This window comes from Agathobaculum massiliense (assembly GCF_900291975.1).
Taxonomy (GTDB): Bacteria; Bacillota; Clostridia; order Oscillospirales; family Butyricicoccaceae; genus Agathobaculum; species Agathobaculum ammoniilyticum.
Window position 1 is genome coordinate 1079039 of the sequence record NZ_OMPN01000001.1, and the last position, 111241, is coordinate 1190279.

Consider the following 111241-nt stretch of genomic DNA (forward strand, 5'->3'; position numbering starts at 1 on the left):
AAGTGCCAGACCACTACGCCGATGAAATGTCCCCCGCGGGTGAAATGCCCGGCGGACATGATCGCGATCACGAGCTTGCCTTCCTGCAATGCCTTTACCAGCTCGGTCCCGCTCCGGCCGATGCCGCGGCAGGGGACGTTGTAATGCGCCGCCCCATCTGGGATCAGGCTGTGGTAGCTCCCGCTGCCTTCGCAGCGGTGGCCCGTTTTTACGGACCAGTCACAGACCTCCGGCGGCGTGACGATGGTATCCGTTAGCGTGGATACGCAGATGGCAAGCGACGTTGGCCCGCAGCCCGCCCCCGCGATCGTATTGGTCTGGCCGTACATCAGCCCACCCCAGCGGGGATCGTACTGGCTGAAATACACGACGTCCCTGGAATTACCCCTGCCGGTGAACACCACATCGGAGAAATCCATATCCGCTGTGTTGTCCACAGACCCGCCCGGCGCACTGTATTCCGCGTCGCAGATGGTATTGTAAATGACCTCCGCCCACATGCGCTGCTGCCCGTCCATGCCCAGCTTGTCCATGAGTTCGGTTGGCGTCATGTCTGAGATCACCAGCACATAGCCGATGAAATCCCCCTCCGCGTCATACTCCGCTTCGAGGTCATATTGGAGCTTGGCCTGCATGGTCCGGACGATCTTCGCTTCGTCTATCGTCATCACGTCCTGCTCGCTGTACACCGAGGTAATGGCGATCATCCAGTAATCGTTCGTGTTGCCGAGCCGCTTCTCGATGCGGATAAAGCCCAGATCCTCCGGCAGGAGCGATACGAACAGGTCTACCGCCTGCTGCTCCAGCGTGCGCTGCCGCTTCCATGCGGCGGTGAGCTCCTCCGCATGGGCGGTCATCTCCTGGATATCCGGAGACGACACGCTGGGCGCGCCGAACAGGCTGCACGGCACGGTGGCAAGCAGCAGGGGCAGGCAAAGGCCGATGAGGAGCAGGGCCAGCACTGCTTTGCGCCGTGGACGCCTCCCGCCCATGCCGCCTGCGCGATCCGCGCTACAGCTGCTGCGGTGTGGCTGTGATTATTTCTTTCTCCTGCGTTTTCTATTGTGGATTCCTCCTCCCTTTGGTGTTTCCGGCGCCGCTTTACTTTTCAGCGGCTGTGCGCTGCGTCGTAGGGTACGGGGCTGGACGGCAGGCGGCGGCGTTACCATATCCGGCGTGTGGACGCCCGGGGTGACGTCCGGATGGGATGCCGTATCTAGGCGCTCCGGTTTTTGTTCCCGTTTTGCTGGGGTAACTGTAGGGCGACGGTCTGCGGGTGCAACATCCGGCTGCAGCTTTGCGGCTGGCTGCGCGTGTGCCTGCGACGGCGCGGCAGGTGTCACAGCTGCCGCCTGTGTGGGCGCGACCTGTGATCCCGTCTGTGCAGATGTCTTGTGTGGTGCAGACGGCATCACCCGGGCAGGAGACGGAACCCTCTGTTGTGCCGTCGAAGGCGTTTGTTGTTTTGCCGTAGAGACAACGCGCCCAGCCGCCGGATGTACTGATCGCGGCGGGGCTTCCCGCGCAGGGGAGATACGGACCACATCCGCACGGCCGGACGCCATGCTGCCAGCGGCGACCGTTGCAGCGGATGCTCTGGCGATCGGTGCAGTGTCCTGTTTTGCCTGCGCCGTCCCGCCAGCCGGTACGGGCGGGGTGGCCGGCGTCATGCTGGTGACCGGCTGTGCCGCCGGTCGCTCTGTATTGGATATGGATGTATGGTTTTCCATGCCCATCCGATCCTGATGTATCTGCTGCGGCGACGGCGGCATGACCTGACTGATCTTACCCGCCTGCGGCGTATGCCCTAGCTGTCTGTTTCCATGCTCCGCTGTGAATGTGCCGCGTTCCGGTATGACCCCGCTGCCGGACTGTACCTGTTCCGGCGGCCGCGGCGTGACCGGGGATACCATATGGCTGGCCTGTCCATCCGCTGTGCGCTGTGGCATGACCGGCGGCAGCTTGCCGTCTGTCTGCGGCGGGTCCATGCGGCCGAAGTTCTCCGGAAGCGGACGCTTTGGCGGCGCCGGCGGCATCACCCGGCTGCCAGTACCCGAAACGGTCTGGGCAGTGTTGTTCTGCACCACGCTGCCGGTATAGTTCTCGTCTCCCCAGTCATCCGCATCGATGCTGATCGCCTGCCGCACCTGCCGCATAGCCTCGGCGTTATCCGCGCCGTACCGGCTGCGGAAGGCTGCCAACGTGTCCGCCACACGCGCGCCGGAATATGCCCCCTGCGCGGCGGTCTTATCTGCTGCACGGCGGGACGGCGTCCCCGTCCCTTTGCCTGCGGCAGATGGCCGCGAAGTGCCGGATCGGCGGGGAGCGCCGGACGGCCTGCCGCCGGCTAGGATGCCGCTGTGCCGCAGCGAATCGCCCCCGTGCGGCGGGCCGGAGGTATTGCGGTGTCCGGCGGATGGTGTGTTCTGCGCCGCCGTGCGTGTCACGACGGACGCGATGCTGCGCAGGGCCATGGCCGTGAGCGCGCCGGGGAAGCGCGCACCCAGCGTGTCCCCGGTGAGAGCGGGGTTCAGGCCGATGCGCAGGATAACGCCGTCCATCTTCTTCGCCATACGGACAATGCCAACCACGAGCATCGCCCACGGGATGATCGCCGCGCCGTTCGGGTCTGTGGAGAGCGCGGACAGCACCAGCTTGACGAACATCAGATTGAACACCATGAGTACGCACATGCTGGCGAACATCCGCAGCCAGCCGCGGAAGATATCGCCTGTGCTTTTCGACCCGCCCATCGCAAAGGCCAGCGGCGCGCAGTACGTCAGGACACAGAGGATAACGTACCGCTCCGCGACCTCGAAGAACAGCCGGATAAGCTGCCACTGGATGACGATGTTTACCACGATGACGATGAGCCAGCCCGCGTTGGGGAGCGTATCAAAGGTTTCCTCCCCGAACGGGTCAAAGGTGACGGCGTCCGGCACCTGCAGCATCTCCATGACCGTGGCGGACAGGTCAAAGCCAATCGCACAGATCTGCCGGCTGACGAGCAGCAAAAAGGAAAACATCGCGCTGCGCAGGAACAGCCGCCCCGGCTCCTCCGCCTCGATGCCGACGCCTGAGGCCATGGAACGCATCGCCTGATACGCCAGGTTGCCGATAAGCAGCGCCCAGCCCACCGCAACAAAGATGTTTGCAATGTCGTCTATGACCGGCACGCGTTCTGCGAAGTAGGAAAGATCCACATTAAACAGCTCCATGAGCTGGTCCAGCAGATATTCCACTATCTCATACCACAGCGACGCCAGCCATTCAAACAGGGCTTTTACTAACTTTTCGAGAATTTCAGGTTCCCTCCCTTCCAGTAAAACAAAAAACCAGGCCGCATATGGGAAATATGATACGGCGCCGCTAATAGAAAAGACGCTTCAGTAACAGAAGCGTCTTTATACTATTCAGTTGTTGTGTCATGTCGCCAGACAAAGTACCGCATCACAGCAATGCGCGGTAGTCCCTTCGCGCATATAGTACGCGCCTGATCTGGACGGTATCGCCTGCGACCACGAAAAAAACCAGATAGTTTTTGACGAGCAGATACCGATATCCCTTTGCCCGCAACGCAAGGTCATTGAGCTGGGGACAGCGCTCCGGCATCTGGGCCAGTCCCGCTATCTTTTCTACCAGCAGATCGTAATTGGCCAGTGCGCTCTCCTGTGATAGGGTGTTCAGGTACTGGACAATCTCCCGCATATCCTGTTTCGCTGTAGGATAGATCCTGACTTTATACGTTTCCATGAATGCTCTCCCACAGGTCCGCCGCAAAAGCGGCAAAGTCCTCCCCTTCCGCTCCGGAAGAGATCTCCTGCTCCGCCGCCGACAGCTTGCCGTACAGGTCGATCAATCCCTGCTGGCGTTCATATTCCTCCATGCTGATCACAACCATATCGCCGGTTCCGTTGCGGGTGATGAAAACAGGCTCGCGGGTCTGGTGGCAGAAATCCGATATCTCATTGGCACTATTGCGAAGGTCAGAGATCGGGCGAATACTCGGCATCACTAACACCTCCATTTTGTTTTTACTTTTATAGTATAGCAATATTTCGAGTAGATATCAATGCAAATTTAACACTCTATATTGCTCATAGCTTTTAAGATAGGTAAGCTACAATTTATCATTGCATAGCTCTCCTTGTCCACGACCTTCCGCTACGCACTTACAGCAGGTGCTTTTATTCCACTCAACTTTGTGCTTGGACATAGCGTAACCGCCCCTCCTTGTCATCGCCAGTGTAGCATATTTCGTCACTTATCAGCGGTCATTCCAGCGTCGCCAGCCCGTCAAAAAGCGGGCGGACGTAGGCGATGAACGCGCCGATGCCGTTGATGATGACCCAGGCGAGCCAGACTCTTTTGAGCCACTCCCACGCGCTGTCAGCCTTTTGCTGTGTGCCGCTCATTTTGGCGCGCCGTTGATCGCCACCGCGCTCATCAGGCCGGCGAGTGCGGTTGAAATGGCGGCAATCTTGGAATACACGTCCTTGATGATGCGGTCCGCCGTCCACATGTCCTCCACGGCAAAGGCCAGCGGGATCAGGACCGCGGCGATGACAGGCAGCACCAGCGCGATACGGTAAAATAAGAAGGCGCGTTCCATCCATCCGAGGGCGGGACGCGCCTTTTGCAGTTTATTTTGATTCAATGGGAAATTCCTCCTTTGGTTGACTGGCCTGTACAGCCCTGCTATAATAGGCAAAGCAATACAAGGTAAGAGGTGTGATGAAAATGGCATGGACCGATGGTAATCTGGCAAGCGCGCTTACCGAGCTGGAGGCCGCTGAACGCCGGCTGGAAGCAGGGGAGCGCAGCCGCGACCTGAAGCAGGCCGCGCAGCACGCATACAATAGCGCCTATGTCAACGAAAATCCCGCGCAGGCGGAATGGCGGCGCGAGATCCTGGAGCGGGCGCAGCATGTGATAGATGCATGCTGCTAATGTAGCAGCGCGTTCACTCCGTCTGCTTGACAAAGCGGCGCGCACCGCTTATAATAGATACACAAAGGGAACGCTGTTACAGCAGTCAGCCCCTATTGGGTATCAACAAAAGTTGACCGTTCGGGTACCAGCCGAGCGGTCAACGCGCTTTTATAAGTAAAATATGCAGCAAAAGGATTGCCCATATTACAATTCTTACGAATCGTCTCATAAAGCATCACCCCCTTTGTGGGGAGTGGGCTGACCGCCATATGTAACAGCGTTCCTGTGTCCAGTATATCACACAAGCCACTTGTCGTCTATACGTTCCGCCTTTCCAGGCGGTTTTTTTGTTATATTACGCAATTTGCAGCACTGATGATATCCCAAAACGCCTAGTGCGAGGCAGGCACATCCGCAAATCTGGTCTGGATGGTATACACGCACAGCGACCGGCTGGTCACACGGTTAATGAGCTTGACCGCTTCCGCACGGGTCAGGGTGTCCTCCGGACAGAACCGGTAGTTTCCCATACCTTCAAAATACGGCGCGGTGACGCCATTACGCAGAAACAATGTGCCGTTGTTTTTGCGTACCGCACCGGCGCTGAGCCGCACGTCGTCCCTGATATTGCTTACGGCGACTTTTAAAACGCCTTTTGCAGAAAGGCTCATAGGATAAGACCTATCCCCTACTTTGATCGTGCCATCCTCCACATGGGCGGTCTCCTGCCGACTGCCCACGCGCAGCGTGACGGTATCCAGCGTATAACTCTTGTCCGGCGAAACCGTATACGTCGCCGAGCCGCCGTCGTTCACACCCGTGCGGGAGGCAGAAGCGGCCATCGATCTGGTCTATGCGGTACACCTTGCCGCCCAGCCAAACGCGCCCCTCGGACACATAGCCGGTTACGGACTGCACTCCATCGTCCAACCGTACCTCGGCGATCTCACAGCCGCGTTCAGCTTGCGCTCCGATATTCACATCATTCCCGCGCCTCACTTCAATACAGCTGCCACCTATGTCCACGCCCTTATCGCCGCTGACGCGGACGACCAGCGGCTGCTCCCCCGGCCTGCCGTTGCTGTAAAAATAGACGCTCAGATTTTCTTCTGCCGTCAACGCCATCGTGGCTTTGCCACCTGTACGCGGGTGACCCCTGCTTCGCCGGAAGGCTCAGCGGTGATGGTCACGGTCTTGCCTGCGCCATACGTCCCGCCGTCGCTGACCTCAATGCCGCTGTCCGCGGTCACGGCGAGCCGGTAAGATACGGCTTCCGCAGCAGCGGACAAGATAAGGTTTCCAGTGCAGTTGCCTGGGACAGTAACCGTGACGCTCCGCCCCTCATGCTACAAGGGGAGCGCCATGCCGCCCGCGGTAATCTGCACCGGCATTTCCTCCGTCTTGATCTCCACGCTGGCCGATGTATCGCCATTAGAGGCGTTCACCGGCGTGATGCAATAGCCCTCTATCGGCACAAAGGATATGTCTCGGGCGATGCCGGTCTCTCACACGTTGACGCCGACCGCGCTGGATGTATAACCGGTACCGTTTTTTACTTCGCCGCGGTGCGTACCGCCCGCGGCATAGGACTGCGGGATAACCGTCGCCGCTATCAGCCACAGCGCCAGCAGTAAGATGGGGATGCGCAGTTTCTTTGTGGTCATGTTTTTTCTCTCCCGTATAATGTGGGGAACCGCATGAAACCCACTTGTTGTTCCACAATCCATGTGGGATAATAAGGCCAGCAGACAGAGGGCGCAGGTTGTCTCCTTGAAGTACAGCTTCCAAAGAGAGAATTGCGCCTCTGTCTTTGCGGGTGGACACGAATGGCTGGATAGCGAGGATGCGCTGGATATCTAACGAGGTTGTGTTCCGCAAAGAAGCGTGAGGGAACTCTGTCTGGAATTTTGAAAGAGGAGGTTTCCCATGCTCTACTGCGGGATCGACATCGCCAAATACAAACATGAAGCCACGGTCATAGGTGAGGCCGGCGCGGCCTTGCTGGACAGCATTTCATTTTCCAACAGCAAAGAGGGCTGTGAGAAGCTGGCGGCAATGTTCAGAAGCTGAACAGCTCAAAAGATGACCTGCTCATTGGCATGGAGGCCACCAGCCATTACTGGCCGAGCGTGTACGGGTATCTGCTGGAGCATGGCTTTGAAGTAAAGGTCATCAATCCCATCCAGTCTGAGGCTTTTCGGAAGATGTATATTCGTCAGACAAAGAATGACCGAAAGGACAGCTTCATTATCGCCCAGATCGTGCGCTTCGGGCAGTTCTTCGTCACGAATCTGTCACTTGTTTTCAGACACCTTTGGCGCTGCCTCTTGGGCGCCATTATCCTGAGCGAGATCGGAGACATCCATCGCTTTGACGCATCCAATAAACTGGTCGCCTTTGCCGGGTTGGATGTACGAGTCACACAGTCCGGTGAGTTTATCGGAACAAGGCAGAAAATCTCTAAACGGGGCTCACCGTATCTCAGGCGGGCCATCTGGCTATCCGCCTCCAAGGCGGCTTTTTGTGCCCCCATTCTCTCAGAGTATTACCAGTCCCTCCGTGCTCGCGGCAAGCACCATCTTACCGCGATCGGCACCATCTCCCGCAAACTCTGCAACACCATTTATGCTATTTTCAAGGAAGACCGGCCCCTGGCAGCCGGTATCTCCTAGAAACAAAAAGTGTCGAATAATAGCGACAAAAATTGAATTTCCTGTTTTTGGTTGTATTATCTTCTCAAATCTTTGTATTTGGGAGGATATACCTATGACAACCGTTCAGGATACGTTACGTTTATTCGGCATTACCAGATGCTACAAAGGGTTTCAGCACACCGCCCATGCCATCTGTCTGGTAGTTCATGATGAATCTCGTTTAGAGGCTGTCACAAAGAAAATCTATATGGAAACCGCCTCTCACTTCCACTGCAAATGGACTGCTGTGGAACGCAATATCCGAACTGCCGCTGCAAGAGCATGGAAAGTCAATCGTCCTTTGCTGTTCGAGATGGCCGGCTATCCGCTGGCCTGTATTCCTACCGCCTCCGAATTTATTGAGATCCTGGCTTCTTACATACTGCGTTTATCCCAACCGCAGACCCAACTGCGGCCTCTTGCTATGCTTTGATCCCTCCTTATCTCCCTTTCGTTTTTTCACTCAGACCTCTTGAATTTTTACCGCTGGCTTCTCCATAAAATACAATGAGCCGGTATGAACGGAAAAGGTCATACCGGCTCATGCCAATATTATAAGGCTTGGTCTGAAATGAGATAAGCGGCGGTCCTGTCAAATGCGGGCGAGCTTTCCTCCGCCTGCATATCCGGTATGGAGCGCCACAGGCGGTCCACCCGGGCGACGCCGCCCAGATCAGTGTAGACCACCAGCTGCTCCATACCGACTTTGTCATTTTCCAACCGCAGATGGACTGCATATCGGGTCTCGTTGATCTGTAGCGGCTGGGTGTACTGGATCAGGTCGAATTCGCTCGCATCTGCCCAGTGGTACAGCTCGCTTTCGGCCAGTTCGCGCACCGTACCGTATGCGCCCAGCTGGACAGCAGCGCTGTTCAGCACCAGCTCCGCGCTGACCGATGTGAGTTCATCCGTTCCGGTAGACGGCTCCTCGCCCGTATCAAGTGCATACAGGGCGGCCGTACCTCCTGACGCGAGTTCCACATCACGCCGCACCAGCGGCACATCCTGTACCGTCTCATTCTCTGCGTCATCCCATCCCTCCAAACCTGTCTGTTCCATCTCTATGAATACTGCTGTGTCCGTATCGGGTACCTCCATTTTTGCTTTGTCGTCCGCGCAGCCTGTGGACAGAAGCAGAGCCCCCCGCCATGCAGGCGGCGATCATGCCACGGAATTTCATTGTATCATCCTTTCATCGCATTTCCTGTCCGATCACGTAGAACCGGTAAGCCGGTTCGTTCGCGATACAGGTGAGCATAGTGATCTGGTCGCCTGCCGTGGGGTTCAGCACGTCCGTATCTGTAGCAAGGATGCGTCCGGCAAAGGTAACGCGGTAGGTGCGGATGCCGAGCGAGGTCTTATAAGTGACGACATCCCCAACCTGCACATATTTCAGATTTCCGAAATACGGCCACGAGCCGCGGTTGTGGCCGCACAACGAAACATTTCCATTCCAGGCGCTTGTCCCGTCCACATGACCGGCGCCCTTTTTCATATTCTCATAGGTGGCTCCAGGGTAGACATAAGCGAAAATGCCGCGGCTGCCGATGGAGACCGCACCGAAATGCCCATTTGTGGTGGTGAGCTGGCTTTGGGCAGTGTAGCCACCTCCCATACCCTCCAGCCGGTTAAAGGACAGGCCCTCCAGCCATCTGGCGAGCCGCCGGCGCAGGATGACCGTATACTCGGTTTCCTCATGCCCCTGTAAAACCGAAAGCCGTACTTCGGCATCCGTACCCGCACATACTGGCGGCTTACGACGTCATGGATGCGGCGCTCCTCGTTATAGACATAGATGTGGACAATATGCCAACGCAGATACCAGAGCACTGCCGCCAACAGGAACAGGGCTGCCAGCCCTGTCACGATCGCGACCTGCGATACGGTAACGTCCGGATCCAGCCCGGGCAGGACCGGTATCTTGTTTCCCGTATAGGTCACGGTGTAGACCACGCTCCCGACACTGGTTTTCCCCACCTCGCCCTTGTAGACTGCTGTAGCGCGGTATCCGTCCGCCACTTCGCGGGGCGTATAGGTGGTTTTGCTGTAGATGGCTGTTGCTGTCCATACCGCAGGGACGTCCGAGTCCTCCACATTTTTCGTTTCGGACCATCTCAGATTCGTGAGCGGCAGCGTCAGCCCGTCCGCCTGCACCGTCTCCGGTACAAGGCCGCGGTCATTGTAGGCAAGCTCATACGTTTTGGTGACGGTATGCGGGTGGCTGTCCGTCACGGTGCTGTACCCAGTCGCCTCCACCTTGATGCTCTGCACGTCCAGCAGCAACTCGCCAGTATAGCCGTCCTTGCTGTAGCTTCGTGTGTAGGGGAACTTACCGATCACGTCCGCAAGCTCACCGGAGGGCGCGTCTACTGTAACGGTTTCCTCGGCCTGCTTTTTGTCTGTTATCTCCTGGTCGGCCTTTTCCATACGCTGATAGCGGTACCAGTAGCCGTCCTGAGAAAACGGCTCCTCACGGAGCAGAGCGGGATCGATGTCCGGCGCCAGCTCAAAAGTCTTGGTGAGTGTCGGAACACCGTTTATCTCAACCAGCTCGGTGCTGACCGGCTCAAAGCTTGCTTTGTCGCCGTCGAGCAGCACCTGTTCGCTTTCCTGTACTGCGCCCGCCGCGCCGATAAACAGCGCGGCGAGCAGCGGCATAATCAGCCTCTGCAGTTGTTTTCTGTTCTTCATATTGCAAAGCCCTTTCTTTCTTTTTAGAATCCAGTCTGCGGGAGCGTAGGCTTGGTATATGTGGGCGCGCGGTAGATTTTAGTCACCCATACGCTGGCAGCGTTGTCCCACTCGCCCTGATACGAGCCGCCGCACTCCGCGCGGTTGATGATGTTATAACCATTCGCCATGTAATCCGGCACATAGACCAGCAGCGTCGCTTTCTCGGTCATTTCGAAGCCAGCCGGCACTGTGCCGAACTCAAAGCGGATATCGGTCACATATTCGCCGGCCGCCAGTTTGAGCGAGCCACTGTCGATCTTGAACGAATACGCGTTGGTTGAAAGCAGATTGTCCGCCAGCGTGCGGTAATCATTCATGTTGGTCTTAAAGGTGATCTTATACCAGACGCGGGCATTGTAGGTACCGGTGGTCAGCGTGGCCGCGCGCACCGCGTCCGTGGGGATGCGGTCATGCCAGAAGAAGTTGTCCAGCGTAACATTCGAGTTATTTGCAATGTTCGTGAAGTCATACCGCATATTCAAGCCGGCGTCTACCGTGTAGTTGCCGGTCTTTTCAATGGTGGTCTGGATGTTTGCCGGGTCGTTGTACATCTCGATCTGCACCACGTCGCCTTCCACCTTGAGCTTGGCCTCTACCTTTTCGTTATTCAGCTGATAAAACCGCGGCACCTGCACCTCCTGCACATAGTAGCGGCCCAGTGGGATCGGGTTGGAGGCGGCAATGCCTCGGGAATCCGAGGTCATGGTGTCCACCACGCGGCCGGTGTCGGCGTTGGTGATCTCGAACACCGCGCCCTCGAGCAGGCTGCCTTTCGACTGATTCGTGACTGGGTTGTCCTGCGCAGACTTTTTGACCACCTGTATCTGGCCAAGGATCGGGGTGTTTTCCACGACAAGCTCGGTCGTCTCGCCGCGCCGGACGCGGAGCGTGCGCACGGTATCGTCCAGCACATAGCCTTCCGCGGCAGCGACCTCCTCCACCTTGAGCTTGATCTCGCTCTTGCCGTCTGTCAGCAGGTCGTCCAGTTCGATGTAGCCGTCCTGATCAGTACTGTACTCGCCGATCAGATTGTTGTGCTCGTCCTTGATGAGAAAGCGTACCCCATAGACGCCCTCGCCTGTCACGGCGTCGACCTTTTTAATGCGCACGCCGGCGAGCTTTTCATTTTCAAAGGTGACGGTCGCCAGCTCCCCGGACGTTACAATCACGTTCTGCGGGGTCGGGTCCAGCCGGTAACCCTCCGGACAGGATAGCTCGGTCACAATATAGACGCCGTCCTCCAGACCGGAAACCGTCACAAGGCCGGAGGAATCCGTGGTGTAAGTGCCGACCATCTCGCCATTCGCCTTTTCCACTGTAAACGCGCAGCCGTCCAGCGGCTGGTTTGTACCTTTGACGACTTTGCGGATCTGCAATCCGTATGCCTTTTTATTCGTGAACACCAGTTCCATGCTCCCGCTATCCTTGATCTCAAAGGTCTTGGGTGTATCCTGCAAAATATACCCGTCCGGCGCTTTGATCTCCGTCACAATATAGCTGCCTGCCGGCAGTCCGTCCAGTGTGATAGCGCCGTTTGCGTCGGTTTCGGCTTCCCTGACAAACTCGCCTCTGGATTTGGTGATCTTGAACACAGTCTTTTTGAGCGGCTGGCGGGTATCCTCGTCTATCTTCTTATATATGTGATACGACTACTGCATAGTCATATTACTCGACGTGTTGAACAGCTTCCCGCTCTCCACGTCGAGCAGACCTTTCAAGTAGTATAGCAGTATGGTTGTAGTGTAAGGGGAGGCAGCTTGTCCTATCTGTTTCGAATGATATGTTGTTCTTTTGCAGTTGCAGCAGAGCAGAAAGCCCGCACGACCTATGACAACCTGCTGCGCCTGATCGACAATCCAGATGTCCGCGAGCCGCTCAAATTCCTCCGTGAACGGGAGATCGTACACTTCCAGCGCTTCGGCGACGCCCTGCGCGTCGTGCAGGAGAACCTGGACGCGAAGAACTACTATGCCTTCAATCCCGCAATCGACATCCGCCCGCCTGAAAGGACCTGGGCGCCCAAGCTGCCCAACCTTTCCGCCGGCGCTGCGGCGCCTGCCGAACCGAAAAAGGCCTGAGCTTTCCTTTCCCAGCCTCCCCGCTGCAGCGGGGAGGCTTTTGTTATTGAACATATTATAAGGTGAAAATACTTTTATTTTTTCGCTTAATCTGGTATACTATACATGTATTTCTATCAACTGAATATAGAAATTGAGGAATGAGTATGACAGAAAAAACACTGGTAATCACCGGCATGGGCGCGGTAACGCCCATCGGCATCGGGGTCGCCGCCTACTGGGAGGCGCTCAAGGCCGGCCGCTGCGGTGTAGGCCCGATCACCCGTTTCGACGCATCCGGCCTGCCCGTGCAGATCGCGGCCGAGCTGAAGGGTTTCGCCCCCGTCGACCACATGCCCAAGGCGCTCGCGCGCACGATGGACCCCTTCATGCAGTTCGCTTTCGCTGCCGCGCAGGAGGCGCTCGGGAACAGCGGGCTTTCGGTTTCGGGCGAGCCCGACCGCATCGGCATCGTGATGGGTACGGCGATGGATGGCGTGACCACGGTCGCGCAGACACAGTCCGCGTTCGACGCGGGCCACCGCGTCGGCCCCCGCTTCGTGCCTATGACCATCGGCAACATCGCCGCCGCGCAGATCGCCATTGCGCATGGCATCTGCGGGCCGAGCCTGACGCTCAACACCGCCTGCTCCGCGGGCGGCGACGCGATCATGACCGCCGCCATGCTGCTGCGCACCGGCGAGGCGGACGCGGTGCTCGCGGTCGGTGGGGAAAGCATCCTGTGTCCGATTGTGGTGTCCGGCCTGTCGCAGGCCAAGGCGCTGTCCCGCCGTAACGACGACCCTGAACATGCCTGCCGCCCGTTCGACCTCGACCGCGACGGGTTCGTTATCGGCGAGGGCGGCGGCGCGCTCATCATCGAAACCGAGGAACACGCCCTGGCGCGCGACGCCGATATATACGCCGTGCTGGCCGGCTGGGCCAACACCTCGGACGCGCATCACGTCACCGCGCCCTGTCCGGACGGCGCGGGCGCCGCGGCCTGTATGAAGCGGGCGCTCGGACGCGCCGGCCTGCCGCCCGCCGCCATCGGCTACATTAATGCGCACGGCACCTCCACCCCGTTGGGGGACAGGGCGGAAACGCTGGCGGTCAAGGCCGTGTTCGGCGGACGCGAGACCGCGCCCCCCTTGTCCTCGACCAAATCCGCCACCGGACACCTGATGGGCGCGGGCGGCCTGACCGAGGCGATCGCCTGCATCCTAGCCATCCGTGACGGTATCCTGCCGCCCACCCTGCACCTTGAAAATCCAGATCCGGAATGCGACCTTGATTATGTTCCCAATCAGGCCCGCCGGGCGAATATCGACTCAGCCATGAGCAACTCCCTCGGCTTCGGCGGGCAGAACTCCAGCATCGTCCTTTCCCGATACCAGAAATGAGGCCCCTTTGAAATGATGAATGAATATACCTATGATGTGTCCATGTTTCGGGACACCTTTGAGACTCGGTTCACCTATTTGAACGGTTTTTTACGCAACGTATCCCGTTTCGGCGCGCGGCCGGCGCTGCACGACCCTCTCTCTGGCCGCCGCTGGACCTACCGCGAGCTGAATGCCGCAGCCAACCGCTTGGCGCACGCGCTGCGCGCGGACGGGGTGGGGAAAAATGACGTGGTGATGTTCGCCCTGCTCAATTCTCCTGAATTCGTGTTCTGCTATCTGGCGGCGCACAAGATCGGCGCCATCGCCTGTCCGGTCAACTACCGCCAGGGCGCGGGCGAAATCGCGCTCGTGATCGACGACAGCCGCCCCAAGGCGTTCCTGTACGACGCTGCCTTCGGCGAACTGTCCGGCGGCGCGCTTGCGCTGTGCGAGTACAAGCCGCAGGCCGTTGTGATGGTCGATTACCGGGGCGGCGCGCAGGCGCCCGACGGTCATGTCTGTTATCCGGATTATGTGTCCGGCCAGTCGGAGACCGACCCGCCGGTCGATTTCGCACCCCATATCTACGACGAAACCACCCGCCTGTATACCTCGGGTACGACCAACCGGCCCAAGGGCGTGCCGATCAACAATGTCAACGAGGTGCTTTCCGCGCATGATGTGATGATGCATTTCCCGCTGGGTCCGACCGACCGCACGATGAATATGACCCCTTGGTTCCACCGCGGCGGCATCCATTCGGGTGGCCCCTGCCCGACCCTGTACGCGGGAGGCGAGGTCGTCATCCTGCGCGACTTCGCGCCCAAGCGCTGTCTGGAATACACGGAAAAATACCGCATCTCTTTCCTGATCGGCGTACCGACCATCATCGCCATGCTCGCGCGCACCCAGGAACGCACGCCCGCCGACCTGTCCGCGCTGCGCGGCATCGTAACCATGGGCGCGCCGTTTGAAAAGGCCGCATGCGAAAAATACATGCAGCTTCTGACCCCCAATATCTTCAACGGCTACGGCACCACCGAAACGTTCTGGAACACTTTCCTGCGTCCGTTCGACCTGCCCGCCCGGGCTGGCTCAGCCGGCCGCTCCTGCACGGACGACGAGGTGCGCCTGGTCGCCCTCCGCGCGGACGGCGCGCACGCGGAGCCGGAGGATACCGTCCCGCGCGACGGGGAGACTCCGGGCGAGATCATCATTTCCTCCCCCGCGAAAAGCGCGTTTTGCTATTTCAATAATCCGGAAATGACCGCCCGAAAATTCTATAAGGGCTGGCTCTACACCGGCGACGTGGGTACCTGGGATGAAGATGAATTCGTTACCGTTGCCGGACGCAAGGACGACATGATTGTGTCCGCGGGCGAGAATATCTATCCGGCGCAGATTGAAGCCGTGCTCAACGGCCACCCCAAGGTCGCGGAAAGCGCGGTCATCGGCGTGCCGGACGCGCTGCGCGGCGAAGTCGTGGCGGCATACGTCGTCCCGTCGGACGACAGCCTGACCACAGAGGAGCTCAAAGCGTACTGCGCACAAAGCCCCATGCTGTCCTCCTATAAGTGGCCGCGCGTCTACCATATCGTTAACGAGCTGCCGCACACCGCAACCGGCAAGCTGATGCATTACAAGCTGCGCGAGGCACTGGGCTGACCGGCAGGGGGAACCGTGCAGTGGGCTGCGGGACGCCGGCCGTCCTGCAGCTCCTTTTTATCCGTCGACAAACCGAAAGGAGATGGTCACATGATGGTGATACGCAATGAAACGGCAGGCGACTATACCGCCGTGGAAACGCTCACACGCCGTGCTTTCTACAATATTTATATCCCGGGCTGTGTGGAGCATTACCTGGTCCACTGCATGCGCGGGCATGCGGACTTCCTGCCGGAGCTGGATTTCGTACTCGAGCTGGACGGGCAGGTCATCGGCAATATTATGTATACAAAAGCCAAGCTGGTCGGCGAGTCGGGTATGGAAAAGGATATCCTGACGTTCGGCCCGCTCAGCATCGCACCGGAGTACCAGCGGAAAGGCTATGGGACGCGGCTGATGGAGCATTCATTCGTGCGTGCGGCCGCCCTTGGGTATGATGGGATCGTTATTTTCGGCAGTCCCGCCAATTATGTGGGCCGCGGCTTTCAGAGCTGCAGGCGGTTCCATATCGCCACGGAGGACGGGCGCTTCCCCGCGGCGATGCTGGTCAAGGAGCTTGTCCCCCATGCACTCGGCGGGAAACGCTGGGTATATTATGGCAGCCCCGCTATGGAGGTCGATGAGAAGGCGGCGGCGCGGTATGATGACAGCCTGGAGCCCATGGAAAAACGCCGTCTGCCCAGCCAAGAGGAATTTTATATCATAAGCCGCTCCTTCCTGGCATAGGCAGGGCGGGGCTGCCCCGCCCTTTCCGAGAAAGCGCAGCGCGGCGGCCGGAATGGAAAAATGCGGCCGCCGCGCTTAAAAAAACATTGTTTCATCTGCGTTTTTGGTATACTATATATATGAGTATCCATCGGCACACCGCATTCCTATTCTTATGAACACCAAAGGATGTGAACCCATGAAACTTTCTCTTGAAAACCTTTCGCAAAACCTTTCCTGGAAAGGCTACCGCCTGCCGCAGTATGATATCCAGGCTGCCCGCGATTACACCAAGGCCCATCCGGTCTGGCTGCATTTCGGCGCTGGCAACCTGTTCCGCGCTTTCCCCGCTGTGCTTGCACAGCGCCTGCTGACCGCCCGCCTTTCCCGAGCCGGTGTGATCTGCTGCGAGGGCTATGACGAGGAGCTGATCGACCGCTGCTACCGGAGCTGCGACCATCTCTCGATCGTCGCGACCGTGTATCCCAACGGCACGGTCAACAAGGAGGTTGTCGCCTCGGTCACAGAAAGCCTGAAGATGAGCGAGGACGAGGACCGCCTGCGCCAGATTTTCACCAGCCCCGACCTGCAGATGGTGTCGTTCACCATCACGGAAAAAGGCTACGTCCTGCGCGACGACCAGCGCCATTTTTTACCCGCGGTCGGTCAGGATATCCTGCAAGGCCCGCAAGCTGCTTCCACGTTTGCCGGCCGCATCACGGCACTGTGCCTCGCGCGCGCCCGCGCCGGTCTTGCGCCAGTCGCGCTGGTTTCGCTCGACAACTGCCAGAACAACAGCCACCTGCTCCGCCGCATGACGACCGACCTCGCCGGTGGCTGGCTCGAACACGGACACATCACGCAGGAGGACTTTGACTATATCACCAAAAAGCTGACCTACCCGCTCTCCATGATCGACAAGATCACCCCGCATCCGGACGAGCGCGTCTGCGCTATGCTGCAGGAAGACGGGCTGAGCGGCATGGAGATCTTCACGACCTCCAAAAGCACGGTCGCCGCGGCCTATGTCAATTCCGAGCGTCCGCAGCACCTGCTGATCGAAAACGATTTCCCGAACGGCCATCCCGCGTTCGAGCAGCTCGGCGTTATCCTGACCAGCCGCTCGATCGTGGAAAAGTCGGCCCGCATGAAAGCCTGCACCTGCATGAACCCGATGGACACCGCGCTGGGCCTGTTCGGCTGCCTGCTCGGCTACACCCGCATCTGCGACGAAATGCAGGACCCCGACCTGGTGAACCTGATCACCCGCATGTCCGAACGCGAGGCCATGCCGCTCGTCACCGACCCCGGCGTGATCGACCCGTTCGCGTTCCTGCACGAGGTGCTCGGCGAGCGGTATCCCAATCCATTCCTACAGGATACGCCCCAGCGCATCGCGACCGACACCAGCCGCAAGCTCGCCATCCGCTTCGGGGAAACGCTCAAGGCCTATTATAACTCCCCCGTACCCATGCATCGGGCGACCCACCTGACCTATATCCCGCTCGTGCTGGCCTGCTGGCTGCGCTATCTCGTCGGCGTGGACGATGAGGGTCAGCCGTTCCAGCTCAGTCCGGACGCGCGGATCGGAAACGTCCACAAGCTGCTCGGCGAGGTCCGCTTGGGCGACCAGGTGACCGAGGAGCGCCTGTACCCGTTGCTTTCCAGCACCATGTACTTCGGCATCAACCTGTTCGAGGTCGGCGTGGGGGAAAGGGTCGTCGCACTGTTTAACGAGTTGAACCGCGGCCCACACGCGGTCCGCGAGACCCTGCACAAATACTGCGGCGAAAAAGAGCCGGAACCCGCTTGGTAAAAAACACAAAAGCATCGGATGAAAAATCATCCGATGCTTTTTTCTATGACGCGCTGCCAGCTATTCGGTCCGACTTTCCGCAAGGGGCAGGCAGGCCACCAGCTCAAACTTCCCATCCCGTGCCGCCGCCTCGAGCGTGCCGCCGTAACGCGCAGCGATCTCGCGCATGCCGCGCAGGCCGAAGCCGTGCGCGCGCTGGTCCGCCTTGGTGGTGCCGAACAGCCCGTCCGGCTTTTCCTCCCGCTTGCCCGCGTAGGCGTTGACCACGCGCAGCATCAGCAGCCCCTTCTCCGCGCGGGCGCGCACGGTGATGTGCCTGTCCACCGCGTCCTTCGCCGCCTCGACCGCGTTGTCCAGCGCGTTGCCAAACAGCGCGCACAGGTCAGGGTCGGCGACCGGCAATTTTTCCGGCAGGAAGACGCGGATATCCGCCTCCAGTCCCGCCTCGCCGATCTCGCGCGCCTTGGCGGATAATACGATATTGACCGTGTCGTTTTCCGTAAAGCGTCCGGCGCCGGAGGGGCCGGACGCAGCCTGCAGGCTGCGCACATACTCAGCCGCGCGGCCGGCCTCCCCCTGCTCGAGCAGGCCGGAAAGCGCGGTCAGGTGGTTGCGCATATCGTGCCGCAGGCGGCGCACCTGCTCCTGCTCACGCCGGATGCCCTGGTAGTACAGCTCGCGCATATCCGCGAGCTGATGTTCCTGCTCAAGCGCCTGGTGCCGTGAAAGCAGCACGACCGCGAGTAGCAGCGCGACCGAGGAGACGAACACGAACGGCAGCAGCGTGTAGAACGCGGCATCGAGCACCCCGTCCACAATCTCCTCCGTGTAGGCGCGGACGTTCCATAGGGAGAACGCCAGCTCGCTGAGCAGCGGCGAGAGCGCCAGCAGCCCCAGCAACGCCCACAGTCGGCCGGAGAGCGCGATCTGCCGGCCGTCCCGCAGCGCGCGGCGCACGAGCAACCACACCGCGGCCCAAGCCGCCAGCTTCCACACGACCGCGCCCCAGTAGTCCGCCGAGCCCGGCAGCACCGCGCGCGTGTCCACGATCATGCTCCACGCGATGATCCATTCAAAAAAAATCACGCCCACCACCAGCCGCGCGGCCAGACTGCCGCCGTAGCCGATCAAAAAAGCAGCGATCAAGAACGGGAAGTAGTAGAGCGGGTTGCCGTCCCCCATCCACGTCGGCATGCCGAGCGCCGCGCCCAGCACCAGATACGGCGCAATCCAGCGCACCCGCCCCTTGGGCGCAGCCAGAAAGCGCAGCGCCGTGCGGGCGGGCAGGACGCCGCCCAGCAGCACGGTCGCCAGCCATGCAAGAAAGTCCCATGCCGTCATCTGCGCGCCCCCTTATTCCAGCATGGCGCGCGCGATGGCCGCGAGCGCCGTGGGCTGGCAGGACCGGCTGATCGGCAGCTTCTCTTCCCCGATCACGACCGTGCCGCCCTCCACGCGGTCGACCGCGCCCGCGCGCACCAGATACCGTTGGTGGATGCGCACGAACGCCGCCCCCACCGCCTCGGCCACATCGTCCAGCCGCGCGTAGAAGGTCAGCCTACGCGTATCGGTCACGCAGGTGACCTGCCGCCGGTCGGAGTAGAAATAGCGGATGGACTTTTTCGGGATGCGGAACAGGCCGTCCGTATTGCGGCACAGGAACACCTTGTCTGCCTCGTTAAACTGCGCCGCGAGCGCACGGGTGAGCACATCGCCGATCTGCTCGGGCTGGGGCGGCTTCATCACATAGCCGAGCGCGCCGACCGCGTACCCGTCGAACACAAAATCCGTGTAGCCGGTGACGAATACGAGCTGCAGGGCGTCGCTCCGCTCCCGCAGGGCCTTGGCGGCTTCCATGCCGTTCAGGCCGCCCATCTCGATATCCAGGAATACGAGATCGATCTCACCCGTGTGCTTTTCCATCCAGCCGAGCAGCCCCTCGCCCGAGGAAAATTCATAGATCTGGCACTCGACCGCGCGCTTGTCCAGCAGGCGCTCGAGCATAGCGCGCAGGCCGAGCCGCGCCTCCGCTGAATCGTCGCAGATGCCGATGCGAAGCATGGGCTTCCCCCCCTTTGTTTACTCTTTACCAGAACAAATTATATCACAAGGCTTCCCTTTCGCCAAACCAAACTTTACAGCAGACGTGCGGATTATGACGTCCCACGCTGCCCGCCGGCCAAACGTTACATCAGCCCTGCCATTTTTGGCAGGGCCGTTTGTTTTCGCCCGCCGGCCGCGGTATGCTGGAGACAAGAAAAAGGAGGACATCGGCCATGACTGCAAAGCTGACTTTATCCCGCATCCGCACCGTACTGACCACGCCGCCCACGTTTGAAGCGGGCGCGCCCAGGCTCAGGACCAATCTGGATACGAATTTCCTCAAGCTCATCGCCATTTTCGCCATGCTGATCGACCACATCGGCGGCGCGTTCTTCCCCGAGGCGGCCTGGTTCCGCTGGGTGGGGCGCATCGCGTTTCCGATCTTCTGCTACTGCATGACGGTCGGCCTGCTCTACACGCGGGACATTAAAAAATATCTGTTCCGGCTCGGCCTGTTCGCGGTGATCTCCCAGCCGTTCTATGTGCTGGCCTTCCACCCGCATGACTTTGTCGCCCAGTTCACAAACTGGAACATCTTCTGCACGCTGTTCCTGTCCCTGCTCGCCATGTACGGGCTCAAGGAGCGCAAATGGTGGCTGTTTCTCGCGGCGTTCTTCGTGGTTTCCTGGTGGAACTTCGACTATTCCGGTATGGGCATCCAGTACATGCTGATCTTTTACCTGTGCCGCAACCATCCGGCCGTGGGCGCGGCGCTGTACTGCGCGCAGTTCATCACCTGCCTCGGCGTGATGCCGGGCGATCCGCTGAGCCTTGCGGTCGGCGGCCTCTGCATCGACTGGTCGTTCTTCGCCGTGTTTGCCGCGCCGCTCCTCTTCCTCCCCACGTGCCTTGACCTTAAGATTCCCAAATGGGTATTCTATGCGTTCTATCCCGCGCATCTGGCGGCCATCGCCGTAATACAATTCGTTATTTTTTTAAAGGAGTATCCGTTATGTTATCTGTTCAAGACCTCCACAAATCCTATCAGGTCGGAAAAACGACCTATGAGGTGCTCAAAGGCGTATCCCTTGCCGTAAATGAGGGAGAATTCGTCGCCGTGATGGGACCAAGCGGCTCGGGCAAGACCACGCTGCTCAACTGCATCTCCTGTTACATCCCCGCGGACAGCGGCAGCATCACCCTGCGAGGGGAGGAGCTGGCCCGTCTGGACGAGGACGCGCTCGCGCAGGTGCGCAACCGCAAGCTGGGCTTTGTGTTCCAGGACTTCCTGCTGCTCGACGGGCTAACCGTGCGCGAAAACATCCTGCTGCCCCGCATCATCGCCGGCCAGGCTGGACGCGACATGGAGAACGAAGCGGACAGCCTGTGCGACGTATTCGGCATCACCGCCATCAAAAACAAATACCCCGCCGAGATCTCGGGCGGCGAAAAGCAACGCACCGCGGTCGCCCGCGCACTCATCAACCACCCGCTGCTCATTTTGGCCGACGAGCCAACCGGCAACTTGGACTCCAAGTCCTCCCGCGCGGTCATCGACAGCTTTGCGCAGGCGCGGCAGGCACTCGGCGCGACCATCTTCATGGTCACGCACGACTCGTTCGCAGCCTCGTTCTGCGACCGCGTGGTCATCCTGCGCGACGGCGTGGTATGGCGCGTACTCGCCCGCGCGGACAAGGCGCGCGGTGCGTTTCAGGACGAACTGCTGGACGCCATCCGCGAAATGTCAGCGGAGTAGTATAGGGGGACGTGATCACGATGAAAACCTTTTCCGAAGTCTACGCGGCGCTGCGCCGCAAAAACCGCGGGCAGTACGGGCTGCTCGCGGGGTGCTGCTTCTTTTCCGTGCTGCTCATCACTGCCTATGCGTGCATGATGCGCTCGCCCACCATCCTCACCATTCTGCCCGAGGGCGGCGACAGCCGCAAGCAGGTTGTGATGGTGTTTGTACTGGCGGTGCTGGGCTGCGCGGTATTCACCACCTATGCCGCAGGGCTGTTTTTCCGCCAGAAATCGCGCGCGACCGGCGTATTCCTCGCGCTCGGCGCGTCGCGCGGCCAGCTCCGCCGCGAGCTGGTCAAGGAGCTTACTCTGATCGCGTTCGGCTCGTGCGCCGCAGGCGCGGCGCTGGGCGCGCCGCTCGCGTGGGCCGTCTGGCAGGGCTTCCGCACCTTCCTTGTGGACTCGCAGGAGATGCCGCTGTCGTTCGACCCGCAGGCCTACCTGCTCGCGCTGGCGTTTTCGGCCTATGTGGTCGTGATGCTGTTCACGCTCGCCGCGCGCTTCATCCGCCGCACCAACATCATCGACATCGTGCAGGAATCCCATAAATCCGAACCCATCCGCACGGTGCCGCGCTGGTACGGACCGGCCGGCATCCTGCTGATGCTGCTCGGCGCCGTGCTGGGCTATATGATGCCGACGTTTTTCGTCAAGGTGCTACACTGGTATGCCTCCGGCGCGGTGGACGCGCTCTTCTACCTGCCCGCCCTTGCCGGCCTGTACATGGTGCTGCTGCACACAGTGGTCAACGGCTGGAGGCGCGGCGCAAACCGCTATAAGCACATCATCTCCGTCTCCATGATGAAATTCCAGGGCCGCCAGACCGTGCGCAACATGCTGGTAATGACCCTGCTGATCGCGGGTGCGTACTTCGCCTCGTTCTACGCGCCCATGCTGTCCACCAGCTCGGAAAACGCCTACGCCGCGCGCCCGATCGACTACGAATACCACTGGCGCGCGGACCAGTCCCTGCCCCAACGGGACGAGGTGCAGGCGCTGGCGGAGGAAACAAACGTCGAGATCACCTCCTGGGCGCAACAGGGCGCGGCCGTACTGGGCAAGGACGGCACCTACTCCATCGAGACGGATACCGGCTTCGGCACCACCTACACGACCGCATATGCCAAGCTGCTGCACGGCGCAACCTTTTTCTCGGAAAGCGCGTACAACGCCCTGACCGGACAGGACGTGGATATCCCCGCGGGCGCGTGCGCCAACATTCTGGACGACGAGGGCGGCAGCGGCTATCTTTCGGGCGGCGACGCAACCCACCTGACCAACATGGCGACCGGCGCGGAGCTGGACGTGACCCCGATCGAGCCGCTGCGGTACACCATGCTGCTTGGCTGCTATGTGCTGGACGATATAGACTACGCCGTGCTCACCGAGGGGCTGACCGACGTATGGCGCGAGGAATATGTGTTCTTTAACGTGACGGATGTGGAGAATAGCTATCCCTTCGCCAAGGCGCTGTTTGATGAGATTGTGGACCGTTCGGGTCCGGAAGTCGAGGTCGGGGACTATTACGACGATGTAGCGGCCGCGCTGGCCGCACAGGCGGGCGAGGTCTACGACTATTCCCCCGAGGCGGCTGCCTCCCGCGGCCTGTTCACGCCGGAGTACAGCGACCGCGATTCCTCCGGCTTCCGCAACTACTGGAAATACATGCCCCAGTTCCGCATCCTCGACCAGAACGACTTCGTCACCACCATGGCGGTGTTCCTCATGCTGTTCATCTTTATCGCCATCGTGTGCTTTGCGGCGGTCATCGTCATCGCATTTACCCGCTGCATGACCATCGCGCTCGTCAATGCCCGCGTGTATGACGACCTGCGACACCTCGGCGCGTCCAACGGCTATCTGTTCCGCTCGGTGCGCGGACAGATCAGTCGGGTGTTCCTCGTCCCCGCGCTGGTCGGCACCGGATTGATCTGGATATTCTATATGATGATCATGTACTTCAACGGCGACCCCCTCGGCTTTACCCGTTCCGAGTTGGCGGGCATGGGCGCGTGCCTGATCGTGGTCGCGGCGGTATCCGCGCTGCTGTATCTCGTGTACCGCGTGACACGGAAAAGCGTGTGCCGCGCGCTGCACATCCATTCCTAAACCATTTTTCACAGGGCGCGCTTTTAAGCGCGCTCTGTTTGTGCTACAATGGGGAGCGTGAGGTGATTGCCATGGAACACATCCTGATCGTTGAGGACGACCCCGCGCTCGGCCGCGGGCTGACGCTTGCGCTGGGCGGCGCGCACGCCTGCACGCTGGCATCCGGCTGCGCGGACGCGCGGCGGGCGCTCGCCGCCGCAACCTTCGACCTTGCCATCTTTGATATCAACCTGCCGGACGGCTCGGGGCTGGCGCTGCTCGAAGAGACGCGCGACACGGGCGGCCCGCCGGTCATCCTGCTGACCGCGAACGACCTGGAAACCGATATCGTGACCGGCCTGACGCTGGGTGCGGACGACTATATCACCAAGCCCTTTTCACTGGCCGTGCTGCGCGCCCGCGTGGAGGCCGCGCTGCGCCGCAACGCCCCCGCCGCCGCGCCCGCTGTGTTCGAACAGGACAGGTTCCGCTTTGATTTCGACCGGCTGGACTTCGCCGTGGAGGGCAGGCCGCTCCAGCTTTCGCAGACCGAGCAACGGCTGCTGCGCCTGCTCGTCGAAAACCGCGGGCATACCCTGCCGCGCGACACGCTGCTCGACCGCATCTGGACGGACGGGGCGGACTATGTGGACGAGAACGCGCTGTCGGTCACGGTCGGTCGGCTGCGGCGCAAGCTGGGCAAAAACGCACCCATCAAAACCGTATACGGCGTGGGGTACAGTTGGGCGGTGGAGACATGAAGTATGTCGCCCTGGCCGCCGTGCTGCTGGCGCTGGCCGTGCTTGTTTACGACCGGCTGCGCCTGCGCCGCACCATGAACAGCCTGGACCGCATGCTGGACGACGCGGTGTGCGGCGCGTTTGTCCCCACGCATTTTGACGAAAGCCGCCTGTCCGCGGTCGAGGCCAGGCTCAAGCGGTATCTGGACGCAAGCGGCACGTCCGCCGCGCGACTTGCCGAGGATCGGGCGCGTGTGCAGGCGCTGATCGCGGATATCTCGCATCAGACCAAAACGCCGATCGCGAACCTGCTGCTGTACGCTGGGCTGCTGGCGGACAAGGGCCTGCCGCCGGATTGCCGCGACTGCGTCGCGCAGCTCACCGCGCAGGCCGAGAAGCTGCAGTTTCTCATCGCGTCACTGGTCAAGGCCGGCCGGCTGGAAACCGGCGCGATCGAGGTACACCCGAAGGAAGCCAGCGTGCAGGCGCTGGTTTCCGCCGCCCTGCGCGAAGCCACGCCTAAGGCTGCGGAAAAGGGCGTTGCGCTCCTTGCGCCGCCGGATACGGCAGCGGCGGCGCGCTTTGACCCCAAGTGGACGCAGGAGGCGCTGGGCAACCTGATCGACAACGCCGTGAAGTACACGCCGTCGGGCGGCTGCATCACGGTGTCGGTCACGCCCTATGAGCTGTTCTGCCGCATCGACGTGGCGGACACCGGCATCGGCCTTGCCGAGGAGGAATGCGGACGGGTGTTCCAGCGGTTCTACCGCTCCCCCGCCGTGCGGGGCGAGCAGGGCGTTGGGCTGGGACTGTATCTCGCCCGCGAAATCGCCGCGGCGAACGGCGGGTATATCAAGGTAGCCTCCCGCCTTGGGGAAGGCAGCACGTTTTCACTGTTTTTGCCCAAAGCGTAGCGGCTGTGGTTGCCGCTCCGCGGAAGCGCATGATGGCACATATGCAGCGCATGTTTGGCCCACTGGCACGGATGATTTGCCCGCGCTTCGCGGGCTGGAAAATTTCGCCGTCTGTGGACGGCGAGGAACTGTGCGCAGGCCGTGAAACTCCCCCGCTGGAGCGCTTCCTCCAGCAATCTAACAAAACTGTTAGATTTCCGACAGGCTCTCGACAGAATTGCATGGTATCGTCTGTATTGTACCCAAGGGTGCGATACAGACTTTTTTTGGGAGGTTCCTTTTATGAAGGTTTTACAGACACAGGCCCTGCGCAAGATTTACGGCGCGGGCGATACCGAGGTGCGCGCGCTCGACGGCGTGGACCTTGCGGTCGAAAACGGCGAATTCGTCGCGGTGGTCGGCACATCCGGCTCGGGCAAATCCACCCTGCTGCACATGCTCGGCGGGCTGGACCGCCCGACGGACGGCAAGGTCTATGTGGACGGGAACGACATCTTCGCGCTGAAGGACGACGAGCTGACCATTTTCCGCCGCCGGCGCATCGGGTTCGTGTTCCAGGCGTATAATCTTGTTCCCGTACTGAGCGTGTACGAAAATATCGTACTCCCCATCGAGCTGGACGGCGGCACGGTCGATCGCGCCTATGTGGACGAGATCATCCGCACGCTGGGGCTGGAAAGCAAGCTGTCCAATCTGCCCAGCCAGCTTTCGGGCGGCCAGCAACAGCGCGTGGCCATCGCCCGCGCGCTCGCCACCAAGCCCGCCATCATCCTGGCGGACGAGCCGACCGGCAACCTGGACAGCAAAACCAGCCAGGACGTGCTCGCGCTGCTCAAGGTGACGAGCGAGAAGTTCGGCCAGACCATTGTGATGATTACCCACAACGAGGAGATCGCCCAACTCGCGCACCGGATCGTCCGCATCGAGGACGGCCGCATCGTCCATTCGTAAGGGGGCGCGCGATATGCTGAACGTTCCCAACAAAAGGTGCATCCGCCGCCTGTCCGACCGCAGCCTCAAGGCGGCGAAAACGCGCAACATCATTGCGGTCATCGCCATCGCGCTGACGACCGTGCTGTTTACCTCGCTGTTCACCATCGCCATGTCCATCAACGACTCGTTCCAGCAGGGCAACTTCCGGCAGGCGGGCGGCGACAACCACGGCACGTTTAAGGACCTGACCGAAGCGCAGGTGGCCGAGCTGCGGGACGATCCCCTCATCCAGGAGTCCGGCACCCGCCTGATGGTGGGCATGACGAGCGACGACCCGCCGTTTAACAAGAGCCATATCGAGGTCAGCTACATGGACCCGACGCAGGCCAAACATTACTTCATCGAGCCGGTCGAGGGCCGCCTGCCCGCCGAGGGTACGGACGAGGCCGCGGCCGACACCCGCGTACTCTCCCTGTTGGGCGTGGAGCCTAAAATCGGCGCAAGGTTCACCCTGCCCATCGCCATCGACGGCAACACCGAGGACGCGCATGTGGTCGAGCGCACGTTCACGCTCTGCGGCTGGTGGGAGTACGACAGCGCCATTACCGCCTCCCACGTCCTGCTGCCCCGCTCGGCGGCCGACGAGCTGTGCGCCCTGTCCACGGGCAACCCCTATACCGCGACCGGTACCTGGTCGCTCGACGTGATGCTCGCCAGTTCACTGCACATCCGCGAAGATCTGACGCAGATCCTCGCAAACCACGGCTATCAGTGCGAAAACGCCGGAGAGGAGGACTATATCGGCATCGGCGTCAACTGGGGCTATTCGGGCGCGCAGCTTGCCGCGCAGGCCGACCCCATGACCGTCATCGCCATCGCCGCCATGCTGGCGCTCATCATCTTCACCGGCTATCTCATCATCTACAATGTGTTCCAGATTTCGGTCACGGGCGACATCCGCTTTTACGGGCTGCTCAAGACCATCGGCACGACCGGCCGGCAGATTCGCCGCATGATCCGGCGGCAGGCGTACCTGCTTTCGCTCGTCGGCATCCCCATCGGCCTTGCGGGCGGGTATTTCGTCGGCGCGGGGTTGGTGCCGGTCGTCATCTCGCGCTTGGACGGGATGCACGAGACTGTGTCCCTCAGCCCGCTCATCTTTGTGTTTGCAACCGTATTCTCGCTCATCACCGTACGCATCTCCTGCCGCAAGCCGGGCAAAATGGCCGCGCGCGTATCGCCGGTCGAGGCGGTACGCTACACGGACGCAAGCGCGAAAAAGCCGAAAAAGGCAACAGGCCGGCACACTGCGGCAAAGCGCGCGGCCTACGGCGCCAGGCTGCCGCGCATGGCGTGGATGAACCTCGGCCGCAGCCGCGGCAAAACGGTCGTCACCGTCCTTTCGCTCGCGCTCGCGGTGGTGCTCATGCAGCTCACCTACACCTTCGCCATCGGCTTTGACATGGATAAGTACCTCTCAAGCAAGTCGGCGGTCGATTTCGTCGTCGGCGACGCGGCCTACTTCCAGACCGGCGCAGGCTTTACCTCGACCGATGAGGCGGTGCCGGAAAACGTCATTGCGGACATCGGCGCACAGGGCGGCGTCACGGACGCGGGCCGCATCTACGGCAAGGTGTCGAACGTGCAGGAGTTCGTCACCGAGGACTGGTTCCGCCAGAGCTGGGGGCAATGGAACTCTCCAGAAACGCTCGACCTCATGGTCGCGGATGAGGAGCGCGACGAAAACGGCCTGCTGGCCGACCGCGTCCAACTTTACGGCATGGAGGATTTCCCGCTTTCCAAACTCGAAGTGTTGGAGGGCGACCTGTCCGCGCTCGCCGACCCCACCGCCAACGCGGTCGCGGCGGTTTATATGTCCGACGACTACGGCGACGCGCAAGAGGGCTCGAACTGGGCGAAGGTGGGTGACAAGGTTCGCCTGCGCTATGTGGAGGAGCTCGAGTACTTTTATTCGGACACCGGCGAAATCATCCCGCCCGAGCAGGTGGACGCGGCTTATGACAGTGGGCGCGGCATCAGCTCGCGCGCCAAGACCTACCGCGACGCGGAATACACGGTCGTGGCCACGGTACTCGTCCCCCACTCGCTCGACTACCGCTACTACGGCGCGGACGAGTTCGTGATGGGCGCGGAGCAGTTCAAGCGTGACACGCAGACCAGCTCGGTCATGACCTATGTGTTCGACGTAGCAGACGGCACGGACGGCAGCATGGAGGCCTTCCTCAAGGACTACACCGAAAACGTGCAGCCGCTGTTCGATTACGAGAGCAAGGCGACCTATCAGGCCGAGTTTGACAGCTTCCGCACCATGTTCTTGACACTGGGCCTCGCACTGAGCTTGATCATCGGTCTGGTCGGCGTTTTAAACTTCTTAAACGCGGTGTTGACCGGCATCATCACCCGCCGGCACGAGTTCGCCGTCTTGCAGGCTATCGGTATGACCGGAAAGCAGCTCAAACGCATGCTCATGCTCGAGGGGCTGTACTACGCCCTGCTCGCGCTCGCACTGAGTCTTGCGCTCAGCGTGACGCTCGGGCCGCTGGTGGGCGCCGGCTGCTCGACCGTGTTCTGGTTCTTCACCTATAAATTCTCCATCCTGCCCCTCGTGCTGCTACTGCCGGTGTTCGCCGCGCTGGGGCTGCTCATCCCGCTCGCCACCTACCGCAGCACCGCGCGGCTGAGCGTGGTCGAGCGGCTGCGCACAGATGAATAAAACCACCGCTTGACTTTACCATCCCCCCGTGCTACAATGATACCGCTCACTCGGAGGGCGAGTCATTCGCGGGAAATGATAAGCCGGATAAGGTGACAGGCTGGGATGCCTGTTCCTTATCCGGCTTTTTTAACGCCCGCAAAGGGAGGTTCAAACACATGAATTTGCTGACAGACAGCATTCGTCCGCTGTACTTCCGGTATCTGGCCGCAGCGTTCGGCAGCGCGCTCATCAGCTCGATTTACGGCATCGTGGATATGGCGATGGTCGGCCAGTACCAGGGGCCGGATGGCACGGCGGCCCTGGCCGTGGTCGCGCCGGTATGGAACATCATTTACAGCTTCGGCCTGCTGGCGGGCATCGGCGGGTCGGTGCTGTTCTCCACGCTGCGCGGCAGCAAGGGTATGCGGCACGAGGATGAAAACGAGTACTTTACCGCCGCGCTCGGCCTTGCGGTGCTGTTCTCCGTGCTTTGGTGGGGCATCGTCGCGTTTTTCGACGCGCCCATGCTGCGGCTGTTCGGCGCGTCGGACGCGCTGCTCCCACTCGCGCAGGATTACCTGCTGCCCATCAAATTCACCGTTCCATTTTTCCTGTTCAACCAGATGCTCGCCGCATTCCTGCGCAACGACGGCAGCCCCGCCCTGGCGACTGCAGGCGTGCTGGCTGGCGGTATCTTCAACGTCTTTGGCGACTGGTTTTTCGTATTCGCCTGCGATATGGGCATTTTCGGCGCGGGCTTGGCGACCGCGATCGGCGCGGGCATTTCTTTCTGCGTGATGCTGACGCACTTTTTTTCGCGCCGCTGCACGCTGCGGCTGGTGCGCCCGAAGCGGATACTGCTCCAGACCCAGCAAATCCTTGTCACCGGCTTTTCCACGTTTTTCATCGATGTGGCCATGGGTATCCTCACCATGCTGTTCAACCGCCAGATCATGCGCTATATCGGCACGGACGGCCTGGCGGTCTACGGCATAATCGTCAATATCAGCACCTTTGTCCAGTGCTGCGCGTACAGCGTAGGACAGGCCGCGCAGCCCATTCTCTCGCGCAACCTCGGCGCGCGGGCATGGCGGCGTATCCGGCAGACGCTGCGCTATGCGCTGTATGCTGTGGCGTTTTTCAGCGTCTTCTGGACCGCGCTGGTACTCGCCGTCCCCAACGGGTTCGTGCGCGTGTTCATGTCCCCGACCGAGAGCGTACTCGCCGCCGCGCCCGCCATCATGCGCAGCTATGGCATCTCGTTCCTGCTGTTGCCGCTTAACATCTTCTCCACCTACTATTTCCAATCCCTGATGAAGCCGGGCGCGGCGTTTATCGTGTCGGTCGCCCGAGGGCTTGTCATCAGCGGCGCGCTGATCTATGCGCTGCCCGCGTTCGCCGCGCCCGGGGCGCTGTGGTTCGCCATGCCGGTGACCGAGCTGATCGTGGCGGTATTCGTCGTGCAGCGCATGGCGCGCTACACCCGCACGCTCGGCAAAGCGCCCGCCCCGTCCACCTCCCGCTGACCGCACCTCAAAAGAAATGACCGCCCGCGGGCGGTCATTTCTTTTGAGGTGCATGCTTTTCGGCAAAGCCTATTTGAATATTTTGATCGTCCCCTGCTCATTGAGGTAGCGTAGCAGCGACAGGCCAATCGGGAACCCGAACAGGCCGACCACGCCGAACAGCTGTGCGCCGAGGAACAGACTCGCAAGCGTCGCCACCGGATGCAGGCCAAGCTGGCTGCCCACGATCTTGGGTTCGATGATATTGCGGATGATCGTGACCACGATATATACCGCGAACAGCGCCAGCGCGAGCTTGAACTCGCCCTGTATCGCCGTGATGGCTGCCCATGGGATCATGATGCCGCCTGTACCGAGCACGGGCAGGATGTCAAAGACCGCAATCAGCAGCGCAATCACCACCGCGTTTTCGATCCCGACGACCGTCAGGCCGATGGACAGCTCTACAAATGTGATCGACATGATGAGCGCATACGAACGGATGCAGACGAACAGCGTACCTGTGACATAGGTCTTGATCTCCCAAAACACCTCCTGCGCCTTTTCGCTCATCTGACGGATAAAGAAACCGGTGATGCGGTCGTAGTCCATAGCGATAAAAAACGTGGAAATAATCATGAGCAGGAGCTTGATGAACAGCCCGGGCAGGGAACCCGCCAAGCTGTACAGCACGCTGATCGTTCCGGCGGACAGGCTGGACACCAGCTGGCCGAGCGATTCCACGAACTGCCCCCAGAGTTGTTCCAGGGAAGCGATCAGAGATTCGTCAATACTCAGGACGGACTGCTCAATTCCGCTGAAAATGCTCATGAGCACAGGCTCCACCCGCGCGGTGTAAAAGCCGGGCAGCCCACGCAGGAAGTCTCCGGCAGCGGAAAACGCCTTGATCCCCAGCAGCGCCAGTAGCAACCCAATGGTGCAGTAAAATACCAGCACCAGCGCGATCGCCGCCGCTTTCCGGCTGATATGCAGCTTATGCGAGGCAAAGCGGATCGGCCGCTTGAGCAGGTAGGCAAGCACGAAGCCGATCACGAACGGCGCGAGCAGCGGCAGCGCGTATTTGAGCAGCACGACCGCGAGCAGCAGCATGATGCCGAAATACAGGGTATTGACGATAAACGTTCTTTTTTTATCCAGATTCATGGAAACACTCCCAGCCGCGCGCAGGGCAGACAACAGAAAAAGGCATGCCCCACCGCCCCTTCCTCCAAGGGGACAGGTATGCCTTGCTTACTCCTTATCGGTGTGGTTTACTGTTCGTCCGCAGGATTGTCAGCGGTGTCATTCCTGGTTTATGCGGTCCCTTTCGCGGCATTTTTCCTTATTATAGCGGCGGCGTCCCTCCCTGTCAACCGAAGGCGGACAATATTAACCGCATCTTAACGGCCGGACGGCATGTCGCCGCACAAACAGGAAAGGCGCGGATGCCCCGCGCCTTTTCCGCTTATTCCATTCTTCCGCTCAGGTGCATGACACTTCCCGTCAGCGCCTGTCCGGAGTGACCCAGCCGCGTGAATACCTCGGCCGGCACCCAGCTCACGCCATCCACTTCGTAGGAGGCCGCCCCCAGCGCCAGGCCGCTGCCGCCGTCGCCCAAGCTGTACCGGTCCTCTCCCAGCCGGATATCCGCTGCGGCGCTTCCGTCCAGTGAGAGCCGAACGCTCTCATCCACTCCATCCCAGGATACGGTATAGCCCAGCGCCTCCGCGACCGCGCGCACCGGCACCATCGCCACGCCATTTTCCACACGGCCCTGCGCGATTGCAATATCGCCGCCAGTCAGGATGGTAAACGTCCGGTCCTGCTGGGGCAGAAGCACGACTTTCTGCGCGGCCGTCTGCCCGGGCATGGACAACGCCACGATGTCATACCAAGCGACGACCGTTGCCCCCATATGCAGGTCCGCGGCCTCCGCCGCCTCGCCATACAGCGTCTGCACCGGCGTCTGCGCGTCCACGCTGACGACCAAACCCGCGTTATCGGTCAGGAAGCGCACCGTTTCATCGCGATACAACACCTCCACATCCAGCAGGTGCGGCGTAACGCCCTCGTCCGGATGGGTGACGACCAGTTCCGCATGGGTCTGCGGCGGGATGCTTCGGGTCATCTCCGGCTCATAGGTGACAAGCAGGGTGTCACCGGTTTGCAGCGCGTCTGTCTGGCCGCTTACATCGGTCATACGCTTTACCGTGCCATCCCGCGCGTCCGCCAGAAAGGTATCCTCGCCCAGCATGAGCGTCAATTCATCCCAGGTGTCGGTCTTAACGGTGATCCGCGGCACCAGCGTGATATCCCCCTCATGAACCGAGGTATGCACCTCCACGATCTCCGCCTGCTCCGTGATCCGATAGGGCTGCGGCTGGTATGGCTCTGCGGGCTGTTCCGCCGCGCCTGCGGCCGTCCCTAGCAGCATCGCGCCAAGAACGCCTGCTATGATTCTCTTCATACGAGTCTCCTCCTTTTTCGTTGTGCCTTTTTGACGGAGCGCGCCCGCCTAAGGTTCCATGTTTTTCAATCGAAGTCAAATTTTTTTGCCGCACGGACAGAAAAAAGCACCCGAAAGCTTTGGCTTTCGGGTGCTTGCCTGTTCTGCGGAAATACAGGCGTTAGCGCTTGGAGAACTGCGGAGCGCGGCGTGCAGCCTTGAGGCCGTACTTCTTGCGTTCCTTCATGCGCGGGTCACGGGTCAGGAAGCCCGCCGCCTTGAGCGCGGGGCGGTACTGCTCAGCGTCCGCCTGCAGCAGCGCGCGGGCGATGCCGTGACGGATCGCGCCGGCCTGACCGGTAAAGCCGCCGCCGGAAACCGTGCATTCCACGTCGAATTTGCCGGCGGTGCCGGTCGTCTCAAACGGCTGACGGCAGACCATCTTCAGCGTCTCAAGGCCGAAGTAGTTGTCGATCGTGCGGTTGTTGATCTTGATCTCGCCGGTGCCGCCCGGGAACAGACGAACGCGGGCAACGGAGGACTTTCTTCTGCCGGTGCCGTAGAAATAAGCTTTCTTAGGTGTATACATCAGTTGGTTCCTCCCTTACTTTTCCCAGTTCTCGGGCTTCTGCGCCTGATGGTTGTGGTTCTCGCCCGCGTAAACCTTGAGACGGGTCGCGGACTGACGGCCGATCGAGTTCTTCGGCAGCATGCCCTTAACGGCCAGCTGCATCGCGAACTCCGGCTTCTCCGCCATCAGGGTCTTGTACTGGACCTCTTTCAGGCCGCCGACCCAGCCGGTGTGGTGGCGGTAATACTTCTGGGTGAGCTTCTTGCCGGTCAGAACCGCCTTGTCCGCGTTGATCACGATAACGAAATCGCCGCAGTCAACATGGGGGGTGAACTCAGCCTTGTGCTTGCCGCGCAGCAGCATGGCGGCGGTAGCGGCGGTGCGGCCGAGCGGCTTGCCCGCGGCGTCCAGCACATACCACTTACGCTCGACAGTCTCTGCCTTAGCCATAAAAGTAGACATGTTTTCTTCCTCCGTTTTTTATATCAAAAGTAATTTGACAACATTTTCATGCGCTCCAAGCGAGCATATCTATTAAAACATATCATTTCCGGCAAGTCAAGCGGTTTTTTCAAATTTTATCTGCAATCCACAATATTCTCCGTTTATCTCTTGTTTTCTCTTTCATGCTCACTATTTCTCGTTTTGAATTTCAAATTTTGTATTTGCTTCCGCGCGCGTTTTCTGATATAAATAATAGGTATTTAACGGAAACGAGGCCGCATCATGCAGAAAATGCTTTCCTACGTCCGCCGCGCGGTGGACCACTACCATATGATTGAAGAGGGCGACCGCATCGCGGTTGGCGTGTCAGGCGGCAAGGATTCGCTCGCGCTGCTCGTCGCGCTGGCGAAGTTGCGGGCATTTTACCCCCAAAAATTCGAGATCGTGGCCATCACGCTCGAGATGGGCTACGCGGAGATGGATTTCTCTCCGGTCCAGGCGCTGTGCGACGAGCTGGGCGTGGAATATATCCGCATCCCGACCCAGATTGGCCCGATCATCTTCGATATCCGCAAGGAGGAGAACCCCTGCGCGCTGTGCGCCAAGATGCGCCGTGGCGCGCTGCACGAAGCCGCGAAGGCCGCCGGCTGCAAAAAGGTCGCGCTCGGCCACCACTTTGACGACGTGGTGGAGACCTATATGCTTTCGCTGTTTTATGAGGGCCGCATCTCCTGCTTCCAGCCGGTAACCTTTCTTGACCGCACTGGAATCACGCTCATCCGGCCGCTGCTGTATACGCCGGAGTACTATGTCCGCTCGTTCGCCGCGCGGCATGTGCTTCCGATCGTGCATAACCCCTGCCCCGCGGACGGCAACACCAAGCGGCAGGAGATCAAGGACCTGCTTAAAAGCCTTGAACAGACCATGCCCGGCCTGCGCGAGCGGATTTTCGGCGCGATCCAGCGCTACCCGCTGAAGGGCTGGGCGCCCGACCGCACGCGCACCCCCAAACGGCCCAAATAGAAAAACCGCCCTGGGCGGTTTTTTTCATTTTTTACACAAATCCCTTTGAGTTCCGTCCGGTTTTATGTCATACTGGAATCAGACCAAACCACATGCAGAAAGAGGCGTTTTCATGGACAACCGCACCGAAAGACAGAAATACCTGCGCCTGCTCGCACAACAGTATCCCAACGTGCGCGCGGCCAGCAGCGAGATCATCCACCTACAGGCCATCCTCAGCCTGCCCAAGGGCACCGAGCATTTCATGAGCGATCTGCACGGCGAGGCCGAGGCTTTCGTGCATATCCTGAACAACGCTTCGGGCGCTGTGCGGGAAAAGGTGGACATCGTGCTGCGCGACGCTCTGCCCGCGGACGAGCGCGCGCGGCTCGCCACGCTCATCTATTATCCGGAGGAAAAGCTTTCCGAGCTGGCCGACGCGGCCCCTAACCGCGCGGAGTGGTACCGCATCACCCTGCGCCGGCTGATCGAGATCTGCCGCCTGTGCGCCTCCAAATATACGCGCGCCAAGGTGCGCCGCGCGCTGCCCGTCTGGAACGGTGACATCATCAACGAGCTGCTCAACAAAAACAATGATATCTTCAACAAGCGCGAGTATTTCGACACGGTTATCGCCTCCATCATCGAAACCGACTGCGCGGAGGAATTCATCATCTCCATGTGCAACCTGATCAAGCGCCTGGTCGTCGACCACCTGCACATCGTGGGCGATATTTTTGACCGCGGCCCGCGCGCGGACATCATCATGGACCTACTGATGGAGCACCACTCGGTCGATATCCAATGGGGCAACCACGACGTGCTGTGGATGGGCGCCGCCACGGGCAGCCGCACCTGCATCGCAACCGTCCTGAGCAACTCGATCACCTACAACAATCTGGATGTCATCGAGACCGGCTACGGCATCAGCCTACGCCCGCTCGCGCTGTTCGCGGATGAAACCTACCGCGGCTCGGACATATCCTGCTTTCTCCCCAAGACCGTGGAGGAGGGCGAGCAGTCCAAGGTGGATGTCACCCGCGCCGCGCGCATGCACAAGGCAATCGCGGTCATCCAGTTCAAGCTGGAGGGTCAGACCATCATGCGCAACCCCTCGTTCCGCATGGACGACCGCTTGCTGCTCGACAAAATCGACTTCTCAGGCGGCACGGTGCGGCTCCCCTCGGGCGTTTACCCGCTGCGCGACTGCGATTTCCCGACCATCGACCCTGCCGACCCCTACCGCCTGTCCGAAGCCGAGGCCGAGCTGATGGGGCAGCTCAAAAACTCGTTCCTGCGCAGTGAAAAGCTCCAGCGTCATATCCGCTTCCTCTATTCCAAGGGCGGGCTGTACAAGTGCTTCAACGGCAACCTTCTGTACCACGGCTGCATCCCGATGGACGACAGGGGAGAATTCCTCACGTTCTCGTTCGGCGGGAAAACGCTTTCCGGCAAGGCGCTGATGGACTGGTGCGAAACCGCCGCGCGACAAGGCTATTATGCCCGCGAGGGAACGCCGGAGCGGCAGTTCGGCAAGGATTTCCTATGGTTTTTGTGGTGCGGGCGCAACTCCCCCTCGTTCGGCCGCGACCATATCGCAACGTTTGAGCGCCGCCTGATCGCCGATCAGGCGACCTGGGCCGAGCCAAAAAACCCCTACTATTCCTTCTACAACGAGGACGCCGTGTGCGTGCGCATTCTGCGCGAATTCGGGCTGGAGGGCGAGCACTGCCATATCGTCAACGGCCATGTGCCGGTCAAGACCAAGGACGGAGAAAGCCCGATCAAGGCGGGCGGCCGCCTGATCGTGATCGACGGCGGCTTCTGCCGCGCGTACCAGCCCACCACCGGCATCGCGGGCTATACGCTGGTATACGATTCCTGGGGCATCCACATCACGGCACACGAGCCGTTTCCAGGCAGACGCAACGCCATTCGGGACAACAAGGATATCCTGTCCACCTCCATGGCGTTCGACCGGTCAGAAAACCGCATCCGCATCAGCGAGACCGACAACGGCCGCGCGCTTCAGCAGACAATCGACGACCTCAAGGACCTGCTGGCCGCGTTCCGGCGCGGCGAGATCAAGGAGGATAACAGCGGCGCCGAATAGGCGCCGCCCGTCCGTCCACACACAGCAAAAAACCGCAGCCTGACGGCTGCGGTTTTTTCATAGCAACGCTTACTCCGCTACGGCGATCGAGCGGAAATTTTCCAGATAATAGTCCGCGTTTTCATCATCCATGATTACGCAGACCAGATTGCCGACGCTGTCGATCTTGACGTTTTCGTCCGCCACGCCCACGCAGATCCACTTGCGCGGGTCCACGCTTTCGGCCAGCTTGCTCTTGGCCGCGTCCACGTCCGCACCGTCCGCAAGGCGGAGCAGGACCACCGAGTGCGCCTGCGAGGTGATCGCGGACTCGGAGGCAAGGCCGGCCTCAAACGCGATATCCTCGGTGCCGAGGTACCACTGCAGCCCGCGGCTCATGCCGTCCGCGCCCATGCCGCTGTACAGCGGAGTCTGCATGACCATGCCGCCGTACGGCTTATTGCCATAGACCTTTTCCATCAGCGAAACCAGAGCGGCGTCCGCCTCCGGCTCCTGCGGTTCCTCCGGCGACTGAGGCTCGTCGGATTTCTTGTAGCCCCATTCCGCTTCGCCGTAGGGCTTCATAAACAGGTCGTAGTACTCGTCATAACGGGCGGCGTAAACACTCTCGATCTGCGGGTCGAATGTATAGGCTGTGCCGTCGATTGTGATCTCGGTCCAAGCGTGTACCGATTCGCTGCCCTTGGGGCTGACGCCCGTGCCGACGACCGTCTTGGCATCATAGCCGACCTGGCGCGCCAGATAGGTGAACAGGGATGCCCAGGAGTAGCAGTTTCCCCTGCCCGTTTTGAGCATGTTGATCGCCTGCTCGATCTCCCAGCCGGCCTTGGAGGTATCGACCTCGCCAATGCCCAGATAGCCAAACGAACCCTTGGCGTACAAGTATACCGCCCTCAGGCGCTCCATCTGGGTCAATCCGTCCTTCAGCACGTTGCCCACCGCCGGAGCGAGCAACCGATCCAGCTCCTCCGAGCCGGTCGTGTAGCGGCCGTTACGGTCCAGCTCCAGATTGTCGATCACCACGTTGTGATCAAACTGCCCGTCCGCGTTGACATGGAACAGCATGCCGCTTATGTTCTGCCAACCTTCCGCCAGACCGGAAACCTCCCTGTCAAAGCCGGTCCAGCTCTCGATCCCGTCGGTTATCTCATATTCGTGGTCTGTGGTCGCTTCCAGCATGTCCAGATAAGCCCAGTGCGTATCCGGCACGTCCGGCATGATGCGGATGCCCTCGCTGGTAGCAGCCGTCACCGCGTCGCCCGCACGGCCCAGCACGCGGTTGAGGATGGCGACGGTTTCCGCGCGGGTGATCGGGTCGTCCGGCCGGAACAGGCCGGACGGGTCGCCGGAGATCCAGCCCTGCGCCAGCGCGGTCTGCACCGCGCCGTGCGCCCAGTGGGAGGCGGGTACGTCGGCAAACGTCCGCTCCGTGCCGATATCATCATGCGGGAAGCGCGCGAGGATGGTGACGAACTCCGCGCGGGTAATCGCCATGTCCGGCAGGAACGTGCCGTCCGCATAGCCGCTCACCAGGCCGAAGCCAGCCATCTGGCGCACCGCGTCCGCGTACCACGCGGAAACGTCCACATCCGTGAACAGATGATCCCCGTTTGCCGCTTTTGTGGTCAGGAGTGAAGCGATCAGCTTGCACGCCTCCGCGCGGATGATCGGGATATCCGGCCGGAACGTGCCGTCCGCATAGCCGTTCATATACTGCATGTGGTCGGCCGTATTAAGCTGCGGCACGGGCGCGCCGTCTGTTTCATTCGAGGCGGCGGCGCATGCGGAAATCGGCAGTGTCGTTACCGCCATCAGCGCCGCAAGCGAAGCCGCGGTCAGTCTTTTTTTCATGTGTTTGGGATTCCCCTTTCCTGATTCTCTGAAGGGTTAGACGGAGCCGCCGCCGTCCGGTTCCCTGTCCCCCGCGTTTTTTTGTGTTTTTTCCGTTTTATCCTGCTGCTCCGCCTCATCCGGATCAAGCACGATGGGGATAAGCGACGCCGCCAGCTTCCCCCTGCCGCGGGTCTTGACGTAAAAGAACCCGATCGCGGAAAAAATGACCGCGCCGACAAAATTCACCAGCAGATCCTTCATCGTGTCGATCAGGCCGATATCCAGATAGCCGCCTGGGAACTGCATCCAGTCCTTCCCGTTAACGATCAGGCTCTCGATCGGTTCATGCACGACCGTGTTGAGACCCGTGGGGTTGAGGGACACGGAATTGACCGTTTGGACGAGGAAATCCTTTTGCATATCCGTTCCGAAAAACTGATCCATGCCGAATTCAAAAAACTCCCACAAAACGCCAACCGTCATGGAAAAGCAGAACGCCACGATCGCCAGGAACAGCGGCGACAGCTTAAAGGAAAACCGCTCACTCCGGTTGAACAGATCGATCAGGGAGAAGCCGACCGCCGCGACCAGAAAGCCGTTGATAGTGTGCAGCATGGTGTCCCAGCCGGGTATGATCGTATAAAACGAGTTGATTTCGCCCAGTATTTCCGCCGCATAGATAAAGCAGTAGATGATCCCCTCCATCAAAGGCGGGATATCGATTGCCAAGCTGCGCTCGATCAGCATGGGTACGCAGAACAGGATCAGCGCGAGCAGCGCCACGAACATATTCTCATAGCGGTGCATGAAAGCCGAACGGATGAACGTCAGAATGATAAAAAAGGACAGCACGCCGCGGATGGTCAGCCGCCGCCGCACCCGCCTGCGCGTTTCTACCGCGCTTTCTGCCTTTGCCGGTTTATTTCTTCTTTTGAACATGAGCTCTCCTCTCCGCCGGTCTGTGATTTCCAACTATCATACAGTATAGCATACCACGCGGCAAAAGGAAAGGATGCTTTCCCCGCTCTTTTTTGTCCGCCGCCCTGCCGGCCGCCTCCCCCAAATTTTATTTCGTTTCAATCCGGCTCTTGACAAATAGCGCGCCGGCGGTTACAATAAAAGCGTTATCCGCGGGTGTAGTTCATCGGTAGAACGGCAGCTTCCCAAGCTGCATAGGTGGGTTCGACTCCCATCATCCGCTCCATATCCCGAAAGGCCCCCCTGAAAACAGGGGGGCCTTGTTTTACCGGCTTGCCCTTCCGGCGCTGGTCGGGATGCATTCCCTTATCGCCATACCGCTATCCATATGCGGTTCGCCAGGGCGTGCAGCCCGTCCTCCAGCCTTGCGGCCACGGCGCTCAGAAGCAGCCATGCCAGGCTGTAAGGCAGGCAGATCTGCCCCATAAAATTGAGGGGCATATCGCTGTAATCCCACACATTCCATCCCAGCCACCTGTTTACGATCAGCCCCGTCGCCAGTTCCAGCAACGTCACCGCCGCCGCGCCGGCCGCAGCCTGCGCCCAGAGCGGCGGCGCGCAGCCCTGCCGCTCGTTGAGCCGCCCGATCACGACAAAGCACACGCCGCCCAGCAGCAGCATGGTCGGATGGCTGCGGCCGCGCCACAACACCTCTATCCCCATGTAGACCAAGCCGCCCAACACGCCGAACACGGCATGCTCCACAACCGATCGCTTCATTTCTTCCCCCTCCTGCCGCCTGTCTAACCGCCTGATCGTCGAAATCCTGCGTTTTTTGTGGAAAAACAAAATTCCCTGTGGTATAATGCCTTATATCCTAACCAATGCTTCAAGGAGTGTCTATGAGTCAGCCTCTTTACCCCCGCCGGCCGCAGCGCCGCGCGAAAAAATCCAGGCGGCTGCTGCTGTTGGCGCTGGCCGCTGTTTTCCTCGTGTCTACCGCAGTAACCATATTCGTGGCATACCACGCCCACCACAGCATCATCAAAAACGCGCTCGGCCTGCGCAATATCCAGGTGGATCATGTCCTGCTGCAGACCGGCAGCCCGTTCTATACATATGAGGACAGCGGAAAAAATATTATCGCCTCGCCGGGCATCGACGTTTCCACCTTCCAAGGGGAAATCGACTGGCAGGCGGTCAAGGAATCGGGCGCGGAATTCGCCATCATCCGCGCCGCCTACCGCGGCTATGAAACCGGCCGGCTCGTGCCGGACGATACGTTTGAAAAAAATATCCAGGGCGCCGCGGACGCCGGCCTGCAGGTGGGCGTCTACCTTTACTCCCAGGCCCTGAACGAAGCCGAGGCCGAGGAGGAGGCCGATTACCTGCTCGATTTGATCCGCGACTATCCGGTCGGGTATCCGGTTGTATACGACCAGGAGGAATACTCAGCGGGTCAGACGCGGACGGACGGCCTGAGCGGCGAACAGGCGACGCTGAACGCGCTCGCTTTCTGCCGGCGCATTTACAAGGCCGGCTACTTGCCCATGATCTATGTCAATACCGACTGGGCGCACAATATGTACGATATGGAAAAGCTCGACCACTATCCGGTCTGGTATGCGGACTATACGGCAAGCCCCTCCCTTCCGGGCGGCTTCGCCATGTGGCAGTATACGGACGAGGGCCGGATTTCCGGCATCGAAGGGCCGGTCGACCTGAACCTGCTGTTCCTGCCCGCGGAATGAGCATCCGGCAAACCAGCCTCCTGCGGAGGCTGGTTTTTTTATAAATCCCCCAATCATGGGAGCCTATGCCGTAAAAGGCTGATATTACCACGCCTGCTTGAGATTATAATTGCTATCCCCGCATAATCCTGTTACAATAAAAACAAAGACAGTGTGCGGTCCTTTCACATGTGCCGCCGCGTACCGGCGCGGCGCGCCGCACAGCGCCCCAACCGCATCAGGACAAGGAGGAATATTATGAACACAGCGGGTACGATCCCCTCCGCCGAGGATATCAAGCGCGTTAAAGGGCTTGGCTTCCTGCGGGATAAGAACACAAAGGATTGCTTTAACGGCCGCGTCATCACCCGTAACGGTAAGATCACCGCCGCGGAAAGTCGCGCGATCGCCGAAGCCGCCGAGCGCTTCGGCAACGGCGAAATCGCCATGACCACCCGCCTGACCGTTGAGATCCAGCATGTCCCCTATGACAATATCGAGCCGATGCGCGCGTTCCTCAAGGAGTACGGCCTGGAAACCGGCGGCACCGGCCCAAAGGTCCGGCCGGTCGTTTCCTGCAAGGGTACAACCTGCCAGTACGGCCTGATCGATACCTATGCGCTCTCGCGCGAGATACACGACAAGTTTTTTATCGGCTGGCATGAGGAGCGCCTGCCGCACAAGTTCAAGATCGCGGTCGGCGGCTGCCCGAACAACTGCGTCAAGCCCGACCTGAACGATATTGGCGTCATCGGCCAGCGTGTACCCGCCCACGATATGGACAAGTGCCGCGGCTGCAAGGTCTGCCAAATTGAAAAGGCCTGCCCGATCGGCGCCAGCAAGCTGGGCGACGGCAAGCTGGATTTCAACAGCGAGGCTTGTAACCACTGCGGGCGCTGCTACCAGAAGTGTCCGTTCGGCGTGGTCGGCGCCAAGGTGCAGGGCTATGCGGTCTATATCGGCGGGCGCTGGGGCAAGCGCACCGCTATGGGCCGCAAGCTCGACCGCATTTTCACCGATAAGGACGAGGTGCTCGCGGTCATCGAACGCGCGCTGACGCTGTTCCGCGACCAAGGCAGGCAGGGCGAGCGCTTTTCGGACACCATCGCCCGCCTGGGCTTTGAAACCGTGCAGCAGCAGCTTCTCGCGGACTGAGCTTCCCTGTTTTTTCGGGCTTCCCCCAAAAGGGAAGCCCTTTTTATTGCTTTTTTTGTTTTGGTATGCTAATATTTAGTTAGTATAAGTAACTGATGGGAAGGCGGTGCATATATGGCCAGCGCAGAGCAGCTCAATTCCTTTCTGGTCGATATGTTCGGCCGCATCAATAAAATTGAGGAGCGCGTCATGGCAGAAGGCCTGGGCAGCGCGGTTTCGATCACCGAAATCCATATCATCGAAAAAATCGGAGCGCTTGAGCCGATCCGCATGAGCGAGGTCGCGCGCTCAATCGGCGTCACGCTGGCCACCCTGACCGTGGCCTGCGACAAGCTGGAGGCAAAAGATCTCGTGCGGCGCTCGCGCGACAAAAGCGACCGTCGCGTGGTCAACGTCACGCTCACCGACAAGGGTCGCGCGGCTTACGAATACCACCGCGCGTTCCACGACCGCATGATCGCGTCGGTCATGGACACGCTCTCGCCCGAGCAGGCTGCTATTCTGGCGCAGAGCCTGGAAAAGCTGCAGGACTTCTTCCAGCAGGAAGAGGCCGGAATGGGGGGCGCCGCAAATGGATAACCTGATTTTCTGTCTCAACGCCACCGTACCAATTTTTGTCCTGATTATTTTGGGCAAGCTGCTGCAGCGGTGGCATTTTTTCTCTCCCGCCACGATGAAGGATATGGACAACCTGGTGTTCAAATTGCTGCTGCCCATTTCTCTCTTCCGCAGCATCTCCTCTAACAGCATCGCCGAGCAGTTCGACCTGCGTTTTTTCCTGTTCTGCTTCTGCGCGACGCTGCTCTCGTTCTTCGTGATCTGGGCGGGCGCGAGCCTGCTGCTGCCCGAAAAGGCCATGGTCGGCGCGTTCACCCAGGGTGCTTTCCGCGGCTCCCAGGCGATCCTCGGCATGGCTTTTATGATGAACCTTTACGGCAACGCCGGCCTAGTGCCGTTGATGATCCTGGCAAGCGTACCACTGTTCAATATTTTCTCGGTCGTTGCGCTCACGCTGAGCGCCGCCGGACCCTCTCAGAAAAAGGGGCTTGCGGGCCGCACGCTTCACGGCGTAGTCACCAACCCCATCATCCTCGGCATCCTGATCGCGCTGCCGTTCTCTTTCCTGCAGGTCGAGTTCCCCGCCATGGTGGCCAAAACGCTCGACGCGCTGGCAAACTGCGCCACGCCACTCGCCCTGCTCAGTATCGGCGCGAGCTTTGAGGGCGCCAAAGCGTTCAAGAAGATCGTACCAACCTCGGCTGCGTCGTTCATCAAGCTGGTCGGCCTGCCGATCGTGTTCCTGCCGGTTGCTGTCTGGATGGGCTTCCGCGGGCAGGCGCTTGTGACCATCCTGATTATGCTTGGCACGCCCGCCCCTCCGGCCGGCTACGTTATGGCGAAAAAGCTGCACGGGGATGCGGAACTCGCCTCCTCCATCGTTGTTGTGACCACCGCGTTCAGCGCGGTGACGCTGACCGTACTGCTGTACATCGTACGCGTGCTCGGACTGGTCTGACCGCCGTGTCCGCACGCAGCCAAAAGGAGTCTTCACCATGGATATTATTGTCAAAAAATTTGAGCCGTCGCTGAATGCGGCGGCGGTCGCAATCTGGAACGAGGTCGTCGAGGAGGGCATGGCTTTCCCGCAGACCGAGACGCTCGATCATCCCTCCGGTCTGGCGTTCTTTAGCGAGCAGTCCTTTACCGGCGTTGCGGTCGATCAGGAGAGCGGCCAGGCCGTCGGCCTTTATATCCTGCATCCCAACAACGTGGGCCGATGCGGCCACATCTGCAACGCGAGCTATGCCGTAAAAAGCGGGCTGCGCGGGCAGCATATCGGGGAGACGCTCGTGCGGCACTGCATGGAAGCCGCCAAGGACCTCGGCTTCCGTGTGCTGCAATTCAACGCGGTCGTCCGCACCAACGCGCCCGCGCTCGCGCTGTACCGGCGGCTCGGCTTTGTACAGCTCGGCGTCATCCCCGGCGGCTTCCGCAGGAAGGACGGCCGGTACGAGGATATCATCCCGCACTACCATGTTCTGTGACCGTATATATCATTGACATTATCCCTTCATACTGGTATTGTAAAGATAACAATGCCAGCATGGAGGGATTTGCTATGCCGGATTTTTCTGCGATGGATGTACTGCGTTTTTTTGACCGCCGCCCGCGCGAGCTTGAACTGTACCAGGCTTTTGCCGCCAAGGTGCTGGCTGCCCGTCCGGATACCCATATCCGCGTGCTGAAAAGCCAGATCACCCTGGAAAACCGGCACGGGTTTGCGTTTGTCTCCCTGCCGCGCCGCAAGGTCGGCGAGCCGTCTGTCGTGGTCAGCATCGGGCTGCCGTACCGGATATCCTCACCGCGCATCTGGATGGCGGTCGAGCCGTACCCCAACCGATGGACGCACCATCTACTTCTCTCAGATGAGACACAGCTCGATGCGGAGCTGATGGGCTGGATAACAGAAGCCGCCGCATTTGCGGCGGCCAAATAAGCCCACTTTTGGCCACACCCTGCAAGGAGGTTCTATGCTCACCTATCATCTCGATCCGCACGCCAAAACCCCGCTGTATGAACAACTCTACCGCGCGGTGCGCGCGGATATTATGTCCGGCACGCTCGCGGGCGGCGAACGCCTGCCCAGCAAACGGCAGCTCGCCGCCAACCTGCGCATCAGTCAGATCACGGTCGAAACCGCTTACAGCCAGCTTCTGGCCGAAGGTTATCTGGTTTCCGAGCCGCGGCGCGGCTATTTTGTGCAGCGTCAGCTCGCTGTGCCGGCCGCCCCGCCCCGCGTTGCGGCTGCGCAGGCACCGCAGCGTAACGCTCCGGAGCCGGTCTGCCGTTATGATTTCCGCACCAACATCGTGGACAACGGCTGCTTCCCGTTTTCCACCTGGGCGCGCCTATCGCGCAGCGTGCTGAGCGAATACTCCGACCGCCTGCTGCGCGCGACCGACCCCTGCGGCGCGTCTGAGCTGCGCGCGGAGATCGTTCGCTACCTGTACGATTTTCGCGGAATCAACGTGTCGCCGGACAATATTCTGGTGGGCGCGGGGTCGGAATACCTGATGCATCTGGTCATCCAGCTTTTGGGCCGCGACCGTGTGTACGCATTGGAAAACCCCGGCTACCGCAAGCTGTACCAGATCTTCGCGGTGAACGGCATCACAGCGCGCCCGATCCCGCTGGACAAGCAGGGCCTGCGCGCGGATGCGCTCGCCGCGAGCGACGCCTCCGTGGTCTACCTGACGCCCTCACACCATTTCCCGCTCGGCACGGTCATGCCCGCGGCGCGGCGGCTCGAGCTGCTGCGCTGGGCCTCCGCCGCTCCGGACCGGTATATCATCGAGGATGATTACGACAGTGAGTTCCGCTATGCCTCCCGCCCCATCCCCGCGCTGGGCGAGCTGGATCGCGCAGGCCGCGTGGTGTATGTCAACACCTTCGCCAAAAGCCTGGCGCCCGGCCTGCGCATCAGCTATCTGGTGCTGCCGGACGCGCTCATGGCCCGCTACCGCGCGCAGTTCTCGCTCTATTCCTCCACCGTACCCAGCTTTGACCAGCATACGCTCGCCGCGTTTATGCGCACGGGGGGCTTCGAACGGCATATCAGCCGCAGCCGCAAGGTGTACCAAGCGCGGCGCGACGCGCTCATGGCCGCGCTCGACCGGGAGCTGGCCGGCCTGCCGCACGAGGTTTCGCGCTCCGAAGCCGGACTGCACCTGCTGCTGCATATGCGCAGCGGCATGCTGGAAGGCGAGCTGATCAACCGGGCACGCGCGGTCGGGGTGCGGGTCTACGGTCTGTCCGCCTATTACACGCCGCCGGTCAAGCCGCCGCGGGCCACGCTGGTGCTCGGCTACGCCGGCCTGACCGAGCGCCAGATCGACGAAGCCGCCGCGCTTCTGCGTCAGGCCTGGGACGGCCGCTGAAGCAATAAGCCCTGATACTGTCAGGGCTTATTTTCTTCTTTTTCCTTATCCTCTTTCTTTACCGAGTGGGCGAACACCACCGACTGGTCTCCGAACCGCTCCCGCAGTGCATCCACCGTCCGGTCCAGCCGGCGCTGCTTTTCGCGCGCCTGCCGCGCTTCCGCTGCGTCAAACAGGGAAAGCTGCTCGCACGACTGCGCTTCGGGCAGCAGGTTCGCCGCCGTGACCGACAGCAGCCGGATCGGCCTGCCGATCTGCCAGTGCGCGCGCAACAGGGCCATGGAAATATCGATCAGCGCGCGCGTGGAATTGGTCGGGCGTTCCAGCGTGACCTGCCGCGAGCGGTTGCGGAATTCCGGATCGCGGATGCCGAGCTGCACGGTCTGGCACACCAGCCCATGCCGCCGCAAGCGGCGGCCGACATTGTCGCACAGTGCGGTCAGCCCCATCCGGCATTCGTCCTCGCCCACCAGATTATGCGCGAATGTCATGCTGTTCCCCACGGATTTGACCTCGCGCTCCTCGTAAAACGGGCGCACCGGCTCGTCGTCCTCCCCGCGGGCGTAGCACAGCAGGGTGTCGCCCATTTTCCCGAAAACGCCGTGCAGGAACGCAGGGTCGCACACGGCCAGATCGCCTATGGTATACACGCCCAGGCGGCTGAGCTTATCCAGCGCATGCCGACCCACATACAGCAGCGCGCTGACCGGCAACGGCCAGACCTTGTCCTTGTAATTCCCGCGCGAAAACACGGTTGTCCCGTCCGGCTTTTTGTAATCGCTGCCCAGCTTGGCGAACGCGCGGTTGAACGACACGCCCACCGAGATCGTCAGCCCTACCTCCACGCGCATGCGGCGGCGCAGCTCGTCCGCGATCTGCTCCCCCGTGCCGAACAGATGTGCCGTTCCGGTTACATCCAGAAAGGATTCATCAATACCGAACGGGTCAACCAGATCGGTATACTGTAGGTACAACTCGTTGCACCGGCGTGAATATTTGACATACTCCGACCGGTGCGGCGCGACCAGGCGTAAGTCTGGACACTTACGCCTGGCCTGCCAGATGGTCTCGGCCGTTTGTACACCGAACGCTTTCGCTTTCTCATTTTTTGCAAGGATGATGCCGCGCCGGCTTTCCGGATCGCCGCAGACCGCGCTCGGCCCTTCGGCCAGCGTGGGGTCGAGTAGCGTCTCCACCGAGACATAAAACGCGTTACAGTCACAGTGCAGGATCGTGCGTTCCACAGCATCCCCTCCCACCGAACATTTGTTTCTTTTATTATACCGTGAAAATTCCGTCTTGACAACCGTATCCGATCAGGTCTATACTGAGTTTGCAAGCAAGGGTGCCGTGATGAGCGGCTGAGAGGGCGAGAGCCTAACCTTTTGAACCTGTTGGTTAACACCATCGTAGGGAAGCTGTCGCATCGCAGAACATTCAAATGCCCCGGTTTTACCGCATGGTGAAACCGAGGCATTTTTTCTTGCGGAAAAGAGGGGGTATTTTGATGAAAGTAAACGGACAAACACAGCCCTGCCCTGCGTTACTGACCGTGCAGGCCCTTGTGCAGTCGCGCGGCCTTGACCCGCAGCGCGTGGCGGTGGAAAAGAACGGGCATATCATCCCGCGCAGCCGCTTTGCAGAGGAGACGCTGTGCGACGCCGACACGGTCGAGATCGTACAGTTCGTGGGCGGAGGCTGAATACGATGGTTTTAACACAGAAAGAGCTGCACGACGCGCTCTCCGGCCGGCACGGCGCCGCTGTTCAGGCGCAGCTCGACCGCGCCGCGGTCGGCATCGCGGGGCTGGGCGGACTCGGCTCCCATATCGCCGTATCGCTCGCGCGGCTCGGGGTCGGCCGGCTAGTGCTTGTCGATTTCGACGTGGTCGATGTGACCAACCTCAACCGCCAGCACTATACCATGAAAGACATCGGCATCCCCAAAACACTCGCCCTCCTGGAACAACTAGAGGCAATCAATCCATACTTAAATTACGAAACGTATACCGAGCGCATCATTCCGGCAAACGCCGCCCGTCTGTTCGCGGGCTGCGACGTGGTATGCGAGGCGTTCGACCGCCCCGACCAGAAAGCCATGCTGATCGAAACGCTGCTCGAACAGCAGCCGAAAACCCCTATCGTCTCCGGCAGCGGCATGGCAGGCTTCGGCTCGGCCAACGCCATCCGCACGGAACGGCGGTTCGGCCGCCTGTACCTCTGCGGGGACGGAATGAGCGATGTATCCGACGGGCTGGGGCTGATGGCGCCGCGTGTCGCAGTCTGCGCGGCGCACCAGGCGGCCATGACGCTGCGCCTGCTGCTAGGCGAGCACGAACCGTAACGGGCAAAAAAGAAAAAGGCCCTGCGGGCCTTTTTCCGGATGGGGTCGGCGCTTACTCCTCACGGGGCAACTCAGAGGCGCAGTGCGCGCATTTGGTCGCCGCGATCGGGATATCGCTGCAGCAATACGGGCATTTCTTGGTCGTCGGGGCGGCGGGCGCGTCCGGCTTTCTGCCCAGGCTGGTCAGCTTGTTGACCGCCTTGAGCATGCAGAACAGCACGAACGCCATAATCAGGAAATTGATGACCGAGGTCAGGAACGCGCCGTACTTGAGTTCGATTCCCGCAATCTGCAGTGTGAACGCGCTCAGGTCGGTGTTGCCCGCCAAGCCGAGGAGCGGGTTAATCAGGTTATCGGTCAGCGAGGTCACAATGCTGGTGAACGCGCCGCCGATGATAACACCGATCGCCATATCCATCACGTTGCCGCGCAGCGCGAAGGACTTGAATTCCTCAATAAACTTTTTCATACTGGCACCTCAAAATCTTTTATTTTTCTCCCTTTTCATAGTATATCGACCTTTTTCGAGCCGGTCAAGCAAAAATTCACAAAAAAAGGAGTGCTTTTTATGGCAGACAAGCTGATTCTGGGCGGGCATGAATTCACCTCCCGCTTCATCCTCGGTTCGGGCAAATATTCGCTCGACCTGATCAACGCCGCCGTACATCACGCGGGCGCGCAGATCATTACCCTCGCGCTGCGCCGTGCGAATGAAGGCGGCGTGGCCAACATTCTGGACTATATCCCCTCGGGCGTGACCCTGCTGCCCAATACCTCGGGCGCGCGCAACGCGGAGGAGGCCGTGCGCATCGCGCGCCTGTCGCGCGAATGTGGCTGCGGCGACTTTGTCAAAATCGAGATCATGCGCGACAGCAAATACCTGCTGCCCGACAATCAGGAAACCATACGCGCGACCGAAATCCTCGCCAAAGAGGGCTTTATCGTCATGCCGTACATGTACCCTGATCTGAATGTTGCCCGCGACCTGGCCGGCGCGGGCGCGGCGTGCGTCATGCCACTCGGTGCGCCGATCGGTACGAACAAGGGCCTGACGACACGGGAATTCATCCAGATCCTGATCGACGAGATCGACCTGCCCATCATCGTGGACGCAGGCATCGGCCGCCCCTCGCAGGCCTGCGAAGCCATGGAAATGGGCGCGGCCGCGGTCATGGCAAACACCGCGATCGCCACCGCGGGCGACATTCCGGCGATGGCGGCAGCGTTCCGGCAGGCGATCGAAGCGGGCCGCACGGCGTATCTCGCCGGATTAGGGCGCGTGCGCGAAACCGCGTCCGCCTCCTCCCCGCTGACCGGCTTTTTGCACGATTGAGCCGCGTCCCCCCGAAAACCGCAGGAAAGGAACTTTTTCATGAACGACAACAAGACGGAGATCGTCTCCGCAAGCTATATCACCGCCGAAACCGACCACATGGCGTACCAGCCCGGCATGGACGACATCGGCTCGGAAATACAGGACGAGGTTATCGCCCGTATGAACGCCTACGACGCGAACCGCTACACCGCCGCGGATGTGCAGCGCGCGCTGCAGCGTGATGTGCTGCAGCCCGAGGATTTCGCCGCGCTGCTGTCGCCTGCGGCCGCGCCTTTCCTCGAACAGATGGCGCGGCGCGCGCAGGCCGAAACGCGGAAGCACTTCGGCAACTCGGTGCAGATGTTCACCCCGCTGTACATCGCCAACTACTGTGAAAACTACTGCGTCTACTGCGGCTTCAACTGCCATAACAAGATCCGCCGCGCCAAGCTCGACGCGAAGGAGATCGAACGGGAGCTGCAGGCGATCGCGGCCACCGGCCTGCAGGAAATCCTGCTGCTCACCGGCGAAAGCCGCTCCATGTCGCCGGTTTCCTACATCGGCGAGACGGCCAGGTGCGCGCGCAAGTATTTCCGTGTGATCGGCGTCGAAATCTATCCGCTCAACGTAGAGGAATACGCCTACCTGCATGCGTGCGGCGTGGATTATGTGACCGTATTCCAGGAAACCTACGACGCGGACAAATACAAGACCCTGCACCTTGGCGGACATAAGCGCATCTTCCCCTACCGCCTGAACGCGCAGGAGCGTGCGCTGATGGGCGGCATGCGCGGCGTGGGCTTCGCGGCGCTGCTCGGCCTGTCCGACTTCCGCAGGGACGCGTTCGCGACCGGCCTGCACGCCCACCTCATCCAGCGCAAGTACCCGCACGCGGAGATCGCGTTCTCCTGCCCGCGTCTGCGGCCGATCATCAACAACGACAAGGTGGGGCCGAAGGACGTACACGAGCCGCAGCTTCTGCAGGTCGTGTGCGCCTACCGCATATTCATGCCGTTCGCGTCCATCACGATTTCGACGCGCGAGCGCGCGGACTTCCGTGACAACATCATCGGCATCGCCGCGACCAAGATCTCAGCAGGCGTCGATGTGGGTATCGGCGGCCATTCGGGCGAGGAAAAGGGCGACGAGCAGTTTGAAATCTCGGACGAGCGCTCGGTCGAGGAGGTCTATGATGCCATCTGCCGGCACGGGCTTCAGCCGGTCATGGCCGATTATCTGTACGTCTGACCACCGCAGGCATCCCACACGGGAGGGGGACTTTCTCCCGCAGCCTTTTGTCAGCCGCCGGAACACGGCGCGCCGCCGCGGACAGAGCGCACCGCATGCTGCGGCGGTCTGGGAAACGCCGTGTTCGGGTGACAATATAAGAAAAGGAGCATCAGCAAGCCATGAGAAACTATGCAACCCAGATGGACGCCGCCAAGCGCGGCATCGTCACGCCGGAGATCGAAACGGTCGCCAAAAAGGAGAACCGTCCGGTCGAGTTCATCATGGAACGCGTCGCAAAGGGTACGATTGCGATTCCGGCCAACATCAACCACAAAAGTCTGTCCGCGGAGGCGGTGGGCGACGGCACCCGTGTCAAGATCAACGTCAACCTCGGCATTTCGGGCGACTGCAAGGATTATGAGATGGAGATGCGCAAGGTACGCATGGCCATCGATATGGGCGCGGAATCCATCATGGACCTGTCCAACTACGGCAAGACCAATACGTTCCGCCAGCAGCTCATCGACCTTTCTCCCGCCATGATCGGCACGGTACCCATGTACGATGCAATCGGGTATCTGGAAAAGGACCTGCTGGAGATCTCCGCGCAGGATTTCCTGCGCGTGGTAGAGGCGCACGCCAGGGAGGGAGTGGACTTCATGACCATCCACGCGGGCCTCAACCGCCGCGCGGTCGAGGCCTTCATGCGCGAGGGGCGCAAAATGAATATCGTATCGCGCGGCGGCTCGCTGCTGTTCGCGTGGATGCAGACGACCGGCCACGAGAACCCGTTCTTCGAGTATTACGACGATGTGCTTGACATCCTGCGCCAATACGATGTGACCATTTCGCTCGGCGACGCGCTGCGCCCCGGCTGCCTGGCCGACGCCTCGGACGCGGGCCAGCTCAGCGAGCTGATCGAGCTGGGCAGCCTGACACGCCGCGCCTGGGCGCGCGATGTGCAGGTCATGGTCGAGGGGCCGGGCCATATGGCGATGGACGAAATCGCAGCCAACATGAAACTGCAGAAGCGCCTGTGCCACGGCGCGCCGTTCTATGTCCTCGGCCCGCTGGTAACCGATATCGCGCCCGGCTATGACCATATCACCTCGGCGATCGGCGGCGCAATCGCGGCGCAGGCCGGCGCGAATTTCCTATGCTACGTCACACCGGCCGAGCATCTGCGCCTGCCGGATGAGAACGACGTACGCGAGGGGATCGCTGCCAGCAAAATCGCGGCGCACGCGGCGGATATCGCGCTCGGCCTGCCCGGCGCGCGCGACCGCGACAACGCTATGGCCGAGGCCCGTCACCGGCTGGATTGGGAACGACAGTTCTCGCTCGCGCTCGATCCGGAAAAGGCCGAGCGATTTTACAACCAGGTGCCGCCGAGCGAACGGCACCAATGCTCGATGTGCGGCAAAATGTGCGCCGTGCGCACGACCAACCTCATTCTGGAAGGGAAAAAGATTGCGTTCTGCAGCGAAAAGGGCGCTTGCTGATGCAGACCGTTCCGGCAGGCCCGCCTTCCAGAAGATAAGAAAAACAGGCCGCGGCGCGGCCTGTTTTTTTACGCTTCCCACGCGGCAGCCTGTTTACCGGCAGGGGGTATAATCGATTTCCGACCGCTCCTCCGTCGCCTCCAGCTTGAAGATGACCGGCCGCAGCCCATCGTTGCAGCTACAGATCGCTACGCCCGGCTTGCGGATCCAGTCGCCATAATAAAACGTTTCCCTTCCCGCGCCGTGTGCCAGCGCGAATACATACTGGTAGATGGCTTTCCACGCCTCGTCGCACAGCCCGTCCGGCTTGGCGTAATCAGCGTAGAACACCTGTCCCTCGCGGAGCATCGGGCAGGCCTTCAGCCCCTCGGCCCCATACTCCCGCGCGAGCTCTTCATCCAGCGTGGTTTTCAGCACCGTGATTTTTACCTTGTTCATATCCTTATCCCTCCTTTTCCCATTGTACTATAAAAGGGAAAGCGCGGGCAAGCCCTCGTCGGGAAATATCCGGTCCCGCCACGCGTCACAGGCTCCACAGCGCGGCAAAGCCCACGCGGAGCAGCGCGCCGCAGACGGCCAGCAGGATACAGAGCGCATACGGTGTGCGGCAGGTACGCAGCGAATACCGCCCCGTCGTTTCCCCGCTCTGCCACACCATCGCGCAGGCCGCCAGCAGGGCGGAAACGCTGAGCACAGCGGGTATGCCGGCCGCGCACAGCGAAAGCAGCAGGCTTTCCTCCCGCCCGACGCCGACCGCTACGGTCAGCGCAAGCACAAAGCCGCGCGCCGCTGCCAGTCCGGACAGGAAAAACGCCGCCGGACGCAGCAGCACGCATACCAGCGGCAGCGCCACCCATAGCACCGCGCACAGCACGCTTTTCACCGCCTGCCCCGGCAGCGCTGCAAGCATGGTGGTCAGCTCGACCGCACTGTCTCCCTCGCTGGCATGCAGGCCGGTGAGTCCGCCCGCCAGCGCGCCGCACAAAAACATGGCGCACAGGAACAGGAACGCCGGCGTGCGCACCAGGGAATCAAAAAAACCGAGAATATGCTGTTTCTTCATACGTCTCCCCCTCACGGAAGGTCATGAAACAGCATATTCTCGGTTCGGAATTTTTAGAACCCGCTTCAGCGGCAGAGCGCGTCCACCATATCGCGGCAGGGCTGGTGCAGGAACAGCCGCACCCCGTCGTCGATCGCATAGGTCGCATACAGGCCGCCGTCCTCGCCGCGGTGGATGGTAGCGGCGATGATCTCCGTCCCAAAGACCACGCGCTCCTTGACGAACGCGATATCCACTGCGCCGCTGTCGCAGATGGTGACCAGCGTCCGCCCGCGGGTACACTGGGAAATCGGCGCAAGCTCGGTCCCCATCTCACGCCTGGATGCGCAGACCAGCACGATCTCGCTGTTGACCACGGCCGCGGCGCTGCTTTCGCAGAGCTGCACACCGCGCCCCGCGGCCGCTTCGACCGCCGCCTTGTCCTGCTCGGACAGGAACATATTGCCGGCGGGGATGATCTGCCGGTCCAGAATCGCGCGGACTAGGCGCGGCACATATTCATCCTCACCGATTACAGCTACACGGATATTATGCGGCATACCATCATCTCCTTTACGAAGCACTGAAAAATACAGTATTCATTATACGGCACAATATACCACATCTGCAACGAATTTTACAAAAACTTCACCTTAATCGGCACTGTGCTCAATTATTGCACATTTTATCCATTGCTTTCAAGTAGATTGCACATTCCAGGCGTTTGCGCTCCATTTCGCAGCCCAGATCGTAGGAATCGTTCATATCGTGGTTCATATTGTAATTTGCCGCCGAGCATCCGCCCGAGCAGTAGAACTTTGCCCAGCATTTCTGACACTTGGGGCGCGAATAAATATTCATGCCAGCAAAGCGGGCCGCGATGTCCATATCGAACGACTTGTCGAGTACGCTGCCCTGCTTGAATTCCTCCTTGCCGACAAACTGGTGGCAGGGATAGATGTCGCCGTCCGGCGTGACCGCGACATACTCGTAGCCCGCGCCGCAGCCGCGCAGCCGCTTGACCACGCACGGTCCCTGGTCCAGATCGACCATGAAGTGAAAAAATGAGAACGGCTTCCCCGCCTTTTTCCGCTCCAGCATGATCTCGGTCAGGCGGTCGTACTCGGCCTCTATCTGGGGCAGGTCGGCCTCGGTCAGGTCATAGCCGCAGCCCGGGTCCGCTGTGACCGGCTCGACCGAAAGGCGGTTGAAGCCCGCGTCCGCAATATGGACGACGTCCTCGGCAAAGTCCAGGTTGTGCGAGGTGAACGTACCCCGCGCATAATAGTCCTTTTCCGGATCACGGGCATCGACCAGCGCCTTGAACTTAGGTACAATCACGTCATAGCTGCCCGCGCCGGACACGGTCTTGCGGAACTCATCGTTGACCGACGGGCGCCCGTCGAGTGAGAGCACGACGTTATCCATATTCTCGTTGATATACGCCTGCTTGTCCGCATCAAGCAGCAAACCGTTGGTGGTGATGGTAAAGCGGAACTTTTTGCCATGCTTTTCCTCCAGACTGCGGGCATAATCGACCGTCTGGACAACCGTATCCCACGCCATCAGCGGCTCGCCGCCGAAGAAGTCCACCTCGATATTATGCCGCTTTCCCGAACGCGCGATCACAAAATCGATCGCCTTTTTCGCAATCTCCGGCGGCATAATCTTGCGCCCCTGGCCGAAATCGCCAGTGGATGCAAAGCAGTATTTGCACCTGAGGTTGCAGTCATGCGCGACATGCAGGCAAAGCGCCTTGACCGGCGCGCCGACCGGTATGTAGCGGCTGACATCGATATAGTCGTCCTCCGCAAACAGCAGGCCAGCCCGCTTCAGCTCGTACAGCTCGCCATAGGCCTCGCGCACCTCTTCCGCCGGATACTGCGGCAATGCGTCCACGATCGCCTGCGGGCATGCTTCCGCCATATCGGCATCGATCAGACCGGACACGGCATAGCACAGCTCGTCCAGCACATGCACCGCGCCGGAGTTGACATCCAGCACGAAGTGCAGCCCGTTTTTCACATAACGATGGATCATTTTATTATTTCCTCCGATAATACAGCAAACAAGGCGCGCCTTGACCGGCACGCCTTGCGATTGACTTCATGGAACCCGCGGTTACTTCGCGTGTTCACACTTCTGGTTGGCCACCGTGCAAGAGGTCTTGCAGGCGGACTGGCAGGAAGTCTGGCATTCGCCGCAGCCGCCGTGGGCCGCGGTCTGCTTCAGGGTGGCAGAGGTCAGCGTGGATACATGCTTCATGATAATTCCCTCCTACTTTTTCAAATGACTGTAACGCTTTTTCTTGCGCATACTGGCGCCCGCCAAGCCGCCGAGCGCCGAAGCGGCCAGCGCGCAGAGCAGGCTGATCGCAATACGTACGATATGTGCCGGCTGGTCGAGCAGCGCGGCTCCTGTGGCCAGCAGGATCAGAAAAACCAACATCCCCGCGCCGAGCGCCCAGAAGAATCTGCCGCCGGAGGCGCGCTTTGCGGAAATAAACGCCGCTGCCAGACAGCCAAGCGCCAGAAAGGCCAGGGCAACCGGAGCGATCAGCCCTTCTTCCAGCGTCCCGCGCTGGACAAAAACCGCTCCCACCAGCATCAGAAACAGGGTTGTCAACAAGCCAGCCGCTGCGGACGGCAACAAAATGCCGGCCGGCGACCGGCCCTCATTGGTTTTTCTCATAGCTTACGCATCCTCCCGCCGAACATATGATAGTTTAGCATATTCGGCAAGCATCAAGGATATTACTTAGCGTCCTTATTGGCATCCTTGGGGGCTTCGACCGTTTCGGTCGGCTCGGCCTCCTTGCCGCGGATCGCCCAGCGGTAAATCTTGAGCTTGGTGCGGTCGTTCGACGACTCGATGATCAGCACGTCGTCCTTGATGTTGACGACACGGCCAATGAAGCCGCCGATCGTAGAAATCTCATCGCCCACCGCAATCGAGTTGCGCATCTCGCGTTCCGCCTTGTCGCGCTTGCGCTGCGGACGGATCAGCAGGAAATAGAACAGAACGATGATAATGACCAGCGGAGCAAAGCTCATGATTGCATTCAGGTATTCCTGTCCACCTGGCATTTGTTACACCTCCTCGTGCATTTTGCCGTTAGTATTAATATTATACTGGATATTTTGCCAAAATACAAGCCCTATTTTCTCAGGCATAGGACATCCTGCGGCGCGCATAGGGTAGCGGTATTCCAACCGAAACGAGGTGCATGCCCTATGCTGTTTCCCGCCCTGCTCGCGCTCGGCGGCGCATTCTTTTTCTTCGTCCTGCGCGTGCAGGGCGCAGACGGTTCCTTCCCCAAGCCGCTCACGCCGGAAGAAGAGAGCCGGCTACTGCGCCGGATGCAGGAGGAGGGGGATGAAAAGGCCCGCGCGCTGCTGATCGAGCACAACCTACGGCTGGTCGCGCATATCGTCAAAAAATATTATGCCGCCAGCGCCGAACAGGACGACTTAATCTCGATCGGCACCATCGGGCTGATCAAGGCGGTCAACACCTTCAAGCCGGATAAAAACATCAAGCTGGCCACCTATGCCTCCAAATGTATCCAAAACGAGCTGCTCATGCACTTCCGCCAAAAGCGGAAATCCGCGGGCGAGCTGTCGCTCTCGGACGCGCTGGACACCGACGGGGACGGCAACGCGCTCGCGCTGCAGGACGTAATCTGCTGTGAGGACGACGGGCTTTCCGCGGTTGACGACCACGACCGGTATGACGCCATGCACCAAGCGCTCGCTCACAGTCTCTCCCCGCGAGAGCGTGAGATCATCCGCCTGCGTTACGGTCTGGGACTGCCCGCCCCGTTGCCCCAGCGGGAGATCGCCAAGCAGCTCGGGATCTCCCGAAGCTATGTATCCCGCATCGAAAAGCGGGCGCTGGAGAAGCTGCGCGACGCGCTCAAACAGGCGTAGCGGCGCCTTTTGTTGCCGCACGGCGCGGTTTATGCTATACTGAGGAAAAGATGTGAAAAAGGAGCCAGCGCCATGAACCATATCCAGGACCGCATCCCGCTTGCAAACGGCACCGCCATCCCCTGTGTCGGCTTCGGCACATGGAAAACGCCCGCCAGTCAGGCGGCCGCTTCGGTTGCCGCTGCGCTCGCCGCGGGATACCGGCATATCGACACCGCAACCGCCTACCACAATGAACAGGCCGTGGGCGAGGCCGTCGCCGCCTCCGGCATCCCGCGCGGCGCGCTTTTCCTCACCACAAAGCTGTGGAATCCCGATCAGGGCTACCGTTCCACGCTCGCCGCATGCGACCGCTCTCTCTGCGCGCTGGGAACGGATTATGTGGATCTTTACCTGATCCACTGGCCGCACGACCCCAAATACTTTGACAACTGGCAGGAGGTCAACCTTGAAACCTGGCGCGCGTTTGAGGCGTTGTATCAGGCCGGCAAGGTCCGCGCGATCGGCCTGTCAAACTTCCGGCCCAGGCATATCGAAAACATCCTGCGCTCCTGTACGGTCAAGCCCATGGTTGACCAGATCGAGTTCCATCCCGGCATGGCGCAGCAGGAGACCGTATCGTTCTGCCGCACGCACGGCATGGCCGTCGAGGGCTGGAGCCCGCTCGGCTCGGGCCGCATATTCCAGGTGCCAGAAATCCAGGCCATGTCGGAAAAATACGGCCGCTCGGTCGCGCAGCTCTGTCTGCGCTGGGCGCTGCAGCATGACGTGATCCCGCTTCCCAAAAGCGTCACGCCCGCCCGCATTGCGGAAAACGCACGGCTTTTTGATTTTTCGCTTGACGAAGCAGATATGCGGACGTTGGACGCCCTGACCGGCTGCGGATGGTCCGGACTCGACCCCGATCACCTGGTATATTAATGGAAAGGGCGGCACGACCCGCGCGCAAGCCTGTGTCTGAATCAGAAAAAAAGCAGCTTTCCGCAAAGGAAAGCTGCTTTTTCAGTGGCAGCCGAAGAAGGATTCGAACCCTCACAAACAGAGTCAGAGTCTGTCGTGCTACCTTTACACAATTCGGCTATCAATGCTTGCCAGTCAAACTGACAGAAAGTATTATACAATAGGTTTTGCCGCAAAGTCAAGCTTTTATCCAATATTTTTTTAATTTTTTTCGCTCCGTCCGGCGAGGCGGGTGCTGCCGCGGCATAGGGCGCGTTTTTTCCGTCCATACTACAATCCCAGCCGCAAGCGCGGACGCAGGGCCGGCGCGTCTTCCCGTTCCCCGCCGCAAGCGTTGCGTAACCGTGCGGAAATCGCAAATATTGACAGTTTTATACCTTTATATCGCACTATTTTTGATGATAAAACAAGTGGAAAACCCACTAAAAAAACAGTATAATAATATCTGCACGAAAATTTTCCGCTGATGGAGGAATATACATGATCCGAAACGATTTGCGCAACATCGCCATCATCGCGCACGTCGACCACGGCAAGACCACGCTGGTCGACCAGATGCTCAAGCAGGCGGGCGCGTTCCGCGAGAACCAGGTGGTCGAGGAGCGCGTGATGGACTCGGGCGATATCGAGCGCGAGCGCGGCATCACCATCCTTGCAAAAAACACCTCGGTACACTATAAAGGCGTCAAAATCAACATCGTTGACACACCGGGCCACGCCGATTTCTCCGGCGAGGTCGAACGCATCCTCAAGATGGTGGACGGCGTCGTCCTGCTGGTGGACGCAGCCGAAGGCCCCATGCCCCAGACCCGCTTTGTTTTGCAGAAGGCGCTGGAATTCGGCCACAAGATCATCATTGCGGTCAACAAGATCGACCGTCCGGACGCGCGCCTGAACGAGATCGGCGACGAGGTACTCGAGCTGCTTTTGAACCTCGACGCGACCGACGAGCAGCTCGACAGCCCGATCGTCTACTGTTCGGGCCGCGCGGGTACGGCCTCCATGTCCCCGAACGCCGAGGGGACCGACCTGACCCCGCTCTTCGAACAGATTCTGGAGCACATTCCAGCCCCGCAGGTGGATACCGACGGCCCGACGCAGATGCTGGTTTCCTCGATCGACTACAACGACTATGTAGGCCGCATCGGCATTGGCCGTATCGAGCGCGGCTCGATGAAGGTGGGCCAGCAGGTCACGGTGTGCGACTACCACGGCACGACCCAGCCGTACAATGCCAAGGTGGTCACGCTTTACACCATCGAGGAACTGGAGCGCAAGCCGGTGGACGAGGCCACCGCCGGCGAAATCGTGTGCTTCTCAGGCATTGAAAACGTCACCATCGGCGAAACGCTGTGCGACCCGAACACGGTCGAGCCGCTGCCGTTCGTCAAGATCTCCGAGCCGACGGTCGAGATGACTTTCTCGGTCAACGATTCCCCGTTTGCCGGACGCGAGGGCAAGTTCGTCACCTCCCGCCATCTGCGCGAGCGCCTGTTCCGCGAGCTTTTGAAGGACGTGTCCCTGCGCGTCAACGAGACCGACACCACGGACTCCTTCCGCGTGTGCGGCCGCGGGGAGATGCACCTGTCCATCCTGATCGAGAACCTGCGCCGCGAGGGGTACGAGTTCCAGGTCGGCGCGCCCAAAGCGCTGTTCCGCGAGATCGACGGTAAAACCTGCGAGCCGGTCGAGCGCATGATCGCGGATGTGCCGCAGGACGCGGTGGGCGCGATCATGGAAAAGATGGGGAACCGCAAGGGAGAGCTGGTCTCCATGAACCCCAAGGGCGCGGACCGCATGCGTCTCGAATTCCTCATTCCAGCGCGCGGCCTGTTCGGTTACCGCACCGAATTTTTGACCGATACCAAGGGCGAGGGCGTGCTGTCCTCGGTGTTCCACAGCTACCAGCCGTATAAGGGCGATATCTCCAAGCGCACCACCGGTTCGCTGATCGCGTTTGAAACCGGCGAGGCGGTCGGCTACGGCCTGTTCAACGCGCAGGAGCGCGGCCCGCTGTTCATCGGCCCAGGCACACAGGTGTACGAGGGCATGGTCATTGGAGAGAACCCGCGCGGAGACGATATGGCGGTCAACGTGTGCAAGAAAAAGCAGCTCACCAACATGCGCGCCTCCGGCTCGGACGACGCGCTGCGCCTGATCCCGCCGCGCCAGATGTCGATCGAAGCGGCGCTGGAATTCATTTCGGACGACGAGCTGCTCGAGATCACGCCCAAGAGCGTGCGCGTCCGCAAAAAGATCCTGTCCAACACCGAGCGCCTGAAAAAGGTAAAGGGCGGCAAAAAATAATCCTGTTCAACCAAAACCATTTCAATAAAGGAGTTTTTCCACCATGGCAATTAAAGAAGTTCTTCATTCCGATTTCGCGCCCAAGGCGGTCGGCCCGTATTCCCAGGCCGTTGTCACGGGCAACCTGATCTTCACCTCCGGCCAGGTGCCGATCGACCCTAAGACCGGCAAGATCGAGGCCGCTACCATCGAGGAGCAGACCGAACAGGTCATGAAAAACCTGCATTATGTACTCGCCCAGGGCGGCGTGGCGTTCGACCGTGTGGTCAAGACCACCTGCTTCCTGTCCGACATCAATGATTTCGCGGCGTTCAACGGCGTGTATGCCAAGTATTTCCCCGAAAATCCGCCCGCGCGCTCCTGCGTGCAGGTCGCGGCGCTGCCGCTCGGCGCAAAGGTCGAGGTGGAAGTCATCGCGGTCAGAGGCTGAGGACGGATGGACAAGCAAAGAGGACGGAAAAATTTCCGTCCTCTTTTTGCTATGCGTTCTTCTCGGCCTGTTTGACCGCCTCAAGGTACTGCCAGAGCAGCACCAGCGTGATAACCGTTATCACAATATTGCATGCTTCTGCAAACCAAGCCGCCCCCAACTGTTCTGTGATTCCGACGACCACCCCGCCAATCAGCGACAGCCAGAAACACCGCTTGATGCGACCCTGCGGATAAGCATAGCCGCGCAAGGCAGCCAAGTCGTCCAGTCCGAAATAAAAATAATAATCTGCAACGAGCAGTACAATCGCCCCTGCCAGCGCGGCCAGCGCAAAGATAACGCTCAGTATCGAGCCGAACGCCAGCAGCCCGAGCAACGAACACCCAACCGTCAGCGCCAGTCCGGTGATCAGCACACGGTATGCGCGCGCCATCCCATCCGATACGTCGGCCAGCGCGCGCACCTGCACAATCCGCACGATAAGCAAAACAATGCCGGCCACCGTGACCAGAATGTTATCAAAAAACGAAAACACAAAGCCAATCACCTGCACCTGCCAGATGATCCGCAGGTTCCGGTAAACCGGCCGCTGGATTCCCTCTAAATTCTCTTCCATCCCGATCTCCTCCCTTTTCTTTCACTATAACAGATACCATCCCCTGTTGCAACAAAAAACAGGTAAAGCCGGCAGCGTCCGGCAGAGCAAAAAAAGGCTTCGGAACCATAGGGTTCCGAAGCCTTTTTCCGCTTTGGCAAAATCAGTCCTGATGCTCCTCAATATACTTGACGATATCGCCGATGGTGCTCATCTGGGTCGCTTCCTCATCGGAAATGGTAATGCCGAAGTTCTCCTCCAAGTCCATCATCAGCTCGACAACGTCGAGGGAGTCCGCGTTCAGGTCCTCCTTGATTTTGGTGTCCATGGTCATGGTAGAAGCATCAGCGTCAAACTTGTCAGCCAGCAGCTCGCAGATCTTTTCAAACATGGGTCTACACTCCTTCGATTTCTTCTTGTTTTATTTGTCTGAAAACTCCGATCTTACGGAATTTTTCATACCGTTTTTGCAGCATCGTATCCATATCCGGCTCGGCCGCCAGTTCCGCGAGCGTGTCGCGCAGCGCGCGGCCCACGTTGCGGATCAGTTGTGAGCCCGACTGCCCCTCCGGTATGATGCCCTCGATCATGCCGAATTCGTACAGGTCCTGCGCGGTGATGCGCAGCGCGTCCGCGGCCTCTCCCTCGCGCGTAGGGTCTTTCCACAGGATAGACGCGCAGCCGCGCGGCGAAACGACCGAATAGATCGCGTTTTCCAGCATCAGCACGCGGTCGGCCACAGCCAGCGCCAGCGCGCCGCCCGAGCCGCCCTCGCCCGTGACAATTGAAATCACCGGCGTCTTCAGCTCGATAAACTCATAAAGGCAGCGGGCGATCGCCTCGCCCTGCCCGCGCTCCTCCGCGCCCACGCCCGGGTATGCGCCCGAGGTATCCACAAAATTGATGACTGGGCGGCGGAACTTTTCCGCCTGGTGCGCAAGGCGCAGCGCCTTGCGATAGCCCTCCGGATTGGCCATGCCGAAGTTCGCGTCCATATTCTGCTCAATCGTGCGGCCCTTGCGGTGGCCGATCACGGTTACCGGCGTGCCGTTCAACCAGCCGATGCCCGCCATGATCGCGTGGTCGTCCGCGAAATAGCGGTCGCCGTGCAGTTCGATGAAATCATCGAACAGCGTCTCGATATAGTCGCTCAACATAGGCCGCTTGGTATCGTGTATGATGCGCATTTTTTCGCTTGCCGGCCTGTTATTCTTCATGGCGCCACACCTGCCGTTTCTTCCCCTTGGGCGCACAGTGGAGCTTGAGCAGGTTCTCCAAAGTTCCCCTCAGTTGATTGCGCGGAACTATTTTATCACAGAAGCCATGCGAAAGCAAGAACTCCGAGGACTGAAAATCCTCCGGCAGCGTCTCGCCGATGGTTCCCTCGATCACGCGCCGCCCCGCAAAGCCGATGGTTGTGCGCGGCTCGGCGAGGATGATGTCGCCCAGCATCGCGAACGAGGCGGTCACGCCGCCAGTCGTCGGGTCGGTAAGCACGGTGATATACAGCAGCCCTGCATCCGAGTGCCGCCGCGCCGCGGCGGACACCTTGGCCATCTGCAGGAGCGAATACATCCCTTCCTGCATACGCGCGCCGCCCGAACAGGTGAAAACCACCACGGGCAGCCCTTTTTCGGTCGCGTATTCGAACAGGCGGGTCAGCTTTTCGCCCACAACCGAGCCCATGGACGCCATCATAAAGTGGCTGTCCATCACGCCGATGCAGGTTTCCACGCCGCCAATGCGGCACACGCCGGTTTTGACCGCGTCCAGCATGCCGACCTTTTCTGCCAGCTCCGCAGCCTTATCCGCATAGCCCGGAAAATCGATCGGGTCCGCAGGCGCCAGGTCACCGTACAGCTCGGTAAAGCTGTCCTTATCCGCGACCTGCCGGATGCGGGTGCGCGCCAGCAGGCGGCCGTACCGGCCGCAGTGCGGGCAGACGTACAGGTTTTTCCCGTAAGCATATGCCTTGATCTCCGCGCCACAGCCCTTGCATTTGACTACCTTGACGCCTTCCTCCTCCTGGGGCTTCATCTCCATGGAGGTTTCGCGCGTTTTCTGGAAAAGGTCGATCAGTCCCATACCGTTCCCCCCTTATTAGTGGTCAAAATCGCCGTTGGCGATCGAATTGACATTGAACCGCGCTTCCTCGAAGGCCTTGGAGCGCAGAATGTGCATCTGGTAGTCCGTACCGGTCACGACGCCCTCAAACAACGTCTCGGCCAGCGCGCGGCGCATGCGTGCGATCGCCTGCTGCCGGTCCGCGCCGTAAACGATCAGCTTGCCAATCATGGAATCATAAAACGGCGGTATCTGATAGCCCTGATAGGCCGCCGTATCCATGCGCACGCCCGGTCCGCCCGGCAGGTGCATGGACACCAGCGTCCCCGGACAGGGCGCGAAATTGCGGGCAGGATCCTCGGCATTGATGCGGCACTCGATCGCGTGGCCGCGCAGCGTCAAATCCTCCTGCGCGAACGAGAGCGGCCGGCCCGCCGCGACCCGAATCTGCTCGCACACCAAGTCCACGCCGGTCACCTGTTCGGTAACAGGATGCTCTACCTGAATGCGGGTATTCATTTCGCAGAAATAAAAGTTACGGTCGCTATCCACCAGGAATTCGATCGTACCCGCGTTGCGGTAGCCCACGCGCCTGGCCAGATCGACCGCGGCCCTGGTCATCCTTTCGCGCAGCTCGGGTGTGACGAACGCGGACGGGCTTTCCTCGATCAGCTTCTGATGGCGGCGCTGCACCGAGCATTCGCGCTCGAACAGGTGTACCACGTTGCCGAAATTGTCCCCGATGATCTGCACCTCAATATGGCGCGGGTTTTGGATGTACTTTTCCATATACAGGCGCCCGTCGCCGAAATTGGCGACCGCTTCCGCCGCCGCGCTGTCGTAGGCGTCCTTCAGCTCCCGAACGCTGTGCGCCACGCGGATCCCCTTGCCGCCGCCGCCCGACGCGGCCTTGAGCATAACCGGATACCCGATGCGCTCGGCCTCGCTGATCGCCTCGTCAAAATCGCGCAGCGGCCCATCCGTGCCGAGCGCGACCGGCACGCCCGCCGCGATGGCGTTGCGCTTGGCTTCGGATTTATCGCCCATCAGACGGATGGTGGCCGAGGTCGGCCCGATGAACGCCAGCCCGGCCTGGGTGGTAAGCTCGGCAAAATCGGGATTTTCCGACAGGAAGCCAAAGCCCGGATGGATCGCCTGACACCCCGAGGCCAGCGCCGCGGAGATAATGTTCTCCATATTCAGATAGCTTTCCGAAGCGCGCGCCGGCCCGATGCACACCGCTTCATCCGCGATCTGCGCGTGCAGCGCCTCGCGGTCGGCCTCGGAATATACCGCGACCGAAATGATGCCCAGGTCGCGGCAAGCCTGTATGATGCGGACCGCGATCTCGCCGCGGTTCGCGATGAGTACCTTTTGAAACATTGTTTCCCCTGCCTTAGTCCATGATGACCATGCACTTGATTTCCGCCTCGGCGGCTTTCTGATCGCCGACCCAAGCTACGCCCTCGGCGACCGCCATCGGACCGCGGCGCTTGACAAACCTCACCTCCAGCCGGAGCGTATCGCCCGGCTTGGCCATGGCGCGGAATTTCGCCTTATCAATACCGGTATACACCGCGGTCTTCCCCTTGAATTCCGGAATGGACAGCAGCGCCACGCCGCCGACCTGCGCCAGCGCCTCCAGCCGGAACACGGCGGGCATGATCGGGTTGCCCGGGAAGTGGCCCTGGAAGAAAAACTCGTCGCCCGTCAGGTGCAGCGTGCCTACCGCGTGCTCCTCGTCCATTTCGAGGATCTCGTCCACCAGCAGCATGGGCGGGCGGTGCGGAAGGATCTCCATGATCTGTTCTTTGTTCAGCATATTATAATCCCTCTCCTGTGAAAACGCAAGCCCTTTCCCGCCGCGCCCTGCGGCGAACCGGCTGCCGTTTCCCTTATTCGATCACAACGATGATCTGGTTATACTCGACCATATCGCCCGGCTGCGCCAGAATGCGCACGACCGTTCCGTCGCACGGGGACTTGATCTCGTTCATGGTCTTCATCGCTTCCACGATGAATAGCGTGTCGCCCTCCTTGACCTTCTGGCCGACCAGCACGAACGGCGGCGCGTCCGGGGACGGGGAGGAATAGAACGTTCCCACCAGCGGGCTCCTAACCGGCGTACCCTCGGGCAGGTCCTCGGCCGCGGCAGGCGCCTCGTCCTCCGACGCGGCAGCGGGGGCAGCCGCCGGTGCTACCGCCGCCGCGGGAGCCGCCACAACCGGCGCGGGAGGAGCGGATTTGATCTTCAGCTTCATGTCGTCCAGTTCGATCTCTACCTCGCCCAGGCCCTTGGCCTTGAGCGCATCCATCAGCTCGATGGCAACGTCTTTCAGTTCCTTGATATCCATATCTTACACCTTCTTAATCAGGATGCAGGCGTTATGGCCGCCAAAGCCCAACGAATTGGAAATCGCCACGTTCACGGGCATTTCAACCGCCCTGTTCGGGGTGATATCCAGATCGCAGTCCGGATCCGCCTCCTGATAGCCGATGGTTGGCGGCACCACACCGTCGCGGATCGCCATGACGCACGCAATCGCCTCAACCGCGGCCGCGCCGCCCAGCAGGTGGCCGGTCATCGACTTGGTGGACGACACCTTGACCTTGTACGCCTCGTCCCCAAACGCCTTTTTGATGGCGATGGTTTCATACTTTTCATTCAGCGGGGTGGACGTGCCGTGCGCGTTGATATAGTCCACATCCGCAGGAGTCAGGCCCGCGTCCGTGATCGCGCCTAGGATGGCGCGCGAAGCGGCCTCTCCGTCCGGAGAGGGGCTGGTGATATGGTAGGCGTCTCCGGTCGCGCCGTAGCCCGCAATCTCCGCGAGGATCGTCGCGCCGCGCGCTTGGGCATGCGTCAGGCTCTCAAGCACCAGGCAGCCCGCGCCCTCGCCCATCACAAAGCCCGACCGGCGGGCGTCGAACGGAATGGAGGCGCATGCCGGCTCATCGCCCATATGCACGGCTTTCATGTTCTGGAAGCCTGCCATCGAGATCGGGATAATACCGTTCTCGGTGCCGCCGCAGACCACGACGTCCTGATAGCCATGCCGGATAGCGCGCATAGCCTCGCCGATCGCATGGTTGCCCGTCGCACAGGCGGAAACCGGACAGAAATTCTCGCCCTTGAAGCCGAACCGCATGGAGATATACGCCGCCGCCATGTTGGCGATCATCTCCGGAATACACAGCGGGGACACGCGCCCCGGCCCCTTTTCGTTCAGCTTGGGGATCTCCTGCTCAGCGATCTGCAGACCGCCCACGCCCGAGCCATAAATCACGCCCGCGCGGTAGGGATCGAAGCTCCCTTCCCTGAGGCCCGCCTGGTCGACCGCCTGTTGCGCCGCCGCCAGCGCAAAGTGGCAGTTGACGTCCATCCGGCGCGCCTCGCGCTTATCTACATACTGCGTCACGTCGAAATCCTTGACCTCAGCGGCCAGCTTTACCTTAAATTCCGATACATCGAACTTGGTGATCGGACCTACACCGCACTTACCGGCCTTGAGCGACTCCCAAAACGTCTGGACGTCGTTGCCGACCGGCGTGACCGCGCCCATACCAGTGATAACTACCCGTTCCATCAAAGCATCTCCTTCTTCCTCGTTTTCCCGGGACGTGCCGCCTGCGCGTGTCCCGCCCTTCTGCTTCCGTGCGGCAGGTCAAAGCATGCCGCCGTCCGCAACGATGACCTGTCCGGTGATATACGAGGCCGCGTCCGACGCAAGGAACGAAACGATATCCGCGATCTCCTCCGGACGGCCGCAGCGCTTCATGGCGATCTGCGCCAGCATGCCTTTCTTCACATCCTCCGGCAGCACGTCGGTCATATCGCTTTCGATAAAGCCCGGCGCCACCGCGTTGACGCGCACGCCGCGCGCCCCCAGCTCCTTGGCCGCGGATTTGGTCAGGCCGATCACGCCCGCCTTAGAAGCCGCGTAATTCGCCTGCCCCGCATTGCCCGAAATACCGACCACGCTCGACAGGCTGACAATGCTGCCCGCCTTGGCGCGCAGCATCATCGCGCCGACGATCTGGGTCATGTTGAAAGTCCCCTTCAGGTTGGTCGAAACGACCGCGTCAAACTGGTCGGGCTTCATGCGGACGAGCAGCCCGTCGCGCGTGATGCCCGCGTTATTGACCAGCACCGCTGGCACGCCCAGCTCCTCCTTGATCTGCTTGACCGCCGCCTCGCACGCCGCGTAATCCGCGACATCCCACTGCTTTACGACCGCCTTGACGCCGTGCGCGCGGCACTTCTCCGCGACGCCCTCCGCCTTCTCCACCGAGGAGGCACAGTTGATCACAACATCATAGCCGTCCTTTGCCAGCTTTTCCGAAATAGCCGCGCCGATGCCGCGCGAGCCGCCAGTTACAATTGCAACACCCATGTTCCCGCTCTCCTTATTCAAAACGCTGATATGCGGTGCGGAGCAGCTGCTCCGCTCCCTCAGTCATGCCGCGCAGGATATCCGCGCACGGGCGCAGCTCGGTGAGCATACCCGCGATCTGGCCGGACATAAACGTGCCTTCCTCATAGTTCCCATCCTGCACCGCCTTGCGCAGAGAACCCGCGGTCGCAGCCTCCAGCTCCTCCAGCGACTGCTCGGTGCCGATCTTCTCCAGTTCCAGGCACTTGCGCGCCATCGGCGTTTTGAGCGAGCGCACCGGATGGCCGGACGGACGTCCGGTAACAACCGTGGAGATATCGCTCGCCTTGAGCACAAGCTCCTTGTACTTATCCGAAATATAGCACTCGTCGGACGCGAGGAACACCGTGCCGCACTGCACGCCCTCCGCGCCCAGCAGGAGCGCCGCGGCCATGCCGCGGCCGTCCGCGATACCGCCCGCCGCGATAACCGGCACATCCACCGCGTCCACTACCTGCGGCACAAGCGGCATGGTCGTCAGCTCGCCGATGTGGCCGCCGCCCTCCATGCCTTCCGCGATAACCGCGTCCGCGCCCGCGCGCGCCATGCGCTTGGCCAGCGCGACCGACGCGACGACCGGCATCACCTTGATGCCCGCGCTCTTCCAGCCTTCCATATATTTGCCCGGATTGCCCGCGCCCGTGGTCAGCACCTCGATCTTCTCGTCGATGGCGAGCTGGGCGAGGTCGTCCGCGTTCGGGGAGAGCAGCATGATATTCATGCCCAGCGGCTTATCCGTAATCGCGCGCGCCTTATGGATCTCATCGCGGATATAATCCACCGGCGCCGCGCCGCCCGCGATGATGCCCAGGCCGCCCGCCTTGGACACCGCCGCCGCGAGGTGGTGCTCCGCGATCCACGCCATCGCGCCCTGCACAATCGGATATTCAATACCGAGAAGTTCTGTGATCTTGGTCTTCATTTGATTCGCTCCCCTTTTACAGTTTGAGTACAAACGCGCCGTAGGTCAGCCCACCGCCGAAGCCGGTGCAGACGATGGTCTGGCCCGCTTTGAGCAGGCCCTTGCGGCGCATCTCGTCCAGGCAGATCGGCACACTGGCCGAAGAGGTGTTGCCGAAGCGGTCCATGTTCACATAGACCTTTTCTTTCGGCAGATGGTAGCGCTTGGCGATCACGTCCAGGATGCGCAGGTTGGCCTGATGCGGCACCACCCAGTCGATCTCCTCGGCCGAAACGCCCGCGCGCTGCAGCGCGGTATCGATTGCCAGCGGAACCGCGCGCGCGGTGAACCGCACGACCGCCGCGCCCTGCATTTTCAGGAAGCGCGCCTTAGGGTCGACTGTCCGCTCGGGCGCGAACGGGTCTTCGACCGGCAGCGCCTCCATGTACAGGTACTCCGCGCCCGAGCCGTCCGCCGCGATAAACGTGGACTGGATGCCCACGGCGGCGTCCTCGGTCGCGCGGTAGACCGCTGCGGCCGCCCCGTCGCCAAACAGGATGCAGGTGGAGCGGTCGGTGTAATCCGTGATGCGGTGCAGCGTTTCCGCCGAAACGACGAGTACGGTCTTCGCCTTGCCCGACCGGATGTAGCTGTCCGCGATGTCGGTCGCGGAGATGAAGCCCGCGCAGGCGTTGTTGATATCCATCGCGCCAACCTGGCGAGCGCCCAGCTTGTCCTGCAGGACGCTCGCGGTGTTGGGCGTGTTGGTATCCGGCGTGCAAGTGCTGACCAGGAGCAGGTCAAGCTCCTCCGCCGTGATTCCCGCGTCCGCCAGCGCGTTCTGCGCTGCGCCGAGCGCCAACTCCCATGTGCGGGTGTTCCTGGCGATGCGGCGCTCGCGCACGCCGGTGCGCTTGACGATCCACTCGTCGCTGGTGTCGACCATCTGCTCGAGCATCGCATTGGTCAGGGCAAACTCCGGAATGCACGATCCCGTGCCGATCAGTTGAGTGTTGATGATAGCCACGCTCCCTAAAATCAAATCGCTCTCCCAAAAACCGTGGAAAAGCGACAATAGTTTGATTGACAAAGTAATCCTTGACTATTATAATAAAAGGACACGAAAATGTCAACCTTTTCCGAGGTCTGGCATCGGTATTTGGAGGAACGAAATGGAATACGGTTTTGCATTTTTCCCCGGCCAGGGCGCGCAGGTCCCGGGCATGGGCAGGGACCTGTACGAAAATTCGCAGGCCGCACGGCTGGTTTTTGAAGAGGCCAGCGACGGGGCGGGCCTGGACGTTGCAAAGCTCTGCTTTGACAGCGATAAGGAGGCGCTTTCCCGCACGGAAAACAGCCAGATCGCGATTTTTACGCACTCGATGGCCGCGCTCGCGGCGCTGCAGGAGGCCGGCGTATCTTTCAAGGCCGCGGCGGGCTTCTCGTTGGGCGAATACACGGCGCTCGCGGCAGCCGGCGTGGTGTCGCTCACGGACGGCGTCAGGATCGTGTCCATGCGGGGCAAACTGATGCAGCAGGCGGCGGACTCGATCGACGGCGGCATGGCCGCCATCCTCGGGCTGGACGACGCGGCGATCGAGCAGGCCTGCGCCCAGGTGACAGGCGGCCTGGTGCGTCCGGTCAACTACAACTGCCCCGGCCAGCTCGTCATCGCGGGCGAGCGCAAGGCGCTGGACGAGGCGGTTGAGAACTGCAAGGCGGCCGGCGCGCGGCGCGCGCTCCCGCTCGCGGTTTCCGGCGCGTTCCACACGCCGCTGATGGCCAAGGCGGCGGCCGAGCTGCGCGCTTATGTGTCGGACTTTACTTTCTCCGCGCCCAGAATGGATATCTACTCCAACCTGGACGGCAACGTACTCGACTGCGCCGACCTGCCCGCGCATCTGGAGCAACACATGATCTCTCCCGTGCGCTGGACGCAGCTCGTCCGCAACGGCATGGCGGCGGGCCTTACCACCGCGTGCGAGATCGGCCCGGGCAAAACGCTCACCGGCTTCGCGGGCAAGATCAGCAAGGAGCTGGCGTGCAAGCCCGTGCAGGACATGGCGGGCGTACAGGCCGCAGCAGAATGAGAATCAAAAAAAGAACCGCTTTCCAGCGGTTCTTTTTTTGATCCATCCTCCAAACGGGGCGGCTTTGCCTCCCTGTCTGATGGCCTGTTTTAGTAAGTCGCCACCACGGCGCCCTTATAGGTTTCCTCGATGAACTGCTTGACCGTATCGCTCTGCAGCGCCTCGGCCAGCGCCTGAATTTTTTCGCTGTCCTCGTCGCCGCTGCGGCAGGCGATCACGTTGACGTATACCTGCGCATACTCCGGATTTTCCGTGATGAGCGAGTCCTCCTTGGCGTTCAGGTCGGCCTGCAGGGCATAGTTGCCGTTGATGACCGCAAGGTCAACGTCCTGCAGCGAACGCGGGAGCTGCTCCGCGGCGATCTCCTGGATATCCAGGTTCTTCGGGTTTTCCACGATGTCCAGCTTGGTCGCGTCCGAGGTCGGGTCGATCCCGTCCTTAAGCTTAATCAGACCCGCGTCCTGCAGAAGCAGCAGCGCGCGCGTCTCGTTGGAGCCATCGTTCGGCACGGCGATGGTAGCGCCGTCCGCCACTTCGTCCAGCGTCGCGGTCTTGCCCGGGTAAATGCCGAACGGCTCATAGTGCATCTCGATCGCGGGGACCAGGTCGCCGTTGTTCTCCTTATTGAAGTTGTTCAGGTACGGGATGTGCTGGAAATAGTTCGCGTCCAGTTCGCCCTCAACCAGCGCAGTGTTCGGGGTCACATAGTCGGTGAACTCCACCACTTCGAGCGTGTAGCCCGCCTCGGCCAGCACGTCCTTTGCCGCCTTCAGGATCTCCGCATGGGGCGTGGGCGACGCGCCGACCGTAATGGTCTTTGCCGCGTCATCCGATGCGCCGCCGTTATCCGCGTCCTGGTCCTGGCTGTTCCCGCCGCAGGCTGCAAGCGCTGTCAGGCACAGCGCGCCCGCAAGCAAAGCTGCGATTTTCTTTTTCATAATCAGTTCTCTCCTTTTCTCATTGGTGGGACGGCGCGCGGCCGCAGCGCCGCCCCCATATCATTAATTTAATGATAACAAAACAAATTGCTTTACCGGTTGCGCTTATCCAGCCGGCGCGCCAGCCAAAGGCCAGCCTCCTGGAAGATCTGCACGACCACGACAATGATGATCACCGCAACCAGCATAATATCGAACTGATAGCGGTTATAGCCATAGGTGACTGCCACTGCGCCCAGGCCGCCGCCGCCGATAAAGCCGGCCATCGCGGAATAGCCCAGGATAGTGACGACCGAGATCGCGCCGCCGACCATGAGCGAGGGCTTGGCCTCCGGCACAAGCACCTTCCACACGATCTGCCACGGGCTTGCCCCCATAGACTGCGCGGCCTCGATCACGCCAAACGGCACCTCCTTGATGGAGGATTCTACCATGCGCGCCACATAGGGGGCGGCCGCCATGGTCAGCGGCACGATCATCGCGGTCGTGCCAATCGAGGAGCCTGTGATCGCGCGCGTCATCGGCGTAATCATAACGCCCAGGATCAGGAACGGCACCGAGCGCAGAATATTGACAACCACGCCCAGCACGGTGTTGAGTACCGGAATCGGGCGGATGCCGCCCTTATCGCTCACCACCAGCAGCAGGCCGACCGGCAGCCCGATCGCATAGGACACCACGGTGGATACCGCGACCATGTACAAGGTTTCCCACAGGGCCTGCGCCCAGAAATCAGGTGAAAGCATGCGCGTCGCCCTCCTCTACATGCACGTTCTGCGTTTCCAGATAGGCCAGCGCCCGCTTTGCCGCGCGTTCATCCTCCGGCAACTGCAGGATCATCTGGCCATATGCCTTCCCGTCGATATCCTTGGTGTCCGCAAACATGATATTGACCGGCGCCTTGCATTCCAGCACCATGTTGGATACCACCGGCTCAAACGACGAGTTTCCATCAAACACGATGCGGCAGTAATGCCTGCCCGTGGCCAGGCGCTCCCGCCTGCCATCCGGATAGATCAACTGCTTGGCCATCGCGGACTGCGGGCGGGTGAACACCCGATCGACCGTGCCGACCTCTGCGATGCGGCTGGAATCGATGATCGCCACGCGCTGACAGATCTCCTCGATGACCGCCATCTCATGCGTGATGACCACAATCGTGATGCCGAGCGTCTGATTGATCTCCTTAAGCAGCGCGAGGATGGAGCGCGTCGTCGTCGGGTCCAGCGCGCTGGTCGCCTCGTCGCAGAGCAGGATCTTAGGGTTGGTCGCCAAGGCTCGCGCGATGGCCACGCGCTGCTGCTGGCCGCCGGAAAGCTGGGATGGGTAATTACCCGCGCGGTCGCTCAGGCCGACGATATCGAGCAGTTCGCGCGCCCGCTTTTCCGCCTCCGCCTTACCCGTCCCCGCGATTTCCAACGGGAAGCAGATATTTTGCAGCGCGGTGCGCTGTTGCAGCAGGTTGAACTGCTGGAAGATCATGCCCATGGAGCGGCGCGCCTGCAGCAGCTCCTTTTTGGAAAGCGCCCCCAGCTCCTGCCCGTCCACCGTGACCGTACCCTCGGTCGGCTTTTCCAGAAAATTGATGCACCGCACCAGCGTGGATTTGCCCGCGCCGGACAGGCCGATGATGCCAAATATCTCGCCGCGTCTGATGTCCAGGCTGACACCGTCAAGCGCCACAACCGTACCCGCGCGCCCGCGGAACGTCTTGTTCAGGTTTTGGATTCGCACAATAACATCCTGTTCCAAACCTTATTCCCCCTTGTTTCAAAATAAAAGCGGAAAGCAGTCCTGCTTTCCGCTCGCTTTCCATCTGAACCGCATCGCGCCGCATGACAAATACGGCCCGCTTGCAGCATAACAGCCCTGTTACGGCTGTATTGCAGAAAAACGAGCAAAACCGCACATCATGCACATGGACATTCGCAGTGCCAGCATTACGGTCTCCTCCTTTTCCTACAATTTCTATAGTATATTGCTTGGTTATTAGTGTACCGCTCTTTGCGGGATTTGTCAAGGATTTTTTGTAATCCTCCTACTGAAATCGATCCTAACGTCCCATATTTTTGAACTGATTTTCATTGTATGAATTCATTATGATATTATCACATAATATTTAATCTGATTTTAGCATATTGCCCCCATATCACAAGCCTAATATTTCATATAGCTTCTTATATTGCATGCCATGTGCTTCTGCTACGCCTTTGCAGGTAACTTTCCCATCATAGCAGTTAATTCCCGACGCAATACATGAATTCTGTTTTGCTGTCTGCTCCAATCCGTTATTTGCAATCGTTAGCCCGATTTGTATCGTTGCATTTGTCAGCGCTTCTGTTGCAGTATATGCAACCGCCCCCGGCATATTGGAAACACAATAATGTACGATGCCGGAATCAATAAATACCGGCTCCTGATGCGTTGTGACATGTGATGTCTCAAAACATCCGCCCTGATCAATCGCAACATCTACAATGACCGCTCCCTGCTGCATGATAGCCAAATCGTCGCGTGTTACCAGGCAAGGCGCTTTTCTTCCCGGCGACAGCACGGCACCGACTACAAGATCTGCTTTTTTCAGGCTTGTCGCAATGTTGTCTTGCGTACTATACAATGTTTGTATCCTGCTGCCATATTGCTGGTCCAAAGCAGTCAATCTGTTAACGTTAATATCCAGTATTGTTACATCAGCCCCCATACCTACGGCGATTTTACAAGCATTGGAACCAACCGTACCTGCCCCCAGAATAACAACCTTTGCTTTGTATACACCCGGAACACCGGAGAGCAGCACCCCTCTTCCTCCAAATGTTTTCTCCAGGTATTTAGCGCCTTCCTGCACCGACATCCGTCCGGCAATTTCGCTCATCGGTGTCAGGCACGGAAGGCCTCCATTTTTATCCGTAATCGTCTCATACGCTACTGCACGGATATGTTTTGCTACTAGCGCCTCCGTCAGAGGCCTATCGGCTGCAAGATGCAAGTAGGTATACAAAATCTGTCCTTCCCGCATCAGCGGATATTCGCTCGCAATCGGCTCCTTTACTTTTACGATCATTTCCGATGCTTTCCATATCCGCTCTGCATCCTCTGCACATTGTGCGCCTGCAGATATATAATCATCATCGCTGAAGCCCACTCCCAGCCCCGCACCTTTTTCGACCATTACCGTGTGCCCGGCAGCCGTATATGCCCGCACATTTGCAGGAGTCATACCAACGCGATATTCATTATTTTTACGCTCTTTGACCAATCCGATTTTCATAATGTGTCCTCCTGAACCATGCTCTTATCTGTTAGCATCATCCAATATGAAACCATTTTTTTATTGCGCCTACTACAGCGTTTTCATTATTCGAGCCAATCTGGTATTTACACATAGCGGCCAACGCAGGGTGCGAATTCTTCATGGCGAACGTATGGGTACACGCCTTCATTAGGCCTATATCATTCAGATAGTCTCCAAACGCCATACTTTCACCGGCAGTAATGCCGTATCGCTGTTGCAGTTCCTGCAAGCCCGTACCTTTATCGACACCAAGTCGGTGTATATCAACCCACATGTTTTCAGACAGATAAATTTCTATACACTCTTTAAATGCAGACAGCGCAGGGAGAACATGTTTTTTTGCCTCAGGATGATATACGGAACACTGTACCACCTTATCTGTTTTCAGAATCTGCTCAAAGCAGTCAACCTGCTGCAAATCGCAAAAGTACTTTTTCGCAAACTGCAGAAAATCCTGATCGCGGCTCTCTGTATATACACCATCCACACATGTAACAACCATATGCGAACCTGCAATATGCCGCGCTGTACCGATTGGTTCATATAGTAAATTCGGATCAATTTCATATATGGAGACAAGTTGTCCCCTATCATATATTAGCGATCCGTTCACACATATAAATGCTATTATGTCAGATATTTCCGGAAAAAAAGAGAGCAAGTTCTTATATTGTCTGCCGGAGGCGACAACAAAACGCACATCCATGCGCTGTAGCACTTTGATAACAGGCACAATGTCTTCAGGCAGTTCTTTTCGATTGTTTAAGAGCGTGCCATCCATATCCGCTGCAATCAGACGAACCATAAATATTCACTTCCCGCTCTTTTGGATCAGTGAGGCAAAACGAGTCGCGGCCTCCTCACAGGTATCTGCTTGCAGAATGCTTTGGACAGCTCCCTCGGTCTGAAATACTTCCATCAGATTCTGCAGTACATCAATCTGTTTATTGGGATCCTTTATTGCCAACATCACCAACAGATGTACCGCTCCCTTTCGATCCGGTTCGCCCATTAGTTGAAAATCGACAGGATTCCGCAGTATGCCCAAAGCAATTGCAGATTCTTTTACATGCACCGCCTCTGCGTGTGGGATTGCAACGCAGATATCTTTGAGCTGAAGACCGGTAGGGAAACTCTGCTCACGCTTCCATACTGCGTCCGGATAGCTTTTCTCCACACATCCTGCATTGATCAGCAGTTGTGCCGTTTGAAAAATTGCGCACTCACTGTTATCGGAAATAATATTGATATCAATTAGCTGTGAACCGAATGTGATTGTTCCTAATAACTTATCTTTGTTTTTTTCCATGGAATCCCTTCTTTCTTTTATCCGAGCAGTAATGGGTCATAGATTGATCTTTATTATAACACTTTACATTCAAAAGTAAATAATTTAAAAACACAAATACAAACCAAAATTCAAAAAACAAAAATGTCAAAAATGCACAATTTCATTTTTTGTTTTGTTTTTTTAAAATAAATTCTTATTTTTATCCTAAATTCTCGCATATTATTCCTATTTTTATTATTTATAGTGTTTTTTGTTTTCTTTGTTTTTGTTGACATAAATGCAAACCAGAAGTATAATATAAAAAAACAAAAGATCAATACAGAAAATAAAGGCATAGAAAACGGAGGCATTTTTATGGCAAACGATCGGGAATCATATATTCTGAAGAAAATACAAACCGAAAAACGAGTAAAGGTTACCGAGCTAGCCGAAGCGCTTCAGGTGACGCCAGAAACAATCAGAAAAGACTTAACCGAAATGGAAGAGCGCCGTTTGTTAAAGCGTGTTCATGGAGGCGCTGTTATCCCCTCCTACTTCAAGTCCTCTGAGCCGGCATATGACGACAGAAGCGAGATGCAGGTTGCTGCTAAAAAGCGTATTGCCGAAGAAGTTGCCAACGATATATTACCCGGCGAGACGCTCTTGATAGATAACGGATCAACCATATACGAACTCGCCAAAGCAATCAGCAATATACCTCAGCTCACCATCATCACTCCGTCGTTAAAGATTGCAATGGTCTTTTTAAAAAACCCCTCTGCAAAAGTCTTCCTTCTGGGCGGATGGCTTCGCTTCACCGAACCCTCAACATTTGGCGATGTTACCATTAATCAGTTAAAGGGGTTTCATGTAAATAAAACTATTTTATCCGTCGCAGGACTTTCTGCAGAATATGGTCTGACCGAATATCTTGAAGAGGATGCTGCCATCAAGAGGCAAGCTCTACAGTGCGGCGAGAAAAAAATAGTGCTGGTAGACCACACTAAGCTGGATGTAACCGCCCTGCTCACAGTTGCCGCTATTGAGCAGGTCGATCAAATTTATGTAGACGGATATGACGCAGATCCCCGTATCTGCTCCATTCGCGAAAAAGGCATAGAGGTTATATGCATTCCCCATGCACAAGGGATGCAAAATAACGCCGTATCAGACAACCCGCAAGAATAAGACTTTTTCTGAAGCAAGGAGGGATGCGATCAAGTAATAATATCGCCAAAAAATGCAAAAAAAGGAGGTAAAAATGTTATGAAGCCAACCATTCTCGTCTGCTGTGCAAGCTCTGTGGCAACCTCGACTATTGTCGCTGGAAAAGTTCGGGAAATCCTTGACGATCAAGGCTTTGACGTTGAGGTTATTCAAAGTTCCTTCGCAGAAATGAATTCTAAAATCGAAATGCGGCATCCCTGCCTTATCATGGTTACCGGTGCAGTTTCAACGCCAGAGGACATTCCAGCACTTGTGGCGACGCCGTTTTTGACAGGGATCGGCAAAGAAGCGATTATTGAAAAGATGTGTGAAATCGTTGGACAGGCAGTGGCTGGAAAGTGAGGAGGGAACCAAATGAGTCAATTATTAGAACTGATCAAATCTCTTTTTCAGGTATTGCTTGATTTTGATTCTTTTGTTTTGGTTCCGCTCTTCCTGCTGATCATGGCGCTGGTCATGGGGGCAAAATTCAGCAAAGCTCTGCGCGCCGCACTGACGGTAGGCGTCGGCTTTGTTGGTGTGTCCACACTGACCAATCTGTTTTTCACAGTTCTTGCGCCAGTGGCAGAATCGATGGTTGAACGTTGGGATCTTTCACTAAATGTTATTGATGTTGGATGGGGTCCCTTCATGAGTGCAATCTGGGCCCTCCCGATTTCTCTGCTCATGCTTCCGCTGTTTGTAATCCTCAACATCATTCTTCTCCTAGTCAAATATACCGATACTTTGGATATTGATTTGTGGAATTATGCACTTTGCTTTTATGCCGGCATGTTCACTTATGTCGCAACTGATCATAATATGTTTTTGGCCATTCTTGCCTTTTCGGTCTGTGTCTGCATTATTTTGAAGCTCGCTGACCTCATCGCTCCGCGAACGGAAGATTTTTTTGGTCTTCCAGGCATTTCCTTCCCCCAACTTGTTTCGATATCATTCATGCCGATCGGATGGGTTCTTGCAAAAGGAATGGACAAAGTTCCCGTTTTGAAAAATTTGGATGGTGATTCGGAATCGCTTCGAAAAAGATTCGGCATTTTGGGCGAACCAATTTTTATGGGATTTGTGATAGGTCTTGTCATTTCCCTGCTGGCGGGACAAAATCTTGGCGGATCGCTTGGCGTCGGCATGACAATGGCCGGTGTAATGGTCTTGCTTCCTCGAATGGTATCTGTGTTGGTGGAAGGCTTGAGTCCACTGAGCGAAGTGATCCGTACCCGTTTCGAAAAATGGATGCCTGGCCGTAAGATCCGCATTGGCCTGGATACCGCTGTTATCATCGGCAACCCCGCTACACTGGCTGCGAGCATTATGCTTGTCCCCGTCTCGCTCATATTGGCCGCCGTACTTCCTTACAACCGCGTTATCCCATTTGCCGATTTGGCCAGTATTGCATTTGCCATCTGCCTAATTACGCCATTTGTCAAAGGTAATGTTATCAAATTATTTATTATCGGCGTATTTCTGATCGCATTTGTTATGCTTCCGATTTCTACTTTGGTTTCACCGGAAATCACCGCAGTCGTTCAAGAGGCCAATATGTTTAGTCTGCCGGATGGCTTTGGCACAGCAAGCATGGTTACTTCGTTTGTGGATGGATCCAACCCGATTAGCTTTATTGTTTATAAAATATTCTCACTTTTCGGCTAAATGGAGGTTAAAGTATGAAACAGATTCCCAACAGTTTCGATGTCGCGACCGAACAACAGTTAAAAGAACATATGATGTTCGGTGGTCCATGGAGAGGTCCGCTGATCATACGTGGTCAAGGTGTCTACTGTTACGATCGTGATGGCAAGGAATATCTTGATTTTGAATCACAGGCATGGTCGCTTGCATTGGGCTTTGGCAATCAGGAAATTATGGAAGCTGCATTTGAGCAAGCCAAATTCCTATACCACATGAAGGGTGGACTGAACACTTTTCCCAGGCTGAAACTTGTCGATAAAATTCTTAGCATGGTGCCGGATTGCTTCGATCGTGTTTCATTTGAACCAAGCGGTTCAATTGCAAACGAGGCGGCAATGAAAATCTCCATGATCAACCGTCCAGAAGCCCGGTATTTCATCAGTCTGTATCACGCCTTCCACGGAAATACACTTGCCACCTCCGCTGGCGGATGGCATGCAACAAAAGCACCCAGACATTACGGCGGCGGCATTAAGTACATTGGGTTCATGCAGAATTTCGTTCGGGCACAGAATCCTTATTGTTACCGCTGTCCATATGGCAAGGAGTGCGGGAAATGCAACTACCTATGCGCAGAGGAACTCCGCAATACAATTTTGTATGGTGTTTCCGGACCTGTCGCTGCCGTGATTCTCGAACCAGTACAGGGCAGCGGCGGACAGATCCCCTGTCCCCCCGGCTATATGAAACGTGTGCGGGAGATCTGTGATGAAACAGGAACACTTCTTATTTTCGACGAAATGCAAACCGGTTTCGGACGTTGTGGCACTATGTTTGCCATGGATTATTTAGGCGTCACACCGGATATTTTCACAATTGGCAAAGCAATGGGCAACGGTTTCCCGATCGCCGGCACAGTCATTCAGAAGAGTCTAAAAGGTTTTCAGGATGGCACAGATGATAATTTCACATTCTGCAACAACCCCATGGCGCAGGCTGCATCACTCAAAACAATTGAGATTATGCAACGAGACCATGTGCCGGAAAACGCTAAAAAAATGGGGGATTTCCTAACGCATGGCCTAAAAGAGATTCAAAAGCGATATCCGGTTATGGGTGATGTCCGTGGTCCCGGTCTGCATATCGGGATTGAAATGGTTCGTGATCCTGAAACCAAGGAACCCGATGTACAACTGGCAGCCTCCATCTATGAGAACGCACTGCACAACGGTGTTATTATGGGGTTGGGCGGCTCTTCGCCACATGTGATCAAAGTGAAACCGCCTCTAATCATTAATGAGCAGCAATGCAGCGCATTTTTGGAGCGTTTTGAGAAGTCCTTGCAACAAGCCCTTCAAGATCGAAGATAATGATAAAATAATATAAAGGATGCGTATTGGAAATGAAAAATGCAGCAAAAAAACACAGGTTGCTGTATGAATTACAGGGTGTGTGGCAATACCTGCTTCATTTCAATCCAGCAATCCTGTGTTAGTTTTAGTATAGCATGCTCCCCTCCCACTTTCAAGCATGATAGAGCAGAAACAGTTCAGTGGGGCTGCTGCAAAGTAGTCTGTTGAAAAAAACGCACAAAAAATCGGCACCCAAAGAAGCAAAAAACGCTTCCACGGGTGCCATTTTTCTGAGATTATTTTGTGCAAAGCATTATAGCAGCGAAACATACTGAACCCAAGCGAAATATTTCTCCGTTATCATTCATTTCCCAATAAAAAGGACCCCAAGCACGTTTTCGTACCTTGGATCCTGATTGACTGTTTTGGTGAGACGTTGAAGGTATTTTTGCGGGGAAAGCCTCATATTTATTTATCTTTAATCAAAGTATTAAGCTCTTCCATGAACGTATTGATATCTTTGAACTGGCGGTAAACCGAGGCAAAGCGCACATAGGCCACCTCGTCCACCTTGCGGAGCTGCTCCATGACCAATTCTCCGATGACCTTGCTGGATACCTCACTCTCGAGCGAGCCGAACACCTTCTGCTCCACATTATCCACGATCTGCTCGAGCTGCATGAGCGAAACCGGCCGCTTTTCGCAGGCCTTCATCAGCCCGTTCAACAGCTTCTGGCGGTCGTAGGCCTGTCGGGTACCGTCCCGCTTGACCAGCATGAGCGGCATGCGCTCGACCGTTTCGTAGGTGGTAAAACGCTTGAGGCATTTGAGACATTCGCGCCGACGGCGGATACTCGTCCCCTCGTCGGTCGGCCGCGAATCGACTACCTTGCTGTCCTCATAGCCGCAAAACGGACATTTCATCGGGCTTCACCCTCGCAATCCTATAAAATGTGAATCATTTGTGGTTATTATACCACCCCTTGTATAAAAAAGTCAACCATAGCGGGCGCATTTACCCCGTCAAACCGTCAAAAAGCGGGAAAGCACGCTCACGGCGCGCGCCAGATCGTCCGGTCCCGTGAAATTCGAGCGGTATACCTCGATCAACGCATGCCCGCTGTAGCCGGCTGCGCGCAGGCGTGAGAAAAAGTCCGCGTAATCCATCGTTCCCGCCCCGGGCAGCAGGCAGCTCTGCTCGGCTGAGAAATCGTTAATATGGATGTTTACCAGCCGTTCCCCCACTGCATCGATGAATTCCCTCGGGTGACGGCCGGCGCGGTGCGCCTGCTTGATGTCGAGCGTGTACCGCAGCGCGGGAACGTCGCGGTACAGGGCGCTCAGGAATGCGGGGTCGCGCGAACGGCACCACGCCACATTCTCCTGCGCGAGCGTCACGCCGCAGGAGGCTGCGAGCCCGCACAGCCGGCGGTATACCTCGCACTTGCGCGCCCAGCGTGCCGGATCGTCCGCATGCCCCATATCGCGCTCCCCGTGGAAGGTGAAAAAGCGCGCGCCCAGCGCCGCCGCGCATTCCAGATAGCGCTGGTACTGCATCAGCCCGTCCTCTGTGCGGCGCTGGTAATCGGAGAACAGGAGCAGCCCCTCCATCAGCGAGGTGTAGGGGTGGACAGACACGATATCCAGCCCCAGTTGACGCGCCTGCGCGCCCAACTGCTCATAAAAGCGCGGCGAGAACTCGCTCTCCGTATTAAAGAAAACCTCAACCGCATGCACGCCCAGTCCGGCCAGGATGGGCAGTATCTCCTCGACCGGCTGCGGATAGAAGCACGCAGTCGAAATGCCCAGACGCATGGGGGTCCCTCCTTTTCCAAAAAAACCGGACGGGGATACACGCCGCACCCCCGTCCGTTGTTTCGCGCAGTACGCGCTTCTTTCCCTTTATTCAGATACGTTTCTTGCGGAAATGCTTGCGGTAGAACGACCAGAAGCTTGCCGACAGCATGATCGACGACCAGGCGCCCGCAACGATGCCCACGATCAGCGGCAGCGTAAACTGCTTGAGAGACGGCACGCCCAGAACAAAGATCATGCCGACTGTGAACAGCGTGGTAAGGGTCGTGTTGATAGTACGTCCCATGGTCTGCCAGACGCTGCGCTCCGCGACCTCCTCAAACGGCTCCTTGCGCGCCACACGCAGGTTCTCACGGATGCGGTCGAATACGATGATGGACGCGTTGATCGAATAGCCGAGTATGGTCAGCGCCGCAGCGATAAAGCCGGTGTCCAGCGGGATCTGGAACCATACATAGACCGACAGCATGATCAACAGGTCGTGGATCAGGCAGGTGACCGCCGCCAGGCCGCTGGTGAGTTCAAATCGGATGGTGATATAGATCAGCATCAGCACGATCGCCACTACCGCGCACAGGAACGCCGCGCGCTGTAGGTCGCTGCCGACCGAAGGGGAAACGTCGTTATTGTTGTATAGATCTTTGCCATCTTTGTCCAGGCTGTAGGTTTCGACCATCTTGTCGATGACAGCCGCGCGCTTTTCCGAATCGATCGAGGTAGAGCGGATCAGCACGTTTTCGTTGCTGTCGCCCGACGAGGTGACCGAGGACGGGTCGACGCCCGTTACCTCCTGAAACAACTCGCGCACCTCAGTCTGGACCGTCTGGTCCACCGTCTTGTGCAGGTTGAACTCCATCTCCGTGCCGCCGGCAAAGTCGATGCTCAGGTTAAAGAAGTTCTGGCCGAACGGCAGCGCAATCAGAGCCACCAAGCCGGTCGCGCACAGCAGGATGGAGATAATGCCAAAAATCTTGAAATTCTTCAGAATGGGAAACTTGGGTTTCATTATTTATCTCCTCCTTTCTTAAACGCCGTAAGCCTTGGGGCTGCGAACATGGAAATCCACCATGCGGTTGAGCAGGAAATGGGTCACCGTCAGGGCTGTAAACATGGAAATGATAACGCCGAGACCCAGCGTGGTCGCAAAGCCGACGATTGTGCCGGTACCCATCCAGAACAGCACCGCGGCCGCAATCAGCGTGGTGATGTTGGAGTCCAGGATCGCGGTGAACGCGCGCTTAAAGCCGGAGTCGATAGCACTCTTGACGGTCTTGCCCGCGCGCAGCTCTTCCTTGATGCGTTCAAAGATAATGACGTTCGCATCGACCGCCATGCCGATCGACAGGATGATGCCCGCGATACCCGGCAGGGACAGGTTGACACGGATCAGGCCGAACACGACCGCTTCAATGACAATATAGAAGCCGAGCGCCAGACAGGCGACCAGGCCCGGGATGCGGTAAACGATCAGCATGAACAGGCAGACCAGCACAATGCCGATCGCGCCCGCGAGCAGCGAGGTCTGCAGGGCGTTCGCGCCGAGCTGCGGGCCAACCGAGCGAAGCTCAACCTGCTTGAGGCTGAACGGCATCTGGCCGACGTTGATCAGGTCCGCCAGCTCCTTGGCGCTTTCCGCCGTGAAGTTGCCTCCCGAGATCACGCAGGTACTCTGCGTCAGCTGGTTCTCCACCATCGGTGTGGAAATCGCCTGATCGTCCATGACGATGGCAAGGAAGTTCATACCGTCCGTATTTTTCCGCGCCGCGATCGAAGCGGTCGCCTCGGAGAATTTCTGCGTTCCCTCGTCGGTGAACTCGATCTGGACGTAATGCTCGTCCGTCAGTTCCGCGCCGGTCGGCTGGCCGTACATGGCGGTCGCACGCTTGATATCTGTGCCGGTCAGCCACTCCTTGCCGTCCGCGTCCATAAACACGAGCTGCGCGGTCGAGCCCAACGTCTGCACGGCTTCTTCAGGATTGGTGATCTGCGGGATCTCGACCGAGATGCGGTTGTCGCCCGAAAGCGCGACAGTCGCCTCGGTGAAGCCCTTGTTGGTCAGGCGCTGACGGATCATGGACTGCGCCGTTTCCATATCGCTGGACAGGTTGCCCGTATCGTAGCCCTCCGGCAGCTCCGCCTCATATACGATGCGCGAACCGCCCACCAGATCGAGGCCGAGCCGGATGCCGTGCTCGGTATCATTCACCGCAGGGATGATCGTGCGCCCTGCAACGGTAAAGCCCATTACCGCGCAAAGACCGAGCAAAACGATCACGAGCATGACTGCGATGAAAGAAATCACACTCTTTTTCAATGTTTTACAGCCTCCTTTGTTTTCTTACACAACTGATTTAGTATACTGCGAAACCGCAGAAAAGTCAATATTGCCGTGTCTGGCCACCGCGCTTACAGGTTGATCTCCACCGTGACGTCCCCGCCGTCCAGATAGGGCGCGATAGCCGGCCGGACGCACTCGCTGAGGAACTCGTCCACCTGGGACGGGCAGCGGCCGATATACGCGGACGGGTCCAGGTGCTCCATAATCTGCTCGCGCGTCATGCCGAACATCGGGTCCGCGGCGATGCGGTCGATCAGGTCGTTGTCCAGCCCTTCCTCCTTGATGCGCTTGCCCGCAGCCATGGAATGCTCGCGGATGCGCTCGTGCAGCTCCTGCCGGTTGCCGCCGCGCTTGACCGCGCCCATCATGATGTTTTCGGTCGCCATAAAGGGCAGCTCGTTCATCACGCGCTGGTGGATGACCTTGGGATATACCACCAGGCCGGACACCACGTTAATCATAATGTTCAGAATCGCGTCCACCGCAAGGAACGCCTCCGGCACGGAGATGCGCTTGTTCGCCGAATCGTCGAGCGTGCGCTCGAACCACTGGGTAGCAGAGGTAAAGGCGGGGTTCAGGCTGTCCGTGATGACATAGCGCGCCAGCGCGCAGATTCGCTCGCTCCTCATCGGATTGCGCTTGTACGGCATCGCGGACGAGCCGATCTGGTGCGCCTCGAACGGCTCCTCAATCTCCTTGAGGTGCTGCAGCAAACGCAGGTCGGTGGCAAACTTGGACGCCGACTGCGCGATGCCGGACAGGGTAGCCAGCGTCTGCGCGTCGATCTTGCGCGAGTAGGTCTGTCCGGAAACCGGCACCACACCCGCGAAGCCGAAGTCCGCCGCGATGCGCGCTTCCAGCTCCTTGACCTTTCCCTCGTCCCCGTCGAACAGCTCCATAAAGGACGCCTGCGTGCCGGTCGTACCCTTGCTGCCCAGCATGCGCAGGTTTTCAATGCGGTACTCAACCTCGGCCAGATCCATCAGCAGCTCGTTCATCCACAGGGTCGCGCGCTTGCCGACCGTGGTGAGCTGCGCGGGCTGAAAGTGGGTGAAGCCCAGCGTGGGCTGCGCCTTGTGCGCGTCCGCGAAGCGCGCCAGCTTGTCCAGCACCACGGCCAGCTTTTTGCGCACGAGCAGCAGGCCCGCGCGGATCTGGATGATATCCGTGTTATCGCCCACATAGGCGCTCGTCGCGCCGAGGTGGATGATGCCCGCCGCCTTGGGCGCAGCCTTGCCGAACGTATAGACGTGCGCCATCACGTCGTGGCGGACCTCTTTCTCACGCGCCTTGGCCGTATCATAATCGATATCGGTCAAATGCGCCTCCATTTCGTCCACCTGCTCTTGGGTGATGGGCAGGCCGAGCGCCATCTCCGCCTTGGCCAGCGACACCCACAGGCGGCGCCAGGTAGAAAACTTCATATCCGAGGAAAAGGTATACAGCATCTCCTCCGAAGCGTAGCGCGAAGAAAGCGGGCTTTCGTACACGTTGTTCATGTCAGTCGTCCTTTCCGATCTATCTTCATTTTTTGTGGAAACACAAAAGAACGGACTGAAACAGTCCGCTCTTAGTTTATCACCCCATCCCGCGCATTTCAAGCAAAACCGCCTTGTTTTGCGCACACATTGTAACAATAAACAAAGAAATCCCCCGTGCGTGCCATTGATTTGACAGCGCCGCGGCACGGCTTGACGGACCACGGCCTGCATGCTATCATCAAGTCAGCCACAAACCGGAGGTGCAACATGAGAAAAGCCCGTCAGGACGAGCTTCCAGCGCTGGCCGCGCTGATGTTCGACCAGTTTTATGAAAAGGAAGAGCTGCGGCAGCAGTTTTCCGGCGTGGATATGGAAACCGCCCGCCAGGTCGGTCCGACCATACTCAGCCTCGGACAGGACTATTTCTTCGAACACGGCGATGTTTTCGTCTGCGAGACTGCGGACGGTGCGCTCACCGGCGCGCTGGTCGGCACCGACCCGTGCAGGCGCGCCCCGCTCGGTCCGCTCGCGCAGATCATTTATCTGCTGCGGCGCGGCCGCGCGCTGCGCGGCATCCCCAAGCGCCTGCTCGCACAGCTCACACGCAACAGCCGACCCGTTATGGCCGTACACAGCATGAACTGGTACCGGCGCTATTGCAACCGGCCGTACTACATCGCGCAGTTCGCTGTCGCCAAGGCGCACCGTGGCACAGGTGTCGCCCGCGAGCTGATGGACGGCGCGCTCGCCCGCGCAGCGGCGCTGGGCTGCCAGACAGTCGCGCTCGAAACCTTTTCACGGGAGAATGTGCCGATTTACCTGCATTTCGGCTTCCAGCTCAAGCAGGTTCACACCTGCGGCGCGTTCACGGAATACCGCCTGCTCAAGCCGCTCGAATAATGCAAAAGGGAGGACATCCGTCCTCCCTTTTCCTGTCATTATGCGTTTTGGATGAACTGTTCCAGCCGGTCCAGCCCCTTGTCGATCTCGGCCAGCGAAGTCGCGTAGCTCCAGCGGACAAAGCCAGGCGCCGCGAACGCCGTACACGGCACGGTCGCCACCAGCCCTTTTTCCAGGAACAGATGCGCGAAATCCTCCGCGCTCCCAATCGTTTTCCCGTACATGGACTTGCCGATGAAGCTTTTCATGTTCATCATCACATAGAACGCGCCCTGCGGCTTGATGCAGGAAACACCCGCGATGCGGTTCATACGCCCGACCAGATGATCCCGACGCTTCTCAAACGCGCGTTTCATGGCCTGCATATCCTCCTGCGGGCCGCGCAGCGCCACGATCGCCGCGTGCTGGGAGATCGTGGAGGGCGCCGAGGTGGAATGGCTTAGGTAATTGCCCATCACACGGGCCAGCTCCGGATTGGAGGCCGTGTAGCCAATGCGCCAGCCGGTCATGGCATAGCTCTTGGACACGCCGTTAACCAGTATGGTCCGCTCCTTGACATCCTCGCCCAGCGAAGCAAAGGATACGAACTCGATATCGTCATAGACCAGGTTGCAGTAAATCTCGTCCGCGATCACATAGACGTTGCGGCGGCAGCATACCTCGGCGATCGCCTCCAGCTCTGCGCGCGTATAGACCATGCCGGTCGGGTTGCAGGGCGAATTGAGCATAAACACCTTGGTCCGGTCGGTGATCGCCGCGTCGAGCTGCGCCGCCGTGATCTTGAAATCCTCGGCCTCGCCCGCGGCGACAATCACAGGCACCGCGCCCGCCTGCTTGACCATCTCAGAATAGCTGACCCAGTAGGGCGCCGCGATCACGACCTCGTCGCCCGGGTCGCACAGCGTCATCAGCGCCACATAGACCGAATGCTTCGCGCCGGACGCGACCACGATCTGGCTGGGCGCGTATTCCAGCCCAAAGTCCGCCTTCAGGCGGTAGCTCGCCGCTTCGCGGAGCTGCATCAGTCCTGCGGCCGGCGTATATTTGGTAAAGTTGTTTTCGATCGCATCGATGCCCGCCTGCTTGATATGCTCGGGCGTCGGGAAATCCGGCTCGCCCGCGCCGAAGCCGACGACGTCCTTCCCCTCTGCTTTCATCTGCTTGAACAGCGAATCAATCGCAAGCGTGGTGGACGCCTGCACGCCGGCGGCGATTTTGGAAATCGGCTTCAATGCCACGATACAGCACTCTCCCTTACAAGTCTGTTCCCGTTTCTCTCTACAATCCTTATTATATGCTTCCTTTTTTCATTTTGCAAGTATGCTATCAAAAAATTGCAAAAACGAAAGGGATAAAAAAACCGCCCCTAGCGGCGGTTTTGGTGTGAATTTTTCACAAAACGCGCGTCCAGTCGCGCGAAAAGATCACAAGCGAGCGCCCCTCTCGAATGGTTACCGAAAAGCTGTCCGCGATTGCTTCGTTGGATATCGTGACCATTCCCGCCCTCGTGACGACCGCGTCGCGCAGCGGATACTTGGCGTTTTCGATACTTACGCCGGTCAAAACCGCGTCGAGCGGCACCAGCGAAAAATAGGCGTACTCCGGCGGCATTTTGAATTTTTGACAGCCGCCCTCATGCAAAACGATTTGATTCTGCCGGTCCAGCACTGTCAGGCGCCCACCCATCGCATACGCCTCCTCCAGCAGGGATAGGTTGGCGAGCATATGGTCGATGCGCCCGCCAGTCGCGCAGACCAGCGTCGCCTCGGTGCAGCCGCGGCGGAACACCTCGCGCAGACAGCCCTGCGTGTCCGTATCGTCTTTTTCCGGACGCAGGCGCACAACCTCGGCCCCCTCGACCTCCGGCATGGAGTCGCAGTCCGAAATCATGAAGTCCGGATGCAGGCCGAGCGCGCGGGCATGACGCAGGCCGCCGTCCGCGCAGGCGATCAGCGCGTCCGGATGCTCCTTCAGGAACGCGCGGATATAGCCGTATTCGGTTTCCGGCGCGGCCGCGAAAATCAGCGCGTGCCGCCTTTCAAAAGCTCCCATTCTTTCAGATCCTTTACACCCTCATAGAGTTTGACATAGCTCTCATGCCGGCTCTCCGCGATCTCCCCCGCCTGGACCGCCGCGCACACCGCGCAGCCCTTTTCCTTTACATGCGCGCAGCCGGTAAACCTGCACTGGCCCAAATAGGGCACGAACTCGGGAAACGCGTACTGCAGATCCTCGGCCAGCACCAGATCCATCTGTCCAGTCTCGAACGAGGAAAAGCCGGGCGTGTCCGCGATATAGCCACCACCCTCCACAGGGTGCAGCTCGACATGGCGGGTCGTATGCCGCCCCCTGCCGATACGGTCGGAGATTGCACCCACCTCTGCGCCAAAGCCGCTGTCCAGCCGGTTGAGCACGCTGGACTTGCCCACGCCGGAGTTGCCGGCGAACGCCGCTACCCTGCCGCGGATGCGGTCCTTCAGGCGGTCGATGCCCTCTCCGGTCAGCGCGCTGACGCGCAACGTTTCGATCCCGCTTTTTTCGTAAATGCGGAACAAATCGTCCCCCGGGTCCTCGTCCGTTTTGTTGATGACGACCAGCGCACCGATCCCCTTATGGACCGCGATCGCCGTTACCTTATCGATCAAAAACGGGTCGGTCACCGGCGGGGCCGCGGAGGCGACCACCGCCAGCAGGTCCAGGTTTGCGACCGCTGGACGCACTAGGCTGTTTTTGCGCGGATGGATATCGGTCAGGTAGCCCGTACCATCCTCCGGCTGGATTTCCAGCATAACCCGATCGCCAATGATCGGCTTGCCGACCGTCTTGCGGAAACGGCCGCGCGCCTTGCACTCGATCAGCCCTTCGGCCGTATCCACATAATAGAAACCGCCGATGCCCTTGAGAATGATCCCTTCGATCAAAAAATACGCCCCTTTTGTCAACTGAACGTGTAGGTGGAGGTCGATGCGTTTCCGTCAACGCTGACCGTGACCTCATGCTGCCCCGGCGTGCCTTTCACGCGGACGGTCACGCTGCCCGAATCGGTCGCATGCGTCTGGTCGTACTGCACCATACCGTCCACCGAAATGACCACATGCGCCATATCCGTGTTGTCCGGCAGCGCGACCGAAACGCTCGCGTAGCCGACCTGCGGCTCCTGCGGCTCGGGCTCGCTTCCGTTGTCCGTTTCGCCGCTGTCCGGATTATCGTCCGGCTTATCCGGCTCCCCCTCGGGCGTCTGCGTCCTGCCCTTGGAGAGCTGGATGTTGACCACGGTACCCTCGCTGACCGTGGAATCCTTTTCCACGGACTGCCAGATGACCGTGCCGGCCGCGGCATCGCTCTCAACCGGACTGACCGAGCCGAGCGCGAGACCCTTTTCCTCCAGCGCCTTCTGCGCCGCGCTCTGCGTCATGCCGAACAGGTTGGGTACCTGCGTCTCCTTTTCTTCCTTGCCGGTGCTGATATAGACGGTCAGCGTCGCGCCCCGCGCAAGCTCCTTCCCTGCGGCAGGGTCGGTTCGCGTGACCTTCCCCTTTTCCACTTCGTCCGACGGCTCCTCGGCGGTCTTGAGCGTGATATCCTCCTCCGCCAGCGCGGCCTGCACATATTCGAGCGTTTTATCCTTGAAATCGACGATCTTATAGGTGTTCTGCACATTATCGCCGCCCGCGGATACGGTAACGGTAATGATCGTACCCTTGACCGCGCTTTCGCCCGTACCCGGGTCCTGTTCCAGCACCTCGCCCACCGGCCGGTTGGATGCAACGCGCTTGTCCGCTTCCTTGATCGTGAAGTTTCCGGTCACTTCGGTATCCGCCAGGATCTCCTCGATATCACGGCCCACAAGCGCCGGAACGCTGATCTTCTGCTCCCCGTTGCCGCCCGTGAACAGCAGGATGCCCGTCACCAGCAGCGCGATCACCGCAAACACAGCCACCGCGATGCCCGCGGCCAGCCCCGGCCGCTCCGCCAAGCGTTCGAAAAAGCCTTCCGGCTCCGGCTCGGGCGCCGGTGCGCGGCGATCCCGCCCGCCTGTCCGATCGCGCTCAGGCGATACCGGCGTGCGGCGCGCCGCCTGCTGCACCTCGCGGCCCAGCACCTGCGTTTCGCCCGCCTCGTCTGGCACGCAGCTGTAATGGAACTGCGCGTTCGCATCGTCTTTCAGTCGGTCCAGGTCGGCCAGAAGCTCTTCGGCCGACGTATAGCGCCTGCTGATATTCGCGCACATCGCGTGCATCACGACTTCGTCCAGCCCCTTGGGAACGTCGGGCTGCCGCTCGCTCGGCGCAAGCGGCACCGCGTTCAGGTGCTGCATAACGACCTGCAGCGCGGTTTCGCCCTCAAACGGCAGCTTGCCCGTCAGCATTTCGTACATCACGACGCCGAGCGAGTAGATATCCGTCCGGTAATCGATCTTGGAACCCTTAGCCTGTTCGGGCGAGATATAATGCACCGAGCCGATGGCCTCCTGCACGACGCGGGTCTCCTGTGTTGTAGCAAAGGAGGCAATGCCGAAGTCGGTCAGCTTGGCGGTGCCGTCCCGCAGGATAATAACGTTCTGCGGCTTGATATCCTGATGGATGATGCCGCGGGAATGGGCGTGTACCAGCGCGCGGCAGATCTGCTGCGCGAAAAACAACGCCTCCTGCCAAGGCAGATACCCTTTTTTCTGCAGGTATTCCTTGAGCGTGACGCCCTCCATCAGCTCCATGACGATATAATCCGTGCCGTTGTCGCTGCCGACATCATAAACCGACACAATATTGTGGTGCGACAGCTTGGCGACCGCCTGCGACTCGATGGAAAAGCGCTTGCGGATATCCGGATCCCTGGCATATTCGTCCTTGAGGATCTTGACCGCCACATAGCGGTTGAGCACATGGCAGCGCGCGCGGTAGACGACCGCCATTCCGCCCACGCCGACCACGTCGATGATTTCGTACCGGCCGCCGAGCAGTTTGCCGATGTATTTATCCATATGCGGTCACGCCTCCTCTCCCGCGCCGCGGGTGAACAGCGCAACGGTGATATTGTCGCGGCCGCCGCCTTCCAGCGCAAGGGTCAGCAGCGCGTCGCCCGCCAGCGCGAGCGTTTTCGCGCTGCGGATGGTCTGCGCGATCTGCGCGTCCTCTGCCATGCCGCTCAGCCCGTCCGAGCAAAGCAGCAGAACCTCGTCCTCCTTCAAGCGCACCTCGAACAGGTCGCCCTCAACGTCCGGTTCCACGCCGACCGCGCGGGTGATCAGGTTCTTCTGCGGATGGGTGCGCGCATCCGCCTCGGTGATACGGCCCTGGCGGCGCATCTCCTCCACATAGGAATGGTCCTCGGTGATCTGGCGCAGCCGTTCCCCGTCGAACAGGTAAGCGCGGCTGTCCCCCACGTTGAGGATAGTCGCCTGCTCCCCTTTGACGAGCGCCGCGACCAGCGTCGTACCCATGCCGCGGAATTCGGGCTGCCGCCCCGCCAGGGCGAACACCGTGCCGTTTGCGGCGTCGAGCGCCGCGGTCAACGCCTGCTGGCGCGTTTTTTCCCCCAGCTCACCATCCAACTGGGGCCGCACCTCCTCCACGAACACCTGCGCGGCAAAGCGGCTCGCCACGTTGCCAGCGTTCGCGCCGCCCATACCGTCGCACACCACAAGCAGCGCGGACTCGCTCGGCTCGCGCACCTCGATCTGGTAAATATCCTGGTTGGTCGGACGCACGCGCCCCTTATCGGTCAAGCCGAACCATTCCACAACAGAACACCTCCTGCGTCTTGACAGGGAGCCGCAGCCCCCGTTTACAGGGGATGCGCACGCTCCTCATCCGCATCCCCGTTCCCCGCGCCCCCGCACGGGACGCGCTTTTGCGGGCAAACCGTTTATTCTGCGCCGTCCGCCGCTGTCCGGCCAAGCTCCCTGCGCCGGAGCTGGCCGCAGGCCGCGTCGATATCCGGACCGAGCCGCCTCCTCACGGTCGCGGTCACGCCGCGGTTTTCCAGCGCCTGCTGAAAGCGGCGCACGACCTCCGGCCGCGAAGGCCGCAGCGGGCTTTCGGCCACCTCGTTAAGCGGGATCAGGTTGACATGCGCCGGCCGGCCGCGCAGCAGCTTTGCCAGCTTTTCGGCCTGCCAGATGCGGTCGGTCATATCCCGCGCCATCATGTACTCATAGGAAATACGGCGGCCGGTGGTATCGAAATAATACCGGCACGCGCGCATGAGCCGCTCGACCGGATACGCCTCGTTCACCGGCATAATGGAGGAGCGCGTCTCGTCGTCCGGCGCGTGCAGCGACACGGACAGGGTGATCTGCAGCTTCTCCCCTGCTAACCTCTCTATTTTATCAGCAATTCCGCTGGTTGACAAGGAGATATGCCGCTGTCCAATATTTACCCCCTCCGGACAGCTCACCAAATGCAGGAACCTGAGCACATTGTCGTAATTGTCCAGCGGCTCACCCGTACCCATAAGCACGATGTTGGATACCGCTTCGCCGCTGTCCTTCTGCATGAACAGAATCTCGTCCAGGATCTCGCCCGCGGACAGGTGGCGCTTAAGCCCATTCAGTCCGGACGCGCAGAACCGGCACCCCATGCGGCACCCGACCTGCGTGGAAACGCACACGGACACGCCGTGCTCATAGTGCATGAGCACGGACTCCACGCAGTCCCCGTCCCGCAGGCGCCACAGGTATTTGACCGTGCCGTCCACCTGGCTGACCTGCCTGCGCACGACCTGCGGCACGGTCAACACGAAACGCTCGGCCAGCCGCGCGCGCAGGTCCTTGGACAGGTTGGACATCTCTTCAAAGGACTCTACCCCCTGGTGGAGCCATTTGAAGATCTGTCCCGCGCGGAAGGGCTTCTCGCCCATGTCCGCCAGCGCGTTTTTCAGCTCTTCGATTGTCAGGGATTTGATTTCTGTCATGTGTTTCTCCTCAGCTTGGCAATGAAAAAGCCGTCGGTATCATGTACGGGCGGCAGCAAAGTCGCCATCCCGTCCTCCCGCGCGCCGCACACCGGATGCGCCCACGGAACAGCGGCGAAATCCGCGTTGTGCTCCAAAAAGGCGCGCACCACGTCCTCGTTTTCGCGCCGCAGGATCGTGCAGGTGGAATAGACCAGCGTGCCGCCCTGCCGCACATACCGCGCGCAGTTCTGTAAAATCGCCGCCTGCAAAGCGGGAAGCTCCTCCAGTCCAGCCGGATCCTTATAGCGGATCTCGGGCTTTTTGCGGATGATGCCGAAACCGGAGCACGGCACGTCGCACAGCACCACATCCGCCGTGCCGACCCAGTCCGCGCGCGGCGCGGCGGCGTCCTGCAGGGTGGTGCGGATGTTCGGCAGTCCGAGCCGCGCCGCACCCGCCCGGATGCGCTTGAGCTTATGTTCATAAATATCGCAGGATATGACGCTGCCCTTACCCCACATGCGTTCGGCCATGACAAAGCTTTTGCCGCCCGGCGCGGCGCAGCAGTCGAGTACGGCGTCCCCCGGCTGGGGATCGGCCACCGCGGCCGCTAACGCGCTCGCCGCGTCCTGTACGGTGATACGCCCCTCGGCGAACGCGGGCAGCGCGGCCGCATCCCCGCCGGTACACAGCAGGATCTCCGGAAAGTCGCGGTGCGGCGTAACCGTCAGCCCCGCCGCTTCCAGCTCGCGGCGGGCTGCCCCTGGCGTGGTTTTCATCGTGTTGACACGTACGGAAACCGGCGTGTCCGCGTTGTCCGCACGGCAGAGCGCCTCGGCTGTCTTCAGGCCGAACTGCGCCGACCACAGCCGTACCAGCCATTCAGGATGGCTGTACCGCAGCGCGTAATAGCTCTCCTTATCCGGACAGTCGGGCGCCGGCAGCGCGCCGGCTTCCGCGACCTGCGCCGCACGGCGCAGCACCGCGTTGACAAACGACGTCGTGCGTTCGTTCGCACGGCAGTACCGCCGCACCAGCGCGACCGTTTCGGATACCGCCGCGTGCGCGGGGATCTTGTCCAACAGGATGAGCTGGTACAGACCCATGCGCAGGCAGGCCAGCACGCGCGGCGCGATCTTTTTCAGCCGCACGCTGGAAAACTGCCGCAGGTACCAGTCGAGCAGCAGCTCGTTCTGCACCGTGCCGTAGGTGAGCCGCGCGGCCAGCGCCGCGTCTCGGCCGGCCAGCCCCGCGCGGGCGAGGTAGTGGTGCAGCGCCCCGTCCGACCACGCGCCCTCCTCCTGCATGGAAAACAGGGAAAATGCTGCAGCCTCGCGCGGGGTGCGCGGACGCTTATCAATCATGGCGGTTCCGTCCCCCGAAAATCAGCAGCAGGCGCAACAGCTGCGCGAACGATACGGCGAGCGCCGCGAAATAGGTCATTGCGGCGGCGGTCAGCGTCTTCTTTGCCATCGGATACTCGTCCTCGGTCAGCAAGCCGCCCTGCTCGATCGCGGCGAGCGCGCGGTTGGACGCGTTGACCTCAACCGGCAGGGTCACCAGCTGGAACACGGTCGACAGCGCGAACGCCCAGATGCCGAGGTCGATCAGAATGCCCGAATTCATAAACAGCCCCAGAATAATCAGCGGGAACGCGGCCATTGAGCCGAACTGCGTCACTGGAATAATGGCCGCGCGCAGACGGATGGGGAAATATCCGACCGCGTACTGCACCGCATGCCCTGCCTCGTGCGCGGCCACGCCGACCGACGCGACCGAGGTGGAGGAATACACCGCGTTCGACAGACGGATGGTGTTGGTGCGCGGGTCAAAATGGTCGGTCAGCTTGCCCGCCACCCATTCGACGCGCACGCCGGTCACGCCGTTCTGGCGTAGCACAGCCTCGGCCGCCTGCGCGCCGGTCAAGCCGCGGCGGTTAAGCACCTGCGAATACCGGTTAAACGTGCTCTTTACCCTGGCCTGCGCCCAGAATGCCAGGATGATGCAGGGTACGACCAGCACGATATAATACATATCAATCCCGTAAAAACCATAATAAGGCATAGCTACTCCTTTATCTGCCTAAAAAGTTTCCCTTCTCCACCGCATGACCGCGCAGGAAATCCGCGCATCCCATGCGTTTGCCGCCAACGGGCTGGATCTCGGTCAGCCGGAGCGCGCCCTCGCCACACGCAACGGTGAGGCCCTTTTTCGGGTCGCTTTCCAGCACCTCGCCCGGCCGGCCGTGTCCGGAAACCGGCTCGGCGGCGTATACCTTGAGCCGCGCGCCCGCGAGCGTGGTCAGCGCGACCGGCCAGGGGTTGAGCCCGCGGATCAGGCAGTCCACGGCGCGCGCGGGCTTGGTCCAGTCGATCACCGCCATCTGCTTATCCAGCATATGCGCATAGCAGCTTCGGCTGTCGTCCTGCGGGACGGGTGTGATACGGTCCAGCCGCTCCAGCGTCTCGATCAGCAGCGCCGCGCCCGCCTGTGCCAGCCGGTCGAACAGCTCGCCCGCGGTCTCCCGCGCGCCGATCGGTGTCTCATAGGTCAGCAGCATACCGCCGGTATCCAGCCCCTCGGCCATCTGCATGGTGGTCACACCGGCCTTTTCGTCGCCCGCGATGACCGACCACTGGATAGGCGCCGCACCGCGCCAGCGCGGCAGCAGCGAGCCGTGTACGTTGATGCACCCGCGCGGCGGGATGTCCAGCACTGCCCGCGGCAGCAGCTTGCCGTACGCCACCACGATGACCGCCTCCGGCGCGAGCGCGCGCAGCCGTTCCTGCTCGTCCTCGTTTTTCAGCGTCGCGGGCTGGCAGACCGGAATACCGCGCGCGAGCGCCAGCTCCTTGACCGGCGGCGCGGTCAGTACCTGCCTGCGGCCCTGCGGCTTATCCGGCTGGGTATACACCGCGCACACCTCATGCCCCGCGTCGAGCAATGCACGCAGGCTCGGCACGGCGAAATCCGGCGTGCCCATAAACACAAGCCTCATTCCGGCTCGCCCTCTTCCCCGTCTTCGCGCTGCAGCTCCTCGATGTCCACATACTCCTCCACCTTTTCGGTGAACAGATGTCCGTCCAGATGCTCGGTCTCATGGCAGAAGCACTGGGCAACGATGCCCTCGCCCTCGCGCTCGAACCAGTTGCCGTCGCGGTCCTGCGCGCGGATCCTGGCCCAGGTCGGGCGGGTGACGTAGCCGTACACGCCCGGCACGGACAGGCAGCCCTCCACGATGCGCTGCTCGCCGCTCTGCTCAACCACCTCGGGGTTGACCAGCTCGACCATCTCTTCCGGCTCCTGGTTCACGTCCAGCAGCACGACCACGCGGCGCAGCACGCCGACCTGCGGCGCAGCCAGCCCCACGCCGCCCGAATTCTCGAGCGTTTCGCGCATATCGTCGATCAGGGTATGCAGGCGCGCGTCGAACTTTTCCACCTTGCGGCTGCGCTTCAAAAGCTGCTCGTCGCCCTGCGTCAGAATTTTACGAAGTGCCATAGCGTTTCATTCCTCCATATTCAGCATTTCCGTGTAGCGTTGCAAACATTCCTGTATCTTCTTTTCGTCCAGCAACGGGAAAGCGATCACCGGTTCGGGCGCGCCCGCGCCGCCGAGACGCTTTTCAAACCAGCCGACATCATGCCATGTGCCAGCCTTCCAGCCCGACGCGCGCCATATCCCCGCGTCCACAAAGCCAAGCTTTCTGTGCAGCCGCTCGCTTTTTTCATTCGGCAGCGTGACGCAGCCGTACAGGCCGCGCAAATGCTGCAGCCCAAGCAGCTCGATCAGGCAGCGGTACAGCATAGTACCCAGCCCTTTCCCCTGCATCCCGCGCGCCAGATATACGGACAGTTCGGCGGCCCAGTCGTATGCCGCCCGCTCGCGCAGGCGGTGCGCATAGGCATAGCCCGCGATTTCCCCCGCCCGCTCGCACACCAGATAGGGGTACCAGGCGGATATCTCCCGTACCCGCGCGGCGAATTCCTCCGCCGTGGGTACGTCATATTCAAAGGTTACGGCCGTATCCGTGATGTACGGCGTGTAAATATCCAGCAGCGCGGCCGCGTCCTGTGGCGCTGACAGCCGGATGGTCCATTGTTGTTCCATAATCGTTTCTCTCCTGCGCGGCGTGCTACAAGTCCGGATTTTCATCCGCAAACACGGTCACGCCGCGGTTTTTGCTGTCAAGCAGGAATTCGCGCAGCACGCCCGCGATCAGCGAGCGCCACCGCGCGGTGTTCCTCGCGCGCATGGTCAGGTGATAGCGGTAGCGCCCCATCACCCGCACCACCTGCGCCGCCGCCGGCCCCAGCACCGGTGCCTTTACATCTGCGTACTGCCCTTCCATCAGGCTTTGCAGGCGGGCCTTGAGGGCGAGCAGGCTTTTCAACACCTGCTGCTCGACCTCACCCGCCGCGGTCAGCACGGTCAGGTCGCATACCGGCGGACACCGCAGCGCCTGGCGGGTTTCCAGCTCGCGCTCGAAAAACGCCTCATAATCCTGCCGCGCTGCAGCCAGGATGACCGGATGCGTGGGGCTGTAAGTCTGAATGACCGCCTTTCCGGTATCGAACCGCCGTCCCGCGCGCCCCACCACCTGCGTGATGAGCGAAAACGTGCGCTCACGCGCGCGGTAATCCTGCGCATACAGGCTCTGGTCCGCGTCCAGCACGCCGACCAGCGTGACGTTTTCAAAATCCAGCCCCTTGGTCACCATCTGGGTGCCGAGCAGGATATCCGCCTCGCCCTTGGCGAACTGCGCAAGCAGCTTTTCATGTGCGCCCTTGGTGTGCATGGTGTCCGCGTCCATACGCAGCACGCGCGCGGCTGGGAATTTCTCATGCAGCTCCTGCTCAACTTTCTGCGTGCCGGGCGTTTCGGTAAACAGGCTTTCCCCGCCGCAGGCCGGACACCTTCCGGTGATCCTGACCGACGCCCCGCAGTAATGACACATCGCCCGTCCGGAGGCCGAATGATAGGTCATGCTGGTTGAACAGGACGGGCATTCCGGAACCCAGCCGCAGATCGCGCAGCCGATCACGCGGCTGTTGCCGCGCCGGTTGAGGAACAGGATCGCCTGCTTTCCCCGCCCGAGCGCGCCGATCAGCTCGCTTTCCAACTGCGGACCGATCACGCCCTCCCGTCCCTCTCGGGCCAGGCCGCGCATATCGGCGATCAGCACATCCGGCAGCCCCGCGCCGAGGAACCGCTCGCTGAGTGTAAACACCGGATATTTCCCCTGCTGGGAGCCGTAATAGGTCTCGACCGACGGGGTCGCGGAGCCGAATACGAGCAGCGCGTTCTCCTGCGCGGCGCGGTACTTGGCTACGTCCCGCGCGTGGTAGCGCGGGGACTGCTCGGACCGGTACGCCCCGTCCTGCTCCTCGTCGATAATCAGGATGCCGAGGTCTTTCACCGGCGCGAACACCGCCGACCGCGTGCCGATCACCACGCGCGCGCGGCCGGACTGTATCTTTTTGAAGCTGTCGTACCGCTCTCCGACCGAAAGCGCGGAATGCAGCACCGCAACCTCATCCCCGAACTGAGCCGCAAACTGGCGCAATACCTGCGGCGTCAGCCCGATTTCAGGCACCAGCACGATCGCGCCGCGTCCCTGCCCCAGCGCTCTGGCAATCAGCTTCAGGTAAACCTGCGTCTTGCCGCTCCCCGTTACGCCGAACAGCAGCGCGGCGCGCGGCGTCCTTTCGTCCAGAAGCGCGGCAAGCCCGTCGAACGCCTGCTGCTGCTGCGTGCTTAGCACCGGCGGCGCGGCTTTCGGCACCTCGGAAAAATCCGGCGCGCGCAGCCGCTCCTCGTGCCGCATACGCAGCAGCCCTTTTTTGACCATATCGCGCAGCGCGGCGTCGGATACGCCCGTCATGTAGCAAAGCTCTTTCCAGCTCATCCAGCCGCCATCCGCAAGGATGGACACCACATCCAGCCGCGCGGGGCTACGCCGGCCGATCCGAGCCGCCGCAGCGCCGGCCTCCACGTCCAGGGAAAGCATCCGTTCGGTCTTATCGCCCGACCGCTGGGCGGTATTGCTGCGATAGGTCAGCACGCCCTCGCCTGCCAGCGCGTCCAGCACACGGGTCATGCTTCTGCCGCCCAGCCGCTGCCGGATATCCGAGGCCGCAAGCGTCTGCCCCGGCCGGTCGAACAGCGCGAGCACCGCGCCCGCCTCGCCTTCGCGCGCCCGCAGCGCGGCAAGGTCGGCATCCGGCGCAAGCGTGTAGGTTTCGTTCCGCTTGAACCACAGCCCGGCGGGCAGCATGACGCGCACACAGTCGAAATAGGTGCAGTACAGCCGCTCACGCATCCACGCGGCCAGCTTGAGCTGCCGCGCGTCCAGCACCGGCGCGTCGTCCAGCACCTCCACCACGGGCTTGAGCGGATGCCCGCCGTCGTCCTTCCGGAACGCGAGTACGACCGCTTCCGCCCGTTTATTGCCAAAGCCGAACGGCACGAGAACACGGGTGCCAATCCGCACCTGTTCCCGCAGCTCGTCCGGCACACGGTAGGAATATAGCTTGTCGATCGCATAGGTCGCCGCATCCACGGCGACCGCGCAGATTTTTTCCGCCAATGGATACGCCTCCTTATGCGCCTGATATCCGCCATGCGGGGACACGCATCCCATCCCCGCGGCGGGCGATCACGCCCGCGCCTGCCGCATCGCGAGCAGCCGGTCCAAAATCACGTCCGCGAGCGCTTCCTTGCTCATCAGAGGCGGGGTCTCGCGCCGCCCATCCGCAAACAGGAGCGTCGCGACGTTGGTATCCGTGCCGAAGCCCGCACCCGCGTCGCGCAGGGAGTTGGCCACCAACATATCGCAGTTTTTCCGCCGCAGCTTCTCCGCGGCGTTCTCCAACAGGCTCTGGGTTTCCATCGCGAAGCCGCAGAGCAACTGCCCGGGGCGCTTTTTACGCCCCAGCTCGGCCAGGATGTCCGGATTGCGCGCCAACGCGAGCGTCAGCTCCCCCTCGCCCTTCTTGAGCTTTTCCGCCGCGGTCTCCGCGGGGCGATAATCCCCCACCGCGGCCGCCTTGACGATCATATCCTGCTCCGCCGCGCGGGATACGACCGCGTCGTACATTTCGCACGCTGAAACCACATCCACCCGCTGAACGCCCGCCGGCGTGTCAAGCGCGGTCGGTCCGGAAACCAGCGTTGTCTCCGCGCCGCGCAGCGCCGCGCGCGCCGCTACCGCGTAGCCCATCTTGCCCGTGGAGTGGTTGGACAGGAAACGAACCGGATCCATCGCCTCCTGCGTCGGTCCAGCGGTGACCAGCACGAGCCGCCCCGCGAGATCCTGCGGGGTGAGCGCTTTTTCAATGCCCCAGAGCAGCGCGGGCGTGTCCGGCAGCTTGCCGCGGCCGGTGTCGCCACAGGCGAGATGGCCCGCCGCCGGATCGATGATATGGAAGCCCCGTTCGCGCAGCGTCCGCAGGTTCTGCTGCGTGACCGGATTATCGTACATGCCCGTATTCATTGCGGGCGCTACCACGACCGGCGCGCGGGTCGCCAGAAGCGTCGTCGTCACCATATCATCCGCGATGCCGTGCGCGGCCTTGGCAATGACGTTTGCGGTCGCGGGCGCGATCACAAACACATCCGCCGCCTTGGCCAGCGAGATATGCTCGACCTCCCACGCGAAGCTGCGATCGAACGTATCCACGACCGTCCGGTAGCCGGACAGGGTTTCAAACGTCATGGGAGCGATAAACTGCGTGGCCGACTCGGTCATCAGCACGCGCACCTGCGCGCCGGCCTGCCGCAGCTTGCTGGTCAGGTCGGCGGCCTTATACGCCGCGATGCCGCCGGTCACGCACAGAACTACGGTCTTTCCGCTCACGCGCATGGCTTACCGGTCCTCTTCCGGTACGTCGCCGTCGTCCAGCTCATGGTCGTCGAACTCGTCGAGGCGGCGGTCATCCTCCTCCTCGTCCTCCTCACGCTCGGCGCCTTCCTCGTCCTCGTCTTCGTCCAGATCGATCGAATCGTCCACATCCACCATCGCAGCCGCGATCGCGTTGTTCTTGACGATGACCGGCGCAGTGCGCGGTCCTGGGCGGTACACTACTTCCCCTGCGGCGATCTCGTCCAGCGCCAGCTTGACCGCCTTATCGGAAAGCTGCTCGCCCGTTTCCTCTGCCTGGTCAGCGATATCGCGAGCGCGCTGCGCCGCGAGGTTGACCAGCAGATAGCGGTTGCCCACACGTTTCATCAATTCCTGCATCGAAGGTTTCAGCATTGTAATCCATTCTCCTTATATTACCCTTTGTATTATTTATGCTCATGATCTGCGCGTTATGTACGCCGCGCCGCCAGAATGCCCTGCAGCTCGCGCACCGCGCGGTCGATCTCGTCATTGACGACGACATAATCGAACCTGTCCCTGCTTTTCAGTTCCTCTTTCGCGGTTTCCAGGCGCTTTCGCACCTTTTCCTCGTCCTCTGTGCCGCGTCCGCGCAGCCGCGCGGCCAGCTCCTCGAACGACGGGGGCGCGATAAACACCATCACCGCGTCCGGACGCTTCTGATGCACCTGCATCGCGCCCTGCACCTCGATCTCCAGAATCACATCGTACCCCTCGGCCAGCTTTTCGTTGACCGGCGCTTCGAGTGTGCCGTAATAATTATCCACATATCGGGCGTGCTCCAGAAAAGCGTTCTGCGCTATCTTCCGCTCAAAATCCGCGCGGGTCAGGAAGTAGTACTGCACCCCGTCCGTTTCGCCCGAGCGCGGCGCGCGCGTGGTCGCGGAGATCGAATAAAACAGGCGGTCATCCTCGGCCATCAGACGGGAAAGCAGCGTACCCTTTCCCGCTCCGGAAGGGCCGGTAAACACATACAGAGTACCCTTATTCATCCTCGCTCCCCCCTTCCTCGCTGTCGCCCGCGAAGCGCGCGGCAACGGTTTCCGGCTGCAGGGCGGACAGGACCACATGGTCGCTGTCCATAATGAGCACGGCGCGGGTCCGGCGGCCGTAGGTGCCGTCGATCACCATGCCGCGGTCGCGCGCCTCCTGTATAGTGCGCTTGACCGGCGCGGACTCCGGACTGACGATCGCGATCAGCCGCGAAGATGCGACCATATTTCCAAAACCGATATTGATGAGCTTCACCCGCGCTGCCCCCTTTTATGACCTTTTACTCAATATTCTGTATCTGCTCGCGTATCTTCTCGATCTCGCTTTTGATATCCACCACGATGCGCGCCATCTCTACATCGTTCGCCTTGGAACCGATCGTATTGGCCTCGCGGTTCATCTCCTGCACAAGGAAGTCCAGCTTGCGGCCCACCGGCTGCGTTTCGCGCAGCATGGCGTCAAGCTGGTGCAGATGGCTGCGCAGGCGGACGGTCTCCTCATCCACCGCGGTCTTGTCGGCATAGACCGCCGCCTCGGTCAGGATGCGCGTCTCGTCGATGCTGGTGTCCGCCAGCACCTCCTGCATGCGCGCGAGCAGCTTTTCCCGATATTCGCGCACGCGCTCCGGTGAGCGGGCCTCCACCTCGCCCACCATGCGCCCGATGGCCGCGCAACGGCCTTTGACATCCTCCGCGAGCTTTTCGCCCTCGCGCAGGCGCATCTCATCAAAGCCGGCGCAGGCCTTTTCAAACACGGCGGTCACGTCGCGGATCATGGCGTCCGCGTCCTGCTCGATGCGTTCGGAGCCTAAAACGTCGGGCATTTTGGCCAGACTCGTCACGGTCACGTCATCCCGCAGGCCGTATTTGTCCGCGATCTCATGCAGGGCTTCCAGATAACGCTCGGCCAGCGCATGATTGACCGTAACGGCCACATCGCCGCCCTCCTGCACCTCGACGCCCACAAACACCTCAACCTTGCCGCGCGAGATGCGCGACGCGGCTGCTTTTTTTACTGCTTCATCCAGAAAGCCGTACTGACGCGGCGCCTTGACCGTGCAGTCCAGATAGCGGTGATTGACCGCGCGCAGCTCGACCGTGATCGTTTTCCCGTCCAGTTGTTCCCTGGCACGGCCATAGCCGGTCATACTCTTCATGTTACGTTCCCTCTTTTCAGTCGGGCGGCAGGCTTCTGCGCAACAAGGCGATCAGCCGTGACAACGCCACATCATACATCAAAAATACAGCATTGGCCGCAAACCACAATGCCGCGACCCAACCCAGGCCAGTGACGGCAAGCTGTGGAACAAACACGAACACGGCCAGCGCGGCCGCCGCCAGCAGCATAAGGTTAAAATAAGCAAGCTTAATACCCATCTGCATGCGGCGAGGCGCATAGCACTCGACCCAGTATTTTATGATGGGGTACAGCCCACAGAACAGTACATAAGCTGCCGCTACACTTTTTCGCGGCACCAGCAGCAAGCTGAGCACCGAAACCGCCAGATACAGCAGTACCGCGAGACGAACCCGCGCATGACGGATCAGTGGAACCGCGCTCGTCACACCCGCGGCGATGCAGGCCGCAACCGCGGCATAGGGCGATACCCCGCCCAGATAAAGCAACACGAACGCGACCGCCGCGAGTAGGCCGCCCCGTGCAATATCCCGCGCTCCCATATCAGCAGCCCGCGTTGCAGCACATGTTCATACAGCAGTTGCAAATCGCCAGCTGCATACACATATCGCACATGTTGGCCTCCTGCATGGGCCGGTAGCCGCCATAGCCGCCCGACATGTTCAGATTGTTGAGCGCCGTGCGGTACTCCATGTTAGAGGGGTCCATCTGGCAGGCCTGCGTATAGGCGCGCATCGCCTCGTCATACCAGCCCTTGCGGTAATAGACCGTACCCATCAGGTAGAACCACTCCGCGTCCCGCGCGCTCGACCGCTGCAGCAGCTGTTCGGCCAGGCCCAGGTTGCCCTGGTTGATCGCCTGCCGCACCTGGCTGTACAACGCCGCGTTCGCGCCGGAATACGCGTGCTGCTGGCCGCCGCCATACTGTTGCCCGCCGTATTGCTGGCCGCCCGCGCCGCCGGCTTTGCCCGACCGCTCGTTCATAATCATGTCGTAGGCTTCGTTGATCTCTTTCATACGCGCCTCGGCAAGGTCGGCCAGCGGGTTATTGATATAATTGTCCGGGTGATATTTGCGCGCCAACTCCCGATATGCGCGCTTGACGTCGTCGTCGCTTGTCTGTGGCGTGACGCCCAGCACTTTATAGGGATCCATGTTTGCCCCATCCTCCGTTCGTTTGGTACGTTCCGTCGAGCACCTGTCGCGTGACGAGCGGCATACCGAGAAAAATAATATTGCGGATCAGCTCCGCGTCGCGCTGCGCGTCCAGCAGGTCGAACGCCATGCAGACGTCAGCGAGGGAGCGTTCGAGCGTCCGCTCGAGCGCATCCTTTATCTCTGTCAAATCCGGCGTGCGCAGGTCATAGCGCAGCACCACCGGATTGTAATTGCCCTGTTCCAGATCCTCCGCCACGTCCTGCGCGGCGTCGAGCAGGTATACCCACCGCCCGATATGGTAAAACATCTGCCGCAGCACGCGCTCGCGCGCGTCCCCCGTGCGGGGGACCACAGCCGCGGTCATGCGCGCCGAGGCGTCCGCCGCGCGATCCATGGACGGGCATTTTTCGCGCTCTATCGCCTGCAGGTCGTCCAGCGCCGCCACGATCTCGCGGTCCGCGTCCGGCAGACGCGCGCGCGCCCTTTGATAGCCGCGCTTCCCCAGGCCGCACAGCAGCCATGCCAGCAGCCGCTTCGCGCCCTTTTCATCCGCCAAGCTGTCTCGGAATTTATGATAGGAGAGCAGCACGCTCACATCGGCCGCAAGCGCAAGCGCGTCGTCGGGTGCGGCGCAGGGGCGCTTGAGCAGCGGATGCGCGTCGCACCGCTTCCTGCAGGGCGGCGGCGTCCCCTCCCGCTCCGCTCCGGCAACAAGGACGAAGAACGTCATGTCGTAGCTCAGGAACAGCGTATAGAACCGGCCGTACCGCGCACGGATCGCATGGCATAGGCCGCAGTATACCTGCTGGAACCGGTCGGCCTCCCTGACCCGCAGCTCGGATTTGACCGGACGGATAAAGCCAAACATCACAAAACCCTTTCGCGCCGCGTGCTGCGCGCACGCTTTTCACATTCAATCTATTTTACCGGACTTTTTCCGATAAGACAAGAGATAAGCGCAGGAAAGCCGGAAAAATTCACAATTTATTCAAAGCCGCTGGGTGATTGCGAACGGTACGTCGTTCTTTTTCTTCATTTGGCGGCTGTACCACATCGCGCCGAGTATACCCAGTGCGAACAGGAGTCCGCCGCAGATTGCGGCCTGCGCCGCGCCGCCTCCCAGCACGCTTCCCGCCCCGTAGCCGATGAAAAACAGCACGACCGGCAGCAGGTAGACCAGCACCGCGATGCCCAGCACGCGGCCGGTTTCGCCCTCCAGCAGCACGCGGTCGCCCACCTGCGCCGCCACGCCGTTGAACGCAGTCACATACAGGGTTTGTGTCTCCAGACCGCCGCAGCCGCCGCATTTGGCGCAGTCATGCCCGCACGCCGACCGGCGTGTCACCTCCACCTCGGCCATACGGCCGGGCAATAGTTTTTTTATCGTTCCCTGTTGGGTCAATGTTATCGCTCCGTTCTGAAAAATATTGCTCCTGCGCGCCGCGGCGCGCGCTCAATCCATAATTGGCCGAAATTCCTCCATGATGCGGTGCGCGGCCCGTATGCCGTCCACTGCGGCGGACATGATGCCGCCCGCGTAGCCCGCACCCTCGCCGCAGGGGATAAGCCCCGCACAGCCGCGGCCGAACAGGTCGTCCCCGCGCGTCATACGCACGGGAGATGAAGTCCGCGTCTCCGGTCCGGTCAGCAGCGCGTCCGGCGCGTCAAAGCCGCGCAGCTTCCCGCCAAAAAAAGGCAGGCTGTCGCGCAGCATATCCTGTGCAAACGCGGGCAGGCTTGCCGTAGCCGCGCTGTACTCTACCCCTATGGGATAGCTGGGCCGCACCGCGCCTGCGGCCTTGCTCGGCTTACCGGCAAGGAAGTCCCCCACGCGCTGGCAGGGCGCGCGGTACGAGCCGGTCTGCGCGAAAGCCGCGCGTTCGATCTGCCGCTGGAGCGACACGCCGCCGAATGGCGTGCCGTCATCATAGTCTTTGGGGTCGACCGACACTGCGATTGCCGCATTAGCGTTCTTCCCGCTACGCTCATGATAGCTCATACCGTTGGTAACGACCGTATGTTCCTCGCTCTGCGCCGCGACGACTACGCCGCCCGGACACATGCAGAACGTGTAGCAGGCCCGTCCGCCCGCCCGTCGGGAAAGGTTGTATTCCGCGGGCGGCAGCAGCGGATGCCCCGCATATTTCCCGTACAGCGCGCGGTCGATCTCGCTTTGCAGATGCTCGATGCGCACGCCGACCGAAAACGCCTTTGGTTCAAAGTATACCCCGTTTTGATGCAGCGCAACAAACGTATCGCGCGCCGAGTGGCCGACCGCCAGCACCGCGCGCTCGCACGCGACCTCGCCGCCGGCCGCGCGGATGGCGCGCAGCGCGCCGTTCTGCACATCCACGCCAGTCAGCGGGGTCCGAAAGCGCACCTCCCCGCCGTTCCTCACGATCTCCCGCCGCATGGAGCGCACAACGTCTTTCAGGATGTCCGTACCCACATGGGGCTTGGCCTTTTTGACAATATCCTCCGGCGCGCCGTGCGCGGCGAGCGTTTTCAGCACCTCGTCGCACAGTGGATCGCCGATGCGGGTGGTCAGCTTACCGTCCGAATAGGCGCCCGCGCCGCCCTCCCCGAACTGGATATTGCAGTCCAGATCGAGCGCGCCGCCCTTCCAGAACGCCTGCACCGCGCGGTCGCGCGCGTCCAGGTCGCCGCCGCGCTCCAGCACCAGCGGCTCGTAGCCGTGCCTGGACAGCGTATAGGCCGCGAACAGGCCCGCCGGCCCCAGGCCGACGACCACCGGCCGGTGCCGCAGCCGCTTCTTGCCGCGCGGAACGGCCGCTTTTTCATCGGGCTTATAACGCACGAAGGGCATTTGCAGCTTTTCTGCAAATGCCTTTTCGTCCACGGGCGCGTCTAGGCGCACCGTATATACGCGGAAGATCCGCCCGCGCCGCGCGTCGATGCTCACGCGGGACACCGCCGCCTGCGCCTCGTCCAAGCCGGTCAGCCGCCGCGCCTGCGCGAGCGCGAGCGCCTCCGGCTCGTCAAACGGCAGGCGGATATTGCTTACCAGAATGCTCACGCGCCGTCCCCGCTTTCCTCTGGGTAGACCGCATCCGACGGGGCGGCTCCCGCCGCGGCGTCCCCGTCCGTACCGCCGGAGCCGTTGTCCACAATCTCGATCTCAACCTCCACGTCCTCTTCCACCACGGTCACGCCGGCCGGCAGGCTGGTCGCGGCGACCACGCCCTTGACCGTATGCCTGCCCGCGCCGAGCGAATCCGAATCAAAGGTCAAACCGATCGAAAAGCCGTCGGTATCCACCTGGTCGAGCGCGCTCTCCGTGCCGCGCAGCTCGATCTCCACCGATCCGGTCAGTACGTTGACCGTGTAAGGCGTCTGCTCCTGCGAGGTATCGTTCGGGGCGAACTGCGTGACTTGGACCTTGCGTGTCGCAATGCCGTCGGTTTCGTCCGCCACAGTGATGGTCACGCTGGCGGTAGAGGGCTGTCCCTCGTCCAGCCGGACGTTGTCCGGCAGCTTGATATCCATTTGGATGGGCACGTCTGTCCGGACGCTGTCCAGATCGATCTCGCCCAGGCTGATCTCGGTCAGCTCCGCAAGCGTGTTCTGGTCGCCGAGGACCTTGACGCTCTGCGGGCTGATGGACGCGCGCACCTGGCTGCCCTTGAGCGTCTCGCCGTCCTTGAGCGTAACGGTCAGCGGGATGGTCTCGATCGGGTAAAGCGGCACGCGCACATTGACCGTATCCGTCTGGCAGGTCACATGCGTCCCCGTAATCGGGACGCCGGCGTCGTTATACAGGGCGATCGAGCACTCACCGGTGACGGTCAGGCTCTCGCCCTCCACGCTGATCGTCGCATAGGCGTAAGCGACCTCTTTCAGCTCGGCCTCCGGCCCCTCGACCGTTACCGACTCGGTCGTCGTGGGTACCGCCTTGCCCGCGCGGTACCCCTCCGCGGGCGTGCCGGTCACGTCGATGCGGACCGGCACGCTGACCGTGGTCACCTTATCAACCAGCACGCTCACGCTCACCGGATTGGCCCGCACCGGATCGATGTCCGCGCTGCTGACCGCAACCTGCACGGGCCGGTTATACTCGCCCGCCCCGTCGGTGATTGAGGATACGTCGACCGTGGCCGTGATCTTGCGCCGCAGCGTTGGGTCGGTTACCTCGTTGTTTCGCCCCTCCACGACCACATCCACGGTCGCGGTGCTTTCGATCACCGACAGGCCCTGGCTCGCCAGCAGTTCTTCCTCACCGGTAATGGTAACCGGGATGTCCCGAAAGGTATTCTGCTTGACCGGATTATCCGCGTCGCGCACGATGATCCACAGGACGAACGCGAGCAGCAGGGACAGCAGGCGCAGCCAGACGTCATGCTTTTTCAGGAATTGCCTCACTTGCCCGCGCCCCCCTTCCAGATGTTGCGGAGCGCTGTCAGCCGGTTCTTTTCCGGCTTTTCCTCAGTGAGCAGCTCGCTTTCCAGCACTTTTTTCAGCACCTCGGGTGACAGATGGCGCTTGAGCATGCCGCCGATCGCCACCGAGATCGCGCCCGTTTCCTCCGAAACGACGACCAGCACGCTGTCCGAGGACTCGCTCATGCCAACCGCCGCGCGGTGGCGCGTACCCAGGTCGCGGGACAGGTTCTGGCTGCCCGAAAGCGGCAGCACGCAGCCCGCGGCGCAGATGCGGCCGTCGCGCATGATCAGCGCGCCGTCATGCAGCGGGCTGTTCTTGAAAAAGATGTTTTTGAGCAGCTCGGGCGAGGGATCGGCGTCCAGCAGGGTGCCAGTCGCGACGATCTCGCCGAGGCGCTCCCGCCGTTCGAACACGATCAGCACGCCGGTCCGGCTTCTGGACATATCCGCGCAGGCGGCGACCGTCGCGCCGATGGCCTCCTCGATCTCGTCCTTGTTGTCCGCCGGCGTGAGCAGGCGGCT

Annotated in this window: 119 protein-coding genes, 2 tRNA genes and 1 riboswitch (2 of these 122 cut by a window edge); of the genes, 42 read left to right on the forward strand and 79 right to left on the reverse strand. The window is 60.1% G+C overall.

Annotated elements, in window-relative coordinates:
• The 6 genes from DBQ51_RS05640 to DBQ51_RS17090 all read right to left on the reverse strand — a co-directional run.
• Positions 1 to 992 carry the 5' portion of a C39 family peptidase gene (locus tag DBQ51_RS05640; RefSeq protein ID WP_107630986.1) on the reverse strand. 4 nt of this gene lie to the left of the window's left edge, so 992 of the gene's 996 nt are visible here — the first part of the coding sequence; it begins with the start codon at positions 990 to 992; the stop codon falls past the left edge of the window.
• Between the two features lie 45 nt (positions 993 to 1037).
• The gene (locus tag DBQ51_RS05645; protein ID WP_107630987.1) at positions 1038 to 3242 is read right to left on the reverse strand and encodes a hypothetical protein; all 2205 of its coding nucleotides are present in this window, start codon (positions 3240 to 3242) and stop codon (positions 1038 to 1040) included.
• A gap of 208 nt (positions 3243 to 3450) precedes the next feature.
• The gene (locus tag DBQ51_RS05650; RefSeq protein WP_107630988.1) at positions 3451 to 3753 is read right to left on the reverse strand and encodes a type II toxin-antitoxin system RelE/ParE family toxin; all 303 of its coding nucleotides are present in this window, start codon (positions 3751 to 3753) and stop codon (positions 3451 to 3453) included.
• A complete protein-coding gene (locus DBQ51_RS05655; protein ID WP_107630989.1) occupies positions 3740 to 4012 on the reverse strand; it encodes a type II toxin-antitoxin system Phd/YefM family antitoxin in 273 nt (90 codons plus the stop codon). Before DBQ51_RS05655 ends, DBQ51_RS05650 begins: the two co-directional genes overlap by 14 nt.
• 262 nt (positions 4013 to 4274) lie before the next feature.
• Positions 4275 to 4415 (reverse strand): hypothetical protein, encoded by a 141-nt coding sequence (locus DBQ51_RS17085; protein ID WP_242977836.1) that lies wholly within the window; start codon positions 4413 to 4415, stop codon positions 4275 to 4277.
• The gene (locus tag DBQ51_RS17090) at positions 4412 to 4657 is read right to left on the reverse strand and encodes a hypothetical protein (protein WP_242977837.1); all 246 of its coding nucleotides are present in this window, start codon (positions 4655 to 4657) and stop codon (positions 4412 to 4414) included. The genes DBQ51_RS17085 and DBQ51_RS17090 overlap by 4 nt, the downstream gene beginning before the upstream one ends.
• Before the next feature lie 77 nt (positions 4658 to 4734).
• Here DBQ51_RS17090 and DBQ51_RS05665 point away from each other — a divergent pair, with 77 nt between their 5' ends.
• Positions 4735 to 4950, forward strand: coding sequence for a hypothetical protein (locus DBQ51_RS05665; protein ID WP_054328280.1), 216 nt, complete (start codon positions 4735 to 4737; stop codon positions 4948 to 4950).
• A gap of 374 nt (positions 4951 to 5324) precedes the next feature.
• Here the strand turns inward: DBQ51_RS05665 and DBQ51_RS16485 are convergent, their stop codons facing one another.
• The 4 genes from DBQ51_RS16485 to DBQ51_RS16495 form a co-directional block, all read right to left on the reverse strand.
• Positions 5325 to 5774: a hypothetical protein gene (locus DBQ51_RS16485; protein ID WP_159068079.1), complete on the reverse strand. Its 450-nt coding sequence runs from the start codon at positions 5772 to 5774 to the stop codon at positions 5325 to 5327.
• 273 nt (positions 5775 to 6047) lie between these two features.
• A complete protein-coding gene (locus tag DBQ51_RS16490; RefSeq protein WP_159068080.1) occupies positions 6048 to 6221 on the reverse strand; it encodes a hypothetical protein in 174 nt (57 codons plus the stop codon).
• A gap of 57 nt (positions 6222 to 6278) precedes the next feature.
• Positions 6279 to 6407 carry a hypothetical protein gene (locus tag DBQ51_RS17345; RefSeq protein ID WP_277997731.1) on the reverse strand — a complete coding sequence of 43 codons (129 nt, stop codon included), beginning with the start codon at positions 6405 to 6407 and terminating at the stop codon, positions 6279 to 6281.
• Between the two features lie 30 nt (positions 6408 to 6437).
• Positions 6438 to 6596: a hypothetical protein gene (locus DBQ51_RS16495; RefSeq protein WP_153802400.1), complete on the reverse strand. Its 159-nt coding sequence runs from the start codon at positions 6594 to 6596 to the stop codon at positions 6438 to 6440.
• 262 nt (positions 6597 to 6858) lie between these two features.
• Here DBQ51_RS16495 and DBQ51_RS17350 point away from each other — a divergent pair, with 262 nt between their 5' ends.
• The 3 genes from DBQ51_RS17350 (at position 6859) to DBQ51_RS05685 (ending at position 8058) form a co-directional block, all read left to right on the forward strand.
• Positions 6859 to 7002 carry an IS110 family transposase gene (locus DBQ51_RS17350; RefSeq protein ID WP_243182426.1) on the forward strand — a complete coding sequence of 48 codons (144 nt, stop codon included), beginning with the start codon at positions 6859 to 6861 and terminating at the stop codon, positions 7000 to 7002.
• 29 nt (positions 7003 to 7031) lie between these two features.
• Positions 7032 to 7604 (forward strand): IS110 family transposase, encoded by a 573-nt coding sequence (locus DBQ51_RS17100; protein WP_277997732.1) that lies wholly within the window; start codon positions 7032 to 7034, stop codon positions 7602 to 7604.
• 94 nt (positions 7605 to 7698) lie between these two features.
• Entirely contained in the window at positions 7699 to 8058 is a 360-nt protein-coding gene (locus DBQ51_RS05685; RefSeq protein WP_054328284.1) for a sporulation initiation factor Spo0A C-terminal domain-containing protein, read from the forward strand.
• A gap of 119 nt (positions 8059 to 8177) precedes the next feature.
• On the opposite strand, the gene DBQ51_RS05690 is transcribed toward DBQ51_RS05685, so the two are convergent.
• From DBQ51_RS05690 to DBQ51_RS05700, 4 genes are all read right to left on the reverse strand, one after another.
• Positions 8178 to 8684, reverse strand: coding sequence for a hypothetical protein (locus DBQ51_RS05690; RefSeq protein ID WP_107630993.1), 507 nt, complete (start codon positions 8682 to 8684; stop codon positions 8178 to 8180).
• 133 nt (positions 8685 to 8817) lie between these two features.
• A complete protein-coding gene (locus DBQ51_RS05695; RefSeq protein WP_242977839.1) occupies positions 8818 to 9120 on the reverse strand; it encodes a sortase in 303 nt (100 codons plus the stop codon).
• Positions 9117 to 10316 (reverse strand): hypothetical protein, encoded by a 1200-nt coding sequence (locus DBQ51_RS17105; protein ID WP_242977840.1) that lies wholly within the window; start codon positions 10314 to 10316, stop codon positions 9117 to 9119. The genes DBQ51_RS05695 and DBQ51_RS17105 overlap by 4 nt, the downstream gene beginning before the upstream one ends.
• 23 nt (positions 10317 to 10339) lie before the next feature.
• Entirely contained in the window at positions 10340 to 11998 is a 1659-nt protein-coding gene (locus DBQ51_RS05700) for an MSCRAMM family protein (protein WP_307718898.1), read from the reverse strand.
• A gap of 117 nt (positions 11999 to 12115) precedes the next feature.
• Between DBQ51_RS05700 and DBQ51_RS05705 the strand changes: the two genes are divergently transcribed.
• The 5 genes from DBQ51_RS05705 (at position 12116) to DBQ51_RS05725 (ending at position 17986) form a co-directional block, all read left to right on the forward strand.
• On the forward strand, positions 12116 to 12436 hold the full coding sequence (locus DBQ51_RS05705) for a manganese catalase family protein (RefSeq protein WP_407923227.1): 321 nt from the start codon (positions 12116 to 12118) through the stop codon (positions 12434 to 12436).
• A gap of 146 nt (positions 12437 to 12582) precedes the next feature.
• Positions 12583 to 13818 carry a beta-ketoacyl-ACP synthase II gene (gene fabF / locus DBQ51_RS05710; RefSeq protein WP_054328290.1) on the forward strand — a complete coding sequence of 412 codons (1236 nt, stop codon included), beginning with the start codon at positions 12583 to 12585 and terminating at the stop codon, positions 13816 to 13818.
• 12 nt (positions 13819 to 13830) lie between these two features.
• The gene (locus DBQ51_RS05715) at positions 13831 to 15465 is read left to right on the forward strand and encodes a class I adenylate-forming enzyme family protein (protein ID WP_107630996.1); all 1635 of its coding nucleotides are present in this window, start codon (positions 13831 to 13833) and stop codon (positions 15463 to 15465) included.
• A 90-nt stretch (positions 15466 to 15555) separates the two neighbouring features.
• Entirely contained in the window at positions 15556 to 16191 is a 636-nt protein-coding gene (locus tag DBQ51_RS05720; RefSeq protein ID WP_107630997.1) for a GNAT family N-acetyltransferase, read from the forward strand.
• A gap of 178 nt (positions 16192 to 16369) precedes the next feature.
• Positions 16370 to 17986 carry a mannitol dehydrogenase family protein gene (locus DBQ51_RS05725; protein ID WP_107630998.1) on the forward strand — a complete coding sequence of 539 codons (1617 nt, stop codon included), beginning with the start codon at positions 16370 to 16372 and terminating at the stop codon, positions 17984 to 17986.
• 60 nt (positions 17987 to 18046) lie between these two features.
• Here the strand turns inward: DBQ51_RS05725 and DBQ51_RS05730 are convergent, their stop codons facing one another.
• Together DBQ51_RS05730 and DBQ51_RS05735 are read right to left on the reverse strand one after the other, a co-directional pair.
• Positions 18047 to 19327 (reverse strand): sensor histidine kinase, encoded by a 1281-nt coding sequence (locus DBQ51_RS05730; protein WP_107630999.1) that lies wholly within the window; start codon positions 19325 to 19327, stop codon positions 18047 to 18049.
• A gap of 12 nt (positions 19328 to 19339) precedes the next feature.
• Complete coding sequence (locus DBQ51_RS05735) at positions 19340 to 20047, reverse strand: LytR/AlgR family response regulator transcription factor (protein WP_054326731.1); 708 nt, start codon at positions 20045 to 20047, stop codon at positions 19340 to 19342.
• A gap of 215 nt (positions 20048 to 20262) precedes the next feature.
• On the opposite strand from DBQ51_RS05735, the gene DBQ51_RS05740 reads away from it, so the two are divergent.
• The 8 genes from DBQ51_RS05740 (at position 20263) to DBQ51_RS05775 (ending at position 30746) form a co-directional block, all read left to right on the forward strand.
• The gene (locus DBQ51_RS05740) at positions 20263 to 21126 is read left to right on the forward strand and encodes a TraX family protein (protein ID WP_159068081.1); all 864 of its coding nucleotides are present in this window, start codon (positions 20263 to 20265) and stop codon (positions 21124 to 21126) included.
• Positions 21042 to 21785 carry an ABC transporter ATP-binding protein gene (locus DBQ51_RS05745; protein WP_054326729.1) on the forward strand — a complete coding sequence of 248 codons (744 nt, stop codon included), beginning with the start codon at positions 21042 to 21044 and terminating at the stop codon, positions 21783 to 21785. Before DBQ51_RS05740 ends, DBQ51_RS05745 begins: the two co-directional genes overlap by 85 nt.
• Positions 21786 to 21805: 20 nt before the next feature.
• The gene (locus DBQ51_RS05750; protein WP_107631000.1) at positions 21806 to 23938 is read left to right on the forward strand and encodes an FtsX-like permease family protein; all 2133 of its coding nucleotides are present in this window, start codon (positions 21806 to 21808) and stop codon (positions 23936 to 23938) included.
• Positions 23939 to 24009: 71 nt separating this feature from the next.
• On the forward strand, positions 24010 to 24678 hold the full coding sequence (locus DBQ51_RS05755) for a response regulator transcription factor (protein WP_054326728.1): 669 nt from the start codon (positions 24010 to 24012) through the stop codon (positions 24676 to 24678).
• Positions 24675 to 25571 carry a sensor histidine kinase gene (locus tag DBQ51_RS05760; RefSeq protein ID WP_054326727.1) on the forward strand — a complete coding sequence of 299 codons (897 nt, stop codon included), beginning with the start codon at positions 24675 to 24677 and terminating at the stop codon, positions 25569 to 25571. Before DBQ51_RS05755 ends, DBQ51_RS05760 begins: the two co-directional genes overlap by 4 nt.
• Positions 25572 to 25853: 282 nt before the next feature.
• Positions 25854 to 26522, forward strand: coding sequence for an ABC transporter ATP-binding protein (locus DBQ51_RS05765; protein WP_054326726.1), 669 nt, complete (start codon positions 25854 to 25856; stop codon positions 26520 to 26522).
• 13 nt (positions 26523 to 26535) lie between these two features.
• Complete coding sequence (locus DBQ51_RS05770) at positions 26536 to 29238, forward strand: ABC transporter permease (protein ID WP_199855184.1); 2703 nt, start codon at positions 26536 to 26538, stop codon at positions 29236 to 29238.
• A 158-nt stretch (positions 29239 to 29396) separates the two neighbouring features.
• Positions 29397 to 30746 (forward strand): MATE family efflux transporter, encoded by a 1350-nt coding sequence (locus tag DBQ51_RS05775; protein ID WP_107631001.1) that lies wholly within the window; start codon positions 29397 to 29399, stop codon positions 30744 to 30746.
• 69 nt (positions 30747 to 30815) lie between these two features.
• Here the strand turns inward: DBQ51_RS05775 and ytvI are convergent, their stop codons facing one another.
• From ytvI to rplM, 4 genes are all read right to left on the reverse strand, one after another.
• Positions 30816 to 31889 (reverse strand): sporulation integral membrane protein YtvI, encoded by a 1074-nt coding sequence (ytvI, locus tag DBQ51_RS05780; RefSeq protein ID WP_054326725.1) that lies wholly within the window; start codon positions 31887 to 31889, stop codon positions 30816 to 30818.
• Between the two features lie 301 nt (positions 31890 to 32190).
• Complete coding sequence (locus DBQ51_RS05785) at positions 32191 to 33192, reverse strand: copper amine oxidase N-terminal domain-containing protein (RefSeq protein WP_107631002.1); 1002 nt, start codon at positions 33190 to 33192, stop codon at positions 32191 to 32193.
• Positions 33193 to 33352: 160 nt separating this feature from the next.
• Entirely contained in the window at positions 33353 to 33760 is a 408-nt protein-coding gene (gene rpsI / locus DBQ51_RS05790; protein WP_054326723.1) for a 30S ribosomal protein S9, read from the reverse strand.
• Between the two features lie 15 nt (positions 33761 to 33775).
• Positions 33776 to 34204: a 50S ribosomal protein L13 gene (gene rplM, locus DBQ51_RS05795; RefSeq protein WP_054326722.1), complete on the reverse strand. Its 429-nt coding sequence runs from the start codon at positions 34202 to 34204 to the stop codon at positions 33776 to 33778.
• A 264-nt stretch (positions 34205 to 34468) separates the two neighbouring features.
• Between rplM and DBQ51_RS05800 the strand changes: the two genes are divergently transcribed.
• Positions 34469 to 35209, forward strand: a complete 741-nt coding sequence (locus tag DBQ51_RS05800) for a tRNA 2-thiocytidine biosynthesis TtcA family protein (RefSeq protein WP_054326721.1) — start codon at positions 34469 to 34471, stop codon at positions 35207 to 35209.
• Positions 35210 to 35321: 112 nt separating this feature from the next.
• Entirely contained in the window at positions 35322 to 37301 is a 1980-nt protein-coding gene (locus DBQ51_RS05805; RefSeq protein ID WP_107631003.1) for a fructose-1,6-bisphosphatase, read from the forward strand.
• A gap of 69 nt (positions 37302 to 37370) precedes the next feature.
• Here the strand turns inward: DBQ51_RS05805 and DBQ51_RS05810 are convergent, their stop codons facing one another.
• Together DBQ51_RS05810 and DBQ51_RS05815 are read right to left on the reverse strand one after the other, a co-directional pair.
• Positions 37371 to 39152 (reverse strand): S-layer homology domain-containing protein, encoded by a 1782-nt coding sequence (locus DBQ51_RS05810; RefSeq protein WP_054326720.1) that lies wholly within the window; start codon positions 39150 to 39152, stop codon positions 37371 to 37373.
• A 36-nt stretch (positions 39153 to 39188) separates the two neighbouring features.
• Complete coding sequence (locus DBQ51_RS05815) at positions 39189 to 40073, reverse strand: hypothetical protein (RefSeq protein ID WP_107631004.1); 885 nt, start codon at positions 40071 to 40073, stop codon at positions 39189 to 39191.
• Between the two features lie 191 nt (positions 40074 to 40264).
• Here DBQ51_RS05815 and DBQ51_RS05820 point away from each other — a divergent pair.
• Positions 40265 to 40338 (forward strand) — tRNA-Gly (locus DBQ51_RS05820).
• A gap of 80 nt (positions 40339 to 40418) precedes the next feature.
• Here the strand turns inward: DBQ51_RS05820 and DBQ51_RS05825 are convergent.
• Positions 40419 to 40832, reverse strand: coding sequence for a putative ABC transporter permease (locus DBQ51_RS05825; protein WP_054326719.1), 414 nt, complete (start codon positions 40830 to 40832; stop codon positions 40419 to 40421).
• Positions 40833 to 40954: 122 nt separating this feature from the next.
• Between DBQ51_RS05825 and DBQ51_RS05830 the strand changes: the two genes are divergently transcribed.
• From DBQ51_RS05830 to pdxR, 7 genes are all read left to right on the forward strand, one after another.
• On the forward strand, positions 40955 to 41803 hold the full coding sequence (locus DBQ51_RS05830; RefSeq protein ID WP_159068082.1) for a glycoside hydrolase family 25 protein: 849 nt from the start codon (positions 40955 to 40957) through the stop codon (positions 41801 to 41803).
• A 237-nt stretch (positions 41804 to 42040) separates the two neighbouring features.
• Positions 42041 to 42937: a 4Fe-4S dicluster domain-containing protein gene (locus DBQ51_RS05835; protein ID WP_277997733.1), complete on the forward strand. Its 897-nt coding sequence runs from the start codon at positions 42041 to 42043 to the stop codon at positions 42935 to 42937.
• A gap of 114 nt (positions 42938 to 43051) precedes the next feature.
• A complete protein-coding gene (locus tag DBQ51_RS05840; RefSeq protein WP_054326715.1) occupies positions 43052 to 43516 on the forward strand; it encodes a MarR family winged helix-turn-helix transcriptional regulator in 465 nt (154 codons plus the stop codon).
• The gene (locus DBQ51_RS05845; protein ID WP_107631007.1) at positions 43509 to 44453 is read left to right on the forward strand and encodes an AEC family transporter; all 945 of its coding nucleotides are present in this window, start codon (positions 43509 to 43511) and stop codon (positions 44451 to 44453) included. The genes DBQ51_RS05840 and DBQ51_RS05845 overlap by 8 nt, the downstream gene beginning before the upstream one ends.
• A gap of 37 nt (positions 44454 to 44490) precedes the next feature.
• The gene (locus tag DBQ51_RS05850; protein ID WP_107631008.1) at positions 44491 to 44982 is read left to right on the forward strand and encodes a GNAT family N-acetyltransferase; all 492 of its coding nucleotides are present in this window, start codon (positions 44491 to 44493) and stop codon (positions 44980 to 44982) included.
• Positions 44983 to 45056: 74 nt separating this feature from the next.
• On the forward strand, positions 45057 to 45434 hold the full coding sequence (locus DBQ51_RS05855; protein ID WP_242977842.1) for a DUF5655 domain-containing protein: 378 nt from the start codon (positions 45057 to 45059) through the stop codon (positions 45432 to 45434).
• A 34-nt stretch (positions 45435 to 45468) separates the two neighbouring features.
• On the forward strand, positions 45469 to 46875 hold the full coding sequence (gene pdxR, locus DBQ51_RS05860; protein WP_107631009.1) for a MocR-like pyridoxine biosynthesis transcription factor PdxR: 1407 nt from the start codon (positions 45469 to 45471) through the stop codon (positions 46873 to 46875).
• Positions 46876 to 46895: 20 nt separating this feature from the next.
• On the opposite strand, the gene dinB is transcribed toward pdxR, so the two are convergent.
• Complete coding sequence (dinB, locus tag DBQ51_RS05865; RefSeq protein WP_107631010.1) at positions 46896 to 48119, reverse strand: DNA polymerase IV; 1224 nt, start codon at positions 48117 to 48119, stop codon at positions 46896 to 46898.
• An 87-nt stretch (positions 48120 to 48206) separates the two neighbouring features.
• A riboswitch (TPP riboswitch) is annotated at positions 48207 to 48309 on the forward strand.
• A 73-nt stretch (positions 48310 to 48382) separates the two neighbouring features.
• Between dinB and thiS the strand changes: the two genes are divergently transcribed.
• On the forward strand, positions 48383 to 48577 hold the full coding sequence (gene thiS / locus DBQ51_RS05870; protein ID WP_054326710.1) for a sulfur carrier protein ThiS: 195 nt from the start codon (positions 48383 to 48385) through the stop codon (positions 48575 to 48577).
• Between the two features lie 5 nt (positions 48578 to 48582).
• On the forward strand, positions 48583 to 49218 hold the full coding sequence (gene thiF, locus DBQ51_RS05875; protein ID WP_054326709.1) for a sulfur carrier protein ThiS adenylyltransferase ThiF: 636 nt from the start codon (positions 48583 to 48585) through the stop codon (positions 49216 to 49218).
• A 52-nt stretch (positions 49219 to 49270) separates the two neighbouring features.
• On the opposite strand, the gene mscL is transcribed toward thiF, so the two are convergent.
• Entirely contained in the window at positions 49271 to 49687 is a 417-nt protein-coding gene (gene mscL / locus DBQ51_RS05880; RefSeq protein WP_054326708.1) for a large conductance mechanosensitive channel protein MscL, read from the reverse strand.
• 99 nt (positions 49688 to 49786) lie between these two features.
• On the opposite strand from mscL, the gene DBQ51_RS05885 reads away from it, so the two are divergent.
• From DBQ51_RS05885 to thiC, 3 genes are all read left to right on the forward strand, one after another.
• Complete coding sequence (locus tag DBQ51_RS05885; RefSeq protein WP_054326707.1) at positions 49787 to 50551, forward strand: thiazole synthase; 765 nt, start codon at positions 49787 to 49789, stop codon at positions 50549 to 50551.
• A gap of 39 nt (positions 50552 to 50590) precedes the next feature.
• On the forward strand, positions 50591 to 51781 hold the full coding sequence (thiH, locus tag DBQ51_RS05890) for a 2-iminoacetate synthase ThiH (RefSeq protein WP_107631011.1): 1191 nt from the start codon (positions 50591 to 50593) through the stop codon (positions 51779 to 51781).
• 161 nt (positions 51782 to 51942) lie between these two features.
• Positions 51943 to 53265, forward strand: coding sequence for a phosphomethylpyrimidine synthase ThiC (thiC, locus tag DBQ51_RS05895; RefSeq protein WP_107631012.1), 1323 nt, complete (start codon positions 51943 to 51945; stop codon positions 53263 to 53265).
• A gap of 93 nt (positions 53266 to 53358) precedes the next feature.
• Here thiC and DBQ51_RS05900 read toward each other — a convergent pair whose 3' ends face one another.
• The 7 genes from DBQ51_RS05900 to yajC all read right to left on the reverse strand — a co-directional run bounded on the left by DBQ51_RS05900 (position 53359) and on the right by yajC (position 57393).
• Positions 53359 to 53703, reverse strand: coding sequence for a TIGR04076 family protein (locus DBQ51_RS05900; RefSeq protein ID WP_107631013.1), 345 nt, complete (start codon positions 53701 to 53703; stop codon positions 53359 to 53361).
• 85 nt (positions 53704 to 53788) lie between these two features.
• Positions 53789 to 54328: a hypothetical protein gene (locus DBQ51_RS05905; RefSeq protein ID WP_107631014.1), complete on the reverse strand. Its 540-nt coding sequence runs from the start codon at positions 54326 to 54328 to the stop codon at positions 53789 to 53791.
• A gap of 65 nt (positions 54329 to 54393) precedes the next feature.
• Positions 54394 to 54867, reverse strand: a complete 474-nt coding sequence (locus DBQ51_RS05910; protein ID WP_054326702.1) for a hypothetical protein — start codon at positions 54865 to 54867, stop codon at positions 54394 to 54396.
• 109 nt (positions 54868 to 54976) lie between these two features.
• Positions 54977 to 56347 carry a thioether cross-link-forming SCIFF peptide maturase gene (scfB, locus tag DBQ51_RS05915; protein WP_107631015.1) on the reverse strand — a complete coding sequence of 457 codons (1371 nt, stop codon included), beginning with the start codon at positions 56345 to 56347 and terminating at the stop codon, positions 54977 to 54979.
• Positions 56348 to 56428: 81 nt separating this feature from the next.
• On the reverse strand, positions 56429 to 56572 hold the full coding sequence (gene scfA, locus DBQ51_RS05920) for a six-cysteine ranthipeptide SCIFF (RefSeq protein WP_078096990.1): 144 nt from the start codon (positions 56570 to 56572) through the stop codon (positions 56429 to 56431).
• Between the two features lie 12 nt (positions 56573 to 56584).
• Entirely contained in the window at positions 56585 to 56998 is a 414-nt protein-coding gene (locus tag DBQ51_RS05925; RefSeq protein ID WP_054326701.1) for a TIGR04086 family membrane protein, read from the reverse strand.
• 62 nt (positions 56999 to 57060) lie between these two features.
• Positions 57061 to 57393 carry a preprotein translocase subunit YajC gene (gene yajC, locus DBQ51_RS05930; RefSeq protein ID WP_054326700.1) on the reverse strand — a complete coding sequence of 111 codons (333 nt, stop codon included), beginning with the start codon at positions 57391 to 57393 and terminating at the stop codon, positions 57061 to 57063.
• 147 nt (positions 57394 to 57540) lie between these two features.
• Between yajC and sigK the strand changes: the two genes are divergently transcribed.
• Entirely contained in the window at positions 57541 to 58236 is a 696-nt protein-coding gene (gene sigK, locus DBQ51_RS05935) for an RNA polymerase sporulation sigma factor SigK (RefSeq protein ID WP_107631017.1), read from the forward strand.
• A gap of 72 nt (positions 58237 to 58308) precedes the next feature.
• Positions 58309 to 59157: an aldo/keto reductase gene (locus tag DBQ51_RS05940; protein ID WP_107631018.1), complete on the forward strand. Its 849-nt coding sequence runs from the start codon at positions 58309 to 58311 to the stop codon at positions 59155 to 59157.
• An 85-nt stretch (positions 59158 to 59242) separates the two neighbouring features.
• Here the strand turns inward: DBQ51_RS05940 and DBQ51_RS05945 are convergent.
• Positions 59243 to 59316, reverse strand: a tRNA-Gln gene (locus tag DBQ51_RS05945).
• A 360-nt stretch (positions 59317 to 59676) separates the two neighbouring features.
• Here DBQ51_RS05945 and typA point away from each other — a divergent pair.
• Both typA and DBQ51_RS05955 read left to right on the forward strand, forming a co-directional pair.
• Positions 59677 to 61503, forward strand: a complete 1827-nt coding sequence (gene typA / locus DBQ51_RS05950; RefSeq protein ID WP_107631019.1) for a translational GTPase TypA — start codon at positions 59677 to 59679, stop codon at positions 61501 to 61503.
• 43 nt (positions 61504 to 61546) lie between these two features.
• Positions 61547 to 61933: a RidA family protein gene (locus tag DBQ51_RS05955; protein WP_054326698.1), complete on the forward strand. Its 387-nt coding sequence runs from the start codon at positions 61547 to 61549 to the stop codon at positions 61931 to 61933.
• 49 nt (positions 61934 to 61982) lie between these two features.
• Here the strand turns inward: DBQ51_RS05955 and DBQ51_RS05960 are convergent, their stop codons facing one another.
• The 11 genes from DBQ51_RS05960 to DBQ51_RS06010 form a co-directional block, all read right to left on the reverse strand.
• Positions 61983 to 62549: a hypothetical protein gene (locus DBQ51_RS05960; protein WP_107631020.1), complete on the reverse strand. Its 567-nt coding sequence runs from the start codon at positions 62547 to 62549 to the stop codon at positions 61983 to 61985.
• Positions 62550 to 62691: 142 nt separating this feature from the next.
• Positions 62692 to 62919 carry an acyl carrier protein gene (gene acpP / locus DBQ51_RS05965; RefSeq protein WP_054326695.1) on the reverse strand — a complete coding sequence of 76 codons (228 nt, stop codon included), beginning with the start codon at positions 62917 to 62919 and terminating at the stop codon, positions 62692 to 62694.
• A gap of 4 nt (positions 62920 to 62923) precedes the next feature.
• Entirely contained in the window at positions 62924 to 63745 is an 822-nt protein-coding gene (locus tag DBQ51_RS05970) for an acetyl-CoA carboxylase carboxyltransferase subunit alpha (RefSeq protein ID WP_054326694.1), read from the reverse strand.
• Positions 63735 to 64613 carry an acetyl-CoA carboxylase, carboxyltransferase subunit beta gene (gene accD, locus DBQ51_RS05975; RefSeq protein WP_054326693.1) on the reverse strand — a complete coding sequence of 293 codons (879 nt, stop codon included), beginning with the start codon at positions 64611 to 64613 and terminating at the stop codon, positions 63735 to 63737. The genes DBQ51_RS05970 and accD overlap by 11 nt, the downstream gene beginning before the upstream one ends.
• Before the next feature lie 15 nt (positions 64614 to 64628).
• Complete coding sequence (gene accC / locus DBQ51_RS05980) at positions 64629 to 65975, reverse strand: acetyl-CoA carboxylase biotin carboxylase subunit (protein WP_054326692.1); 1347 nt, start codon at positions 65973 to 65975, stop codon at positions 64629 to 64631.
• Between the two features lie 13 nt (positions 65976 to 65988).
• Entirely contained in the window at positions 65989 to 66414 is a 426-nt protein-coding gene (gene fabZ / locus DBQ51_RS05985) for a 3-hydroxyacyl-ACP dehydratase FabZ (RefSeq protein ID WP_054326691.1), read from the reverse strand.
• A gap of 73 nt (positions 66415 to 66487) precedes the next feature.
• Entirely contained in the window at positions 66488 to 66946 is a 459-nt protein-coding gene (gene accB / locus DBQ51_RS05990) for an acetyl-CoA carboxylase biotin carboxyl carrier protein (protein WP_054326690.1), read from the reverse strand.
• A gap of 3 nt (positions 66947 to 66949) precedes the next feature.
• A complete protein-coding gene (gene fabF, locus DBQ51_RS05995; protein ID WP_199855185.1) occupies positions 66950 to 68182 on the reverse strand; it encodes a beta-ketoacyl-ACP synthase II in 1233 nt (410 codons plus the stop codon).
• Positions 68183 to 68257: 75 nt separating this feature from the next.
• Positions 68258 to 68986, reverse strand: a complete 729-nt coding sequence (gene fabG, locus DBQ51_RS06000; RefSeq protein WP_107631022.1) for a 3-oxoacyl-[acyl-carrier-protein] reductase — start codon at positions 68984 to 68986, stop codon at positions 68258 to 68260.
• Between the two features lie 13 nt (positions 68987 to 68999).
• Positions 69000 to 69947, reverse strand: a complete 948-nt coding sequence (gene fabK / locus DBQ51_RS06005; protein ID WP_054326687.1) for an enoyl-[acyl-carrier-protein] reductase FabK — start codon at positions 69945 to 69947, stop codon at positions 69000 to 69002.
• Positions 69948 to 69963: 16 nt separating this feature from the next.
• The gene (locus DBQ51_RS06010) at positions 69964 to 70953 is read right to left on the reverse strand and encodes a beta-ketoacyl-ACP synthase III (protein ID WP_242977843.1); all 990 of its coding nucleotides are present in this window, start codon (positions 70951 to 70953) and stop codon (positions 69964 to 69966) included.
• Between the two features lie 145 nt (positions 70954 to 71098).
• Here DBQ51_RS06010 and fabD point away from each other — a divergent pair, with 145 nt between their 5' ends.
• On the forward strand, positions 71099 to 72016 hold the full coding sequence (fabD, locus tag DBQ51_RS06015; protein ID WP_159068083.1) for an ACP S-malonyltransferase: 918 nt from the start codon (positions 71099 to 71101) through the stop codon (positions 72014 to 72016).
• An 89-nt stretch (positions 72017 to 72105) separates the two neighbouring features.
• Here the strand turns inward: fabD and DBQ51_RS06020 are convergent, their stop codons facing one another.
• The 6 genes from DBQ51_RS06020 to DBQ51_RS06045 all read right to left on the reverse strand — a co-directional run bounded on the left by DBQ51_RS06020 (position 72106) and on the right by DBQ51_RS06045 (position 77555).
• Complete coding sequence (locus DBQ51_RS06020; RefSeq protein WP_107631023.1) at positions 72106 to 72954, reverse strand: MetQ/NlpA family ABC transporter substrate-binding protein; 849 nt, start codon at positions 72952 to 72954, stop codon at positions 72106 to 72108.
• A 92-nt stretch (positions 72955 to 73046) separates the two neighbouring features.
• Entirely contained in the window at positions 73047 to 73700 is a 654-nt protein-coding gene (locus tag DBQ51_RS06025; protein ID WP_054326684.1) for a methionine ABC transporter permease, read from the reverse strand.
• Complete coding sequence (locus DBQ51_RS06030; RefSeq protein ID WP_054326683.1) at positions 73687 to 74706, reverse strand: methionine ABC transporter ATP-binding protein; 1020 nt, start codon at positions 74704 to 74706, stop codon at positions 73687 to 73689. Before DBQ51_RS06030 ends, DBQ51_RS06025 begins: the two co-directional genes overlap by 14 nt.
• 397 nt (positions 74707 to 75103) lie before the next feature.
• Positions 75104 to 76222: an alanine dehydrogenase gene (ald, locus tag DBQ51_RS06035; RefSeq protein ID WP_107631024.1), complete on the reverse strand. Its 1119-nt coding sequence runs from the start codon at positions 76220 to 76222 to the stop codon at positions 75104 to 75106.
• A gap of 37 nt (positions 76223 to 76259) precedes the next feature.
• Positions 76260 to 77051: an HAD family hydrolase gene (locus DBQ51_RS06040; RefSeq protein WP_107631025.1), complete on the reverse strand. Its 792-nt coding sequence runs from the start codon at positions 77049 to 77051 to the stop codon at positions 76260 to 76262.
• 6 nt (positions 77052 to 77057) lie between these two features.
• Positions 77058 to 77555 carry a PTS sugar transporter subunit IIA gene (locus tag DBQ51_RS06045; protein WP_107631026.1) on the reverse strand — a complete coding sequence of 166 codons (498 nt, stop codon included), beginning with the start codon at positions 77553 to 77555 and terminating at the stop codon, positions 77058 to 77060.
• A gap of 336 nt (positions 77556 to 77891) precedes the next feature.
• Here DBQ51_RS06045 and DBQ51_RS06050 point away from each other — a divergent pair, with 336 nt between their 5' ends.
• From DBQ51_RS06050 to DBQ51_RS06065, 4 genes are all read left to right on the forward strand, one after another.
• Positions 77892 to 78704, forward strand: coding sequence for a DeoR/GlpR family DNA-binding transcription regulator (locus DBQ51_RS06050; protein ID WP_107631027.1), 813 nt, complete (start codon positions 77892 to 77894; stop codon positions 78702 to 78704).
• A gap of 78 nt (positions 78705 to 78782) precedes the next feature.
• Positions 78783 to 79085: a PTS sugar transporter subunit IIB gene (locus DBQ51_RS06055; protein WP_107631028.1), complete on the forward strand. Its 303-nt coding sequence runs from the start codon at positions 78783 to 78785 to the stop codon at positions 79083 to 79085.
• A gap of 12 nt (positions 79086 to 79097) precedes the next feature.
• The gene (locus DBQ51_RS06060) at positions 79098 to 80390 is read left to right on the forward strand and encodes a PTS galactitol transporter subunit IIC (protein WP_107631029.1); all 1293 of its coding nucleotides are present in this window, start codon (positions 79098 to 79100) and stop codon (positions 80388 to 80390) included.
• 14 nt (positions 80391 to 80404) lie between these two features.
• A complete protein-coding gene (locus DBQ51_RS06065; RefSeq protein ID WP_107631030.1) occupies positions 80405 to 81739 on the forward strand; it encodes an aspartate aminotransferase family protein in 1335 nt (444 codons plus the stop codon).
• A gap of 450 nt (positions 81740 to 82189) precedes the next feature.
• On the opposite strand, the gene nrdR is transcribed toward DBQ51_RS06065, so the two are convergent.
• From nrdR to purB, 5 genes are all read right to left on the reverse strand, one after another.
• A complete protein-coding gene (gene nrdR / locus DBQ51_RS06070; protein WP_054326682.1) occupies positions 82190 to 82645 on the reverse strand; it encodes a transcriptional regulator NrdR in 456 nt (151 codons plus the stop codon).
• 99 nt (positions 82646 to 82744) lie between these two features.
• The gene (locus tag DBQ51_RS06075; protein ID WP_054326681.1) at positions 82745 to 83536 is read right to left on the reverse strand and encodes a sugar phosphate isomerase/epimerase family protein; all 792 of its coding nucleotides are present in this window, start codon (positions 83534 to 83536) and stop codon (positions 82745 to 82747) included.
• A gap of 91 nt (positions 83537 to 83627) precedes the next feature.
• Positions 83628 to 84542 carry a protein translocase subunit SecF gene (gene secF / locus DBQ51_RS06080; protein WP_054326680.1) on the reverse strand — a complete coding sequence of 305 codons (915 nt, stop codon included), beginning with the start codon at positions 84540 to 84542 and terminating at the stop codon, positions 83628 to 83630.
• Positions 84543 to 84560: 18 nt separating this feature from the next.
• Entirely contained in the window at positions 84561 to 85850 is a 1290-nt protein-coding gene (gene secD / locus DBQ51_RS06085) for a protein translocase subunit SecD (RefSeq protein ID WP_054326679.1), read from the reverse strand.
• Between the two features lie 92 nt (positions 85851 to 85942).
• Positions 85943 to 87373 carry an adenylosuccinate lyase gene (purB, locus tag DBQ51_RS06090; protein ID WP_107631031.1) on the reverse strand — a complete coding sequence of 477 codons (1431 nt, stop codon included), beginning with the start codon at positions 87371 to 87373 and terminating at the stop codon, positions 85943 to 85945.
• A 249-nt stretch (positions 87374 to 87622) separates the two neighbouring features.
• Between purB and DBQ51_RS06095 the strand changes: the two genes are divergently transcribed.
• Positions 87623 to 88255 (forward strand): GNAT family N-acetyltransferase, encoded by a 633-nt coding sequence (locus DBQ51_RS06095; protein WP_054326677.1) that lies wholly within the window; start codon positions 87623 to 87625, stop codon positions 88253 to 88255.
• A 38-nt stretch (positions 88256 to 88293) separates the two neighbouring features.
• On the opposite strand, the gene DBQ51_RS06100 is transcribed toward DBQ51_RS06095, so the two are convergent.
• From DBQ51_RS06100 to cdaA, 24 genes are all read right to left on the reverse strand, one after another.
• Positions 88294 to 89487, reverse strand: a complete 1194-nt coding sequence (locus DBQ51_RS06100; RefSeq protein WP_107632141.1) for a pyridoxal phosphate-dependent aminotransferase — start codon at positions 89485 to 89487, stop codon at positions 88294 to 88296.
• A gap of 160 nt (positions 89488 to 89647) precedes the next feature.
• Positions 89648 to 90307 carry a thiamine diphosphokinase gene (locus DBQ51_RS06105; protein WP_054326676.1) on the reverse strand — a complete coding sequence of 220 codons (660 nt, stop codon included), beginning with the start codon at positions 90305 to 90307 and terminating at the stop codon, positions 89648 to 89650.
• Entirely contained in the window at positions 90277 to 91176 is a 900-nt protein-coding gene (gene rsgA / locus DBQ51_RS06110; protein WP_242977844.1) for a ribosome small subunit-dependent GTPase A, read from the reverse strand. The genes DBQ51_RS06105 and rsgA overlap by 31 nt, the downstream gene beginning before the upstream one ends.
• 17 nt (positions 91177 to 91193) lie before the next feature.
• Positions 91194 to 93236: a Stk1 family PASTA domain-containing Ser/Thr kinase gene (gene pknB, locus DBQ51_RS06115; RefSeq protein ID WP_107631032.1), complete on the reverse strand. Its 2043-nt coding sequence runs from the start codon at positions 93234 to 93236 to the stop codon at positions 91194 to 91196.
• Positions 93237 to 93242: 6 nt separating this feature from the next.
• Complete coding sequence (locus DBQ51_RS06120; protein WP_054326674.1) at positions 93243 to 93995, reverse strand: Stp1/IreP family PP2C-type Ser/Thr phosphatase; 753 nt, start codon at positions 93993 to 93995, stop codon at positions 93243 to 93245.
• Between the two features lie 125 nt (positions 93996 to 94120).
• Positions 94121 to 95167 (reverse strand): 23S rRNA (adenine(2503)-C(2))-methyltransferase RlmN, encoded by a 1047-nt coding sequence (gene rlmN / locus DBQ51_RS06125; RefSeq protein WP_054326673.1) that lies wholly within the window; start codon positions 95165 to 95167, stop codon positions 94121 to 94123.
• On the reverse strand, positions 95164 to 96513 hold the full coding sequence (gene rsmB / locus DBQ51_RS06130) for a 16S rRNA (cytosine(967)-C(5))-methyltransferase RsmB (RefSeq protein WP_107631033.1): 1350 nt from the start codon (positions 96511 to 96513) through the stop codon (positions 95164 to 95166). The genes rlmN and rsmB overlap by 4 nt, the downstream gene beginning before the upstream one ends.
• Positions 96506 to 97213: a zinc metallopeptidase gene (locus tag DBQ51_RS06135; protein ID WP_054326671.1), complete on the reverse strand. Its 708-nt coding sequence runs from the start codon at positions 97211 to 97213 to the stop codon at positions 96506 to 96508. Before DBQ51_RS06135 ends, rsmB begins: the two co-directional genes overlap by 8 nt.
• Before the next feature lie 10 nt (positions 97214 to 97223).
• Positions 97224 to 98147 (reverse strand): methionyl-tRNA formyltransferase, encoded by a 924-nt coding sequence (fmt, locus tag DBQ51_RS06140; RefSeq protein WP_054326670.1) that lies wholly within the window; start codon positions 98145 to 98147, stop codon positions 97224 to 97226.
• The gene (def, locus tag DBQ51_RS06145) at positions 98144 to 98650 is read right to left on the reverse strand and encodes a peptide deformylase (RefSeq protein WP_054326669.1); all 507 of its coding nucleotides are present in this window, start codon (positions 98648 to 98650) and stop codon (positions 98144 to 98146) included. Before def ends, fmt begins: the two co-directional genes overlap by 4 nt.
• A 6-nt stretch (positions 98651 to 98656) precedes the next feature.
• A complete protein-coding gene (locus DBQ51_RS06150; RefSeq protein WP_054326668.1) occupies positions 98657 to 99259 on the reverse strand; it encodes a GNAT family N-acetyltransferase in 603 nt (200 codons plus the stop codon).
• Between the two features lie 25 nt (positions 99260 to 99284).
• Entirely contained in the window at positions 99285 to 101738 is a 2454-nt protein-coding gene (priA, locus tag DBQ51_RS06155) for a replication restart helicase PriA (RefSeq protein WP_242977846.1), read from the reverse strand.
• Positions 101739 to 101807: 69 nt separating this feature from the next.
• On the reverse strand, positions 101808 to 103013 hold the full coding sequence (coaBC, locus tag DBQ51_RS06160; RefSeq protein WP_107631035.1) for a bifunctional phosphopantothenoylcysteine decarboxylase/phosphopantothenate--cysteine ligase CoaBC: 1206 nt from the start codon (positions 103011 to 103013) through the stop codon (positions 101808 to 101810).
• Between the two features lie 3 nt (positions 103014 to 103016).
• Positions 103017 to 103406, reverse strand: a complete 390-nt coding sequence (gene rpoZ, locus DBQ51_RS16805; protein ID WP_176564525.1) for a DNA-directed RNA polymerase subunit omega — start codon at positions 103404 to 103406, stop codon at positions 103017 to 103019.
• 56 nt (positions 103407 to 103462) lie between these two features.
• The gene (gmk, locus tag DBQ51_RS06170) at positions 103463 to 104023 is read right to left on the reverse strand and encodes a guanylate kinase (protein WP_054326666.1); all 561 of its coding nucleotides are present in this window, start codon (positions 104021 to 104023) and stop codon (positions 103463 to 103465) included.
• The gene (gene remA / locus DBQ51_RS06175; RefSeq protein WP_082396900.1) at positions 104016 to 104279 is read right to left on the reverse strand and encodes an extracellular matrix/biofilm regulator RemA; all 264 of its coding nucleotides are present in this window, start codon (positions 104277 to 104279) and stop codon (positions 104016 to 104018) included. Before remA ends, gmk begins: the two co-directional genes overlap by 8 nt.
• Positions 104280 to 104304: 25 nt before the next feature.
• On the reverse strand, positions 104305 to 105180 hold the full coding sequence (locus DBQ51_RS06180; protein ID WP_107631036.1) for a YicC/YloC family endoribonuclease: 876 nt from the start codon (positions 105178 to 105180) through the stop codon (positions 104305 to 104307).
• Between the two features lie 16 nt (positions 105181 to 105196).
• The gene (locus DBQ51_RS06185) at positions 105197 to 105703 is read right to left on the reverse strand and encodes a hypothetical protein (protein WP_054326664.1); all 507 of its coding nucleotides are present in this window, start codon (positions 105701 to 105703) and stop codon (positions 105197 to 105199) included.
• Position 105704: 1 nt separating this feature from the next.
• The gene (locus DBQ51_RS06190) at positions 105705 to 106316 is read right to left on the reverse strand and encodes a J domain-containing protein (RefSeq protein ID WP_107631037.1); all 612 of its coding nucleotides are present in this window, start codon (positions 106314 to 106316) and stop codon (positions 105705 to 105707) included.
• Positions 106303 to 107187 (reverse strand): DUF5685 family protein, encoded by an 885-nt coding sequence (locus DBQ51_RS06195; protein WP_054326662.1) that lies wholly within the window; start codon positions 107185 to 107187, stop codon positions 106303 to 106305. The genes DBQ51_RS06190 and DBQ51_RS06195 overlap by 14 nt, the downstream gene beginning before the upstream one ends.
• 120 nt (positions 107188 to 107307) lie before the next feature.
• Entirely contained in the window at positions 107308 to 107721 is a 414-nt protein-coding gene (locus DBQ51_RS06200) for a SoxR reducing system RseC family protein (RefSeq protein WP_147574193.1), read from the reverse strand.
• A gap of 51 nt (positions 107722 to 107772) precedes the next feature.
• A complete protein-coding gene (locus DBQ51_RS06205) occupies positions 107773 to 109356 on the reverse strand; it encodes an NAD(P)/FAD-dependent oxidoreductase (RefSeq protein WP_107631039.1) in 1584 nt (527 codons plus the stop codon).
• The gene (locus DBQ51_RS06210; RefSeq protein WP_054326660.1) at positions 109353 to 110699 is read right to left on the reverse strand and encodes a CdaR family protein; all 1347 of its coding nucleotides are present in this window, start codon (positions 110697 to 110699) and stop codon (positions 109353 to 109355) included. Before DBQ51_RS06210 ends, DBQ51_RS06205 begins: the two co-directional genes overlap by 4 nt.
• Positions 110696 to 111241 carry the 3' portion of a diadenylate cyclase CdaA gene (cdaA, locus tag DBQ51_RS06215; RefSeq protein ID WP_054326659.1) on the reverse strand. Its footprint extends 357 nt past the window's final position, so only the last 546 of its 903 coding nucleotides appear in the window; the start codon falls outside the window, past its right edge; the stop codon is at positions 110696 to 110698. Before cdaA ends, DBQ51_RS06210 begins: the two co-directional genes overlap by 4 nt.

What these genes read in the sequence shown, in the direction of transcription:
- DBQ51_RS05650 (WP_107630988.1), bottom strand. Translation starts at nt 3,753, where the DNA reads ATGGAAACGTATAAAGTCAGGATCTATCCTACAGCGAAACAGGATATG.
- DBQ51_RS05655 (WP_107630989.1), bottom strand. Translation starts at nt 4,012, where the DNA reads ATGCCGAGTATTCGCCCGATCTCTGACCTTCGCAATAGTGCCAATGAG.
- DBQ51_RS17085 (WP_242977836.1), bottom strand. Translation starts at nt 4,415, where the DNA reads ATGAGCGGCACACAGCAAAAGGCTGACAGCGCGTGGGAGTGGCTCAAA.
- DBQ51_RS05665 (WP_054328280.1), top strand. Translation starts at nt 4,735, where the DNA reads ATGAAAATGGCATGGACCGATGGTAATCTGGCAAGCGCGCTTACCGAG.
- DBQ51_RS16485 (WP_159068079.1), bottom strand. Translation starts at nt 5,774, where the DNA reads ATGGCCGCTTCTGCCTCCCGCACGGGTGTGAACGACGGCGGCTCGGCG.
- DBQ51_RS16495 (WP_153802400.1), bottom strand. Translation starts at nt 6,596, where the DNA reads ATGACCACAAAGAAACTGCGCATCCCCATCTTACTGCTGGCGCTGTGG.
- DBQ51_RS17350 (WP_243182426.1), top strand. Translation starts at nt 6,859, where the DNA reads ATGCTCTACTGCGGGATCGACATCGCCAAATACAAACATGAAGCCACG.
- DBQ51_RS17100 (WP_277997732.1), top strand. Translation starts at nt 7,032, where the DNA reads ATGGAGGCCACCAGCCATTACTGGCCGAGCGTGTACGGGTATCTGCTG.
- DBQ51_RS05685 (WP_054328284.1), top strand. Translation starts at nt 7,699, where the DNA reads ATGACAACCGTTCAGGATACGTTACGTTTATTCGGCATTACCAGATGC.
- DBQ51_RS05690 (WP_107630993.1), bottom strand. Translation starts at nt 8,684, where the DNA reads ATGGAACAGACAGGTTTGGAGGGATGGGATGACGCAGAGAATGAGACG.
- DBQ51_RS05695 (WP_242977839.1), bottom strand. Translation starts at nt 9,120, where the DNA reads ATGAAAAAGGGCGCCGGTCATGTGGACGGGACAAGCGCCTGGAATGGA.
- DBQ51_RS17105 (WP_242977840.1), bottom strand. Translation starts at nt 10,316, where the DNA reads ATGAAGAACAGAAAACAACTGCAGAGGCTGATTATGCCGCTGCTCGCC.
- fabF (WP_054328290.1), top strand. Translation starts at nt 12,583, where the DNA reads ATGACAGAAAAAACACTGGTAATCACCGGCATGGGCGCGGTAACGCCC.
- DBQ51_RS05715 (WP_107630996.1), top strand. Translation starts at nt 13,831, where the DNA reads ATGATGAATGAATATACCTATGATGTGTCCATGTTTCGGGACACCTTT.
- DBQ51_RS05720 (WP_107630997.1), top strand. Translation starts at nt 15,556, where the DNA reads ATGATGGTGATACGCAATGAAACGGCAGGCGACTATACCGCCGTGGAA.
- DBQ51_RS05725 (WP_107630998.1), top strand. Translation starts at nt 16,370, where the DNA reads ATGAAACTTTCTCTTGAAAACCTTTCGCAAAACCTTTCCTGGAAAGGC.
- DBQ51_RS05730 (WP_107630999.1), bottom strand. Translation starts at nt 19,327, where the DNA reads ATGACGGCATGGGACTTTCTTGCATGGCTGGCGACCGTGCTGCTGGGC.
- DBQ51_RS05735 (WP_054326731.1), bottom strand. Translation starts at nt 20,047, where the DNA reads ATGCTTCGCATCGGCATCTGCGACGATTCAGCGGAGGCGCGGCTCGGC.
- DBQ51_RS05740 (WP_159068081.1), top strand. Translation starts at nt 20,263, where the DNA reads ATGACTGCAAAGCTGACTTTATCCCGCATCCGCACCGTACTGACCACG.
- DBQ51_RS05745 (WP_054326729.1), top strand. Translation starts at nt 21,042, where the DNA reads ATGTTATCTGTTCAAGACCTCCACAAATCCTATCAGGTCGGAAAAACG.
- DBQ51_RS05750 (WP_107631000.1), top strand. Translation starts at nt 21,806, where the DNA reads ATGAAAACCTTTTCCGAAGTCTACGCGGCGCTGCGCCGCAAAAACCGC.
- DBQ51_RS05755 (WP_054326728.1), top strand. Translation starts at nt 24,010, where the DNA reads ATGGAACACATCCTGATCGTTGAGGACGACCCCGCGCTCGGCCGCGGG.
- DBQ51_RS05760 (WP_054326727.1), top strand. Translation starts at nt 24,675, where the DNA reads ATGAAGTATGTCGCCCTGGCCGCCGTGCTGCTGGCGCTGGCCGTGCTT.
- DBQ51_RS05765 (WP_054326726.1), top strand. Translation starts at nt 25,854, where the DNA reads ATGAAGGTTTTACAGACACAGGCCCTGCGCAAGATTTACGGCGCGGGC.
- DBQ51_RS05770 (WP_199855184.1), top strand. Translation starts at nt 26,536, where the DNA reads ATGCTGAACGTTCCCAACAAAAGGTGCATCCGCCGCCTGTCCGACCGC.
- DBQ51_RS05775 (WP_107631001.1), top strand. Translation starts at nt 29,397, where the DNA reads ATGAATTTGCTGACAGACAGCATTCGTCCGCTGTACTTCCGGTATCTG.
- ytvI (WP_054326725.1), bottom strand. Translation starts at nt 31,889, where the DNA reads ATGAATCTGGATAAAAAAAGAACGTTTATCGTCAATACCCTGTATTTC.
- DBQ51_RS05785 (WP_107631002.1), bottom strand. Translation starts at nt 33,192, where the DNA reads ATGAAGAGAATCATAGCAGGCGTTCTTGGCGCGATGCTGCTAGGGACG.
- rpsI (WP_054326723.1), bottom strand. Translation starts at nt 33,760, where the DNA reads ATGTATACACCTAAGAAAGCTTATTTCTACGGCACCGGCAGAAGAAAG.
- rplM (WP_054326722.1), bottom strand. Translation starts at nt 34,204, where the DNA reads ATGTCTACTTTTATGGCTAAGGCAGAGACTGTCGAGCGTAAGTGGTAT.
- DBQ51_RS05800 (WP_054326721.1), top strand. Translation starts at nt 34,469, where the DNA reads ATGCAGAAAATGCTTTCCTACGTCCGCCGCGCGGTGGACCACTACCAT.
- DBQ51_RS05805 (WP_107631003.1), top strand. Translation starts at nt 35,322, where the DNA reads ATGGACAACCGCACCGAAAGACAGAAATACCTGCGCCTGCTCGCACAA.
- DBQ51_RS05810 (WP_054326720.1), bottom strand. Translation starts at nt 39,152, where the DNA reads ATGAAAAAAAGACTGACCGCGGCTTCGCTTGCGGCGCTGATGGCGGTA.
- DBQ51_RS05815 (WP_107631004.1), bottom strand. Translation starts at nt 40,073, where the DNA reads ATGTTCAAAAGAAGAAATAAACCGGCAAAGGCAGAAAGCGCGGTAGAA.
- DBQ51_RS05825 (WP_054326719.1), bottom strand. Translation starts at nt 40,832, where the DNA reads ATGAAGCGATCGGTTGTGGAGCATGCCGTGTTCGGCGTGTTGGGCGGC.
- DBQ51_RS05830 (WP_159068082.1), top strand. Translation starts at nt 40,955, where the DNA reads ATGAGTCAGCCTCTTTACCCCCGCCGGCCGCAGCGCCGCGCGAAAAAA.
- DBQ51_RS05835 (WP_277997733.1), top strand. Translation starts at nt 42,041, where the DNA reads ATGAACACAGCGGGTACGATCCCCTCCGCCGAGGATATCAAGCGCGTT.
- DBQ51_RS05840 (WP_054326715.1), top strand. Translation starts at nt 43,052, where the DNA reads ATGGCCAGCGCAGAGCAGCTCAATTCCTTTCTGGTCGATATGTTCGGC.
- DBQ51_RS05845 (WP_107631007.1), top strand. Translation starts at nt 43,509, where the DNA reads ATGGATAACCTGATTTTCTGTCTCAACGCCACCGTACCAATTTTTGTC.
- DBQ51_RS05850 (WP_107631008.1), top strand. Translation starts at nt 44,491, where the DNA reads ATGGATATTATTGTCAAAAAATTTGAGCCGTCGCTGAATGCGGCGGCG.
- DBQ51_RS05855 (WP_242977842.1), top strand. Translation starts at nt 45,057, where the DNA reads ATGCCGGATTTTTCTGCGATGGATGTACTGCGTTTTTTTGACCGCCGC.
- pdxR (WP_107631009.1), top strand. Translation starts at nt 45,469, where the DNA reads ATGCTCACCTATCATCTCGATCCGCACGCCAAAACCCCGCTGTATGAA.
- thiS (WP_054326710.1), top strand. Translation starts at nt 48,383, where the DNA reads ATGAAAGTAAACGGACAAACACAGCCCTGCCCTGCGTTACTGACCGTG.
- thiF (WP_054326709.1), top strand. Translation starts at nt 48,583, where the DNA reads ATGGTTTTAACACAGAAAGAGCTGCACGACGCGCTCTCCGGCCGGCAC.
- mscL (WP_054326708.1), bottom strand. Translation starts at nt 49,687, where the DNA reads ATGAAAAAGTTTATTGAGGAATTCAAGTCCTTCGCGCTGCGCGGCAAC.
- DBQ51_RS05885 (WP_054326707.1), top strand. Translation starts at nt 49,787, where the DNA reads ATGGCAGACAAGCTGATTCTGGGCGGGCATGAATTCACCTCCCGCTTC.
- thiH (WP_107631011.1), top strand. Translation starts at nt 50,591, where the DNA reads ATGAACGACAACAAGACGGAGATCGTCTCCGCAAGCTATATCACCGCC.
- thiC (WP_107631012.1), top strand. Translation starts at nt 51,943, where the DNA reads ATGAGAAACTATGCAACCCAGATGGACGCCGCCAAGCGCGGCATCGTC.
- DBQ51_RS05900 (WP_107631013.1), bottom strand. Translation starts at nt 53,703, where the DNA reads ATGAACAAGGTAAAAATCACGGTGCTGAAAACCACGCTGGATGAAGAG.
- DBQ51_RS05905 (WP_107631014.1), bottom strand. Translation starts at nt 54,328, where the DNA reads ATGAAGAAACAGCATATTCTCGGTTTTTTTGATTCCCTGGTGCGCACG.
- DBQ51_RS05910 (WP_054326702.1), bottom strand. Translation starts at nt 54,867, where the DNA reads ATGCCGCATAATATCCGTGTAGCTGTAATCGGTGAGGATGAATATGTG.
- scfB (WP_107631015.1), bottom strand. Translation starts at nt 56,347, where the DNA reads ATGATCCATCGTTATGTGAAAAACGGGCTGCACTTCGTGCTGGATGTC.
- scfA (WP_078096990.1), bottom strand. Translation starts at nt 56,572, where the DNA reads ATGAAGCATGTATCCACGCTGACCTCTGCCACCCTGAAGCAGACCGCG.
- DBQ51_RS05925 (WP_054326701.1), bottom strand. Translation starts at nt 56,998, where the DNA reads ATGAGAAAAACCAATGAGGGCCGGTCGCCGGCCGGCATTTTGTTGCCG.
- yajC (WP_054326700.1), bottom strand. Translation starts at nt 57,393, where the DNA reads ATGCCAGGTGGACAGGAATACCTGAATGCAATCATGAGCTTTGCTCCG.
- sigK (WP_107631017.1), top strand. Translation starts at nt 57,541, where the DNA reads ATGCTGTTTCCCGCCCTGCTCGCGCTCGGCGGCGCATTCTTTTTCTTC.
- DBQ51_RS05940 (WP_107631018.1), top strand. Translation starts at nt 58,309, where the DNA reads ATGAACCATATCCAGGACCGCATCCCGCTTGCAAACGGCACCGCCATC.
- typA (WP_107631019.1), top strand. Translation starts at nt 59,677, where the DNA reads ATGATCCGAAACGATTTGCGCAACATCGCCATCATCGCGCACGTCGAC.
- DBQ51_RS05955 (WP_054326698.1), top strand. Translation starts at nt 61,547, where the DNA reads ATGGCAATTAAAGAAGTTCTTCATTCCGATTTCGCGCCCAAGGCGGTC.
- DBQ51_RS05960 (WP_107631020.1), bottom strand. Translation starts at nt 62,549, where the DNA reads ATGGAAGAGAATTTAGAGGGAATCCAGCGGCCGGTTTACCGGAACCTG.
- acpP (WP_054326695.1), bottom strand. Translation starts at nt 62,919, where the DNA reads ATGTTTGAAAAGATCTGCGAGCTGCTGGCTGACAAGTTTGACGCTGAT.
- DBQ51_RS05970 (WP_054326694.1), bottom strand. Translation starts at nt 63,745, where the DNA reads ATGAAGAATAACAGGCCGGCAAGCGAAAAAATGCGCATCATACACGAT.
- accD (WP_054326693.1), bottom strand. Translation starts at nt 64,613, where the DNA reads ATGGGACTGATCGACCTTTTCCAGAAAACGCGCGAAACCTCCATGGAG.
- accC (WP_054326692.1), bottom strand. Translation starts at nt 65,975, where the DNA reads ATGTTTCAAAAGGTACTCATCGCGAACCGCGGCGAGATCGCGGTCCGC.
- fabZ (WP_054326691.1), bottom strand. Translation starts at nt 66,414, where the DNA reads ATGCTGAACAAAGAACAGATCATGGAGATCCTTCCGCACCGCCCGCCC.
- accB (WP_054326690.1), bottom strand. Translation starts at nt 66,946, where the DNA reads ATGGATATCAAGGAACTGAAAGACGTTGCCATCGAGCTGATGGATGCG.
- fabG (WP_107631022.1), bottom strand. Translation starts at nt 68,986, where the DNA reads ATGGGTGTTGCAATTGTAACTGGCGGCTCGCGCGGCATCGGCGCGGCT.
- fabK (WP_054326687.1), bottom strand. Translation starts at nt 69,947, where the DNA reads ATGAAGACCAAGATCACAGAACTTCTCGGTATTGAATATCCGATTGTG.
- fabD (WP_159068083.1), top strand. Translation starts at nt 71,099, where the DNA reads ATGGAATACGGTTTTGCATTTTTCCCCGGCCAGGGCGCGCAGGTCCCG.
- DBQ51_RS06020 (WP_107631023.1), bottom strand. Translation starts at nt 72,954, where the DNA reads ATGAAAAAGAAAATCGCAGCTTTGCTTGCGGGCGCGCTGTGCCTGACA.
- DBQ51_RS06025 (WP_054326684.1), bottom strand. Translation starts at nt 73,700, where the DNA reads ATGCTTTCACCTGATTTCTGGGCGCAGGCCCTGTGGGAAACCTTGTAC.
- ald (WP_107631024.1), bottom strand. Translation starts at nt 76,222, where the DNA reads ATGAAAATCGGATTGGTCAAAGAGCGTAAAAATAATGAATATCGCGTT.
- DBQ51_RS06040 (WP_107631025.1), bottom strand. Translation starts at nt 77,051, where the DNA reads ATGGTTCGTCTGATTGCAGCGGATATGGATGGCACGCTCTTAAACAAT.
- DBQ51_RS06045 (WP_107631026.1), bottom strand. Translation starts at nt 77,555, where the DNA reads ATGGAAAAAAACAAAGATAAGTTATTAGGAACAATCACATTCGGTTCA.
- DBQ51_RS06050 (WP_107631027.1), top strand. Translation starts at nt 77,892, where the DNA reads ATGGCAAACGATCGGGAATCATATATTCTGAAGAAAATACAAACCGAA.
- DBQ51_RS06055 (WP_107631028.1), top strand. Translation starts at nt 78,783, where the DNA reads ATGAAGCCAACCATTCTCGTCTGCTGTGCAAGCTCTGTGGCAACCTCG.
- DBQ51_RS06060 (WP_107631029.1), top strand. Translation starts at nt 79,098, where the DNA reads ATGAGTCAATTATTAGAACTGATCAAATCTCTTTTTCAGGTATTGCTT.
- DBQ51_RS06065 (WP_107631030.1), top strand. Translation starts at nt 80,405, where the DNA reads ATGAAACAGATTCCCAACAGTTTCGATGTCGCGACCGAACAACAGTTA.
- nrdR (WP_054326682.1), bottom strand. Translation starts at nt 82,645, where the DNA reads ATGAAATGTCCGTTTTGCGGCTATGAGGACAGCAAGGTAGTCGATTCG.
- DBQ51_RS06075 (WP_054326681.1), bottom strand. Translation starts at nt 83,536, where the DNA reads ATGCGTCTGGGCATTTCGACTGCGTGCTTCTATCCGCAGCCGGTCGAG.
- secF (WP_054326680.1), bottom strand. Translation starts at nt 84,542, where the DNA reads ATGAAACCCAAGTTTCCCATTCTGAAGAATTTCAAGATTTTTGGCATT.
- purB (WP_107631031.1), bottom strand. Translation starts at nt 87,373, where the DNA reads ATGAACAACGTGTACGAAAGCCCGCTTTCTTCGCGCTACGCTTCGGAG.
- DBQ51_RS06095 (WP_054326677.1), top strand. Translation starts at nt 87,623, where the DNA reads ATGAGAAAAGCCCGTCAGGACGAGCTTCCAGCGCTGGCCGCGCTGATG.
- DBQ51_RS06105 (WP_054326676.1), bottom strand. Translation starts at nt 90,307, where the DNA reads ATGGGAGCTTTTGAAAGGCGGCACGCGCTGATTTTCGCGGCCGCGCCG.
- pknB (WP_107631032.1), bottom strand. Translation starts at nt 93,236, where the DNA reads ATGGATAAATACATCGGCAAACTGCTCGGCGGCCGGTACGAAATCATC.
- rlmN (WP_054326673.1), bottom strand. Translation starts at nt 95,167, where the DNA reads ATGACAGAAATCAAATCCCTGACAATCGAAGAGCTGAAAAACGCGCTG.
- rsmB (WP_107631033.1), bottom strand. Translation starts at nt 96,513, where the DNA reads ATGATTGATAAGCGTCCGCGCACCCCGCGCGAGGCTGCAGCATTTTCC.
- DBQ51_RS06135 (WP_054326671.1), bottom strand. Translation starts at nt 97,213, where the DNA reads ATGCCTTATTATGGTTTTTACGGGATTGATATGTATTATATCGTGCTG.
- fmt (WP_054326670.1), bottom strand. Translation starts at nt 98,147, where the DNA reads ATGAGGCTTGTGTTTATGGGCACGCCGGATTTCGCCGTGCCGAGCCTG.
- def (WP_054326669.1), bottom strand. Translation starts at nt 98,650, where the DNA reads ATGGCACTTCGTAAAATTCTGACGCAGGGCGACGAGCAGCTTTTGAAG.
- DBQ51_RS06150 (WP_054326668.1), bottom strand. Translation starts at nt 99,259, where the DNA reads ATGGAACAACAATGGACCATCCGGCTGTCAGCGCCACAGGACGCGGCC.
- coaBC (WP_107631035.1), bottom strand. Translation starts at nt 103,013, where the DNA reads ATGCGCGTGAGCGGAAAGACCGTAGTTCTGTGCGTGACCGGCGGCATC.
- rpoZ (WP_176564525.1), bottom strand. Translation starts at nt 103,406, where the DNA reads ATGCTGAAACCTTCGATGCAGGAATTGATGAAACGTGTGGGCAACCGC.
- gmk (WP_054326666.1), bottom strand. Translation starts at nt 104,023, where the DNA reads ATGAATAAGGGTACTCTGTATGTGTTTACCGGCCCTTCCGGAGCGGGA.
- DBQ51_RS06180 (WP_107631036.1), bottom strand. Translation starts at nt 105,180, where the DNA reads ATGAAGAGTATGACCGGCTATGGCCGTGCCAGGGAACAACTGGACGGG.
- DBQ51_RS06185 (WP_054326664.1), bottom strand. Translation starts at nt 105,703, where the DNA reads ATGGGAGCGCGGGATATTGCACGGGGCGGCCTACTCGCGGCGGTCGCG.
- DBQ51_RS06190 (WP_107631037.1), bottom strand. Translation starts at nt 106,316, where the DNA reads ATGGATCCCTATAAAGTGCTGGGCGTCACGCCACAGACAAGCGACGAC.
- DBQ51_RS06195 (WP_054326662.1), bottom strand. Translation starts at nt 107,187, where the DNA reads ATGTTTGGCTTTATCCGTCCGGTCAAATCCGAGCTGCGGGTCAGGGAG.